General features: G+C 45.1%; 66 protein-coding genes, 1 tRNA gene and 1 pseudogene. 29 read left to right on the top strand and 39 right to left on the bottom strand.

The window, feature by feature from the left end; genetic code table 11:
* Positions 1-78 precede the first annotated feature (78 nt).
* The 9 genes from ACUVJL_RS26915 (at position 79) to ACUVJL_RS26875 (ending at position 14,989) form a co-directional block, all read left to right on the top strand.
* The gene (locus ACUVJL_RS26915; RefSeq protein ID WP_445248636.1) at positions 79-2,901 is read left to right on the top strand and encodes a tetratricopeptide repeat protein; all 2,823 of its coding nucleotides are present in this window, start codon (positions 79-81) and stop codon (positions 2,899-2,901) included.
* A 24-nt stretch (positions 2,902-2,925) separates the two neighbouring features.
* A complete protein-coding gene (locus tag ACUVJL_RS26910; RefSeq protein ID WP_445248635.1) occupies positions 2,926-7,017 on the top strand; it encodes a tetratricopeptide repeat protein in 4,092 nt (1,363 codons plus the stop codon).
* Positions 7,010-9,079 (top strand): tetratricopeptide repeat protein, encoded by a 2,070-nt coding sequence (locus ACUVJL_RS26905; RefSeq protein ID WP_445248634.1) that lies wholly within the window; start codon positions 7,010-7,012, stop codon positions 9,077-9,079. The genes ACUVJL_RS26910 and ACUVJL_RS26905 overlap by 8 nt, the downstream gene beginning before the upstream one ends.
* A gap of 299 nt (positions 9,080-9,378) precedes the next feature.
* On the top strand, positions 9,379-10,113 hold the full coding sequence (locus ACUVJL_RS26900) for a glutathione peroxidase (protein ID WP_445248633.1): 735 nt from the start codon (positions 9,379-9,381) through the stop codon (positions 10,111-10,113).
* A 205-nt stretch (positions 10,114-10,318) separates the two neighbouring features.
* Positions 10,319-11,290, top strand: coding sequence for a sodium-dependent bicarbonate transport family permease (locus ACUVJL_RS26895; protein ID WP_445248632.1), 972 nt, complete (start codon positions 10,319-10,321; stop codon positions 11,288-11,290).
* A gap of 1 nt (position 11,291) precedes the next feature.
* Positions 11,292-11,603, top strand: coding sequence for a P-II family nitrogen regulator (locus ACUVJL_RS26890; RefSeq protein ID WP_223300725.1), 312 nt, complete (start codon positions 11,292-11,294; stop codon positions 11,601-11,603).
* 723 nt (positions 11,604-12,326) lie between these two features.
* Entirely contained in the window at positions 12,327-13,358 is a 1,032-nt protein-coding gene (gap, locus tag ACUVJL_RS26885; protein WP_445248639.1) for a type I glyceraldehyde-3-phosphate dehydrogenase, read from the top strand.
* A 148-nt stretch (positions 13,359-13,506) separates the two neighbouring features.
* A complete protein-coding gene (locus ACUVJL_RS26880) occupies positions 13,507-13,872 on the top strand; it encodes a DUF1823 family protein (protein ID WP_445248631.1) in 366 nt (121 codons plus the stop codon).
* A gap of 421 nt (positions 13,873-14,293) precedes the next feature.
* Positions 14,294-14,989: a CsgG/HfaB family protein gene (locus ACUVJL_RS26875; RefSeq protein WP_445248630.1), complete on the top strand. Its 696-nt coding sequence runs from the start codon at positions 14,294-14,296 to the stop codon at positions 14,987-14,989.
* A 250-nt stretch (positions 14,990-15,239) separates the two neighbouring features.
* On the opposite strand, the gene ACUVJL_RS26870 is transcribed toward ACUVJL_RS26875, so the two are convergent.
* Both ACUVJL_RS26870 and ACUVJL_RS26865 read right to left on the bottom strand, forming a co-directional pair.
* On the bottom strand, positions 15,240-15,962 hold the full coding sequence (locus ACUVJL_RS26870) for a glycosyltransferase family 25 protein (RefSeq protein WP_445248629.1): 723 nt from the start codon (positions 15,960-15,962) through the stop codon (positions 15,240-15,242).
* 162 nt (positions 15,963-16,124) lie between these two features.
* Complete coding sequence (locus tag ACUVJL_RS26865) at positions 16,125-18,422, bottom strand: PP2C family protein-serine/threonine phosphatase (RefSeq protein ID WP_445248628.1); 2,298 nt, start codon at positions 18,420-18,422, stop codon at positions 16,125-16,127.
* A 715-nt stretch (positions 18,423-19,137) separates the two neighbouring features.
* On the opposite strand from ACUVJL_RS26865, the gene ACUVJL_RS26860 reads away from it, so the two are divergent.
* Positions 19,138-19,449, top strand: a complete 312-nt coding sequence (locus tag ACUVJL_RS26860; protein WP_445248627.1) for a hypothetical protein — start codon at positions 19,138-19,140, stop codon at positions 19,447-19,449.
* 300 nt (positions 19,450-19,749) lie between these two features.
* Here the strand turns inward: ACUVJL_RS26860 and ACUVJL_RS26855 are convergent, their stop codons facing one another.
* The 3 genes from ACUVJL_RS26855 to ACUVJL_RS26845 all read right to left on the bottom strand — a co-directional run bounded on the left by ACUVJL_RS26855 (position 19,750) and on the right by ACUVJL_RS26845 (position 22,767).
* Positions 19,750-20,094, bottom strand: coding sequence for an NAD(P)H-quinone oxidoreductase subunit M (locus ACUVJL_RS26855; RefSeq protein ID WP_332954908.1), 345 nt, complete (start codon positions 20,092-20,094; stop codon positions 19,750-19,752).
* A gap of 147 nt (positions 20,095-20,241) precedes the next feature.
* Entirely contained in the window at positions 20,242-20,763 is a 522-nt protein-coding gene (locus tag ACUVJL_RS26850; protein WP_445248626.1) for a hypothetical protein, read from the bottom strand.
* A gap of 279 nt (positions 20,764-21,042) precedes the next feature.
* Complete coding sequence (locus ACUVJL_RS26845; RefSeq protein WP_445248625.1) at positions 21,043-22,767, bottom strand: pentapeptide repeat-containing protein; 1,725 nt, start codon at positions 22,765-22,767, stop codon at positions 21,043-21,045.
* Positions 22,768-22,813: 46 nt separating this feature from the next.
* Between ACUVJL_RS26845 and ACUVJL_RS26840 the strand changes: the two genes are divergently transcribed.
* On the top strand, positions 22,814-23,593 hold the full coding sequence (locus ACUVJL_RS26840) for an ion transporter (protein ID WP_445248624.1): 780 nt from the start codon (positions 22,814-22,816) through the stop codon (positions 23,591-23,593).
* 316 nt (positions 23,594-23,909) lie between these two features.
* Here the strand turns inward: ACUVJL_RS26840 and ACUVJL_RS26835 are convergent, their stop codons facing one another.
* The 3 genes from ACUVJL_RS26835 to ACUVJL_RS26825 form a co-directional block, all read right to left on the bottom strand.
* Positions 23,910-25,286 carry a sensor histidine kinase gene (locus tag ACUVJL_RS26835; protein WP_445248623.1) on the bottom strand — a complete coding sequence of 459 codons (1,377 nt, stop codon included), beginning with the start codon at positions 25,284-25,286 and terminating at the stop codon, positions 23,910-23,912.
* 107 nt (positions 25,287-25,393) lie between these two features.
* Positions 25,394-26,749 carry an ATP-binding protein gene (locus ACUVJL_RS26830; RefSeq protein ID WP_445248622.1) on the bottom strand — a complete coding sequence of 452 codons (1,356 nt, stop codon included), beginning with the start codon at positions 26,747-26,749 and terminating at the stop codon, positions 25,394-25,396.
* 56 nt (positions 26,750-26,805) lie between these two features.
* The gene (locus tag ACUVJL_RS26825; RefSeq protein WP_445248621.1) at positions 26,806-28,236 is read right to left on the bottom strand and encodes an RNA-guided endonuclease InsQ/TnpB family protein; all 1,431 of its coding nucleotides are present in this window, start codon (positions 28,234-28,236) and stop codon (positions 26,806-26,808) included.
* Positions 28,237-28,975: 739 nt separating this feature from the next.
* Here ACUVJL_RS26825 and ACUVJL_RS26820 point away from each other — a divergent pair.
* A complete protein-coding gene (locus tag ACUVJL_RS26820) occupies positions 28,976-29,341 on the top strand; it encodes a hypothetical protein (RefSeq protein ID WP_445248620.1) in 366 nt (121 codons plus the stop codon).
* Here ACUVJL_RS26820 and ACUVJL_RS26815 read toward each other — a convergent pair.
* The 9 genes from ACUVJL_RS26815 to ACUVJL_RS26775 form a co-directional block, all read right to left on the bottom strand.
* Entirely contained in the window at positions 29,309-29,875 is a 567-nt protein-coding gene (locus ACUVJL_RS26815; protein ID WP_445248619.1) for a hypothetical protein, read from the bottom strand. The two genes, ACUVJL_RS26820 and ACUVJL_RS26815, sit on opposite strands and share 33 nt — an antisense overlap.
* Positions 29,876-30,198: 323 nt before the next feature.
* Entirely contained in the window at positions 30,199-31,764 is a 1,566-nt protein-coding gene (locus tag ACUVJL_RS26810) for a hypothetical protein (RefSeq protein ID WP_445248618.1), read from the bottom strand.
* 174 nt (positions 31,765-31,938) lie between these two features.
* Complete coding sequence (locus ACUVJL_RS26805) at positions 31,939-33,324, bottom strand: oligosaccharide flippase family protein (protein WP_445248617.1); 1,386 nt, start codon at positions 33,322-33,324, stop codon at positions 31,939-31,941.
* Positions 33,325-33,514: 190 nt separating this feature from the next.
* Positions 33,515-34,087 (bottom strand): hypothetical protein, encoded by a 573-nt coding sequence (locus ACUVJL_RS26800; protein WP_445248616.1) that lies wholly within the window; start codon positions 34,085-34,087, stop codon positions 33,515-33,517.
* Positions 34,088-34,138: 51 nt separating this feature from the next.
* Positions 34,139-34,399 carry a hypothetical protein gene (locus ACUVJL_RS26795; RefSeq protein WP_445248615.1) on the bottom strand — a complete coding sequence of 87 codons (261 nt, stop codon included), beginning with the start codon at positions 34,397-34,399 and terminating at the stop codon, positions 34,139-34,141.
* 120 nt (positions 34,400-34,519) lie between these two features.
* Positions 34,520-35,896, bottom strand: coding sequence for an oligosaccharide flippase family protein (locus ACUVJL_RS26790; protein WP_445248614.1), 1,377 nt, complete (start codon positions 35,894-35,896; stop codon positions 34,520-34,522).
* Positions 35,897-36,081: 185 nt separating this feature from the next.
* Positions 36,082-36,870: a TIGR03943 family putative permease subunit gene (locus ACUVJL_RS26785; protein WP_445248613.1), complete on the bottom strand. Its 789-nt coding sequence runs from the start codon at positions 36,868-36,870 to the stop codon at positions 36,082-36,084.
* A gap of 219 nt (positions 36,871-37,089) precedes the next feature.
* A complete protein-coding gene (locus tag ACUVJL_RS26780) occupies positions 37,090-38,169 on the bottom strand; it encodes a permease (protein WP_445248612.1) in 1,080 nt (359 codons plus the stop codon).
* A 513-nt stretch (positions 38,170-38,682) separates the two neighbouring features.
* A complete protein-coding gene (locus tag ACUVJL_RS26775; RefSeq protein WP_445248611.1) occupies positions 38,683-38,847 on the bottom strand; it encodes a hypothetical protein in 165 nt (54 codons plus the stop codon).
* A 106-nt stretch (positions 38,848-38,953) separates the two neighbouring features.
* On the opposite strand from ACUVJL_RS26775, the gene ACUVJL_RS26770 reads away from it, so the two are divergent.
* A complete protein-coding gene (locus ACUVJL_RS26770) occupies positions 38,954-40,171 on the top strand; it encodes an FAD-dependent oxidoreductase (protein ID WP_445248610.1) in 1,218 nt (405 codons plus the stop codon).
* Positions 40,172-40,225: 54 nt separating this feature from the next.
* Here the strand turns inward: ACUVJL_RS26770 and ACUVJL_RS26765 are convergent, their stop codons facing one another.
* Positions 40,226-41,563 carry an RNA-guided endonuclease InsQ/TnpB family protein gene (locus ACUVJL_RS26765; protein WP_445248609.1) on the bottom strand — a complete coding sequence of 446 codons (1,338 nt, stop codon included), beginning with the start codon at positions 41,561-41,563 and terminating at the stop codon, positions 40,226-40,228.
* A 794-nt stretch (positions 41,564-42,357) separates the two neighbouring features.
* Between ACUVJL_RS26765 and ACUVJL_RS26760 the strand changes: the two genes are divergently transcribed.
* Positions 42,358-43,797 carry a sensor histidine kinase gene (locus ACUVJL_RS26760; RefSeq protein ID WP_445248608.1) on the top strand — a complete coding sequence of 480 codons (1,440 nt, stop codon included), beginning with the start codon at positions 42,358-42,360 and terminating at the stop codon, positions 43,795-43,797.
* A 237-nt stretch (positions 43,798-44,034) separates the two neighbouring features.
* Here the strand turns inward: ACUVJL_RS26760 and dnaN are convergent, their stop codons facing one another.
* Entirely contained in the window at positions 44,035-45,174 is a 1,140-nt protein-coding gene (dnaN, locus tag ACUVJL_RS26755; protein ID WP_445248607.1) for a DNA polymerase III subunit beta, read from the bottom strand.
* 279 nt (positions 45,175-45,453) lie between these two features.
* Between dnaN and ACUVJL_RS26750 the strand changes: the two genes are divergently transcribed.
* On the top strand, positions 45,454-45,705 hold the full coding sequence (locus tag ACUVJL_RS26750; protein ID WP_445248606.1) for a hypothetical protein: 252 nt from the start codon (positions 45,454-45,456) through the stop codon (positions 45,703-45,705).
* Here the strand turns inward: ACUVJL_RS26750 and ACUVJL_RS26745 are convergent.
* Together ACUVJL_RS26745 and dnaA are read right to left on the bottom strand one after the other, a co-directional pair.
* Positions 45,697-45,870, bottom strand: coding sequence for a hypothetical protein (locus ACUVJL_RS26745; protein WP_445248605.1), 174 nt, complete (start codon positions 45,868-45,870; stop codon positions 45,697-45,699). The two genes, ACUVJL_RS26750 and ACUVJL_RS26745, sit on opposite strands and share 9 nt — an antisense overlap.
* Positions 45,871-46,082: 212 nt before the next feature.
* Entirely contained in the window at positions 46,083-47,456 is a 1,374-nt protein-coding gene (gene dnaA / locus ACUVJL_RS26740; protein ID WP_445248604.1) for a chromosomal replication initiator protein DnaA, read from the bottom strand.
* Between the two features lie 186 nt (positions 47,457-47,642).
* Here dnaA and ACUVJL_RS26735 point away from each other — a divergent pair, with 186 nt between their 5' ends.
* From ACUVJL_RS26735 to ACUVJL_RS26715, 5 genes are all read left to right on the top strand, one after another.
* Complete coding sequence (locus ACUVJL_RS26735; protein ID WP_445248603.1) at positions 47,643-48,884, top strand: HhoA/HhoB/HtrA family serine endopeptidase; 1,242 nt, start codon at positions 47,643-47,645, stop codon at positions 48,882-48,884.
* Positions 48,885-48,959: 75 nt separating this feature from the next.
* Entirely contained in the window at positions 48,960-49,493 is a 534-nt protein-coding gene (def, locus tag ACUVJL_RS26730) for a peptide deformylase (protein ID WP_445248602.1), read from the top strand.
* A 54-nt stretch (positions 49,494-49,547) separates the two neighbouring features.
* Positions 49,548-50,117, top strand: a complete 570-nt coding sequence (locus ACUVJL_RS26725; protein ID WP_445248601.1) for a TerD family protein — start codon at positions 49,548-49,550, stop codon at positions 50,115-50,117.
* Between the two features lie 99 nt (positions 50,118-50,216).
* The gene (locus ACUVJL_RS26720; RefSeq protein WP_445248600.1) at positions 50,217-51,656 is read left to right on the top strand and encodes a TerD family protein; all 1,440 of its coding nucleotides are present in this window, start codon (positions 50,217-50,219) and stop codon (positions 51,654-51,656) included.
* 213 nt (positions 51,657-51,869) lie between these two features.
* A complete protein-coding gene (locus ACUVJL_RS26715; protein ID WP_445248599.1) occupies positions 51,870-52,469 on the top strand; it encodes a TerD family protein in 600 nt (199 codons plus the stop codon).
* 154 nt (positions 52,470-52,623) lie between these two features.
* Here ACUVJL_RS26715 and lysS read toward each other — a convergent pair whose 3' ends face one another.
* Together lysS and ACUVJL_RS26705 are read right to left on the bottom strand one after the other, a co-directional pair.
* On the bottom strand, positions 52,624-54,177 hold the full coding sequence (gene lysS / locus ACUVJL_RS26710; protein WP_445248598.1) for a lysine--tRNA ligase: 1,554 nt from the start codon (positions 54,175-54,177) through the stop codon (positions 52,624-52,626).
* A 218-nt stretch (positions 54,178-54,395) separates the two neighbouring features.
* The gene (locus ACUVJL_RS26705; protein WP_445248597.1) at positions 54,396-54,638 is read right to left on the bottom strand and encodes a hypothetical protein; all 243 of its coding nucleotides are present in this window, start codon (positions 54,636-54,638) and stop codon (positions 54,396-54,398) included.
* A gap of 33 nt (positions 54,639-54,671) precedes the next feature.
* Between ACUVJL_RS26705 and tkt the strand changes: the two genes are divergently transcribed.
* The 6 genes from tkt to ACUVJL_RS26675 all read left to right on the top strand — a co-directional run bounded on the left by tkt (position 54,672) and on the right by ACUVJL_RS26675 (position 64,075).
* A complete protein-coding gene (tkt, locus tag ACUVJL_RS26700; protein WP_445248596.1) occupies positions 54,672-56,687 on the top strand; it encodes a transketolase in 2,016 nt (671 codons plus the stop codon).
* 499 nt (positions 56,688-57,186) lie between these two features.
* Complete coding sequence (locus ACUVJL_RS26695) at positions 57,187-59,985, top strand: PAS domain S-box protein (protein ID WP_445248595.1); 2,799 nt, start codon at positions 57,187-57,189, stop codon at positions 59,983-59,985.
* Between the two features lie 47 nt (positions 59,986-60,032).
* Positions 60,033-60,479 (top strand): response regulator, encoded by a 447-nt coding sequence (locus ACUVJL_RS26690; protein ID WP_445248594.1) that lies wholly within the window; start codon positions 60,033-60,035, stop codon positions 60,477-60,479.
* A gap of 445 nt (positions 60,480-60,924) precedes the next feature.
* A complete protein-coding gene (locus ACUVJL_RS26685) occupies positions 60,925-61,077 on the top strand; it encodes a hypothetical protein (protein WP_445248593.1) in 153 nt (50 codons plus the stop codon).
* 91 nt (positions 61,078-61,168) lie between these two features.
* Positions 61,169-62,668: an ATP-binding protein gene (locus tag ACUVJL_RS26680; protein ID WP_445248592.1), complete on the top strand. Its 1,500-nt coding sequence runs from the start codon at positions 61,169-61,171 to the stop codon at positions 62,666-62,668.
* A gap of 318 nt (positions 62,669-62,986) precedes the next feature.
* Positions 62,987-64,075, top strand: coding sequence for a hybrid sensor histidine kinase/response regulator (locus ACUVJL_RS26675; RefSeq protein ID WP_445248591.1), 1,089 nt, complete (start codon positions 62,987-62,989; stop codon positions 64,073-64,075).
* A gap of 111 nt (positions 64,076-64,186) precedes the next feature.
* Here the strand turns inward: ACUVJL_RS26675 and ACUVJL_RS26670 are convergent, their stop codons facing one another.
* The 4 genes from ACUVJL_RS26670 to ACUVJL_RS26655 all read right to left on the bottom strand — a co-directional run bounded on the left by ACUVJL_RS26670 (position 64,187) and on the right by ACUVJL_RS26655 (position 71,606).
* Positions 64,187-66,793, bottom strand: a complete 2,607-nt coding sequence (locus ACUVJL_RS26670; protein ID WP_445248590.1) for a PAS domain S-box protein — start codon at positions 66,791-66,793, stop codon at positions 64,187-64,189.
* The gene (locus tag ACUVJL_RS26665; protein ID WP_445248589.1) at positions 66,790-67,185 is read right to left on the bottom strand and encodes a response regulator; all 396 of its coding nucleotides are present in this window, start codon (positions 67,183-67,185) and stop codon (positions 66,790-66,792) included. Before ACUVJL_RS26665 ends, ACUVJL_RS26670 begins: the two co-directional genes overlap by 4 nt.
* A gap of 127 nt (positions 67,186-67,312) precedes the next feature.
* Positions 67,313-68,749, bottom strand: coding sequence for a hybrid sensor histidine kinase/response regulator (locus ACUVJL_RS26660; protein WP_445248588.1), 1,437 nt, complete (start codon positions 68,747-68,749; stop codon positions 67,313-67,315).
* Complete coding sequence (locus tag ACUVJL_RS26655) at positions 68,742-71,606, bottom strand: response regulator (RefSeq protein ID WP_445248587.1); 2,865 nt, start codon at positions 71,604-71,606, stop codon at positions 68,742-68,744. The genes ACUVJL_RS26660 and ACUVJL_RS26655 overlap by 8 nt, the downstream gene beginning before the upstream one ends.
* Positions 71,607-71,970: 364 nt before the next feature.
* Here ACUVJL_RS26655 and ACUVJL_RS26650 point away from each other — a divergent pair.
* Positions 71,971-72,043: transfer RNA gene (locus tag ACUVJL_RS26650), tRNA-Arg, on the top strand.
* Between the two features lie 257 nt (positions 72,044-72,300).
* Here the strand turns inward: ACUVJL_RS26650 and ACUVJL_RS26645 are convergent.
* The 11 genes and pseudogenes from ACUVJL_RS26645 to ACUVJL_RS26595 all read right to left on the bottom strand — a co-directional run bounded on the left by ACUVJL_RS26645 (position 72,301) and on the right by ACUVJL_RS26595 (position 80,179).
* Positions 72,301-73,908: a diguanylate cyclase domain-containing protein gene (locus tag ACUVJL_RS26645; protein WP_445248586.1), complete on the bottom strand. Its 1,608-nt coding sequence runs from the start codon at positions 73,906-73,908 to the stop codon at positions 72,301-72,303.
* 14 nt (positions 73,909-73,922) lie between these two features.
* Entirely contained in the window at positions 73,923-74,801 is an 879-nt protein-coding gene (locus ACUVJL_RS26640; RefSeq protein WP_445248585.1) for an alpha/beta fold hydrolase, read from the bottom strand.
* A 115-nt stretch (positions 74,802-74,916) separates the two neighbouring features.
* Positions 74,917-75,375, bottom strand: coding sequence for an EAL domain-containing protein (locus ACUVJL_RS26635; RefSeq protein ID WP_445248638.1), 459 nt, complete (start codon positions 75,373-75,375; stop codon positions 74,917-74,919).
* On the bottom strand, positions 75,369-75,509 hold the full coding sequence (locus ACUVJL_RS26630; protein ID WP_445248637.1) for a hypothetical protein: 141 nt from the start codon (positions 75,507-75,509) through the stop codon (positions 75,369-75,371). Before ACUVJL_RS26630 ends, ACUVJL_RS26635 begins: the two co-directional genes overlap by 7 nt.
* Positions 75,449-75,598, bottom strand: coding sequence for a hypothetical protein (locus ACUVJL_RS26625; RefSeq protein ID WP_445248640.1), 150 nt, complete (start codon positions 75,596-75,598; stop codon positions 75,449-75,451). The genes ACUVJL_RS26630 and ACUVJL_RS26625 overlap by 61 nt, the downstream gene beginning before the upstream one ends.
* Before the next feature lie 15 nt (positions 75,599-75,613).
* Positions 75,614-75,793, bottom strand: a pseudogene (locus tag ACUVJL_RS26620) (diguanylate cyclase domain-containing protein); the annotation flags it as partial.
* 18 nt (positions 75,794-75,811) lie between these two features.
* Positions 75,812-76,012, bottom strand: a complete 201-nt coding sequence (locus ACUVJL_RS26615; RefSeq protein WP_445248584.1) for a diguanylate cyclase domain-containing protein — start codon at positions 76,010-76,012, stop codon at positions 75,812-75,814.
* Positions 75,984-76,394 carry a diguanylate cyclase domain-containing protein gene (locus tag ACUVJL_RS26610; RefSeq protein WP_445248583.1) on the bottom strand — a complete coding sequence of 137 codons (411 nt, stop codon included), beginning with the start codon at positions 76,392-76,394 and terminating at the stop codon, positions 75,984-75,986. Before ACUVJL_RS26610 ends, ACUVJL_RS26615 begins: the two co-directional genes overlap by 29 nt.
* Positions 76,395-76,834: 440 nt before the next feature.
* Positions 76,835-78,397 carry a circadian clock protein KaiC gene (kaiC, locus tag ACUVJL_RS26605; RefSeq protein WP_445248582.1) on the bottom strand — a complete coding sequence of 521 codons (1,563 nt, stop codon included), beginning with the start codon at positions 78,395-78,397 and terminating at the stop codon, positions 76,835-76,837.
* Between the two features lie 342 nt (positions 78,398-78,739).
* The gene (gene kaiB, locus ACUVJL_RS26600) at positions 78,740-79,054 is read right to left on the bottom strand and encodes a circadian clock protein KaiB (RefSeq protein WP_333134354.1); all 315 of its coding nucleotides are present in this window, start codon (positions 79,052-79,054) and stop codon (positions 78,740-78,742) included.
* 189 nt (positions 79,055-79,243) lie between these two features.
* Positions 79,244-80,179: a circadian clock protein KaiA gene (locus tag ACUVJL_RS26595; protein ID WP_445248581.1), complete on the bottom strand. Its 936-nt coding sequence runs from the start codon at positions 80,177-80,179 to the stop codon at positions 79,244-79,246.
* 397 nt (positions 80,180-80,576) lie between these two features.
* Here ACUVJL_RS26595 and ACUVJL_RS26590 point away from each other — a divergent pair, with 397 nt between their 5' ends.
* Both ACUVJL_RS26590 and ACUVJL_RS26585 read left to right on the top strand, forming a co-directional pair.
* On the top strand, positions 80,577-83,798 hold the full coding sequence (locus ACUVJL_RS26590) for an ATP-binding response regulator (RefSeq protein WP_445248580.1): 3,222 nt from the start codon (positions 80,577-80,579) through the stop codon (positions 83,796-83,798).
* A gap of 211 nt (positions 83,799-84,009) precedes the next feature.
* Positions 84,010-84,882, top strand: a complete 873-nt coding sequence (locus tag ACUVJL_RS26585) for a tetratricopeptide repeat protein (RefSeq protein ID WP_445248579.1) — start codon at positions 84,010-84,012, stop codon at positions 84,880-84,882.
* A gap of 157 nt (positions 84,883-85,039) precedes the next feature.
* Here ACUVJL_RS26585 and ACUVJL_RS26580 read toward each other — a convergent pair.
* The coding region (locus ACUVJL_RS26580) for an NB-ARC domain-containing protein (RefSeq protein WP_445248578.1) at positions 85,040-88,625 on the bottom strand (3,586 nt) is incomplete at its 5' end.

The raw sequence follows: 88,625 nt of genomic DNA, 5'->3' as shown, positions 1-88,625 counted from the left end.
TCGGAAAATATCAAACTTTCAAATTAAAATTTATCGGGTTTACTGAAGCGGTAAAGTAACCGCAACTGCTGGCGATCAATGAACACTCAAGAATATATCCGGCAAGCCCAAGTTTATTTGAACAGGGGGAAGTTAACTGAGGCGATCGATTTTTGTAAAAGGGCGATCGAACTTCAACCATTTTCGCCCTCGGCTTACACCACTTTAGGCGAAATTTTGGAAGCGAGCGGCGATCCGACGGCGGCAAGAGACGCTTTTGTGCAAGCTTTGGAGATTTCGCCGCAGTTTTTTCTGGCTCATGCTTATTTGGGTCAACTTTACAGCGACTATTGCTGGCTGGATGAGGCGGTTTTTCACTACCGACAAGCTCTGGATTTGAAACCAGACTGGCCGGAACTTCATTATAACTTGGGAAATGTTTTTTACAAGCAAGGTAATTTGTTGGGGGCGATCGACTGTTACCGAAAGGCGATCGCTCTTAACCCCAATTATCTACTTGCTTTCTACAATCTGGCTGTGGTTTTAGATGAAAATAATCAGCTTGAAGCGGCAATTGATACCTACCGACAGGTGATTGCCAAACAGCCGGATTACGTGGAAGCTTACAGCAATTTGGGTGTGATTTTGCTCAAGGACGATCGCGCTGCTGAGGCGCTCGAGGTTTACCAACGGGCGATCGAGATTAAGCCAGATTGGGCTACGCTGCACAATAATTTGGGTCAAGGGTTGCTCAACAAAAACCCCGATCAGGCGATCGCATCTTACCTCACAGCTATTGAGTTGGAGCCGGACATGGTTTTGGCTCACTACAATCTGGGGAAAGCTTGGCAAATACAGGGGGAACATTCGGCGGCGGTTGCTTGTTTCGATCGCGCGATCGAGCTGAATCCCGAATATATTTCGGCTTATACAGACGCCGGATTTTCTTTGATGGTTTTGGGCAAAATTGCTGACGCCATGCCTTATTTTAAGCGGGCGATTGCTCTGAAGCCCGATTTTGTTGAGGCTTACTGCCGTTTGGAACAGAGGCGCAGAGTTGCTGCTGTAGAAGATGATGAATTGTCAAGGGCGATCGCTGCGTGCGATCGATTTCTCACAGCATTGATGGGAAGTTCGGAAACGGATTGTATAACGGATGTCACGGATGTCACGGATGTCACAGATTTTAGGGATTTAAAAGTCAAGCAAAAAGAGGGTGCGGCTAGATATTTGTCAAGTGCAGAGCGCGAATTGCCTGTTGCTGAAATCTGCGATAATTTAGCAGAAATTTACTTACATTTGGGAAATGCTTTAACAGAGTACGGCGGACACGAATCGGCCGCCGCTTATTATCAAAAAGCTTTGCAAATTCAGCCACAAAATGCAGAGATTTACTGGCGGGTGGGAAATTCCTTAGCCCAGCAAGAGCGGTTCAGTGCAGCAATTGCAGTTTACCGCATGGCTTTGACGATTCAACCTGCTTTACCGCAGGTTTATTTTGAGTTGGCAAAACTGCTGGAAAAACAAGGGCGCTGGGAACGGGCTATCGATTATTATCAAAAGGTTTTAGAGTTGCAATTGCACGGGTATGGGGAGCAGAAAGAGTGGAATAAAAAGAGTTTCATCTCGCCCGATCGCAATTCTCTAGAACCTCCTCATGCTATTTATTTATCGAGTTGGGATTGGTTGGTTAATGCTAAGTTGGATGCGGACAATTATGTGGAAATAGTTTGGAAATCTGCACCAGAAACCTGTGCAGAAAATATTCATAATTCCCAATTTTCCCTAAGAAATTCGCAATCGGAAAATACCGATTGTACAGGTTTAACTTGCGGACTGTGTTTGCAAAGGATTTCTAAGTGGTTCGATCCGGTGCATTTGGGTTGGGGAGTTTGCCGTTTGTCCAACTTGCAACCGCTACCTGTGGAGTCGCCAAAGACTTTTGTGGCACAGATTCCCAAGGGGCGAGTTTGGATTGTTCCGCAGGAAAATTATTGGATGATTTGCAAGGCGATCGCTGTAATTACTCCTGACAATTATTTGTTGGCTGATGTGTCGAGAGATTATCCGGGGTTTTTGCCTGGATGTGAAAAGCATGATGTTAGAAAACACAGCGTTTTTAAGTTAGAATCATTTCCCGGTTTAAAGCAAATTGACGGCAGCGTGGCGGTGCTTTCTGGTTTGTCGGGAAATGTCTATTTTCACTGGATGGTTGATGTTTTGCCGAGGATAGAATTGCTGCGGCAAAGTGGTAGGGATTTGGCGGAGATTGATTGGTTTTTGGTGAATAGTTGTCAGCACCAATTTCAGCGGGAAAGTCTAAGAATTCTGGGCATTCCAGAAGAGAAAGTCTTGGAGAGCGATCGCTTGCCTCACATTCAAGCAACAGAGTTAATTGTGCCGTCTTTTGCGGGATATTTGGGCTGGCCTCCTGGATGGGCGATGGATTTTTTGAGGCGCGAGTTTCTCAAGGGAATTATACCTAGTTCGAGCTATCCAAAACGCATTTATATCAGCCGCAGTAAAGCGAGATACCGACGAGTTTTGAACGAGGAAGATGTGGTTGAGGTTTTGGAGCAGTTTGGCTTTGTTTCTATTTTGCCGGAGTCGATGTCTTTGGCTGAGCAAATTGCTCATTTTTACCACGCTGAGGTGATAGTTGCTGCCCACGGCAGCGGCTTGACAAATACGATTTTTTGTCGCCAGGGAACTAAAGTGATTGAGTTGGTGTCGCCTCACTATATCAGCCATTATTACTGGGGAAGCAGTCAATATTTGCAGTTGGAACATTACTTTTTAGCGGGGGAGGCTTTTGAATGCTATCCTATTAGACAGTTGATGTATCAGAATTCCCTGACTGAGGATATTTTGATGAACTTGAGTTCGCTGAAAAGGATGATTGAAGTGGTGGGTTTGGATTAGTTGGCGTCTGGAGTAAGTTTAATTATGCCCTCGATTGAGAAGATGGAAAAAGCAGCGGTTGATTTGAGTCGGCAAGCAGAAGTTTATTTAGCCGAAGGAAGGTTAAATGAGGCAGTTGCTGCTTGCGAGTTAGCGTTGAAAATTGAACCAAATTTGGCGACAGCTTGCCTGACGCTGGGAAAGGTGATGCAGGTTCGAGGTGAAATCGAGCAAGCTAAGCAGTGGTATGAAAGCGCGATCGAGCATAATCCAAATTTGCCGGAAGTTTACGCTAATCTCGGCAGTTTGTATTCTCAAGGAAAACAGTGGTCCAAGGCGATCGCCAATTGTGAAAAAGCGATTTCGCTAGCGCCTAATTTTGCTGCTGCTTATCGGCAGTTGGCGAGAATTTGGACGCAGTTAGAGAAGCCAGAAGAGGCAGCAGACTGTTGGTATCAAGCTTTTAATATCGAGCCGAATTGGGCAACTGCTGACGAGCACGTCACTCTGGGAAATAGTTTAGTTGAATTGGGAAAGTTCGATCGCGCTATTGAATGTTATTCGCGGGCAATTAAGTTAAACCCGAAGCTGGCAACAGCTTATCACAATTTGGGGGAAATGCTGGTCGGGGAGAAACGGTGGGATGAGGCGATCGCCAATTACCGACAAGCGATTGCCATCAATCCAAATTTTTTTGAATCTTACCACAGTTTGGGTAAAACTTGGGCGGAGCGAGGAGAATTGGAGCGGGCGATCGCCTGTTACCGCAAAACCCTCGATATCAATCCTAATTACGCTCGTGCTTACCTTAGCTTGGGCAATATTTTTATGCAAAAGCGCGAGTTTGATGCAGCAATTAAATGTTACCGTCAGACTCTTGAATTTAATGATAATTCCTACTGGGCATACAATTGTTTAGGGGACGCTTTTGCTCACAAAAAAATGTGGTCTGAAGCTATTAGTTGCTACCGCAAAGCTATTGAAATAAATCCCAATATTCCTTGGTTTTATTGCAATTTGGGAATTGCCTTTACCTGCGAAAAATCCTGGGATGAAGCTGTTAGCGCTTACCTGCACGCGGTTCGGATTGAGCCGACTTTGACGGGAATCAATCAGAGGTTGGGATATGTTTTGCGGAAGCGCAGCGAATCGGGTTTAGAAAGCACAATCGAAACTTACTGTCAAGCTATTGAGGTACTTGCAAGCGGGAAAAATTACCACACATTCCTGGGAATTGAGTTAGATGGAGCGGAGTTTTATATAAATTTAGGCAAGAGTTTAGCGAAACAAAAGCAGCTTGAAGGTGCGATCGTATTTTATAGCATGGCACTGCAAATTGAACCCAATGCTGCGGAAGTTGTCGCCCAACTGGATGATGTTCGGGCGAAACAACAGGAGTTATACGGACAAATTGCCACTTACCGTCGCCAAATTGAAATCGATCCGAGCAATTCTGGGCCTTACAACGATTTAGGAAATATTTTACCGCAATTAGGGGAATTAGAAGAAGCAATTATTTGCCACCAAAAAGCGGGCGAATTGAGGGGTTGGGCTGAGTGTGCGGCGAAAGATTATCAATTTACCCAAGATTGGTTTACCCACAATATTCCTATTTGGAAACGGCATTTGCAGGAATTTACCGGAATTGCGGATTTTCAAGTTGTGGAAATCGGCAGTTTTCAGGGAATGTCGGCTTGCTGGTTGCTGGATAATATTTTAACTCATCCGACGACAAAGATTACTTGTATTGATTTGCATTTTCAAGAACATTTTAAGGGCAATATTGTTAAAACGGGAGCAGCAGATCGGGTAATTGAATTAGAAGGTTACTCTCAAGATTTGTTAGTGGATTTGACTTCGGAATATTACGATGTTGCTTACATTGACGGCTGTCACAAACCCACCAGTGCTCTGCAAGATGCGATTTTATCTTGGAGGTTGGTGAAAGTTGGGGGATTGATGATTTTTGACGATTACGAGTTTACGTTTCCCGACAGCCCGGAGCAAGATACTAAAATAGGGATAGATGTTTTTTTGGAGATGTTTGCAAGTCAGTTAGAAGTAGTACACAAAGGCTATCAACTGATTGTCAAAAAAATCGGAAATCAAAGTTTGGGCGAAGAGCAAACTCTGTTGTCTCTGGGTTGGGAAAAGTTGGGGGATATTGCGGCAAATGCGGGTTATTTGGATGAGGCGAGCGAGCGCTATCAAACAGCTATTAAAATTAAGTCGGGCAACTACTTAACTTACCACAAGTTGGGTAAAACTCTGCAAGAAAAAGAACTGTTTGACGAAGCTCGGGCCGCTTACCAACGGGCGATCGCACTCAACCCTAATTTTAGTTGGGCTTACCACTTTTTGGGGGAAACTTTGCAGGCGATTGAGGAACAGGGCGAAGCCGCTGCTGCTTACCGCAAAGCTATTGAGTTAAATCCCGATTTTTGTTGGACTTACAACAATTTAGGCGATGTGCTGATGGAGCTTTCTGAGTGGGAGGAAGCTGCTGTTGCTTACCGCAAGTTAGTTGAACTGAATCCCGATTTTTGTTGGTCTTACGATAGATTAGGTAAGGCTTTGGTTGCACTGGAAAATTGGGAAGAAGCGACGGAGGCTTACCGCAAAGCTATAGAATTAAATCCCGATGATTGTTGGTTGTACAATTGTTTGGGGGAAGTTCTGGAATTCCAAGAAAATTGGCCAGAAGCAGCAGTGGCTTTTGGTCGTGCTATTGAGCTAGAATCCGATCATAGTTGGCTGTACAAAAAGTTGGGTGATGCACTGCGGAAGCAAGGGGAATTGGAAAGGGCGATCGCCATTTATGAAAAAGGTATCAATCTCGATCCAAAATCCTGCTGGTGTTACGAAGGATTGGGTTTGAGTTTAATGGCTAAACAGCAGTGGGAACCTGCAATCACTAATTTAGTTCAAGCCCTGCAAATTAAACCGGATCTGTTTGAAGCATACGATAATATAGGTTATGCTCTGGAACAAAAAGGAGAAGTCGATGAGAGCGATCGGGCAAGTTGCAGCAATCAAAACTTACCCTTAAGTATTCTCAAAAAATACTGTGGGTTTACAGAAGATTTGATCGTTGCTGCAGAATCCAATCCGCATCTCACCTGCATTGACATCCATCCTGCGAGTCAAATCAATTTATCTGATTCCAAAACAATCGACAGCAGCCGCAGATTTTGGGAACATCGAAGTCATTCCCGAAAAGCTTTTGTTGCCGTATTGCCAAACGGACGAGCTTGGGCAGATGTTGTGACTACCGCCGTGATTACTTCAGACAATAAACTTGTTGCTGATATTTCAATGGGTTGTGCTGAATTGGTAATCACTTCCGACAAATTGCCTCCCGCTAAACACGTCGATGGAAATGTGGCTTTTTTATCGGCTCGCTGGGGTGGAGCCGCTTATTTTCATTGGATGTTTGATGTGATTACCCGATTTGACCTTTTGCAGCGGAGCGGATTGATAGAAACTATAGATAAGTTTGTTGTCAATGCCTCGGATTCTTCCTATCAAGCAGAAACTTTAGATACTTTAGGAATTCCTCAAGATAAACTTTTAGAAAGTCGCTGCAATTTACACATTACAGCCGATAAATTAATAGTTCCATCAATATCTTATGACGGATCGGGGGCGGTTTCTAAATGGAAGTGTGAATATCTTAAACAGACATTTTTAAATGAACAACAGCCACTAAATACAGACTATTCAGAGCGAATTTATATCACCAGGCAACAAGCATCATATCGGCGAATCGTCAACGATGAAGAGGTACTTGCATACTTAGAAAAATTTGGGTTTCGCAGTGTCAAGTTGGAAACGATGTCGGTAGCGGACCAAGCAGCGTGTTTGGCGGCTGCTAAAGTAGTTGTCGCACCTCACGGAGGTGGGTTGACTAATCTAGTTTTTTGCAGTCAGGGAACTAAGGTAATTGAGATTTTTTCTCCCCTTTACGTTCCCCATTGTTATTGGATGATTAGCAATTTGTGCGGTTTGGAACATTACTATTTAATTGGTGATTTGGTTGATGAGGGTACTCCTACAAAACCCTTACATAAGAATATGCGGTTGGATTTGAACTCGCTGGAAAAATTACTGACTATTGCAGGAGTTTTGCATGGATAATCACTACCACGATTTGGGGAATTCCCTGCAAGAAAGCGGTCGGTTTGATGAGGCTGTTGCTGCGTACAAAAAAGCTATTGAATTAAATCCTAATTTTTCTTGGTCTTATCACTGTTTGGGCGATGTTTTGCTGAAACTTGAAAAATGGGAGGAAGCTGTCGCTGCTTACAAAAAATCTGTTGAGTTAAATCCAGATTTTTCCTGGTCTTATCACAATTTGGGCGATGCTTTGCTGAAAATTCGGCAATGGGAAGAGGCTGCTGTTGCTTACCGCTGCGAGATTGCACTAAACTCGGATTTTGCTTGGTCTTTTTGCAATTTAGGCGACGCTTTAACTAAAATAAAACAGTGGGATGAAGCTATCGCTACGTATTTAAAAGCTGTTGAAATTGACGGAGATTTGCCGGGAATTTACGAGAAGTTGGGATACGCTCTCGGACAAACAGAGTCGGATTTAAACTTAGTGTTAGAACAATCTCAATTGCAAATTAAACCGGAAAATTGGGAGTTTTATTTGCAGTTAGGAGAGAATTTAGCCAAGTACGATCGCCCAAAAAGCGCAATTATTTTTTACCAAGCTCTCTTGACAGCTATGCCGAGTTGTGGTAGTGTATCAGCGGAATTAGAGGAGTTGTTGCAGCAGCAAGAAAAGTGCGTAAGCGTTGCCCTCGAAGAGGATCGTGCATTAGCCTCATCTCGCGCAACTGTCGCCCAAAAACCCGATGATTGCTGGTCTTATTACAATTTAGGTGCTGTTCTGAGCCACCAAAAATATTGGGAGGAAGCGGCGGCGGCGTTTTTCCAAGCAATAGAAATAAATCCTGATCTTCCTTGGTGGTTTTATTACAATTTGTGGGAAGTTTTTGTTAGGCAAAACAAGCTAGATGAAGTTGAGAAATTGTGTCGCGAAGTTGTTGCAGCTAAACCGGAGGCTTTTTGGCCTTATCTGAATTTGGGGGAAGCTTTGACGAGGCAAGGTAAAATTGCCGAGGCGATTGATTTTTATCGAACTGTCAGTTACAAACAAAGTTTTGCATCTATTATCAGTAAGAGAACAGGCAAGATGCCTGTTTCACAAGAAGAGACAGGCAAGATGCCTGTTCCACAAGAAGAAACAGGCAAGATGCCTGTTTCACAAGAAGAGACAGGCAAGATGCCTGTTTCACAAGAAGAGACAGGCAAGATGCCTGTTTCACAAGAAGAGACAGGCAAGATGCCTGTTTCACAAGAAGAGACAGGCAAGATGCCTGTTCCACAAGAAGAGACAGGCAAGATGCCTGTTCCACAAGAAGAAACAGGCAAGATGCCTGTTCCACAAAATTGGAACTTAAAACCAGTCAAAGTTCCTAACTTTATAATTATTGGTTGTCAGCGGTGCGGGACGACTTCTCTGTATACTTATTTAGCTCAACACCCGCAAATTTTGACTCCGATTAAAAAGGAGATGGATTTTTTCTCGTGGCACTTTGACAGAGGGATTGATTGGTATTTGGCTCATTTTCCGCCAATGCCTCCGGGAGAGGAATTTTTGACGGGGGAAGCAAGTCCGAGCTATTTTGACTCTCGGGAAGCACCGGAACGGCTCTACAGCCTGTTTCCAGAGGCTAAACTGATTGTACTTTTGCGAAATCCGGTCGATCGGGCGATTTCTCAATTTTACCGCTTGACTAACTTAAATTGGGAAGCGCGATCGCTCGATCGAGTAATTAGCGATGAAATTGAACGGTTGAATCAAAATCCCGAATACATCATCGGCGAGGAACCGGGGAATTATTTAGCTCGCGGTAGGTACATAGAATTTATAAAAAACTGGCGGACTTTCTTTCCCCCAGAACAGTTGTTAATTTTGAAAAGCGAAGATTTTTATGCAGGTGCGGCAACAACTGTCAAGCAAGTTTTAGAATTCTTAGATTTGCCGGAATATCAATTGTCTGAATACCAAAATGCTAATCCCGGTTCTTACCAGCCGGTCAATCAATCGGTTCGCGATTGGTTGAGGGATTATTTTCGACCTTACAATCAGCAGCTAGAGGAGTATTTATGCCGAAAACTTGATTGGTAATTGGGCATGGGGCATGGGGCATGGGGCATGGGGCCTTGGGCATGGGGCATGGGGCATGGGGCCTTGGGCCTTGGGCCTTGTTAGCTGTTGACTGTTGACTGGAAAGCTGTTGACTGTTGACTGGAAAGCTCACCACAGTCAACCGTCAACCGTCAACCGTCAACCGTCAACCGTCAACCGTCAACCGTCAACTGACAACTGACTAAAAAAAACCTGCCTAGCCTTGACAAGTCGTACTCGTTATGAGTACGCTAAAGTAAGCAAAGGAATTTAACCCAAGTACCCAAGAATTTAAAATCATGCTGACGAACCAAGAAGGTCAAAGAGTACCCAAAGTCACCTTTCGCACTCGCAAAGACAACGAGTGGGTGGATGTCACCACGGATGATATATTTGCAGGTAAAACCGTAGTAGTCTTCTCGCTGCCGGGAGCTTTTACTCCCACTTGTTCGTCAACGCACCTCCCCGGTTACAACGAATTGGCCAAAGTTTTCAAAGAAAATGGCGTAGATGAAATTGTTTGTATTTCCGTCAACGACACCTTTGTGATGAACGAATGGGCAAAAAACCAAGAATCAGACAATCTGACGTTAATTCCCGACGGTAACGGCGAATTTACCGAAGGCATGGGAATGCTGGTAGACAAAACAGATTTAGGCTTTGGCAAGCGGTCTTGGCGTTATTCGATGCTGGTAAAAGATGGCGTGGTTGAAAAAATGTTTATTGAGCCTGATGAACCGGGCGACCCTTTCAAAGTGTCCGATGCCGAGACGATGCTCAACTACATCAACTCCGCAGCAGCTAAGCCGAAGCTAGTTTCGCTGTTTACAAAAATGGGCTGTCCCTTCTGCGCTAAGGCTAAGGCACTGTTGAGTAAAAATGGCTTGGATTATGAAGAAATCGTCTTGGGCCGGGAGATCACAACTCGATCGCTGCGGGCTATGACTGGGGCTACAACTGTGCCGCAAGTATTTATCGACGGCAAGTTGATCGGTGGTTCCGAAGCCCTAGAGTCTTATTTGGCAGTTGCTTAGTTAAACTAAAATACTTAGCTTGCGGGTGTCCGCGTGCACACCTTACTCGTTGTAAGGTGTGCACGCGGGCCCCTTTGCCGTATTTGGCGGTATTTAGCCCGATCGAGCTTTGGCGTCCAAAGTTCGATCGGTCTTTTTATCCATTCTCGTGCCACAATTACTGGGGAAGTAATATTAAAAACGCAAAAAATGGGAGTGAACGATCGTGGATTTGAGTTTAGTCGCGTCAAATATCTTAAATCCACCCATATTAGCTTTTTTCATGGGAATGCTGGCAATTTTTCTCAAATCTGATTTAGAAATTCCAGCGCCCATCCCCAAACTGTTTTCGCTGTACCTGCTGTTTGCGATCGGATTTAAAGGCGGCGTCGAACTGTCCAAAAGCGGAATTGACCAGCAAGTTGCCCTGACAATTGCGGCAGCGATGCTGATGTCAATGCTAGTACCCATTTATACTTTTTTCATATTGAGGATCAAACTCGACTCTTACAATGCCGCAGCGATCGCAGCCACCTACGGTTCCATCAGCGCCGTCACATTTATTACCGCAACCTCCTTCCTCACAGCACAGGGGATCGACTTTGACGGTTACATGGTAGCCGCGCTAGCATTAATGGAATCCCCAGCAATTATAGTCGGGCTAATCCTTGTGAGTGTATTCGGCGGCGAAGAAGGAAAACGCGAAATAGTTTGGCCAGAAGTGTTGCAAGAAGCATTCCTAAACAGTTCAGTTTTTCTACTGATTGGCAGCCTAATTATGGGCATAATGACAGGAGAACACGGTTGGCAAGTTATGAGTCCGTTTACTCAAGACTTATTTTACGGAGTTTTGACTTTTTTCTTGCTAGACATGGGGCTGGTTGCCGCTAGCAGAATTAAAGATTTGCAAGAAGCAGGAATTTTTCTGATCGGCTTTGCAATCCTAATTCCCATAGTCAACGCCGTCATTGCTTTGGTAATAGCGAAATTAATCGGAATGCCACAGGGAGACACTTTGCTGTTTGCCGTATTGTGCGCGAGTGCTTCTTATATAGCAGTACCAGCAGCCATGCGCCTAACTGTTCCCGAAGCGAATCCCAGCCTTTACATTTCAACAGCCTTAGCAGTGACATTTCCATTTAATATCATTGTAGGGATTCCCCTGTATCTATACGGAATCAATATGTTTTGGAGGTGAGATGATGGAGTCAGTCAAAAGAGTAGAAATCATAGCCCACTCAGTGGAGCTCGGCAAGATTTTAGACGGTTTAGACAAAGCTGGCGTACCCGGTTATTCGGTGATTCGTGATGTCGCGGGAAAAAGCACCAGGGATCACGTTTCCCGTGATTCATCAATGACGGCGCTGGATAACATTTATGTGCTTGCTTTTTGTTCACCAGCTCAAGTATCAGCAGTTGCAGAAAACATTAGACCAGTGCTCAATAAGTTTGGTGGGTCGTGTTTTATTTCAGATGCGGTGGAATTGCTAATAACTAGGTGCGTCGGGTAGTCATTAGTCATTAGTCATTAGTCATTAGTCATTAGTCATTAGTCATTAGTCATTAGTGATTGGTGATTATACCACTTCCCAAAAGTAGAGCTACATCTAGATTGTACGCCATAGGTGTAGGGACACGGCCTTGCTCATTGGTTTCAACTTAAGACCCAAACCCCTGATAAATGTCGCTTTCGGTCAAGTTTTGCTCCCCCTCGCATCCCCGGCCTCCGGGGGACGAAAGAGAAGACTTCTGTCCCCCCCGGAGGCCGGGGAGTAGGCGGCAAAAATCAGGGGGTATCGAACCCTAATCGTCAAACAGCAGACGGGTACTACATTTGACGTTAAGTTGACACCAATAGGCACGGTGCGGTGTCCTTGCCCGTATCTGCGGCTTTAATCCTAGGCTTCGCGCCCCCAAAGCAGCCACTGGTGAGAATGGTAATCCGTTTTGGCTTTTGGAGAAGTTTTTTATTATTACTTTAGCCTGATTTAAAAAAGGCGATTTTGAAAATAATTTCAGTCTGTTATAGCGCTTTTACAAGTTGACAAAAATCAGCCATTAGCCATTAGTCAGCGGTCTTTTCAGGATTAATTGCCCTTCCCAGCCGGGGCAGAATTCAGAATTCTTAAGAGATAGAAAAGAATCCGTTGCAAAAATCAGTTAGCGTGGTAAATTCTAAGCCACAACAGGCGATCGCCCGATCGAGTAGGGATATTTTCAATAGGAGTTTAAACATGGCTGCATTAAAAGTTGGCATCAACGGATTTGGTCGCATCGGACGGCTAGTTATGCGTGCCGGCATCAAAAACCCCAACATCGAATTTGTCGGCATTAACGACTTAGTTTCGCCAGACAACCTGGCTTATCTTTTCAAATACGACTCCACCCACGGCATTTACGACGGCGAAGTTGAAAGCAAACCAGACGGGATTGTCGTTGACGGAAATTTTATCCCCTGCACATCGATTAGAAATCCTGCCGAATTGCCGTGGGGTAAATCCGGCGCAGATTATGTTGTAGAATCTACTGGATTGTTTACAGATTTTGAAGGCGCATCAAAACACTTGACGGCGGGAGCAAAACGAGTAATACTTTCAGCACCGACAAAAGACCCGGAAAAAGTTCCAACTTTTCTAGTAGGCGTCAACCACCACAAATTTGACCCGGCAAAAGATACTGTTGTTTCCAATGCTAGCTGTACGACGAATTGTTTAGCACCCATTGCCAAAGTTATCAACGATAACTTCGGCTTGGAAGAAGGTTTAATGACTACTGTTCACGCAATGACAGCTACTCAACCAACTGTAGATGGCCCCAGCCAAAAAGATTGGCGGGGAGGACGCGGTGCGGGTCAAAATATTATTCCATCTTCTACCGGTGCAGCAAAAGCTGTTACTTTGGTGTTGCCGGAATTGAAAGGAAAATTGACGGGAATGGCTTTGCGGGTGCCAACTCCCGACGTGTCTGTAGTTGACCTTACTTTCAAAACCGAGAAGGAAACTAGCTACAAAGAAATTTGTGAAGCTATGAAAAAAGCCTCTCTTGGCGAACTCAAAGGCATTCTCGGATATACTGAAGATGCGGTGGTTTCGACGGATTTTCAGGGCGACGCGCGATCGAGCATTTTCGATGCAGGTGCGGGAATTGAACTGAATTCTAAGTTTTTTAAAGTTGTTTCCTGGTACGACAACGAGTGGGGTTATTCTTCCCGCGTGATTGACTTGATGCTGTCGATGGCCGAGAAAGACGGAATTTTGAATAAGTAATATTTGGGGTGTGGCATTTTGGGCGGGCTCGCGTGCCCACCCCACAAACAAATTCCTAGGATTTTTTGTGGAACGGGCATCTTGCCCGTTCCTGATAATGTTAGCTAATGTGAGTTAAACTTTTTTTGTTTCCGATTCGATCGCGCTCATGTCTGAATTACCACCGCTGAATAACGAAACTATTTGGGCTATCCTCAACGAAGAAATCGACGATGCTGCTGTGAACCGATTAGTTTGGCAGTATCTGGGCTACCGCTGGGATGCGGAGACTGGTAAGTGGAACAGTGCAGGTGTTGCCCCCGAGTGGCGGCAAGAGTACCCGGAACCGCCGGATTTTATCGATTCTAGGCCGGCGACGGTGAAATTGACTCGATCGACCCCTCCAGAAAACAAGCAGTTACTGAAGGAAAAATTGGGGTTTAAGGGCTATAAAATTGGGGAATTCGGGCCGAGACAGACTCGCAGGGCGACGATGGCTAATTGGTTGATGGGTTTTATGGAAGCTGGGGGGTAAGAGAAATTTTGGATGGCTGTGCGGTTTTTGCCAGCGTTACATAAGACCTCTTGCAAAAGTCATTTTCATAAATTTATTGGACGGGCAAGATTCCCATCCCACAAAAAAAAATAACACATGTGGGATGGGCATCTTGCCCGTCCTAGTTATTTTTGCAAGAGGTCTATAGAGTACAGAGATATTAGATTTGGGGGCAAGAAAATTCCTAAATCCCTATTAACGATTGAAACCTTGATTAAACTCTTCCTTTCTTTCTCTGAGTTCTCTGCGTACTCTGCGGTTAATTAACAAAAATTCCGCCTGTTGAAAGTCAAAAAACACTAAAACCCGCCAATTCCAACCTCCTCACCCCCAACGCTGACATCAGGCTGTTCCGTAAAGTATCCTAGAGTCGGCACAAAACAACTGTGAGGAAAGCTTTATGAAAACAACCACCATATCTCGCTTAACCAGCATTTCCCTCGCTACCCTAATGCTAGCGGGCGTTTCAGTAAGTGCGATCGCCACGCCAGCCACCACCCAACCCGCAACCCAACTCGCCCAAGCTACTGCCAAAAAGCGCCTAGTCGTCATGGACTTCGACTACGGCACCACCAACAGCTATTACACTTCCTACAGAGGAGTAGGCGCCGCCAAAGGCATCAGCGAACTGCTAATCAACGAACTCGTCAACAATGGCACTTATACAGTAGTCGATCGTAGCAAACTCGAACAAGTGCTCAAACAGCAAAATCGCAGCGGTACGATGGATGCCGGCACCGCAGCAGAAATTGGCAAGGAGTTAGGAGTTGACGCCGTGCTCATCGGCACCATTACCAAGTTTAATATTGACAAACAATCAGGCGGCGGCAGTTTCATGGGCATCGGCGCAGGTTCGCAAAAAACCAAAGCTACCGTTCAAATAGACGTGCGGTTAATCGGTACAGCTTCAGGAGATATTCTTGCCACCGCCAAAGCAGTAGGAGAAGCCGATCAAAGCGATTCTAATATTTCGGTCAGGGGAATCAGTGGCAATTCCGGCAGTAACAATGAGGATACACTTTTGAGCGCGGCAGTTGACAAAGCCGTATCACAAATGGTGACTAAACTTGCAGAGGTATCTAAGAAATTAGGTTAGCAATCAGGCATCATATCAAATAGGCTGATACCAAATCCGGCTTAAATATCCCCTTGATCTCGCTTGTCTGTCCGAACCTACGTCCTATCGCGTAAACTCCGGCAGACTTTATGTGTATAGTTTGAGGTCAAAAGGTTTCAACCGCCTCCTTCATAAAGGGAGTAATAAACCCGGATTTGGTATTAATTATTTTCAGGGCGATTGTGCTAACAGATTTGATATAACCGAAGGATTTTAAACTCGAATTCAATTAACTAGAAAGCCAACGCTTCAGCCTTGTTTTGCTGGTTCTTGCTGCACCTGCCAATTGCCTAAACCCAGGTACACGGTCAAACCAATTAGGACTGATGTCACTACGGGAACTCCTTTGCCAGCCCAGGTTTGGAGAAGCAATCAAGGTGACAACATCGGGATTTTGATCTCGGAAAGTAGAATAAGCTCCGTCGAGGTGCATCGGACCGCCGTCGGGATGTCCCGGAGGTCGGTGTTGCAGTTCTTCCAGAAAGCGCAGGAGGCGATCGAAAATCCTGCCATTTACAGCGTAAAAATGAGTGGTTCTCACCCCCTCAGAAAAGGGCACGAGGGCGACAGGAGACTTTTCTTTAACCTTTTCGACGTGTCCGAAGTAGACGAAATCCCAATCTTGCTGACACAGTTGTTCGACGATAACAGCTTGGTCTGTGCTGAACTTTGCTGAAATTTCTAGGTCGTCTTCTACAATCAAAATATTGCTCAACCCTTTGTCTTTTGCCTGCTTGAGGATAGCTACATGACTGGAAAAGCATCCCCTCGCCCCAATGCTGGGGAAACCTCCAGCTTCGTCGGGGCGGATTGCGGGAAATATCTCAACCTTATGGGGCGTGAGGGGCATTCCTGCTTCTTCTAATTCCTTGACTATGAGTTGCCGTCGGTCTTTCCTTTCAGGGAGATTTACCGCATAAACTCCCTGGAAATAGTCTGTAATTTTCGTCATAGTTTGAGATGGAATCAAGAAGTTGATGAATCTTCGGCTTGAGCAGCCTAAAATTTTATGTTAGGTCTGTGTCTGCCTTAAACTCTTCTATTTTTAGCAAGCTGCATCTTCCATTTTCCTAAACTTACTCAAATTACCTCGGTCGGAGCTAGCATTAACAGTTTAATTAGCATTGGGATTTGAGTCAGAAGCAACGCATTTCCCCTGTTTACTTGGGTTTAAGACTAGGTTAGACACTACTTTAGAAACGGCAGCTTGTTCTTGAATCCATCCGATTTCCCCCGCTTGCAGCTGGGCGATTTCTACTTCAACTGTTGGCTTAACTACCGGGGAAGGCGAGGGAGTGGGAGTTGCCACAGCAGGAGATGGATTCAGTGCGGGTTTTGAAACTGTAGAAAAATCTTTATTTGACTCGGGTTTCGGAGAATTCGATCGCACTATTTCAGGAATCGAACAAACTTTCAATTCCAGCCAATTGCCTTGAGGCGTAAGCTGTTTGTTTGTTACCTGCAAAACGCTGCCGGCAGGGACTGTTCCTTTGACAGTCAACCCACCGATTGCGACTCGCAAATCCAAGCTCTCGCCCTCTTTTCCCAATTCCCCACCGGCAGAACTTTTAATCTCTATAAACGAGCCTGTTTCTAAAGATTTCACCGGAGGAGGTACAGATTCAACTATTTTCTCCGGCGTGTTTCCACGTTTAATGAAACCGCGTTCCCCGAAAATCGACTCCCCGGCAGTATCGATCGCCCGACCCACCGGAGGAATGAAAAAATAAGAAAATACACCCCCCAAACCTAACAAAAATACAATTTTCAGCAGCAGCGAAAATGAACTTTTGCTTTTTTCCGGCTGTAACAATTGCGTTGGAGAATTACCATTGCCAATGATTGTGGGTACAGTCAAATCCGTTGGCAACTCGTCGGGGTCGATAATTGGTTCCGGAGGCGTATCTAAAGGTGCGATAGACAATTCTGTAACAGTATTGCCTTCGTCCCTCAAATGTGCCTGACAGTGAATTAAAGCAACAGTGACGTTATCGTGACCGTTTCTAGTATTAGCAATCTCAATCAGTCGATCGCGCGCTGCTGCCACACCAATACTGCCATCGAGAATAGGCAAAATCTCCGCTTCCCAACATTCCTCAACCCGGTCTTTATCGCTCAAACCGTCCGAGCACAGCAGCAAAACGCAGTCCTCATCCACGGGAAAACGTTGCACCGTCGGGTGCAGAGTGTTGGACGAAGTAATACCCAAAGCTTGAATCAGAGCACCGGCGGCCACTTGTTCCAAAGCATCCCGGTAGAGCGAGTAGCCCAAACGCACCTCGCGGGAAGCGACATCGTCGTCGAGAGTCACTTGATAGCAGCCAGTGCGGGTAATCCAGTAAGCCCGACTGTCTCCGACGTGGGCGACGTAGAGTTCGTGAATGTGGGCTAAAGCCATAACTAGCGTAGTTCCCATACGCTGGCGGCCTTGGCGGTGTTCGCTGTCGTTGCGACCGGCTATCTTGTCGTTGGCAGCACAAGCCGCCCGTTCCAGCTTGGAAGTCAGGCTCAGGGGGTCCCAATTAGCCTGATGCAGGGGCATTTGGTCCAACTTGTCCCGCAGCACAGCAATCGCTTCGGCCGAAGCGATTTCGCCGCCGTCTTGTCCGCCGATACCGTCGCAGACGATCGCGCAAGCCGACGAGCCCGGGTTTCCGGAGAACACCGTACCGCTGGGCGGATAGCAAGCATCTTCGTTGTGAGCCCGCGCTCTGCCCACATCGGTACCCGTGGCAATCTCAACATGACGATCGTAAAATCGGCCGCACTTTGCCAGAGCTTTATCCAACTGGCCCATCAGTTGTTCGCCGTTGCGCACTTGACCGGCAACCATTTGCTGGCAAAGTTGCCTCAAAAAATTGGCGATAGCTGGGTGAGCATCTTCGAGCCACTGCTGCCACAATTTGCCCAACTGCGACAAATTAGGCGGTTTGCGATCGGGCTGGAATTCCAGAAACCGCACCAATTGCCCTTCCACGCGCTGCAGTTCCGGAGTCAGCAGCGTGGAGGCCACGCCCTGAGCGATAAACGGTTGCCACAACTGGGAAATTTGCCATAGCCAATTGAGCTGGCGCATCGCTGTGGCTCCTTTCCAGGAGTCCGCCAATTCCGGCATTAAAGATTCCGTCACCTTCAAAATCGGCCCGTTTTCCAGCAGCCAGATATCTCCCGAGAGCTTGCTCCTCTGGGACGATACCAGCCCGTATACTTGAGGTACGTGCAACTGATAGGCAAATAGTCTCAGATAAGGAGTGACAACACTCGGAATCTCTTCGGGCATTTCCGGCAACTGTTCGGGTTGAGTATCGACAAGAAGTCGATCGCGCTTGACCAAGTAGCGACCAGCGATCAGATCGCCTGGCTTACACCCTTTGATCCCTTCACCTAAAGCCCATAAGTAGTGTTTTGCCACAGAGTTTTGCATAAGGGTTGCTGACGCCTTTGGGCCCAGTGCTGATCTGAACTATTTTAGCGCTTGAACCTCGACGGGTTGATACGTGGCGATTATTTGACACCCCCGCTTTCTCAACAAACGGGGATCCTTAAGACTTCGCAGTCCTAATATCCTGATTTTTCAGGTTCCTAGGCTCACTACGTTTGCACTGTTGTGTGCGTAGTGAGATCTCCTGACAAGGTTTTAGGCGTGACTTTCCCCCAGTCCTGGGGTAGGTTTTAAAGTCTTGTACGGACACAAATAGTCTACCATTTGGTTGACCCGCCGATGAATCTTGCTATGAGCTTTCAAAGTTAGAGGCTCGCGCGACGCCGAAGTCATCGGCTTGAAATCACCCTGTTTTCAGCATATTCCTAATAGTGGCCATTTCCGAAGAAATCGCAGCACTCAAGCGAATGGAGATTTTAGACTAACTATAATGGTATGATGGAGGTAGGTAGAAATCACCTGAGCCGACAGGTATAAATAAATATCAATTCTCGGTTTTCTCCCCAAGAGTGTTCCGTGCCTCGTGCGTGAGTTTCGCAAGTAAAGTTAAATTTAACCTTACCCAAAGACGGATACAAGTCCCCAGATTCATCTGTGGAGTCCATCTAAAGTCTAAAATCTACAATCTACAATCTACAATCTACAATCGACTGACCGGTCTCTGCAAGCTGTTGAGTTTTTAACCATGCCCCTACATGAGTCAAGCGCCTTTCCCGATAATTTGCCCGATGCGAACCTGCTGCCTGCACTTGAAATAGACGAAATACTCACTAGCGTTCAAACTTCTCACAGTTTTTATTACAAACTGATGAATCTTGAGGTTTGGGCGCTGGTGGAAACCTTGGATGGGGTGTTTCCGGGCGCTTGGGGTCAGTTTATGACCAACCGTCAACTTGCAGTTAAACAGTTTTTGGAGCGCGATCACAATCCTACTAAGGGTGCGGTTGATGATGCTGGGGATGCGGGGGAGAAGTCCGATGGAAGTCGTCAAGGGTGAAGAAGCCGGGAGTCAGGAGTCAGGGAGTTCGGAGTCAGGAGTTAGAAACAAGCAGGAAGAAGAATAAAAGCAGATTTTCCCAATTCTCCCCCTCTGGACTTTTCCTTTGTATGGAAGTCTAGATCCCCCTCAATCCCCCTCAATCCCCATTAAGGCGGGAGAGGAAAGAGAACCCTCCGGGCCCCCTACACCCCCGGACGCGGGGGAGTAGGGGGCCTGAATCAGGGGCGATCGAAACTCAGCTACAAGCGACATTTATTATCGGTTTCAATCTTAAGTTGACATAAATGCCGATCGCCCTTACAGGTGAACTTTGGAATCAACTTGAGGCAATCCCATGCTGTAGTTAACAGCGCGGCCGTTGAGGTTGTAGCTGATTTGGCCTTTTTGGAGGAGCGATCGTACCAAGTGCTCCAATTCCGAACCGATACGGCGGAGGTTGTACTCGGTCAAGTCTTCGCCCTCGTAAGCGTCTACGAGTTGGTCGAATTTGGCATATACCTGTTTGACTGACTCGTCGTTCCAGTTAAGTTCGTTATCTGGGTCAATGTCGAGGGTCAAAAGGTCGTTGCTGGGGACGAGTTCGTTATCTTCGAGGATGGCGGTGTATATGCGAATATGGCGGGTTGTTGACTTGAGCTGCATGAGTTCTTATGTGTAAAGATTTTTTGCTGAGTTTATTGTAATGGCTGGGAGATGCGCGGGGAACTGGGGATGAGGAGGATTGAACCGCGAAGACGCAAAGAACGCGAAGGAAGAGAGGGGGAAGGGGGAAGGGGGGAAGGGCGATCGTCAATTTCTCGGAATCCCCAAATATTTTAGTTGTTCGGCAGTCCAATTTTTGTAATATTCAGTTTTCTCTAAGGAATCGGAAGCTGGCTTCAGCTTAGAATTTACTTGAACAGTGAAGCCCGGATACGGCATCCTCCTAGTATGAAGCCCGTCTATATTAAAATCTTCTTCGGGATGGACGTGAAAAGCCAGCAAGCCCAACTCTGAAATCTGATTATTCAGTTTGTCTATCAATTCTTTAGTTTCTGGCGCAGTAATTGCTGTTTTTTCGGGATTAATTACTACCATTATTTCAAATCCCGAGTTGTCAAATTCATAAATCGATTTCATTATGGCAGAATCGCGATCGAACTCAGTCACCGCTGAAAAACGCTCGATTTTGAATAAAATTTGATTGGCCAAGCGTGCTTTTTTAGTGAAGGGACAAATCGGTAAATCGCTGAAAATTGGATGCGGTAACTCGACAAACTCCGTCATCCATCTGAGGGTAGATTCTATTATTTCCGTTTTCGATTCATTCATAAAAAATCTATATATTGGATCTTTCACACTCATCATACTTTATTTGTATGGAGGACGATGCACACCGTTGGTGTCAATTTAACGCTATTTCCCTCAGTCCGGCAGGGGTTTAAACCCCTGCCTCATAGCAAAAGTCCTCGCTATGAGGACTGAAGAACTCATTAGTCCTCATAGCGAGGACTTAAGCTAAAAGCCCCGTGGAATTCATTCCCTGGCGGACTTTCGGTTAAATTGACACAAATACATTGTCCATCTTACTCTTACTACGTGCGATCGACTTTATTCGTGAATTGTGCCATCTGGCATAATTGCTCCTGCGAGGTTTGCACAATCCATATTTACTCCCACAATTTTGGCATCTTTCAGGTTAGTTTTCTCTAAGTTTGCACAGCTCAAATTTGCTCCGCGCAAGTCTGCAGAAGTTAAGTCTACTCCACTTAAGTTTGCTCCATACAGGTTAACCCCAGAGAGATTAAACCCACTCAACTTTTGCCCGCTCAGATTAACGCCCTGTAAGTTTACTCCAATCAAACTTACCCCTGTTAGGTTAGCACCATCCAAGTTAGCGCCTAAACAGTTTGCTCCACTCAAACTTGCTCCACTTAAGTTAATCCCAATCAACTTGGCATGACTTAAGTTTGTGCCAGTCAAATTTACCCCACTCAAATTCATGCCACTAAGGTTAACTCCTTCAAGGTTTACCCCAGTCAAACTTACCCCTGTTAAGTTAACACCACTGAGGTTTGAATAACGTAGGTTGACTTTAGTTACCTTCGCGTGACTCAAGTCTGCTCCTGTCAGGTTAACATTAGGTAGATTTGCTTGAGTTAAGTTAGCTCTACTGAGGTTTGCTACAGTCAAGTTTGCGCTATCTAACTTTGCTTCGCTTAAGTTAGCTTGACTCAAATTTGCCTGAATTAGTCTTGCGTAATACAAGATTGCCTTGGTTAAGTTAGCCCCACTTAAATTAACTTCAATCAAATCAGCGCTTTGCAAGTTTGTTGAGTTCAAGTTCGCGCCTTGCAAGTTAGCTCCAATCAAATTTACCCCAGTCAATTTGGCATTTGCTAGATTGGCACTGCTCAGGTTTGCTTGACTGAGACTGACATTAGAGTCGAGAGTTTTGCCACTTAGATCCACTCCCGCTAGGTTAATCCCTGTAAAGTCGCGTTCTCCGTCTTCATACCGTTTCCAAAATTCCTCAGCACTGATAACGGGTTCCAGATTTTCTAGTGCAGAATCATCTATTTTTTCCTCTTCCTGAGATTGCACAGTATCCGCATTTACAGGAGTAGCAGCCGGCTGTTCTACAGCTTCGCTAGATACTGGAATCGGTGTCTCCTCGATCGCCTCTTCCCGCAAAAGCTTGTCCACCCGATCGCTAAACCGCCTCACAACCTCAGCATCATCAACCTTCTCAGCAGCATTCGAGCTTTTCTCAACATAATACTTATCTACAAAACTTTGCAACCCAGCATTATATCCCTGTCCTACCGCCTGAAACCTCCATTCGCCATTCTTCTTATACAAACGTCCAAACTCTAAAGCCGTTTCTTGCGAAAATATCTGATTTAAATTGTACCGAACCAACTCGCTAAGAGTTTCTCGGTTGTAAAGCCTGATAAAAGCATTTGTAACTTGACTAAAACTTTGATTCTTTTCCTGTCCCTCGTGAATAGTCACCACAAACACAATTTCCTGAATCGCCGAATTGATTTTACTCAAATCCACATAAACCGTCTCATCATCTCCGTCTATTTGCCCAGTCGCGCTGTCTCCTGAATGCCGCACCGCACCGTCCGGTGATGTCAGATTGTTGTAAAATACAAAATACTTTTCATCGGGAATGCGACCGTCCGCCGCTAACATAAAAACAGATGCGTCAATGTCGCAGTTTCGTGCTGTCTGGCTGACTTGCCAACCCAGGGCGATCGCAATTTTACTGAAATCAGGAGTTTCTTTAGAAAGATTGAACCTTTCACCCTTAGTTAATTCGATACTCATATGCGATAATTCCCTTACCTCATAAATGGTATTAATTATCTTATCTATGTTAACCAGATCGCAAATTGGATTTTATCTCGAAGACATCGAAACCCCAATTGGCAGAACCGTCAATTTAACTATTACCGGACTCATTCTCCTATCTTCCGCCAGCTTCATCGCCGAAACTTACCCGCTTTCGGAAGCTGTTAGAATTAATTTGGAAACTCTCGATACAGCGCTTTTAATCGTTTTTACAGTTGAGTATTTATTGCGCCTGTGGTGTGCAGAAAATAGAGTTAAATTTATTTTAAGTTTTTTTTCAATCATTGATTTGCTGGCAATTTTACCATTTTTATTTGGATTTGTCAACGTCAGTTTTATCAGGATTTTTCGCTGGTTTAGAATTCTCCGACTCATCCGCTTTCTGGAATTGAAAATTTCTATTTTCCGCATCAGCAGCGAAGATGGAGTGATTTTTGCTCGAATTTTGTTTACTTTGCTAGCAATAATTTTTGTTTATTCTGGTTTAATTTATCAAGTCGAACATCCGACCAATCCCAAAAGCTTTGGGACTTTTTTGGATGCTGTTTATTTCTCCGTTGTCACGATGACCACGGTGGGATTTGGCGATGTTACTCCGATTTCCGAATCCGGGCGTTTTCTGACTATTTTGATGATTTTGACGGGAATTGCTCTGATTCCTTGGCAATTGGGGGACTTTATTAAACAATTAGTTAAAAGTGCTGATCACGGAGAAGCTGTTTGTAAAGGTTGCGGTTGGTCTGTACATGATGCTAATGCCAAATATTGTAAAATGTGCGGCACTCAATTGGATAATGGTTGACTGTTGACTGTTGACTGTTGACTGTTGACTGTTGACTGTTACAGGAGTTTTCAGGTAGGGACACAGCATTGCCGTTTCCCTGCAGAAGATTGCCTCTAATTTATATGTAGCAGTATTTTTCATAATGATTAATAACTAATATCAAATCCGTTAACATCGGAATTATGCATCTCTCTCTTCTCTTTCTCTGTGTCCTCTGTGCCCTCTGTGGTTTAATCATTCCGATACAACCGGAATTGATATAATAACCAATAACTAATAACCAATAACTAATGACTACTGACTAATGACTACTGACTAATGACTTCTTCCTTCTTTAAGCTAAGGGTAACAAAATTTCAAATTGGGTGCCGCTGCCTAATTCCGATCGCATTCTGAATGCACCGCCGTGTTTCCCCCTCACTATTTGATAGCAAACTGCTAAACTGGTTTCTTTGAGGGCGCGTTTTTGGGTAGAGAATGATTCTATAATTTTTTGGTACTTGCTAGGTGACATTCCAGGCCCGTTATCTGCGAAGCAAATCGAAACCCAGCGAACATGAAGTTTGTCTAAATCCGTCGCAGGTTCCGGACAGCAGACTTGAGTTGTGATTGCAATTTGAGGCTGGCGATCGAATTCTCTGAGTCCTTCACCTTTAAACTCTTTCGCCAATTCTTGAGCCACTGCTTCGTTAATTAATGTATCAATAGCATTGGTCAAGATATTCATAAATACTTGGTTTAGCTGTCCTGCATAGCAAGGCACTGGCGGCAGGTTGCCGTAGTTTTTTACTACTTGGATTTCCTTAGTCAAACGACTTTTGAGCAGCAAAACAATGCTGTCTATGTTGGCGTGCAAGTCGGTCGGTTTGGGATAAATATCGTCGATGTGGCAGAAGTTTTGCAAACTGGTTGCCAACTTGCTCAAACGTTCGGCTCCGGATTTGATGCTGGCAACAGTTCGGAGGAAATCGTTTTGCAAAAAGTCATAGTCTATCTCTTCCTTGAGCCGTGCTATTTCCGGCGGGGGTTCGGTACAGTGCGCGTCGTAAACTGAGAGCAACTCCATCAAGTTTTTGCTGTAGTCGCTGATGTAGGTTAAATTGCCCCAAATAAAGCCTACCGGATCTAAAATTTCGTGGGCTACTCCGTTGACTAAACGCCCTAAACTAGCCATTTTTTCGCTTTGAAGCATTTGAGTTTGGGCTCTTTCGTAGCGGACTTGAGTTTCTATGCCGCGAATTTGCCAGTAGGCGATGTTTAGCGCGTGAGGGTCTAAGAGCCGGTAAGATTGGGAGTCTATTTGGACGACGATTGGTTCAGACTGCAATTGGCGCGAGCGACGCAGAGCTTTTGGAGCTGCGGTCAAAATGGTTGTAGTCTCTGGGAGCAATAATATTTCGACGCGAGCATAACTGTAGAGAACTTTCAGCGGCTGGTGCAAAAAAAGCTTGGGGCCCTGGGGTTTGAGGAAATATTCCAGGAGTTGGCTGCGGGATATCATGCCAGCAAACTCTCCTGCTTCCAGCAAGACGACTCCCGGCACTAGGGGATGCTCTTCAAAAATTTCGGCAACTGCGATCGTCTTGCAGCTCGAATTAACCTGAAACTCATACAGAGGCAAATCCCAGAGGGTAGACTCTAGGGAAAGGTCTTGAGGGCTGCCTTCGGAGAGTGAAGGGCCAAGGAGTTGGGAACTGAATTTATTTGCCACTGGAACTTTTAGTTGCCGAAACGCTGGGAAAGTGAAATGATAACGTACTACTAAGCTAGCCTATCATTTCACCGCCGGAGCGAGCCTGGAGACGCTTCTTGAGTTAATCATATTTTGCGAACTATGGGCAGGATAATTTCAAATTCGGTGTTCTTGCCCGGTTGCGATCGCAATGAAAGTTGGCCGCCGTGCTTTTCGGTGACGATTTGATGGGAGATAGCCAGCCCCATACCAGTGCCTTTGCCTGCAGGTTTAGTGGTAAAAAAGGTGTCAAATATCTGCTGCTGATTTTCTGGGGGAATGCCGGGCCCGTTATCGGCAATGCAAATTGCGACCCGGTTGCCGTCTTCGGTTTCTATGACTTTAGTGGTAATTTGGATTTGGGGGCGCCAGTTCTCCCCGCACTGGGTCTGTATTTCTCGATCGGCTGCGTACTCTGTCAGGGCGTCTAGAGCATTAACTAACAAATTCAAAAACACCTGACTCAACTGACCGGAATAGCCGCTAACTAGCGGCAGTTCGCCGTAATTTTTTACCACTTCTATGCTGCTTTTAAAGCGGTTTTTCAGAATTAACAGCGTCATTTCCACACATTCGTGAATGTCTGTCTTCACTGGCTTTCTCTCGTCCATGTGAGAGAAGTGGTGCAGCCCGTTAACTATTTTTAGCAATTGCGAGGCTGCCAGCTCCATCCCTTCTAAGGTGACTGGCAAATCTGTTTGTAAAAAATCAAAGTCAATTTGTTCTTTGAGGGCATCAATTCGGGGACAGGGTTCCGAATATTCTTCTTCATAAACCGACATGAGCTGAAGCAAGTCTTCAAAATAGGACAGCAGAAAAGTCAAATTTCCCCAAATACAGTTCAGCGGATTTCTGATTTCGTGAGCTACTTCTGCTACCATCCTCCCCAAACTAGCCATTTTTTCTGTTTGGATTAGTTTGGCTTCAGTTTGTTTGTTGAGCAACTTATTTGTTAATTGGTGAATTCTTGATTGAGCGACGATTAATTGGTGTACATCTAACAGTTTGTAGGTCTGAGGTGCTACTTCCACTACTACAGGTTCGTAAATTAATTCGGCTGACCTCTCAAGGGTTTCCTGGGCAGCTTCTACTATTAATTTACTGCCGGGAAATACCAGCGGCTCTGGCTTGGAAAACTTGTATAATACCTCTATTGGTCGCTTGAAAAACATTTCTAATCCGTAGCGGCAGTTAACTTTCTCAAAAAATAGACGCCTGGATAGTATGCCGACAAAATTACCGTGCTCTGTCAAAATGACGCCGGGCAGCAGGGAATTTTCTTCAAAAGCCAGGGCTACTTCTTTTGCCTGTTGAGTTAATTCAATTTGGCAGTTGTAGAGTGGCAGGTCTAGAAGAGTTGATTCTAAGGAGATGTTCCAAGTACAAATCTCAGGTATATGCAACACTGATAACTCCGAGCTAGTCTCACGCACAGCAAACATAAATAAAACCCCTGTTATAATCTTGTATTGATGGATAACGTGAACCAACCTGACGGTCAACGGAGTACCGTTAGAACGCAGGCTTCTTTTTCCCTCCAGGCAAGGGCTTTTTTTAGTGACGTAGAAGCACCGCCACTTTCGTAATTCAATCCAATCTTTTTGATCAGCTTGGCTGAATTTTCGTGTCGATCCCAGGACTCCCCACACTGACAGGAATACCATCGATCTGACAATTCTTTAGGCCCTTTGTAGAGACAATTCCCACGTTGAGAAGTTCCCGTGGGGTCAACGAATAGAACGCTTTTACCTAATTTCCCAGCGACATATTTGATGACAGTAGTAAATTGACCCTGAGCAGCATCAAGTATTGATTTATTCAAACCGCTCTTAGCTGCTTGACCATTTGGTAAGTAAACTAAATTGCCGTCTTCAATATCAGTCTTGACTGGACCGCGTCTAGTCCAATTCTTAAGGCTCAAATCCTCTACAACCGAAACATCACACTTATCAAATAACTTATGTGCTGTTTTGAACGGGAAATCCTGGCTTGCTCTAGCTACAAATTGATGGAGCTTAGAAATCTTGCTTTTGAGGATTTTCGAGGGCTTAGAACCTTTAACCCTGCTAGCTAACTTTGCTTGAAGTCTTGCCAACTTTTCAGCAGATGCTCTCAAAAATATCGGGTTTTCGGCTTTTTTCTCATTGGGGAAATAAACGTAATTAGCAATTCCTAAGTCAATACCCATACTGTTTTCGGCGATCGGCTGAATTTCTGCAACCGTTACTGGAACTCTTTGATATTCAATAGTTAAGGAAATATCCCATCCATCTGCTTCTGGGATAACCGTTCCAGCCTTGACCTTGAATCCTGTCGGTATTGGTCTATGGAATACCATTGGGACTTGACCTACTTTCCCTAGGTCGATACAAATCCTATTTGGCTCATCTTTGATAATATTCAAATTATCTAGTTTAGGATAAGTCAAAGATTTATAGTAATGGAAACCCTTAAATTTAGGCTTGCCTCTACGATTGCCATTTTTGTCGGGGATCGTAAAGTTTGGAAAGGAAGTTTCCACAGGATTCACTACATCCTGCCCTACCTGGGAATCCAAGAGCTTGTAATCAGGAAATAGTCTTTTGGTGTTTTTCAAGTCAGCTAACTGTACAGTTAGCCCTTGGACGTAACCACCATCAATGTTTGAGAAAACATCATCCTTTTTTCTTAAGGGATTACGAGAGCCATATTTTTTCCTACCCTCTCTGGTTTGCACTCTAGTTAGAGGAATATTCTTGTAGATTTCCTCTACTGAAACTCGATATGGAGTTAAAGGGCAGGCATTGAGGGGTGTTCTGGTGGATTCCCACCGTTTAAATCTTTCACCTAATCGGTAGTTGTATTGCCGACGGCAAAGTTCGAGGTGAGTCGTTATCATCACCGCTTGATGTTTAGTGGGTCTTAGTGTGTACTTATAGGTTAGTTGCATAAACTTCTTGTTTTCGACCTAATTACAATATACTCTATTTCGTCACATAGTGATGATTGTATTACTGTTTCAATTCCTAGAAAGTACATTAAGAATCAAGATGCTCCCGAAATATAATTGGGGGGCTTGGTACCTGAGACCGGCGCGCCTTTCATTTTTGAGCGGTGATTGATTCGGGGTACGGAGGCTTATAAGGCCTCCTTTGACCGAAAGCAGCCAGGGTATAAGCCACCGGATTCATTCGTGGAGCGAGAAAAAAGCTCCAAATCCTCATCACGAGCCCCCGGATTTATCAGTGGGGTCGCTTTCTTCAATTCTTTAATCTCAAATCTCAAATCTCAAATCGCTTGACTCCTCTCTAAATACACGCCTTGGACGAACCGGCTGTTAGTTAAGTTGCTATTAATTGGTAACGGGTAATTGGTAGGGGGTAGTTGCTAATTTGTTGAATTACAACAGCACCCGATGGGAAAACCCGATCACACAAGCATTGTCTGCTAAAGATTTTGTTTCTCAATCTATGTTAAACGATCGAAGCTTTTGTGAAACTTACAGAGCTTTGCTGTAAACTTTTTACCATGATATACCGGCTCGCGCGTGTTTTCCCAAAATCTTAAAAATTTATCAGGGATTGTTGTTATCTGTTATACTATTTTTCCTGTTATGGTAGGGAATTGGAGAAAATATCGCGGGTTATCAGTGAATATACGGGCATCCTTCGAGGGTTCGAGGATCCGGATTGGCGATCGTGGAAGTGGCAACAGGCGCCAACGGTCAAGACTGGGGCCTGTTGCCAAAATCCGCATATTCTACAGCAGAAGGAAGTTCGGCAACGGATTCGCTTGAGCGAGGATGTAACGGATGGAAGGCTTTAGTTATCGTCGCGAGAGAAGGAAGAAGCAATAGACCGCATGGGTTTGTGCAATTAAGAACCTGCTCGCGCGTCGGGCGCGGTTGCTATACCACTAAAAAGAAATGCAGCTTTAGGCAACTTTCCCACCTCGATGAGCGTCAGTTTGTGGCAATCTGCCATCTGCCATCTGCCATTTCAAATCTCAAATCTCAAATCGTCTTAGGGTTCCACCTCCGGCCAGAGGCGTTCTAGCTGATACCGCCACGCGGCGAGTGTATTTTCGCGAGACTCTCGCCCTAGTTCCATTTCACCCATCAATCCCTCTGCGTAGAAACGGTCTAAAGTCTGAAGGGTAGTTTCGACAGACTGTCCCTGCATCTTCGCAGCTTTGATGATTTGACGGATGCGGCTTTCTATCAAACCGCCGAAAAAGTCTGACAAACCTCGCTCTTGCAAACCCAGCAGTCTGGCGACGGCTGCCGAGAAATCCGAGGCGGCGAGTGTGGCCCGGCTGTGCTGAAATACTCCCCACAAAACGTTTTGATGTATGGCGTAGCGAGTTTCGAGGGTGGTGTCAAAGTTAGCTTCTAGCAGTTTATCAAAAAATGGTTGAGCTTCCTGGGCATCGCCGATCGGCAGCAAAATCCGCAGCCAAGTCCCGTCTTCTGAAAGGAGGACTAACAGGCGAAATTTGGGGGTTTCTACTTGCCAAGAAGTGGCTGCAGGCGTCTCAACACTGTCACCAAATAACTCTTTAAGGGTATTGCTAATTTCTTCGGGAGTCATGCGACTTTTAGATTTTAGGTTTGAGGTTTTAGATGTGAAATTGCAGGCTGGTGAGTTAGTTTCAAAGTTTGTAATATTTACCAGTATCGCCTAGTATCAACTCAATTTCCAATCTTAAATCTTAAATCTCCATTCAATTTAGTAAAAGTAGGGTACGCACGGATCGCACATGGAAACGCCGCGTGCGCACGGATCACGATAAATCTTTTAGGGGCGGGCTCTCCTGCCCACCCCACAACAAAATTCACTCTTTGTGGAACAGGCATCTTGCCTGTTCTTGATAATGGTGTAACATCTCAGTCAATCTAAAATCTAAAATCGATTTAGGGCAGCCAGCGGGGATGATAGCCGGCAAAGGGCAGTTCTTCTGGCTGTACTTTTGCGGGAGAACCATCTGCGGGTATTTCTAATAAGGGTAGCAGCCAGAGGCGGCTGGTAGCGATCGACTGTCCGCCCGAGTTGCGGGGACCGTCTGCTGCTGAGGGAGTTGCTGCTGTGACTGATTGGTCGAAAATTAATGCCAGCCCGTCGGGAGATAAACTGATTTGGGTATCTAATTGGTTGGGCAAAACCAGCAGCGGTTTGATGGTTCCTACCAAACGAGTGCCCTCTTTTTTGAGGTCGATGGCTGCGATGAAAGGCTGTTCTTTGTAGCTTTCTGTTTGGAGGCGTTGCGCTAACAAACAGTAGAGACGCTGGACTTGGCTGTCTTTGTCTTTGCGGGGGTCGAAATAAACGGCGATAATGCTGCCGGGAATCCGCAATATTTCTTGTTCTGCACCTTGGTTATCTAAGATGAAAAGCGATCGAGTAAAGTCGCTGTTGTATTTAACATAGGCGGCGGCGGAGTTGTCCCGGGCCATGCCCAATACTTGTTCGTATTTTGGCAAAAATTCTACAGGGTCTGCTTCGGGTTTGAGGGGGACGATCGCTAATCCTTGTTTTTGAGATATTACCATCGATTTGCTGTCGGGGCGAATCATAAAATCTCCGCCTTGTTCATTTTCCAAGGGTCGGGGCGCCTGTTTTTCTTCCACAATCCAAGGACTGAAATCGCCGGGATTGCGGCGGTTGACGCGCTGGATAATGATGATTTTTCCGTCTGCTGAGAGGTCGAATTTGAGGTTTTGGTAATCTTTGGAGTCTAAGATTTTGTCGATTCTACCTGCTGGGTGCTTTTGTTGGGGTTCTGATCCCGATTGGGGGTTGAGGCCAGTGGTGACTGTGAATAGTTCTTGATTTAGGGTGCCGCGAGTACGGGCGATCGATCTATCTGTGGCTGAGAATAAAATGCGATCGCTGTCGGGATAAGGTTTAAAATCCGTTACTACTAAATCTTTGGGAGTCAGCGGTATCGGTTTCGAGTCGCTGCTGGTGAGATTTACTAGCATTAATCTGCCTTCTGTTTCGCCTTGGACGCCGATGTAAGCAAAAGCTCGATCGCGGCTGCGAAAGGAACTGCTAAACGGTTGCATTGGCGTTCCTTTATTTTTGTTGTTTTCTCCGAAATACTTGTCGGTTGCTCCGGCAAGTTTTACTGTGTAGGTAACGCCGTAGGGTGCTGGATCTTGGAGGGTGTAAGCCATGCGCCTTCCTGCCCAACTAAATTTACCGGGGAGGGGGGGTTCTAGCTTTAAGTTTTCCTCAACGCTGGACTGGTTCATCGGCCGAAAGAAGGTGAGGATAAAGCCGGTATCTTCGGCGCCGATTTGTTTGTTTTCCCAGGTGAATTCTCGCACTCTGGGTGCTGTGCGATCGCCGCTGTGCAGCAGCAGTCCGATTAAGACGCTCAGCACTAGCATGAGGACGATCGCCATGCGGTCGATCGGCTGTTTGAATGGTAAAATATCGAAGGATGAAGGATTAATTTTTTTCTTAAAACTACTCACAAATCTGTCTCTCCTAATTCTGGGCAAAAACTCACTGCCAACTTTCAATTGAATTTTAAATTGAATATTTCTGAAGCTAACTATCAAGTGCTGAGCTTGTTTCCTGTAAAAAACTTAAGTGACTTCCTTTTCTTATCGTACTTTGTAATCACATACCCACTAGCTCCTTTTTGTTTACTGAAATAGTGAATTTATAGGTATCATATCCGCCGCTGATAATTTATCGATCGGTAGACCACCCCCCAAAGCATATCTACATAAAATTATAGCTGGTAGCACTCCTACAAACAATAGTGTTAGCTGAATATCCTGCCAAAAACAACTGAGTTTTTCTCGCCACAAGCCGTAAGTAATTACTACATAAGTAGGAATGTCACTGACTGCTACAGCGATCAAAGCACCTAAATTACCTTTTAAATGATATCCGAGAGGTATACCTATACATAAATTCACAATAGTCAGCAGATTGCCCATAGCTGGGTACTGAGACTTTCCTAGGGCTAATAGACAAGAACCCATGAGATTGTGGAGGGTTCGGTGCCAAATTCCTAATGCCAAGATTGGTATCATCCAAGAGTATTTCACATAATACTCCCCACCACCGTACATCATTAAAGTTAACTGGTCTCCACAACTTACAAAAATTGCTAAACCTATTGCTAACGGTATCAGAATTAGGTTACGGTTTTTGAGAATCTTAGGGCGCAATTCCTCGCTAGGCAAGTCTGCTGCTAGGATTGAAATGGATGGAATAATCACCTTGCGGCCTAGGCCCATGAACGCGTGGCGCGGCATATCACTCAGCCTAAAAACCCCGCCATAGAGCGCCAGGAGTTTCCAATCAAATAGTTGGCCTAGAATTAGCCGATCGGCTTCAGAATATACAAAGAATAAAGCACTAGACAAAAATATCCATTTACCATAAGAAAATATTTCTTTAGCTGCTTGTTTATCCCAAGCAAAGCGGTTTGATTTGCCGGGAATCAAAAAATGGCTCCAAACTAACTGCATTAAAGCTCCTGTCAAGTCGCCTGCAATGATTGCCCAGATGCTGCGATCGAACCAGGCCCAGACAATCATCACTGTAGTAGAAACAATCTGTATGCCCAACTCAAAAATTACTACTTTCTTCACTGCCATTTTGCGTTCTAGGCTGGATGTAGCAGTTGAGTTGAACCCTCCTATTATGGTATTTATACCGAGCACTGGCATTAACAACAGGAGACCGGGTTCTTTATAAAAATTAGCAACTCGCAAGGTGACTAAAATTACACACAACCCAATAAAAAAGCTGCGAATAACTTGCATTGTCCAAGCCGTGTTGAGAAATTCGGGATTTTCTCCACGCTGGTTCTGAATGATACTTAGCTTCAGACCTATGTCTGAGAAGGCATTGACGACTGTGATCAAAAGGTAGGGTAGGCTGACTAGGTCAAATAGTTCTGGAACAAGCAGGCGCGTCAGAGTTAGGTGACTGCCAAATCGGATAATTTGAGTGATGCCGTCGCCGGCAATCGTCCAGAATATGCCTTTGATAGCTAGTCTTTTTACGGATGACATATACTCATAATTTATTTTATAATTACAAGTGTAGTTGCTGAATTTGGTATTGGCAACTCCTATAAATGGATACAAGTTTCCGACAGGAGTCGTGAACCCCAAAAATTTTAGACCCTAGTTCAATATCCCAGATTCATCTGTGGAGTAAATCTCAAATCTCAAATCCACTGGCGACCTACTTAAAACCCTTTCACGAATCCTTGACGCTTGGTATGTTGGAACTATTATTAACCGCTGACAGTGTATACGGCGATTCCGGTTCTGGAGCTAACTTAGAATACTTGCTATCGTAATCCATGACCTCAAAATAGTTTAAGTTTGACGGGTGAGGCTTATATATTGAGAAACATTCCCAAAGACAAAAAGTTGCTGCACTCTCTAAAGGCCCGACATTCACTACTTGATTTTTGAAGACGGGACTGGATTTGATCCACTGTTTCATCTGCTTTCTTGACAAACAGTAAAATGCAGAATGAGGATTGCTAAACTCATAAAATTTTACACCTTCTATCTCTACACTAGATAGCTGATTCCACGATAGCTGCTGATCTATTGTCAAATCAATATATCTCTTGGTGGCTTGATACATTTCAAAACGGTTTGGGTCAAGAATAGCATTCTCATACCCGCTTTGTCGGTTAAATTTTTCTAATTTTTCTAGAACGAAAGCATCGTACAAAACAATGTCATCTTCTATGAATAAAAACCAGTCAAATTTTTCTACTCTTTCGACAAATTCTTCTTGAAGCCTATACTCTAGCAACAGGGGGTCGCAATCAGGGCCTTCTTGTATTTGAATGCACTTAATTTGATATTAAGGTAAGTAGGCTGTAACGTGCCTGTTCGGTAGAGTTTGGATAGTAATACTCAGGTCGCAATGAGCAAAACTCGTCAAGAGGCCATCTATTGTGTACCTGAGTCTCTCTATTTTTGCTGCGGCTTTTTCTGGATTTTTAGATTCTTCCACTGATGTAATGTCTGCTACAGCCACGCAAACTTTTTGGCGTTTTTTTTCCGGCTGTTCGTTTTCTTTGAATAAATTTATGATGCAACTTCTTTGATGGTAAAACATCATTTTAGTATGCCTCGTGGCAACGCAAGATATTTCTCGCAATAGCCCGATCTGTAAAAAAATAAATTGCCCTATTTGGCTGATAATATTTTCTTACAGCATGACAGACAATCTCCTTTTTGTTTACTGAAACAATGGATTGATTGGGATTAAATCCATGGGTGATATTTTATCGATTGGCAGACCCCAACCAAAAGCGACTCTACAGCAAATTACAGTGACCAGCACCCCTACAAACAGCCCTGTTAATTGAATATCCTGCCAAAAACAAGTTAGTCCTTCTCGCCGCAAACCGTAGTGAGTTACTGCATAGGTAGGAAGGTCGCCGAGAGCTATAGCAATCACTGCACCTAAATTACCTTTTAAGTGGTATGCTAGCGGTATACTTATACATAGATTTACAAAAGTCAGCAGATTGCCCATAGCTTGGTACTGAGACTTTCCTACGGCTAACAGACAAGAACCCATCATACTGTACATGGTGGTGTGCCAGATACCTAAAGCTAAGATAGGCATCATCCAAGCGGCCGCCGCATACTCTTTCCTGTACAGTGTTAAAATTAACTGATCTCCGAAGCTCACAAAAATTGCTAAACCTACGGCTAACGGTATTAGAACTAGCTTGCGGTTGTTAAGTATCTTCGCGCGCAACTCCTCCCGCGGCAACTCTGCTAGCATAGAAATCGAGGGAAAAATCACCCTGCCGCTAATGGCGATGATTACTTGGCGTGGCATATCGCCGAGAGTATAAGCGATGCCGTAAATGCCCAACATTGTTAAAGTAAATATTTTCCCGAGGATGAGTCTATCGGCTTGAGAACACAAGAAAAACAAAGCCGTAGACAAAAATATCCATTTACCATAAGAAAATATTTCTTTAGCTGCTTGTTTATCCCAAGCAAAACGGTTTGACTTGCCGGGAATCAAAAAATGGCTCCATGCTACCTCCATTAAAGCTGCAGTAAAGCCGCCTGCAACGATCGCCCAGACGCTGCGATCGAACCAGGCCCAGACAACTAGCACTGTAGTAGAAACGATCTGTATGCCAAACTCAAAAATTACTACTTTCTTGACTGCCATTTGGCGTTCTAGGGTGGCTGTGGATGTGGATTTAAACCCTCCTAGTAGGGAATTTATACCTATTACTGGAATCAACCACAGGAGACGGGGCTCTCCATAAAAACTAGCAACAGGCTTGGTAATTATAATCAAACAAATCCAAATCAAAAAGCTGCGAATGACTTGCAGTGTCCAAGCGGTGTTGAGAAATTGAGGATCTTCCCCGCGCTTATTCTGGATGATGCTTGGGCCTAGACCTATGTCTGAGAATAAGTTAATCCCTATGATGAAAACGTAGGCTAGACCTACCAGACCAAATAGTTCTGGCAAAAGCAGACGCGTCAGGATTAGGTTACTGGCAAATCGGATAATTTGACTGCTTCCATAGCTGACGATCGTCCAGGCTGCACCTTTGATAGCTAATTTTTTTTCGGATGACATATACTCAGAATTTATTTACTAATGACGAGTGTAGTTGCTGAATTTACTTTTGGCAACTACTACAGGATGCTGTTGCAACTTTTATAGCTGACTGTACATTATCTTAATTTGTATAGGTCGGACGGGTCTGGAGTGTCCTTCTAGCAATCAGAAAGGTAAAATTTAATCTCATACTTACTCCACATCTAATAATCATAAGGGTTTTTTGGTTCTGGAATTGGTTTGAGGGAGGATGCTTGAATGATTAATTTGCGCTTGCCTTGCAGTTCTTCTACGATCGTTTCTCCTTCTATTTCTAGCCAACTGTCTGGGGCAAAGGCGGCGCGGCTTTGACCGATCAGTAATTTTACTGGCAACCCGATAGGATAGGCGTCGGCCGCGCAGCAGGTAATGATAAAACGCCCGATCCACATATATTGTTCTGCTATGTTGGGGGGGTGAATTACAAATCCTTGAATTTTGACTTTTTGACCTTTGTATGTATCGGGCTCTGGATTGAAATTTAACAGCCGCATCCATTCGACGAGCGATCGCTGTTCGGGTTTTGTAGTATTGCGAAATTCTTGAGGTTGCAGTCGGGTGATTGGCAGGGATTCGGTGAGACCTCGTTCTAATGCTGTCTGGCTGGTAAAGGCGCGTGGCGTTGTTAGTAAACCTATTAATGCGACGCTCAACATTAAGGTGCTGCCGATACTGGGGGGAAACAAAGTAACGTGTTCAACTTCTGTGATTCTGAGAGAGTTATTTGGTGGTGAGGTCCGCGATTGCTTTGTGGTGCGATCGAGTTTTAAGAGTTCCCAAGTTTTTAACCCGCCAATCACCATTAAGCCGATTCCTCCCGCTAGAGTCAAGCCAAAGTAATTGGGGTGAATGAGAATGCTTAATTTGCCGGTGATCCAATATTTGAGGAGCAATACTCCCCACGCTAAGATAGCTAGGGCGTCCAGCCAGGGGCTAATTTTTTTAAGATTCATTTTTTAAGAGTCATTGATTATTGGGAATTGAGACGTTGAAGGAAGAAGAAAAAAGGCAGAAGAAGAGGGAATAACGAAGAAGGAAGAAAAGGAGGGAATAACGAATAACGAAGAGGGAAAAAACTGCTTTCCGTATATCTGTGACTTCCGTGTCGTGAATCAAGGTATTTGAAAATAGAAAATCTCAAAGGGTATTAGTTGTGGGAGCGAGCTAATTTATTAACCTAAATGCAAGTTGACAGCGAGGGTCATTAAAAAGGTTAACTGAGCTGCCAAGACGATTAAGTAAACTACGGCTCGACCTTTAAAAATTGACAGCATTAAACCGATGCCTTTGAGGTCAATCATCGGACCGAAAACGAGAAATGCTAACAGCGAACCGCTGGTAAATGTGGAAGCAAAAGACAGGGCAAAAAAGGCATCTACTGTAGAACAAATCGATACGACTGCAGCTAATAGCAGCATGGCTAGAATCGAGGAAACGGGGCCTTGGCCGAGGTTGAGAATTAGTTCGCGGGGTGCGCCAACTTGAATGATGGCTGCGATCGCACTTCCGATTACCAACACTCCTCCCAATTCGCGCAACTCCTGTACCATAGTATCTAAAAGCAGGCGCAGACGCTCTTTAGAAACGCGGTGGAACAGGGATGAACGTTTCGAGGTTTTTTCTGTTTTGCTTGTTTGTAATCGCTTCCAGTCGTCTTGTAGCAAAGATTCGATCGGCACCGCCCCCCCCGGCTGACCGAGCATAAATGTTCCCGACTGCAACAGCAACGGAGTGTTGGCTTGGACGAAATCTTTTTCGGAAAACTCTGGTTTTGGGAGGGGGATCGCGCGGGCTACAGAGGGTTGCAGCAGAGGCCGCAAGTCTTTTTGGGCGCTGAACACCCAGCCGATAATTGTGGCTATAGCTAGAGAAAATACCACCCGCAAAACTACAATTTCTGGCTGATCGCGAAATGCCGTCCAAGTCGCCCACATTACCACGGGGTTGATTGTGGGGGCCGCGAGCAAAAAGCCGATCGCGGCTGGTGCGGGCACTCCCTGCATCAGTAACCTGCGGGCTACGGGCACGTTACCGCACTCGCACACGGGAAACAAAAAGCCGATCGAACTGCCCATCAAAGCCCCCAGCAGCGGGTTTCGCGGGATGCGGGATACGAGTTGGCGTTCGTCTACAAACCCCAGCAGCAAACCTGAGAATAAAACTCCCAGCAGCAGAAAAGGTATTGCTTCTACTAACAAGCTGAGAAAAAGGGTAAAAGCATTGTTTAACTGATTCGTGAGGGCGGGTTGCATCGATCACCTACTCGTAATTACTGTGCTATCTTGGGCATACCTCTGGTCAATAATAGCTCATGACAGCGCTAAGTTAAGATTCCCTTAAAAAATCCCTCGCTGTCCAATTTTTGCTTGAATTAAGGAATTGTGTAAATAATACCGACTCAATACCAATTTCAATTAGTGTTAACAATAGGTTAAAAATTTTAAATCCGGTTCTCGCAGCTACAGTCGGTAACTAATCGTTAATACCAAAAACTCAATCTCAAATAAAATCAGCCCTAATTGCCTGGGCGCATCTATCTTGCTTATACTTGATATTTCTTAGAGAACCGATTTGACATCTTTTAGCCATATTCTAGCCCACATTCCGCACCCCCAAGGGGCAGCGTACACGGGTTGAGTGGCGAGAGAGTGAATCATCCGAGACAATAATGAGTAATACATACTCAAGAATCTCGGTAACTCTGCATCACCCAGTTGTCCATTCTTGAAAATAGACGTTAGAGTATCCGTTACATCTGATGCTGGTTAAAATTGCGATCGGTCACAAACTAAGTTTATTACCTCGCAGTAACACGCTCCAGTACCAAAATGCGTTAATTGCGATCGCGAGCGGTAGCCAATCATCACCAAAAATAGTGTAAACTGGCGATCGCTAGCCACGCTCAAATCAGCATTCAGCAGCCCAGGCAAAAAGCATCTGAACTGTTATAACATCGGATGCTGCTCGACCAGTGGAGCCTCTAATTAAGACTTCCCAAATAGGCATCAAGAATCATCAATTGATCAGGTACAGAACATGGAAATCAAACAAGTTAGCGGTCCTGTTGTTCACAAAGTCGCAGTTATTGGTGGTGGGCTGGGAGGTCTGGCAACGGCGATCGCGCTACGAAAACAAGGCATTGATGCCCATGTCTATGAACGAGCCAAAGAATTTTGCCCAGTGGGAGCGGGTTTGGCTCTATTTTCGAACGGCTTAAACTCCCTGGATGCCATCTCTCCAGGTATCGTCGAGAATCTCAAACGTGCAAGCTGCCAACTAAATCAGAGTGTTTTCAAAAAATATACAGGAGAGACAATCACACAAAACACAGCTACCCACCAGGAGAAATACGGGCAGCCAACGTTGGTTTTCTGGTGGTGGCGCTTGCAGCAAGTCTTGGCCTGTGCACTCCCCCCGGAAGCGATCCACTTGGGTTATCGCTGCATCGGCTTTGAACAAGATGAGAACGGGGTGACAGCATATTTTGATGGGGATAAATCAGTACGGGCAGATCTGCTCATTGGTGCAGATGGGATTAACTCCCCAGTGCGAAAAACCCTGATCGGTGATGGGGAACCTCGTTATTTGGGCAGTATGTCTTGGCGGGCAGTGATCGAATATAACCACGAACTGCTTAATCCCAATGAACTGATTTTTATGAAGGGAGAGCAAAAAGTAATTTACTTCTTCGATGTGGGTGGCGGCTATAGATGTTGGACGCTACGGGTGTTGATGCCAAAATCTCCTGTGCATGAGAGTGCAGCAGAAATCAAGTCTCGCATCGTCGATCAATTTTCCGGCTGGTGGGAACCGCTCACGGGGATCATTGGAGCTACTGATCCGGAGCAGATTTTATTTGCGCCTATCTGCGATCGGCTGCCTTTGAAGAGTTGGAGCCAAGGACGGGTGACACTTCTAGGGGATGCCGCCCATCCAATGTCCCCTTCGCTGGCACATGGAGCTAATAGCACTTTTGAAGATGCCTATGAACTGGCTCAATGTCTTTCCGAGTCGTCCAGCATCGCAGAAGCCTTGACCACCTATGAGAACCGACGCATCCCGCGTACCCAAGTGCTCCAAGACCGAAGTGCTTTGGCCGAACAGCGCTTCTATGTAACGGACATAGGAACACAAGACCCAGAAAAAGCGGCGCGAGAACGGGTCGCTTTGGAAGAGTTTCAGAGTTGGGTTTATGGGTATGACCCAAATAGTGAATCGCGTTTGAAACCCTGGATGGAAATATCAGTAACTTGACACTCCCCGACCTGAAGGCACGGGGATTCTTAAGACATTGCGGCCTTAATATCCCTAGTGATAGGGTTCCCTTGCCTCACCACGTTTGCTTTTTGAGCGTGGTGATATATTTTGGGCGTTTAAGTGCATAGCACCCGGTTTCGCGGAGTCCCCGCGTACCATTTCTAAGGCTCTATCTCTAATGGTTTTTGCAGCACCAATATCCGCGTGTTCATGATAGCCACATTCAACACAGATGAATTTTTCACCATCTCTGTTGGACTTATCTATATGACCGCAATTTCGGCATTCTTGGCTTGAGTGTTTAGGATTGACTTTAATTACGACTTTTCCTTGCTTTGCAGCTAGATACTCAATCTTTAAAATCAATTCACCCCAGCCTGCATCGGAGATAGAGCGATTCAAACCTTTTTTTCTGGATTGTCCATTCTTGAGGAATCTTCCCGTTTTCTCGTCAGTTTTCACTAGACAACGACGTAGCATTCCAGAAATATGTAAATTTTCTAAAGCAATTGCGTCAATATTTCGCTCCACTATTTTGTGGGCCGTTTTCCATTGATGCGCTTGACGCCTATCGCTGATTTTTTGGTGTAATAGTCCTACTTTTTTAGCTGCTTTTTTCCGATTATTACTACCTTTGACTTGGCGACTAACCCGTCTCTGTCTAATTTTTAAGGTACGTTTAACTTTTTTATTGGTTGAGAATTTGGGATTTTTAATCTGATATCCATCGGAAAGATGAACCAGTTTTGCAATCCCCAAGTCGCATCCAATTACTTTAACCACATCCTCAAGAGCTTTGGCAATGTAATCGGGAACAGACTTGTTCTCGATCCGAATAGACACGTACCAACCATTTTGACGCTTCCTGACAGCACAAGCCTTAATAGTGAAACCATCAGGGATTGAACGTGAGTTATAAAACCGCATCCACCCTAGTTTGGGCAAGTAGATTTTGTTACCTTGTATCTTGACTCCCATCACAAAAGTAAAAGAAGTAAAGTTACTACGGTTTTTGAATTGAGGAAATCCTCTACCTTCAAAGAAGTTTTTGTAGGCACTATCTAAACGTTTAACGTTCTGCTGTAGAACAGTTGAGTCTATTCCACTATACCAAGGTCTAGATGTTTTTAAATCAGGTAAGGATGTGATTTGAATATCACTAGCACTGCGACGAGGATTCTTGAGTTTACCTTCTTTATCTACCTTGCAATCTTTCCAAGGATTGCCAGTTGCACCATTTTTACTGACGAAGCAGGTTAATGGACAAGCTTCAACCTGATGAATAATCTGACAGTAGTCCCCTTGAAAAAACTGTTGGTTATATTGAATGATTCTGTCGTTCAGACACCAGTTATAGTGACCTCTCAACATATCCACCCAGTTTGACATTTTCAAATCTTGCGTTTGATTTGGACGAAGTTTGTAAACATAGTTTGTCAACAAAATTGACTCACCTCCTATTTGTTGTTTACCTGGTTTTATTTTAAACTAAAAGTCTACTTAATTGAAGAATTTGTCATACTTCTTTGTATTTAAAAGGTTGAAATTTTTATATCTATACTTGAATTAAAGCCGTCCTATAAGGACGGGGTGTTCAACCCAATTTTCTGATAATCATTAGACATCTCCTAAAAATAAGGTCAAAGGCAGACAGGATGCCTGAGCACGGGCGCTCCGGGTCCGACGCCCCGCGACACTCGCGGGGCTAAAACTCAGGGAGGCGCAGCCAGCGGTACATTCGACAGCAAGGCGCGATCGCCCCAATGTGTGCTTTTAACTTGTCTCCTGACGGGGTGCATCGCGCGCGCGATCGGGCAATTCCGATTTTCCTCTATTCTCACTTAATTATCTTTTTCAGCTAGGTAATTTTATTAACAATAGGTTAAGACGAGAACTCAAGATTAATTAAGAGTTAAATAATCAAACCAAGCGTTAATACTCCTCAAGTCAGTATAAAATAAAGTTGGGTATAATTACCAGGGCGGATTTATCTCGGTGATACTCAATCTTGCCTAATACTTTAAGTGGTAAAATGCCCTTTACGACCGTCAGTTTTTTGTGTAATTTAAAATGCAGTTTGCCAGGGGGATGCCGGTCAAAGCACTCAGCAACTCGCCTGCTGACCTTTGGTAGCTGAATGTCTGCTGGCAAATAGAACCCCAAAAAAGTGTGCTGATGAATTTATGTTGAATACCTCCTGCGTAGAAAGACCAGTCCAAGCCACGTCCCAGGCTGCCATCGGAGAACTTTGTTTAGACTCTACTCTCCAAGAATTGTCGCTTTACGATTTTCAGGTAGAAGCTACAGATTTGGGAATGCAAATTTCCCAAATGTTAGAAGCTAATCCGCTGTTACCAGGAGTCATTGTGACCCATCAAGGTAAATTTGCGGGTATGATTTCTCGGCGGAGATTTTTAGAATTTATCAGCCGTCCTTTTGGGCGAGAATTATTTTTAAAGCGACCTGTAAAGGCTTTGTACCGCTTTGCCGAAACTGAGAGTTTAATTTTTCCCAGCAATACTTTAATTGTGGATGCAGCGAGGAAGTCGCTGTTGCGATCGAAAGAACTGCTGTACGAGCCGATTGTAGTTCAAGTGTCGCCTCAAACTTATAGTTTGCTAGACGTGCATGAACTGTTAGTAGCCCAATCCAACATTCACGAACTAGCGACAAAATTGCTGAGGCAGCAAACTCAATCTCAACTAATTCAAACCGAAAAATTAGCGAGTTTGGGACAGATGGTAGCTGGAGTCGCCCACGAAATTAGAAATCCTGTCACCTGCATCAGGGGAAATATCGGCTTTTTGTCCAACTACTCGAAAGACATCATGGATTTGCTGTCTGCTTACGAAGATATTGTAGGTGACAGCGAAAAAATTGACGAACTTAAAAAAGAGATAGACTTTGATTTTTTGCAAGAAGATTGGGTGGAAATTCTCAAAAGTATGAAAGTTTCATCAGAGAGGCTGACCGAACTCGTCACCAGCCTGCACACCTTCTCTCACATGGACGAAACCAAGTTGAAAGAAGCTAACATCCACGAATGTATTGACAGTACGCTGCTGATTATGAAAAACCGTCTCAAATACGGGTTTAAAGTAGTTAAAAGCTATGGTGATTTGCCTTTAGTCAAGTGTTACTCCGGTCAATTGAGCCAGGTATTTATGAATATCATCAGCAATGCGATCGACGCTTTGGAAGAGGCAAAAGGAGAAAAAGGCTTTGTGCCTGCGATTACTATTGAGACTGAGGTAATAGACAGTTCTGACGGAGACTGCGTGAATTCGGAATTAATTCAAAATTATGTTAGGGGCGATCGACAAAATTCAAAACAGCTATCCTCCGCCAGCCAAAACGGCGACTTCAGCCTAGAAGCAGCGAAAAACAATCAAAATAATGCTTGGGTAGCCATCAGAATTTCTGATAACGGGCCGGGAATTCCGCCAGAAATTCAGCGGCGAATTTTTGATACATTTTTCACCACTAAACCGGCGGGAAAAGGTACCGGTTTGGGGTTGGCAATTACCCATCAAATTGTTACGGAAAAGCATACGGGCAAGTTAAATTTGCATTCTACGCCCGGTACTGGTACGGAATTTGAAATTTTGTTGCCATTGATTTGAAGCAATAAGTCATATCAAGTCTGTTAGCCTCGGAATTATTCCTATCTCTCTTCTCTTTATCTGCGTGAATCAGCGTCAATCCATTGTCATCTGCGGTTAATAAATTCTCTTTTTTTGACCGCAGATACAGGCAGATTAACACCGATTAACGCAGATGAATTATATCGAGTCCGGTTGCACCATCGGTGATTGTTGACTACTGACTACTGACTACTGACTAATGACTACTGACTCTTTTTAAGCTCTTAGCTGAACGGGCATTACCAAGAATGTAGCATTGACTCCACCCAAAGGCTGGAAAATTACGGGGGCTAAAGCACCGTTTAATTGCAGTTGAATTTCTGGGGATTGAGCGGTTTTTAAGATATCAATTAGATATTTCACGTTGAAAGCAATATCTATGCTGTCTCCCGAAATTTGTGCGGGCATTGACTCTTTGCCACAGCCGACATCTTTAGCATCTACAGACAAAGTAATTTCCTGATTCTCCTCGTCGATGCTGCATTTGAGAATATTATTTTTTTGGTCTGCAAAAACGGCAATTCTTTCTACTGCTGCTAAGAGCGATCGCCTTTCTAAGGTAATTTGTCGCTCAAAAGACGGCGGAATCAACTGCCGATAGGCGGGATATTGCCCTTCCAAGGTGCGAGTTGTCAGCCGCTGGTCGGCCCATTCAAACACTACTTGACCCTGTTCAAAATGCAAGGTGACAGGTTCAGTCCACTGTCGCATCACCAGCATTCTTTCTACTTCCCGCAATGCTTTAGCGGGAACTGTCACTTCAAATTCTTCCTCGGTTTGTTCCGCTTCGGCTTTTTCATTTGCAGTTTGAACTACTGCCAATCTGTGGCCGTCTGTAGCTGCAAATTCCAGACAATCTTGCAATACCTTTAAATGCACGCCTGCAAGTACCTGTTTTGCTTCGTCGGGGCTAGTAGCAAATAAAGTTCCTTTGAGTCCTTCTATCAAGGCTTCGGGTGGCAATTTGAGGATTGTTCCGGCTTCGATTGCGGGCAATTCGGGGAATTCTTCCGGGCCCATGCCTCTAACTTGGTAGCTGCCAGAACTGCAAGTGAGATATGCTACAGTGTCTCCCGCTTCGTCTTCTAAAGTAATCTCTCCATCTGGGAGCCTCGAAACAATATCGTTGAGTAATTTAGCGGGTATGGTAAAACTGCCGCCGCCAGTCACTTCTGCTGCAAAGCTGGTACGAATGCCCAAACTGAGATCGAAAGCTGTCAAGCTAACCCGCTGATTTTCCTCATCCGCTACTAAGAGCACGTTGGCTAGTACCGGATGTGTCGGGCGGGAGGGAACGGCCCGACTTACCAACGAGAGGTTGGCGTTGAGGTCACTTTGGCTGCAAACCAATTTCATGGGTGGAAGGTTAATTAACCGGATTTGAAACAGAAACAAATGGTATCACAGAAAGCCGGCGGGTCGGTTTTTCTCTGTCAGGGCTCCTCTCATGGGCGCTTATTCCCGGTTTCTACGCAAAGTTTTGTCTGTAAAAATGAGAAATCTTCGTAGAAACCCGGTTTATGAGGTCAATCGATTTGAGATTTTAGATTTTAGATTAAAGAATTGAAGCCTTGAACCCACGAATAAATTCGGGGGGCAAGTTTCATCGGATACAGGTTTTTTATTTCTGGACGGATGAATCCGGGGGCTTGTATCCTGGATGCTTTCGGTCAGCGCGCGTCGCGAACTATCTGTTTCGGGTGCGAAGCGATCGCCTATTTTTTTATTTTAGTGAATTATTTTTGTGCGATCGCCCTGTGGAAACTGTGGAAAAAAAAGTTAACTGCTTGCTGGGCGTCACTTTTCGCTAAAAATTACCTGTGGAAAACTTGTGGAAAAGCTGGTACGGTCGATCGCCCGTCGGTTTTGGTGCAAAAACTATTTTGAGCGATCGAGTAAAGTTTTCCACAAACTCAGGGCAAATTTTCCACAGGTTTTTCCACAGGTTAGATCAAATCCGGTGTCATCGAAATTGATATTACCCACAGTCAGGATACGGCGCTGTGACGTTTCCCAAAAATTAATCGGGCGATGGATGGTTACATCTGTCATCGAGTGCGATCGATTATTTGGGGGTAGGCAAACGGCAACGTGGGGTGTCCAGAGTTGGCTATCTGTTTATCCGTGTATGCGTGTCCGAATCAGTGTCGTCCCTTCCTTCTTAAGCTGCTGTGGATCTAATTTGACAGTCAATTTTTATACAATTATTGTGGGACGGGCATCCTGCCCGTCTTTGTATTCAATTTAGATGCGTAGCAGCTTATTCAACTTTTGCGGCTGACAACGTTAATTCGATCGCTCAACTGACGCAAAGTTTGGGCTAAATTCGGGTCAGTGTTCCGCAACTGAGCAATTTTGTCACAACTGTAAAGCACAGTCGTGTGGTCTTTTCCGCCGAACACTTCGCCAACTTTCGGCAAACTCAAACCAGTATGCTGCCGAATTAAATACATCCCTATTTGACGGGCGAGACTAATTTCTCGCTTGCGGGAAATGCCTTTCAAATCTTCAACAGAAACATCAAACGCCTCGGCCACAACTGCAATTACTGCATCGGGAGTCGCCTCTACGCTTTCAGTTTGCGGGTTCAAAACCGGGGTGATATTCTCCACGGTCATCGGCAAACCGGTAATTGAAAGATATGCTACCGCCCGAATCAAAGCACCTTCTAATTCTCGAACGTTGGAAGTGTAACTAGAAGCAATGTATTCAATGACATCTCGCGGCAACCGCATATTTTCATACTCAGCTTTTTTCTGCAAAATTGCCATCCGAGTTTCCAAGTCGGGCAATTGAATGTCGGCAATTAATCCCATCGAAAATCTGGAACACAAACGCTCTTGCAGGCGGGGGATTTGCTGTGGCGGACGGTCGGAAGCTAAAACTACTTGGTTTCCGGATTCGTGCAAAGTATTAAAAGTGTGAAAGAATTCTTCTTGAGTGTATTCTTTGCCTTCAATAAATTGGATATCATCTATTAATAAAACATCGGCGGCCCGATAATGGTCGCGGAAACTTTGCATACTGTCTTTGCGAATGGCGGCGATTAAATCGTTAGTAAATTTCTCAGTAGAAACGTAAAAAATCTTGGCGTTGGGGTCAATTTCCAAGCGATAATGACCGATCGCCTGCATCAAATGAGTTTTGCCCAAACCAACGCCACCGCACAAAAATAGGGGATTGAATTCTCGGCCCGGAGACTCGGCTACCGCGAGGGAGGCCGCGTGAGCCATGCGGTTGTTAGAACCGACGACAAAGCGGGAAAAGAGGTATTTGGGGTTTAAATTGGCGGGTTTGGGGGGGTGAAGCGAGTGGCTTTCGGGGACATCGGCGGCGATGGGGGACGGCCAAATCATGGCGGAGTCACTGCTGCAGCCTGTTTCGTTTCCTCCGGCAATTGTCAAGTAAATGTCTACGGGATAGCCGAGAATTTCTTCGACTGCATCGGCAATGGTTTTGACGTAATATTTTTGCAACCAATTGCGAGCAAAGGGGTTGGGGGCGCTGACGATCAAACAGTTATTTTCGAGTTGTTCGGCCCTGGCAGTTTTGATCCACGTCTCAAAGCTAGGTCTGCTCAGTTGTACCTGGAGACGTTCAAGTATCTGATTCCACAGACTTTCGAGGGGAATGTCCACTGCTCACCTCTGCCGATCGGCATTCAAGATATTAATTCTACAGTCTAGAGAGTTTAGTCCTCAGATGCTAAAGTTTAAGGGAGTCTGCCGATCGCCAAAATTTTTGCCGCTTTGGAGCCCAAACCAGGTATCGGGTAGCTGCTCAGCAAATATTTAGATTTGGCAGGAAAGCCTAAAAACGTGGCCATGAAAAGTTCAACTGGCAAATTTTGGAAGCAACCGGCAATTTACATATTGCTGCTGGTAACGGGAGCCGGGGCCGCCATGTTGGGCGATCGTCTGACGGTTTCTCAATTTCGTGCAAATTCTGGCGACTCGGGACAAAGGGCCCTGGAACCGAAATTGCAACTGCCTCCTAATACAAAGGATCGAGCTAGCAAAGTCTTGCCGCCTGCTTCCTTGTCGGGCGATGCAGGTAATGTGAATTTTATTGTGGCTGCGGTGGCAAAAGTTGGCCCTGCAGTGGTTCGGATCGATGCTTCGCGCCGGGTGAAACCGGGAAATAGAGGGCTGTCGCCGGAAGATTTTTTGGGCATAGAACCGAATTCGGGCGGCCGGGGCGGGATCGAACGGGGCACTGGTTCGGGTTTTGTCATCGGTGCTGACGGCGTGATTCTCACTAACGCTCACGTTGTAGAGGGAGCCGATACGGTAAATGTAACTCTCAAGGACGGCCGCAGCTTTCAGGGGCAGGTGTTGGGGGCGGATAAGGTGACGGATGTGGCTGTGGTGAAGATTGAGGCGAATAATGTGCCTGTGGTGGCGATCGGCAATTCGGATAAGCTGTTGTCTGGGGAATGGGCGATCGCGATCGGCAATCCTTTGGGTTTGGACAATTCCGTAACTGCGGGGATTATTAGCGCTACGGGACGATCGAGCTCTGATGTGGGCGTACCCGACAAGCGGATCGGTTTTATTCAAACAGACGCTGCAATTAATCCGGGGAATTCCGGCGGCCCGCTGCTGAATGCTTCGGGCGAAGTTATTGGGATGAATACGGCGATTATTCAAGGTGCTCAAGGATTGGGGTTTGCGATTCCCATTCAGGCGGCCCAACAGGTGGCGAAGGAACTGATTTCGACGGGGAAAGTCGAACACGCTTATTTAGGCATTGAAATGGCGACGCTGACTCCGGAGGTTAAGCAGCAAATTAACAGCAATGCTAACAGCAGCCTACGAGTTGCAGTCGATCGGGGTGTGGCTATTGTTAGCGTTGTTCCTAATTCTCCCGCAGCAGCAGCCGGTTTGCGGGCTGGAGATGTGATTCAAAAAATTAATAATCAGCAAATTATTCAGTCGGAAGCTGTTCAGGAGTTCGTGCAAAATGCTAAGGTTGGTGGTCTGTTGCAAATGGAAATTAACCGTAACGGGCAAATAGTTAATTTGACTGTTAAACCGGGGAGTTTGCCGATTCAAAAAGTTCGATAATCTGTTGATGGTTGACAGTTGGCAGTTGACAGTTGACGGTTGTTACAAATTACTAATTACCAATGACTAATTAATATGGCAGAAATATTGCAAATTTCTCAATTAGGAAATCCCGTGCTGCGCCGCCCGTCGCAAGTTGTCGAGAATATTAAGGACGATCGCATTCAACAGTTGATTGACAGCTTAATCTGTACAGTACAGCAGGCAAACGGAGTGGGGATTGCCGCCCCTCAAGCGGCTCAGTCCGATCGCCTGTTCATCGTCGCATCGCGCCCCAACCTGCGGTATCCCCAAGCACCCAGCATGGAGCCCACAGCGATGATTAATCCCCGGATTGTGGCTACATCAACAGAGACAGTCAAAGACTGGGAAGGCTGTTTGAGCATTCCGGGGATTCGGGGATTGGTGCCGAGAAGTAGGGCGATCGAGATAGAATACACCAGTAGAGACGGCAAACTCCAGCGACAAGAATTGACCGACTTTGTAGCCCGAATTTTTCAACACGAACACGACCATTTAGATGGAATCGTGTTTTTAGACAGAGTGGAAAATACCCACGAACTAATCACAGAGGATGAGTACCAAAAGCAAATTGTCAACTTACTATAACACTTGATATAATTGCTAGTAGTAACGCCAGTGATGTTGTGAATAGGAGGGCGAATGTCTATCAATTTGGAAAAAGGCGGGAGAATCAATCTCTCTAAAGAAGCACCTGGTCTGAAAAATGCCGGGATTGGTTTGGGATGGGATATCAACGCTACAGACACGGGCGCAGCGTTTGACTTAGATGCTTCCGTGTTTATGTTGGGGGCTACTGGCAAAATTCCCGGCGAACAATACTTTGTTTTCTACAACAACAAGGAGTCGCCGGACACTTCTGTAATACATCTGGGAGATAGCAGAACCGGAGAAGGATTTGGCGATGATGAAACCGTTACAGTCGATTTAACCAAAGTCGATCCGGCGGTGCAAGAAATTGTGTTTGTGGTAACTATCCACGAAGCAGAATCGAGAAGGCAAAACTTCGGTCAAGTGCGGAATGCTTTTATCAGGATTTACGACACTACTACTAACACAGAGGTAACTAAGTACGATTTGGACGAGGATTATTCTAGGGAAACTGCGGTAGAGTTTGGCAGACTTTACAAGAAAGACGGCGAGTGGAGGTTCCAAGCTGTAGGACAAGGCTATAATTCAGGCTTGCAAAGCTTTGTAGAGAAGTATGCCTGATCGGAGGGCGATCGATCTCAGCTAAATAAATCGAGGGAAAATTCGGAAGCAGGAATGTTTCCCTCGATTTTAAGCCAGACTCATGAGGTGATAAACCAGATGGGAATTCAATTAAAGAAGGGCGAAAGATTTAATCTTTCTAAAACATCTCCTAATTTAACAAAAGTTGCGATCGCCCTGGGGTGGGAAATAGCAACTGAACTAAGTTTATCTGACTCAAACCAGCAAAGCTGCGATATCGATGCCTCGGTTTTTGCATTAGGTTCTGATGGCAAAATCCCCGATGAAAGATACTTTGTATTTTACAATAACTCGCAGTCGCCGGACGGAGCGATCGCCCATTCGGGAGATAATCAAACAGGTCAAACTCAAGGGGATGACGAGACAATTTATGTAGACTTAGAAAAAGTAACGGCTGCTGTTGAGGAAATGGTTTTTGTGGTCACGATTCACGACGCACACGCTAAACATCAAAATTTCAGCCAAATCAGAAATGCTTTTATCAGATTGTACAATCCCGAAACCGGCAGCGAACTAGCGCGGTATGATTTAACAGAAGCTTTTTCTGAAGAAACAGCAGTCGAATTTGGACGGTTGTATAAAAATGATGCAGCTTGGAGATTTCAGGCCGTAGGACAAGGATATAAAGCAGGGTTGCAGAGTTTTGTTGACAAGTATCATTCAGAGATGCAACAGCAAGAAAAGCCAGCCGAACCTAGATTACCAGTTCTTGAAGATAGCAGCAAAAGTCAGAAAGCTATAGCATTAGACAAAAAGCTTCAGGAGAAAGCGCCGCACATTTTCAATCTCGCAAAGAAAGCCGATATCTCGCTCAAGAAAGCAAATCTAACAAATCACAATGCTCAAGTAGCGCTTTGCCTCGATATTTCTGCTTCCATGTCTTCCCTATACCGTTCAGGAAAAATTCAGCGTTTGGCCGAGAAGATTTTGGCTTTGGGATGTCGGTTTGATGACAACGCAGCCATCGAAATATTTCTGTTTGGAGTCAACCCCCACAATCCCGGTGAAATGTCGATCGACAATTTTTCAAACTTCATCGACCATATACTGCAACAGTATCCTTTAGAAGGAGGTACTTACTACGGTAAAGTGATGAAGGAAATTAGAAACTTCTATTTTCCTGACGCTCGCGGTAGCAGGCGCTACGCACCTATTAAAGCCGATCGACCTGTCTACGTGATGTTTGTAACTGATGGAGAAACTGCGGACGAATCGGAAAGCAAGCAGCAGCTACAATGGTCGTCCCACGAGCCGATATTTTGGCAGTTTATGGCAATCGGCAAGTCGCAAAAAGATGTCAAAAGTAAGGGAGCTCGCGGGTGGTTAGCAAGAGCCGTAGCGAGCGATTTTAGCTTTTTAGAACAGCTTGACGAAATGGGCTCGCGCTACCTAGACAACGCCGATTTCTTCAGTTTAGAAGACCCCGAACATATTGCAGATGAGGAATTATACGATTTGTTGACAGCAGAATATCCGCATTGGGTAAAATCAGCGCGAATCAAAAATCTCTTACCCTAGAAACAGCTTTTGCAGCCCAATAAAATGCTAGCTTAGGGCAATCATTCTACTTCACTAGGATTTACGCAACTGGCACTATTATTAAGGTGCGTCACACACCCAAATTATCGATAATCAGTCTAGAACTTCGCCTGACGCACCCTAAAAGTCGATCGCGCCTGTGACACTTTGCCTTAGTCCCGTTCACTATAAACCTTACAAAATCACAAAACTATGGCTATCAACTTGACAAAAGGACAATCCATTGTTCTCAGCAAAAGCGAATACGACTTGTCCAGACTAACAATGGCTTTGGGCTGGGATGTAGCGAAAGCTAAAAAAAGTATTTTCGGCCGAAGCAGCGGTCCAAATTTTGACTTAGATTCCTACGCTATGCTGCTGGGAGAAAATGGCAAATTAAATAACTACAAAGAGGATGTAATTTATTACTCTAATTTGGAGTCAAAGGACAAAACAGTTGTTCACTCAGGTGACAATCTCACGGGGGCTGGAGACGGAGACGACGAACAAATATTGGTGAAACTGAACTCTTTGTCAGCACAATATCACAAAATAATTTTTGGAGTTAATATTTACAATGGGAAAGAGAGAAAACAGCATTTTGGCATGGTAGAAAATGCTTTTGTGAGAGCTGTAGATGCCGCCGGGAAAGAAATAGCTCGCTATCGCTTGTCAAATGACCCTTCTTATGAAGGAAAATTAAATATGTTGATGGGAGAAGTTTATCGAGAAGGCAGCGAGTGGAAATTTAAGGCTGTGGGAAATCCTTTGGCTGAAGATTTTAACGGTGTTGTCGGTTCGTTTATCCGGTGATCTTAAAAATGATTTTTTAACCGCAGATAAAGGCAGATAAACGCAGATGAACGCAGATGGAATTTCATCTGCGTTTATCTGTGTTAATCCGATGATATCTGCGGTTAAAAAATCCCCATGTACTTATTAGACATCTACAAAAAAGCTACTCCAATCAATCCTTGACCGGCCGCATTGTCGGGAACATTACCGCATCGCGGATGCTTTGAGTATTAGTTAAAAGCATCACCAATCTGTCTACACCGATGCCCATTCCGGCACAATTAGGCATTCCCAAAGATAGCGCTTGAATAAAGTCTTCGTCCATTGGATGCGCTTCGTCATCGCCCGCATTTTTCTGTGCTAGCTGTTCCTCAAACCGCTTTCTTTGCTCTTTCGGATCGTTCAATTCTGAGAATCCGTTTGAGTATTCTGTACCATTGATAAACAGCTCGAAACGTTCTACAAATCCCGGCTTGCTGCGATGTCCTTTTGCTAAGGGACTGACTTCGACAGGATAGTCGATAATGAATGTAGGTTGAATTAGTTTAGGAACAACTAATTTGTCAAAAACCGCATACAGCACGTAGCCTAAACTCTGTTTTTCTAACTTAGACAGGTGCAATTCTAGTTTGGTTGCAGAAGCGATCGCACTTTCTAAGTCCACACTGTCAAAATCGAGATCAAACTCGTCCCTGACAGCTTCTATCATCGTTTTCACTTGCCAGTGTTTGCCGCTGAAACCGGGATACTTTTCGCTGTAGTCGAACTTACGTTCTAAACTAATCCTTTCCCCCTGATTTTCAATTTCCTTGACATCCCCAAATACAGCCGCCGCCGCGAAACAAATCACATCTTCTACAACACCTAAAATGTCGAAAACATCAGCATAAGCTTGGTAAACTTCTAAACAAGTAAACTCGGGATTGTGCGTGCTATCAATGCCCTCATTTCTAAAGGCTTTTCCTAGTTCAAATACTCGCTCAAAACCGCCGCAAATTGCCCTTTTCAAGAACAGTTCGGGAGCCACTCGCAAATACAAATCCACCTCCAAAGCATTGTGGTGAGTGATGAATGGCTTAGCAGCAGCACCGCCATAAATAGCTTGCAGTGTCGGCGTTTCTATTTCGTAAAAATCGGCTTGCCACAGATAGGAACGGATGCTTTGGACGATGCGGCTGCGAAGCATAAAACGGTTGAGCGCATCTTGGTTGCTTGCCAAATCCATTTCGCGGTGACGGCGGCAAACTTCGGGGTCGTTAATTCCGTAATAAGCATCGGGAAATTGAATAGTAGCTTTTGATAAAAGCTTGAATTCCCTCACTAAAATAGAAAGTTCTCCCCTGGGGGTGCGGCAGCCGATACCTTCGACGCCGACAAAATCGCCGACATCGAGCAATTTTTGAATTTGCTTGAAGCTCAAACCGACTTCGCCGGTAACTATTTTTTTCTCGATTTTGAGTTGAATTTTGTCTGTGGCGTCTTTTAAATCGATGAAGCAAATGCTGCCGCTGTCCCGCTTGGAAGTGATGCGACCTGCTAATCGCAGGGAAATTTCTTCGGGGTCGCTTTCTCCGTTTTGGAGTTCTTTTCCCGGCTGACTAAATATTTCGCGAACAAGCTTGGCTGTGTGCGATCGCGCGTAGGATTGACTGGGATACGGTTCTATGCCTTGCGATCGCAGTTCGTCTACTTTTTTACTGCGGGCTTCGGCTTCACTCAGAGTCATTAGTTATTGCCTGATTAAAATTACAAATATCTTACATCTTGCACTATTCTGGCGATTGTGCGATCGGGTGGACTAGAAGAGCCCAACCCCTACTCCCCGCAAGAAAATTCACTCTTTGTGGAACAGGCATCTTGCCTGTTCGCGATCGAGCTGCAAGATGTCAGAAACACCAAACTCTATCATAACAGGGCTGCTTTGAGAGCCAATTTGCCAAATAATTAAGTTACACCCTCTCGTAGCCCGATCGCACACCGCCACACTCGCCGCAGAAATATCTCCGATAAAAATTTGCGATCGACTGCACAAAGCAGCCGAAACATTAAAAAATTAAGTTGTCTCTCGATCGCAACTGGTGAGATGATATGTAGTGCAGCCTCACGGCAGTTCCACAGAAACTGAACAGCAGAGACGATCGTCCTCGATCGAACTCGACTCATCGCACTTCTGTCAGAATCGACCACACACACTCTCTCTTACATATAAAAACCAGAATTATGGCTGTTGCAACCCAATCACTCGAAGAACTCTGCATCAACTCTATCCGCTTTCTGGCCATCGATGCGGTAGAAAAAGCAAAATCAGGACACCCGGGACTGCCGATGGGCGCTGCCCCTATGGCCTTCGTGCTGTGGGATCGGTTCATGCGGTTCAACCCCAAAAACCCCAAGTGGTTTAATCGCGATCGCTTCGTCCTCTCCGCCGGCCACGGCTGTATGCTACAGTACGCCCTCCTGTACTTGACCGGCTACGATAGCGTCACCCTCGACGACATCAAGCAATTTCGCCAGTGGGAATCCAGAACCCCCGGACACCCCGAAAACTTCATGACCTCAGGCGTAGAAGTTACCACCGGCCCCCTGGGACAAGGAATTGCTAATGGCGTCGGTTTGGCAATGGCAGAAGCTCACCTCGCTGCTAAGTTTAACAAGCCCGACCACACAATAGTTGACCACTACACCTATGTCATCATGGGTGACGGCTGCCACATGGAAGGTGTTTCTGGCGAAGCTTGTTCTTTGGCCGGACACCTCGGACTCGGCAAATTAATTGCCTTGTACGATGACAATCACATTTCAATTGAAGGCGACACAAGCTTGGCCTTTACTGAAGATGTCGGCAAGCGTTTTGAAGCTTACAACTGGCACGTTATTACAGTAGACAATACCGCTCTAGACGAAGATACTAACCTAGAAGCAGTTCACAAAGCTATTGAAGAAGCCAAAAAAGTCACGGACAAACCGTCCATGATTAAAGTCCGCACCATCATTGGTTACGGTTCTCCTAACAAGCGCAATTCTTACAGTGCTCACGGTGCTGCTTTGGGTAGCGATGAAGTGAAAGCAACTCGCGATTTCTTGAAGTGGGAACACGCACCGTTTGAAATTCCTGATGATGCTTTGTCACACTTCCGCAAAGCAGTCGATCGCGGTGCTCAAGCTGAGCAAGAATGGCAGACAGCTTTTGATGCTTATAAAGCAGCCTATCCAGCAGAAGCTGCAGAATATGAGCGCGCCGTTGCCGGCAAACTTCCTCAAGGTTGGGATCAAGTTTTGCCGACATACAAGCCGGAAGATAAGGCAGATTCGACTCGGAATCATTCTGGAAAATGTTTGAATGCTTTGGCAGGTGTCCTACCTGAATTGATCGGCGGTTCCGCTGACTTGGCATCTTCTAACATGACTTTGCTCAAGGGTGAAAAAGACTTCCAAAAAGGTCAATACGAAGGACGTAACCTGCGGTTTGGTGTGCGGGAACACGGTATGGGTGCGATCGCCAACGGTATGGTCCTGCACGGCGGTTTAATTCCTTACTGCGCCACCTTCTTGGTATTTGCTGACTATATGCGGGGAGCAATTCGCCTCTCTGCACTCTCGGAAGCTGGAGTTATTTATGTAATGACTCACGACTCCGTAGCCTTGGGCGAAGACGGCCCCACTCACCAACCCGTGGAAACTATCGCTTCTCTGCGAGTAATTCCCGATTTGTTGGTAATGCGCCCAGCAGATGGTAACGAAACATCCGGCGCTTACAAAGTGGCAGTTGAAAGCCGCACTCGCCCAACTTTAATGGCTTTGTCGCGCCAAAATCTGCCCAATTTGGCTGGAAGCTCGATCGAAGGAACGGCCAAAGGCGCTTACATTTTGTCCGACGACGGCGGCACTCCCGACATCATTTTAATCGGCACCGGCGGCGAAACATACCTCTGCGTTGATGCCGCTGAAAAATTGCGCGCCGCAGGCAATAAAGTGCGGGTAGTTTCGATGCCTTGCTGGGAATTGTTCGACTTACAAGATGCCGCTTACCGCGAATCTGTACTGCCAAAAGCTGTTACTAAACGGTTGGCAGTGGAAGCAGCTTGTAGCTTCGGCTGGGGACGTTATTTAGGCTCCGAAGGCGACAGCATCAGCATCGACCGATTCGGCGCTTCTGCACCGGGCCCCGTTGCTTTAGAAAAGTTTGGCTACACCGTTGATAATGTGGTAGCTAAGGCTCAGGCGCTGTTGGGTTAATAGCAGCAGCATAATTTTTGGTGGGGCGGGCTTCTGGCTCGCCCCATTTTTTATAGAAGAAGGAAGAATTGCGGCAACGGATTCGCTTTCTGAAGATGTAACCGATGTAACCGATGGATGAAAGAAGACTTTAGTTATCGAGGAGAGAAGGCTTTAGTTATCTAGAAGATAAAGAAGAAGGAAGGAAAAGCTAAAATCTCAAATCTCAAATCGCAATATTGGGTTTCACTTCGTTCTACCCAACCTAGAGCTCGCTACAGCTCGGCCATCATTGAGAATTGCTATATTAATAGTTACGGAAGAAAAGCCAGTTTCTAGGACAATAGTCGGTTTGGCAACGAGGCATCTACCCAGAAACCGAGTTTTTAGCCCCCCGGTGCGTCCAAGACTGTATATTTCAAAAATTCGAGAGAGGTTATAAGTAATTCGGTTAAATTACCAATTACCAATTACTAATTACCACTTCTCGATTACCCATTCCTGATTACCCATTCCATTTATGATGATTTGGAACTTTTTAAATCACCTGTTATTCACCGGAAATTATATTCCTCACGGCTACTGTTACCTTTGGCAGCGAGAGCTACTCGCGCTCCACATAGTGTCAGACTCTATCATTGCCATGGCGTACTATTCAATACCGATCTCGCTAATTTATTTTATGCGTCAGCGAAAAGACTTGCCCTTTCGCAACATCTTTTGGCTGTTTGCAGCCTTTATTATCTCCTGCGGCACTACTCATATAATGGAAGTTTGGACGCTTTGGCATCCTGTTTATTGGGTTTCTGGCAGTCTGAAAATTATTACCGCCGCGATTTCTGCCTACACCGCTTTTGCATTAATTCCTTTAGTTCCCCAAGCATTAACTCTCCTGAGTCCCACTCAATTAGGGATGATCGATTCAATACTGCAAAAAGAAATCCTTGAACGCCGAGAAACGGAAGCTCGCTATCAAACTTTAACTGAAGTTTCGCCGGTGGGAATATTTTATGCAGATGCTGTTGGAGACTGCTTGTATGTCAACGAGCGCTGGTGTCAAATTTCGGGAATTACCTGCAATGAAGCTTTGGGCAAAGGGTGGTTGCAAGGCATTCATCCAGACGACCGCGATCGGGTTTTTACTGAATGGTATAGCCCCGCGCAGGAGAAATTGCCGTTTAAATCTGAGTACCGCTTTCAAGGCATTAATCAAACTCAAATGTGTTGGGTATTCGGTCAAGCTGTCGGTCAAATCGGAGAAAATGGCGAGGTTAAAAGTTATGTGTGTACTATTACTGATATTACAGAACGCAAGCAGGTAGAAGAGGAAAATCGACTGCTCAATGAAACTCTGGAGCATCGAGTTGCTGAGCGCACTGGTCAAATTGAAATTTCTAACTACAAATTGCAAAAAGAAATAGCCTACCGCGAAAAAATTGCGATCGCTTTGTTGGAATTGACGCAACTGCAAAATGCAATTCTTAATAGCGCTAAATACACAATTATTTCTACAGAACCCGACGGTACAATTAAAACATTTAATCGGGCTGCAGAGCAACTTTTAGGTTATTCGCGAGAAGAAGTGGTGGGGAAAGCCACGCTACCAATAATTCACGATCCTCTGGAGGTCGCTAAAAGAGCTGAAGTTCTTTCTCAAGAATTGGGAGTGAAAATAGAGCCGGGAATTGAAGCCTTTGTTGCCTTGCCACGCCGGAAAATCGCTGACGAAAATGAATGGACTTACATTCGCAAAGATGGTTCACGGTTTCCGGTACTGCTGTCGGTGACTGCCTTATTTGACAGCAACGGAAATATTAACGGTTTTTTGGGTATCGGCCAGGATATTAGCGATCGCAAACAAGCTGAAAAAGAGCTGCGCGACCTCACCAATGCCTTGCAAAATGCGGTGGAAGGCATTTCGCGGCTGGACATTGATGGACGCTACGTGAAGGTTAACCGAGCTTACGCTCATAAATGCGGTTACGAACCGCAAGAAATGCTTGGCATGAAATGGCAGTACACCGTACATCCGAGCGATGTTGAGATGATGATCTCAGCTTATCAGGAAATGCTAATTTCTGGCCAAGTAGAAGTTGAAGCTAGAGGCGTGCGGAAAAATGGGTCGTTTTTTTACAAGCAATTAACGATGGTAAAAGCTTGCGACGCACAAGGGATATTTAACGGTCACCACTGTTTTATGAAAGATATCACCGAGCGCAAACTAACTGAAACAGCTTTGCTGGAAAGCGAATTTAAGTACAGGCAAATAGTTGAATTAGCAGAAGAAGGTATTTGGGTAATTGACAGCAATGCCCTCACGACTTACGTGAACCACGCAATGGCGCGAATGCTCGGCTATAGTGAATTAGAAATGTTCGGTCGGTCGATTTTTGATTTTATGGACGAACAGCAAAAACCACAAGCTATTGATAATTTCCAGCGGCGCAAGCAAGGTATTGGTGAACAACACGAATTTAAATTCAAAACCAAGGACGGCAAAGATATTTGGACTGATATGTCTACCAGTCCAGTCCTGGACTCTCAGGGTAATCTGCTGTCTTGTTGCGCCTTGGTTTACAACATTACAGCCCGCAAAGAAGCAGAGCAGCAAATGCTGCAACTTACAGAGGATTTGAAGCGTTCCAACGAGGAATTAGAACAATTTGCTTATGTGGCTTCCCACGATTTGCAAGAACCGCTCCGAGCCATTACCAGTTACACTCAATTGCTGGCCCAGCGCTATCAAGGAAATTTGGACGATCGCGCAGATAAGTATATTAATTATATTGTCGATGGCGCCACTAGAATGCAGCAGTTAATTAACGATTTGTTGGCCTATTCGCGCCTGGGAACCAGGGGTCAGGAGTTTGAGCCGGCGGACTGCAAGGCTGCTGTGCAGCAAAGTTTGTGTAATTTGCAAATTGCGATCGCCGAAAAGAAAGCTGTCATCACCTGCGACCCGATGCCAACCGTGATGGCGGATGAATTTCAACTGGTGCAATTATTCCAAAATTTGATCGCCAACAGCATCAAATTTTGCCGCCAAGATATCCCCTTGATTCATATCGCTGCCTGCAGGCAAGAGAGCGAATGGGTGTTGAGCGTCCGCGATAACGGCATTGGCATAGATCCGGAGTATGCCGATCGCATTTTCATCATTTTTCAACGCCTGCACTCGCGCCGCCAATATTCCGGCACAGGCATAGGTTTGGCAATGTGCAAGCGAATTGTTGAACGCCACGGCGGGCGCATCTGGGTGGAATCTCAGGAGGGAAAAGGAGCGACTTTTTACTTCACTATTCCTATAATTAATACCTGAAGCCTCAAAATTCAATTTTTTTTATAATCAATAAGGATACGCCGGTTATGAGCGATCGAAGCACTGTTAGACCCATAGAGATTCTGCTGATTGAGGATTCTCCCAGCGATGCCGATTTGGCAAGAGAAGCTCTGGGTCAGGGTAAAATATTGAATAACTTGCATTTTGTGGACGATGGAGTCGAAGCAATGAAGTTTTTGCGCCGAAAAGAACCCTATCTCAGGGTACCCCGTCCCGACTTAATTTTGCTGGATTTGAATTTGCCCAAAAAAACTGGCGTAGAAGTGCTCACAGAAATTAAGACCGACCAAAGTTTAAAACTAATTCCAGTAGTGATTCTCAGCACTTCAGCCGCCCAAGAGGACATTATCCTGTCCTACTCGCTGCACGCCAACTGTTACATTACCAAGCCAGTAGATTTCGTACAATTTACTAAAGTAATCAGGTTAATTGAGGAATTCTGGCTGGCAGTCGTCCAACTTCCTGTAAATTAAACGAACAGATACTTTGCTGATGAACGATATAATTTTTTTTAAACGTCTTGACATTCTGCTGGTGGAAAATTCGCCCAGCGATGCTGATACCATTTAAAAAAAAAATCCAACTGTAGCCCCGCAAACTCAACGCCGATAGTCATCTCTCATTTCCCTATCTAAAATCCTTCGACGGCTCGATCTCGCGCCCCCGTCTCAAATCTCAAATCTCAAATGCTATGACTTGGCTTGAGAAAGTCTGGCGTCAAGCAAATTTTTTAACAAGTTGCACAATACGAGAAGATTGGGTGTCAGCAATGAATTTTTTGAAGCAAGAAGGTTTGTATGTGGACGTACCCCCTCCCAATTAAATTCTGCTGGACTTGAATTGGCCTAAAAAAGTAGTTTAAAAGTTTTGGGAAAAATTAAGTCAGCACCCAAGTTAAAAATGATTCCGGTGGTAATTATGACAACCTCAGCAGCCGATGAAGAGATTCTCAAGTATTATGCCCTGTTAGCCCGGTGCTACATTGCTAACCCTGTCGATTTTAGTCAAGTAGCTAAGCTGGTGAGATGGATTGAGGATTGGTGGCGGGTGGTGGTGACAGTTCCCAAATAATAATTTTCAAGTTGAAAATGGCAAGGGAAAGCAAAAAAGTTTAACCTGAGATGGGTAGAGTAAAAATTTTACAGTCAAAAACGTCTAAGCTATGTGGATTAAGATTCTGTTAGTAGAAGACAATCCGGCTGATGCTGATTTGCTTGCAGAACTGTTAGAAGTATCTGTGGGCGTCCAGTGGGAACTGGTGTGTGTTGAGTTCCTGCATGAGGCGATCGCACAATTGTGTAAACAACCCTTTGATGTAGTTTTGCTCGACCTTTCTTTGCCGGACAGCCGCGGTTTGGAAACCCTAACTCGCCTGCGAGAAGTTGCCCCGGATACGGCAATGGTGGTAATGACAGGCTTGGATGATGAGGCGATCGCACTTGAATCAGTTCGCTTGGGAGCTCAAGATTACATTGTTAAAGGTCAAATTACTACTCAATTATTAGTGCGGACGATCCGCTACGCGATCGAACGATCTCAAACATTTCAAATGCTGCGGGAAAGCGAGCGGCGTTTTCGGGCGATTTTTGACTCTTCGTTTCAGCTAACAAAGCTGCTGACTCCCGAAGGAATCGTGCTGGAAGTGAACGAGACAGCCCTCGAGTTTACAGGAATGCGATTGGAGGATATTGTCGGCCGGCCGATTTGGGAAATGGCGATTTGGGCTCAGTCGCTACAGGTTTGCGAACAATTGCAATACGCGATCGGCTTATCAAGTCGCGGTGAGTTTTTCCGCAGCGAAATCGACTTGTTAGCCAAAAGCGGCCAACTTGTGACAGTTGATTTCTCACTGAAACCTGTTAAAAATGAGACTGGACAAGTTTTGTTGCTGATTGCTGAAGCCCGTGACATTAGCGATCGCAAACTCGCGACAGCCGAAATTCTCAAAGCACTCGCACGAGAAAAGGAACTTTCAGAACTGCGAGCTAAATTTGTCACAATGGTTTCCCATGAGTTCCGCACCCCCTTGACAACGATCCAATTTTCGGCTGGATTGCTGCAAGATTACAGTTCTCAGTGGTCAGAAGATAAAAAATCTACTCATTTTGTCCGGATTCAATTAGCCATTAAACGGATGACAGAGTTATTAGAAGATATCCTTGTAATTGGCAAAATAGAAGCAAATACCTTGCAGTTTCAACCGGTTTCCTTAAACCTCGAAAAATTTTGCCGTCAACTGGTAGAAGAGCAGCAGCTCAACGACAGCAACCAACACCCGATCACCTTTCAACATGAAGGCGGCAACTGCGACGCTCAAATGGATGAAAAACTGCTGCAGCAAATGTTGGGAAACGTCCTCTCCAATGCCCTCAAATATTCTCCCGTCGCCAGTACAGTTTCCTTGCACCTCAACTGTCAAAACAAAGAAGCTGTTTTCCAAGTTCAAGACCAGGGTATCGGGATTCCTCAAGCCGATCGAGAGCGGATATTAGAAACTTTTTACCGAGCTACAAATGTCGGGACTATTTCGGGAACAGGTCTCGGTTTAGCAATTGTGAAAAGGGCTGTGGAGCTTCACGGCGGCAAACTCGCGATCGACAGTCAAGAAGGAAAAGGCACAACTTTCACTATTACCTTGCCTTTGATTTGCGCTAGCATATAACAACTGAATTATAGAAGAAGGCAGAAGGAAGAAGGAAGTTCGGCAACGGATTCGCTTTCTGAGGATGTAACGGATATAAGGGAGGTCAGGAATAAGGAAGAAGAAGGCTTTAGTTATCGTCGCGAGAGAAGGAAGAAGTAATCGACCGCATGGGGAAAAAGTCATTAATAACCTCCTAAGCGTCTTAGCGGTTGCTATATAAACTAAAAACATCCGCAGCTTAAGGCTCAATCAAGTTCATACATAAATAAACAAAATTGTCAATTCTGTGAAGGCAGTTTTCTGCCAAAAAACTACTAATTAAAAGGAGCAATAACCGTGGTAAAGATTTTGGTAATTGAAGACGAAGAATCGATTAGAGAAAATATTTTAGACTTGCTGGAAGCCGAGAATTTTGAAGGAATTGGAGCGATTAACGGCCAAGTCGGCATCAAACTAGCGAACGAACAAATCCCGGATTTAATTTTGTGCGACATGATGATGCCGGAAGTGGACGGTCACGGCGTCCTCAAAGCTTTGCGATCCGAACCCCTAACTGCCACAATTCCGTTTATTTTCCTCACAGCCAAAGCCGATAAAAGTGACATTCGCACGGGCATGGAACTGGGAGCAGACGATTACATTACTAAGCCTTGTACCCCGCAAGAACTGCTAAAAGCAATTGCTATTCGACTTGAGAAACAGAAAACAATTAGCAGGCAATCTCAAAAAACGCTAGACGAATTGCGCACCAACATTAGTATGTCGCTTCCCCACGAATTGCGGACTCCTTTGAATGCCATTATGGGTTTTTCCGAGCTAATCCTGTCAGAATATCATGTCTTAAAGGAATCAGATATTTTAGAGATGATCGGTCAAATTCAAACTTCCGGTCATCGCTTGTACAGGCTGATTCAGAACTTTTTGCTGTATGCAGAACTCGAGATAGCAGCCACAAATCCCGAACTGCTAAAGGAAATGCGCAATAGCGAATTTAGCTGCGTAAAATCTTTGCTGACTCAAAAAGCGCGGCAGCAAGCGAAACACGCGAATAGAACAGACGATTTACAATTAAACTTGCACGATTCGTCGGTAGCTATGGATTCTGTGAGACTCGCAAAAATTGTTGAGGAACTATTGGACAATGCCTTCAAATTTTCTTTAGAAGGAACGCCGGTTGTCTTAAGCACTTTGGTGGAAAATCAGACTTTTATTCTGTCTGTAAAAGACCAAGGTCGCGGCATGACTGCCGATCAGATTGCACAGCTAGAAGCTTATAGGCAGTTCGATCGCAAACTTTACCAACAAGCAGGTTTGGGATTGGGTCTGGCCATCGTTCAACGCCTTGCAGAATTGCACGGAGGAAAATTTAAAATAGAAAGTTTGCCGCACCAAGAAACAATAGTTTGCGTTTCCCTGCCTATCTAAACAATGATTAGACCTGTTTCAAAAAAGAATGCAACTGTAGGCAAACTCCCAACCCTTATGGAATAAGTCATTCCCTATTCTCAAATCTCAAATCTCAAATCTCAAATGGTATTATGCAGGAGGGATCACCCGTTGCAGACACCGCTGCATATAAATTTGAGCTACGTTATCCCTAGGGTTGATTTGCAAGCACCCCGAAAAGAATCTTGTAGCTTCGACACACCTGTCACTATTGTAGAGTACCAAAGCTTGCTCAAAGAGTGTCTTTGTCTCTAACTTTTTCTGTCGTAACTCTGGCGGATCCGCAGCAAATACTTCATAAACTGTTACCATTTGCGATTTGCCTTTAACAGTTACGCGATCGATCAACCTCAAATCATAAATATCGTTCAACTCTATAAAAGTATTCTGAGTAATTAACATCGAAACTCCATACTCTTTCGTCAAAGTCTCCACGCGGGAGGCTAAGTTTACCGCATCGCTAATCACCGTGCTGTCCATCCGACTTTGGCCGCCAACCGTGCCTAACATCAAAGAACCCGTATTGATTCCAATGCCAATTTGTAGCGGCGGGCAATCGGGTCGGTTGCGACTAATATTATACTCGTTAAGCTCTTCTAGCATAGCAATTCCAGCTTTCACAGCATCGTCCGCACTACCATCAAACAGCGCCATAATCGCATCGCCAATGTATTTATCAATAAAACCAAAATTTTGAGTAATTGCCGGTTCCATCCGCGACAAATAAGCATTAATAAATTTAAAATTTTCTGCAGGAGTCATCGTTTCAGAAAGAGAAGTGAAATCGCGAATATCTGAAAACAGCACCGACATTTCTTTCTGTACCTGATCGCCTAATTTTACTTCCAGAATACTTTCATATCCCAGAAAGTGGAGAAATTCGTGCGGCACAAACCGCCCGTAAGCATCTGTTAATTTTTCTTCCGCTGCTAAAGCTTTTTGCAACTCGTTTGTGAATTGGCGGCGCTCGGTTTCTACCTTTTGACGCTCTGTTATGTCTTGAAAAGCCGCGATCGCGTAAACTATGTTTTTCCGTTCGTCGTAGATTGGAGTCGCCCAAACCTCGATCGGCACAATCCGATCCGACCCATGAATTTCTAGATCGTCCATACGCACAAATTCTCCCCGCAACGCCCGCATAATCGGTTGGAGATCGATCGGATACAATTGATTAGTTCCAGCGTCGTAAAAATGATAAGCTTCTGGAAATTTGTCAGTACCCACATCAGAAATTAAACCTTGGGCTAGTATTCTTTGGCCCCAAGAATTCATGTAAAAAGGTTTACCCTTACCATCCACAACAAATATTCCCACCGGCATCGCTTCCAGGAATTGAGTCAATCGGCTTTCGCTTTCTGACAGCGCTTCATTTAACTTTTCTTGAGCTACCAAAGCTTTTTCCAAATCATTCGTAAACCTGAGCCGTTCCACATCTACCAGTCTTCGCAAAGTAATATCCTCAGCAAAACCCTGATAGTAAAGCACTTCACCCCTAGCATCAAAAACAGTGCGCGCATCCTCAGAAATCCAGATAATACTGCCATCTCGGCGGTAAACTTCCGACTCAAACTCAGACAGAGTACCGTACTGTTCCATCAGCGCGAAAAACTCTTGACGGCGGTTCGGTTTCACGTATAATTGCCGCTCAATATCATTAACGCTTGCGATCAATTCTTCAGGGGAATCATAGCCGTAGATTTGAGCAAGAGCAGGATTAGCACTAATCAACTTTCCATCAGTTGCCGTCTGAAAAATACCTTCAAGAGCATTTTCAAATATTCGGCGATACTTCTCTTCAGCTTGGACAAGCGCTGCTTCAGCTTGCTTTCGTTCAGTAATATCAGTAAAAGCAATAATTCCGTAGGAAATATCCCCGAGAGAATCATAAATAGGAGTTGCCCAACTCTCCACCGGAATAATCTTGTCGCCAGTCCGAATTTCTACACCCTCAGTCCGGACACTTTCGCCCCTCAGCGCCTGCATAATTGGCAAGTCTTCCACGGGGCATCTCTGATTAGTTCCGGCTTTATAGAATTGATAAATTGCTGCTTTCTGCTCCGAATTAATATGTGGCACAGTGCCTTTGCCAAATACCTCCCGCGCCTTCTGATTTGCGTAAAAAGATTGACCGTTCGCATCAAGCACGCACACGCCTAACGGCATAGCTTCGAGGTATTGCGTCAACCGACTTTCGTTTTCGTGGAGTTTGGCAATCAGCATCGCTTGCTTGCGATTTAATTTTGCCAACTCCTGATTCATCTCCTGAAGTTCTCTTTGTTTTTCCGCTAATTTTTGATCTTGAAAATATCTGTATATTGCCTCAGTAGCAGTTAATTTTAAGTCATCACATTGCCAAGGTTTAGGTATGTATCGGTACAATTTAGCATAGTTAATAGCATTAACTACCGCCTCCAAGTCAGCCTGCCCGGTCAGCATAATCTTGAGAGTGTTCGGCGAGATAGCATGAACGCTCCTTAATAGCTCGTCTCCTTTCATATTAGGCATGATATGATCCGAAATAACCAAAGGAACTTCATACTGCTCTGCTAAAAGTTCTGACAGCAAATCTAAAGCTTCTTCGCCGCTTTGGGCTGTTTCAATTAAATATTTATCTTCAAAGGCTTTTAGCAAGTCAATTTCCAGACTATCGAGTATAGTCTGCTCATCATCGACACAAATAATGACTGGTTTTTTCATAAATTTGCTAGACCAGACTTAATCGCTTCAATTAATTCTTGATTATGCCAAGGTTTTTGTATAAAAGCATGAAGATTTGCTTCAAATTTTGTTCGTTCGATTGCTTCTTTGTCTGCTTGTCCCGTCAGCATCACTGTCACAATGTGCGGATATTTATGATAAATTTTAATCAGCAACTCATCTCCTTTCATTCCGGGCATCAACCAATCAGAGACAATCACTAGAATCTTAACCTCAGCTTCACATAGCTCTTCAATAATCTCTAGGGCTTCGACAGCACTTTCAGCAAATTCGCAAAGATATTTACCGTTAAATGCCTGTTGCAGTTCAATTTCCAGACTTTCCAACACCCCTACTTCATCGTCAACACACAAAATGGCTGATTTAGACATCCCTAGTTTCCTCGTTTAGTTTGGGAGGGTGAACCCGGATGGGTAAGCACACCGTTTTCCCAATTCTACATTCCGCGCGGGTAGACTGCAAATTTTTAGCCCCAGAGTGAAGTCTGGGGCGCTTTACCTACTCTGTTAAATTAATCGGCAAAGACACTGTAAATGCAGTTTGACCGGGAACCGACTCCACATCAATTTTACCCTGATGTTTTTCAATTATTTTTTTGACAATATCCAATCCCAACCCGCTGCCTTCTCCCGCAGGTTTGGTAGTAAAAAAAGGCTCAAAAATTTTCGGCAAAATCTCCGGTGGAATCCCCTTACCGCTGTCAGTAATTTTTACCAGAACGCTGGTATCTTGCTGTACCGCGTCAATTGTTAAAGTTCCTTGATTGTTCATCGCTTGTAAGGAATTGTGAATTAAATTTGTCCAAACTTGATTTAGTTCGTCGGGATAACACAGTACCGCAGGCAATTGAGCTTGATAGTTTCTGACGACTTCCACACCCTGCTTTATCTGGTTCTGATAAAGAGTTAATACAGTTTCAATTCCATCAGTAATATTCACCTGTATTTTTTCCCCATTTACATCGTAACGCGCATAATTTTTTAGGGCAAATACGACTTTTGCAGCGCGTTCAGTAGCGGTAGCGATGGTTCGGGCGCTTCTGTGAATGCTAGCAAAGTCGTAGGCTGTTTTTATAATATTTTCGCTGTCAGGGTCTTTGAGCAACGGCAAGAATTCTTGCAGATTTTCCGGCAATCCGATATTGACTAAAATGCTAGCAAGGCTGTCAGCATTGCCAATCCCTTCCGACTCTAGTTGCTGCTTCATGCCTTTTTTCAATCCCCGTTTTTCTCGCGTAGATAAAGAGTAAGTTTGTTGGCTGGAACTCTGCATCAAACCCACGAAATCATGCTGGCGTTCGGTTGACAATTCTTTAAAAAAAACTGGCAAACTTTCGAGATTGTTATCCAAAAAGCTGGTAATATTTCCAATTGACGATCTAATCGCCCCCAGCGGCGTATTAATTTCGTGAGCAATGCCCGCAATCAGTTGCCCTAAGGCGGCCATTTTTTCCGATTGCACTAATTGATTCTGAGTTGCTTGCAGTTGGTCTAAAGTGACTGTCAGTTCATCGTTTTTCTGTTGGAGCTTTTTTTGCAACTGGCACAGGGCTAAATGGGTTTCTACCCTAACTAGAACCTCTTCCATCTGAAAGGGTTTGGTAATATAATCTACCCCGCCCACAGCAAAGGCTTTGACCTTATCTAGTACGTCATTAATCGCGCTAATAAAAATTACCGGAATGTTGCGAGTGCGTTCATCAGCTTTGATTTTTTCGCAAACTTCGTACCCATTCATTTCGGGCATCATAATATCCAGCAAAATCAAATCTGGAGGCATACCTTTTGCCGCCGAAAGCGCTAACTCCCCGCTAGGTACGGGGCGGACTTTATAGCCCTGGCTATTCAAAATTCCGGCTAGCAGCCTCAAATTAGCTGGGGTGTCGTCAACTACTAAAATATTACCGCGATCGGTGGTAGGAAGGTTGTTATTCATGTGATATTGCTTGAGAGATTAACTTTAAAACTTTGTCGTACTCGAAATTTTCTATACAATTGGCGATCGCATCGGCCGTTACTGCATCCTTTAATCGAATTTGCTGGATCAAGCTATCAATTAAATCCATATCTGCATTCCGTATTGCCAGCTTTAAATCAGCTACCAGCGACTCAGGCAATTTCACGAAATCAGCAGCAGTCATTGTGCGATCGCCCTCTTTGATTTCCAATAAATTAGCTTGACCCCGATCTTCATAAATATAGCGCACTCCGATATGTTTGTGCATAGCATCGAAAATATCGGCTTCCCGGAAAGGTTTCCGCATAAAAGCATCGCAGCCCGCCGACAAGATAACTGCCCGTTCTTCCTCCAAAACGCTAGCAGTCAGCGCAATAATCGCAGTAGCTTGACCTTTAATAGTGCTTTTAATATATTGCGTCGCTTCGTAGCCGTCCATGACGGGCATCCTCATGTCCATCCAAATTAAATGCGGTTCCCAACTGTCCCAAATCTCAATAGCTTCTTGACCGTTAGTAGCTTCTTTCAGTTCAAAACCCAGAGGATTGAGAAGTTTAATTAGCAGTTGGCGATTTAGCGGTTTGTCGTCTACTATCAAAATTCGATAGGTGTGTTGGTTGGGTTCCAGGGCAATAACATTGCGGGTCGGTTTTGGGTTCTCAATATCAGCCGCATTGACCGCAATCACTTGAATGTCAAACTTAAAATTAGTCCCCTTGCCAACAGTAGAACCAACGCTCATTTCGCCACCCATTAATTCCACAAATTTGCGGCTAATTGGCAATCCCAAGCCTGTACCTTCTTGCGAATCTTTTCCGGTTTGGGTTTGCACGAAAGCTTCAAAAAGATCGTCTAATTCCTTGGTAGCAATACCCGGGCCAGTATCTTCGACTTCAAAATGGAGGAAGAAGGAAGAGGCAGGTTCGGTTTCGTCATTTGGGGTGGCTAAAATCGCGTTTTTAGATTGACTTAATTGGGATATTTCCCGATTATTACAGGCGGGAACTTCTGTATTTATTAATTGTTCGGAGAGATAAACTCTTTCTCCTTCTGCCTGCTGATTCCTGCCTAATGACTGCTTGCTAACTCTGACCGATACACCGCCCTCATCGGTAAATTTAAGACCGTTATTGAGCAAATTAATTAAGATTTGCCGCAACTTTAACTCGTCACTTTCAACGTATTGTGGCACGTCGGGACTGCGGTAAAAAACTAACTGCAAGTGCTTGTCATCTGCTTTGAGTTGAAACATATCTTGCAAGTCGTTGAGCAGGCGATAGAGGTCGAATTTTTTGGGATTGAGGGTGGTGCGCCCCGATTCAATTTTAGATAAATCGAGCACGTTATTAATCAGGGTGAGCAGGTGTTCTCCGCTGCTGTTAATTATGCTAATATTTTCTTGATGTTCTGGCGATAGAGTTTGGCTGCGAGTCATCAGTTGGGAAAAGCCGAGAATTGCGTTGAGAGGCGATCGCAATTCGTGACTCATGTTAGCAAGAAAGGCGCTTTTAGCTTGATTCGCTACTTCCGCTTTGTCTTTAGCTACAGCCAATTCTGCCGTCCGCTCTTGGACTCGGTGTTCTAAAGTTTCAAAAGATTGTTGCAGTTGTTGAGCCATGCTGTTAAATGACTTGGCTAATTCCCCCAATTCGTCGGAGCGTTCGCTTTCTACTGTTTTGTCCCATTCACCTTTAGCAATATTTTTGGCTGCTGTATTTAAGCGCAATATAGGATCTGTCACCCAGCGAGAAGTCAGAATGCCGATCGCCACAGCTACTCCTAAAGCTGCCAAACAAAGCAAAAGTGCTGTGCGAGTATTAGCCTCAATTTCTTTGGTGAAATCTGCTTCGGGAACAACTACGACAATCAGCCAGTCTAAACCTTGGCCGTCTTGGAATGGTAGAACTTTTACAAATTGTCGCTTGCCGTCTATTTCAAAATTCAAGAGATAGGAAGTTTTAATTTCCTTTAATTCCCCAAAACGAGCTGCTACATATCTAGCTGTAGCTTGAGTCGAGGGGTCAACACTCTCGGATGCTTTGAATAGTTCTTTTTTATTATCTTTGGTACGGAATGGTTGTTCGGCAGTTGAAGTTGCCAGTAACGTACCATTCTTTTCGACAATAAATGCTTGCCCGGATTGACCAATTTTGAGACTGTTTAAAAATCTCCCAATATGGTCGAGACGCAAGGCAGAAATTAATACTCCTTTTAGCTGATTATTCTCGTATACGGGTTGGAGTGCGCTGAGTATTAATGTCGGTTCTAGAAACGAAATATAAACGGAACTCCAAGTTGGTTGGCGGACATTAGCCGCATTTTGGTACGAAGGATGTTGGCGGATGTCAAAGTTTTTGACAACTGTTGCTACGCGAGTACGATCGCCTGTATCATTAGTATTGTAAGAATAAAAATCAAAACCAGTAGATTTGCCTGACACATTAATCCTTAGAGAGCCATTTGACAGTTTTTCTCCGGTTCGATAGTCTCCATCCTTGTTGCCAACGGAGGTAAAATTGATATAGGGATATAATTGTACTTGCCGCCAAAGATATTTTTCCCAAGCTGATAAGTTTTCCATCTTTAACAACCCGAGCTTGACAGCATCCAGCTTGATTTGATTGATTTGATGGGGAGTTGTCACGTAAGCTTGCAGGTTTTGCTGGACACGCAAACTCACCTCGCTCATTAACTGACTGGCAAGGTTATTAACTGCTTTTTGTCCGTTTCTAAAAGACAGATATCCTACGAGTCCCACGGCTCCTACGATTTGCAGTATAAATGGAACTATGAGAACAGTTCGCAGCGGTAATTGGTCTAAAATTTTAGAAACCATAAGATTGAGAGGTTTTGTGAACTTAGTCGAGAACCGTCCTTGCACAACCTGTCTTAACAGCAGTACCATTTACTGCCGACTAACCAGAGAGAATTGCTGCAGGCTATATTACCGACGGTAGATGCTAAACTCCGATCGAATGTGAAGCTAATCTTTGCTATATTAAAGCCTATTATTTTACCTATTGTGGTATTATTTTGAGAATTTAGGTATAATTTGCAGTCTCTGGCTTCGAGAACTGCCTGATACACGATCGCGCGGGCGAGTTGAACCCGCATGGGTCAAGCGGTTTGGAGGCAGGTCAGGAAATTTGCGATCGGCACTCGCCATTTTCCGCAAGACGTGTTATACTCAAAAAAGTCGAGGGCACGTAGCTCAGTGGATAGAGCATCAGGTTCCGGTCCTGAGGGTCGGGGGTTCAAATCCCTCCGTGCTCATTTAAATTTATCAAAAAATTGGGTTTAAAACCCCCTCATAAAAGCACTGCTTTGTGTTATCATTGTGCTCCCCTTGGGATAGGGAACTGCCACAACTCGCTTATGGACAGGTCGAAAACCTAAGACTATTTCGGTAGCGGATTTTGATGAAGTGTCAAGAATCACCGCACGTTCGATCGGGCCCTGAGTGTTTCAACGAATGACTGACTTTGAGAGACCGGGGACAGGTTTTTGTCCTCGGTCTCAATTATTGTAATTTAAGCGTCAGTGTCAAAAATCGAATTGGCGCTGTAGTCGCAGATCCGGGACTGATTGCGCCCCTGTTGCTTGGCACGGTAGAGTCCACGATCTGCGATCGCAATCAAGTCAGCCGATGATAGTTGGGAAATCGGAATTAAGTTGGCGATACCCAGACTAATAGTAACTACATCGCTCACATCAGAGGTTTTGTGAGGAATATTTAAAGCTTGAATAGCAGCGTGAATCCGTTGGGCTACCAAACTCGCTCCTTCAAGATCAGTATTAGGCAAAATGATGGCAAATTCTTCCCCGCCGTAACGCGCCACCAAATCCGCCGGACGGTACACCACCTCTTGCACACTCTGAGCAAGTTTGAACAGACAATCATCCCCCATTTGATGACCGTAGCAATCATTATAACGTTTGAAATAATCCACATCAAACAACAAAAGAGAAATCGGTTTTTGTTCCCGGTATAGGCGCTGCCATTCATGCTCTAAGCGGTCATTAAAACAGCGACGATTAGCAATTTGAGTCAACCCATCAATATTGACCACTTGTTCTAAGAGGTGAGTAGCCCGGGCTAGTTCTTCGTTAGAGAGTGCAAGTTGTTCATTAATTACTCTCAGTCGCGCTTGGGCCTGCTGCCTTTCTACCAATTCCTTCTGCAACTTCTGAAAAATATCCGCTTGTTTAATGGCGATCGCTAACTGATTAGCGATCTGTTTAACAAGGTCAATTTCACATTCCTCCCATTGCCGAGGAGCCGAACATTGATGAATACATAACAACCCCCACAAATCTTGTCCATTAAGCAACGGCGCCACTAAATTAGCCAGAACCGGAAATTGTTTCCAAAGAGCGGGGTAACAGTGTTGAATGTCAATTTTATTGATATCTTCTACTACCTGCATTCTATTTTCTTGAGAAGACTCCGGGTATTTCTCACCACAATAATAGTCGTTAAATTGATTTATACTTACCAATTCACATCCTTCGCCTACGGATTCTGAAACAAACTCACCATATTCAAAATTACTGTCAGGATAGAACTTAAATATGCCGACGCGCTCGGTATCAAGAAACAGGCGAATCTCCCGGGAAGCCATCTCAAAAATTGTAGACAAATCAAGAGATTGACGGATGTGGTGAGTTATTTCTTGAAGTAATATCGCTTTGTCGTACTGTTGCCGCAGAGCGATTTCCGCTTGCTGTTGGGCGAGAATAGCTGCCTCTGCTGCTTTTTTTGCTTTAATAATTTCACCTTCGTACAGTATACGCTGGCGGATACAGATCAAGATGCAATCAGTGACGAAGTTTCCTCCCTTCTCCCGACGCACAGCGTTGATCAGCATGGGTATATCACTACCCTGCTTTGACCTTAATGATAAGTAAATTTCCTCTACTTTACCGTGGAGCTTCAACAGGGGAAAGAAATGGGTTTGAAAGAAAATCCGGCTGCCGATGGGCAGAATGGATTCCATCTTCTGTTCCCGCAGTTCCTCGGTTTCATGTCCGAGTAATTGCAGTAATGTGGCGTTGACCATTACGATCGTACCATCGTCAGCAAACGAGAGGAATCCACAGGGTGACGTGTTGAGTAGGTCGTCTATCTGGTAGGTCATGTTTGCTATACAATTTAGGTAGTATGAGGTGCACTCAAATACTTCTTAATCATCTCGATCGTCTCTTGTGGATGACTCATGTGCGGGCAATGTCCCGTAGCTTTCATCAGCCGTAGGGTACTTTTAGGCAGGTGGCGGTGGAGGTAATGCCCTACCTCGGTGGGAGCGATCACGTCATCAGCACATTGCAATATCAGTGAAGGTACTGACGCCTTGGGTAAATCACTGCGATTGTCCGAGTAAAAAGTCACCTCGGCAAAGCGATTTGCTATCACCGGATCGGTAGAACAAAAACTTGCCTCAAGCTCATCACTTAACTCCGGACGATCCTGATTCTGCATCACGATTGGCGCCATAAAGCTTGCCCAACCAATGTAATTTTTCTCCATGATATCTAGGAGAGCCTCAATATCTTTGCGCTCAAACCCTCCGTAATAATTTGGTAAATCATTGATGTAGCAGGGTGAAGGCCCTAGGAGAATCAGGCGATCCAAGTAATTAGGAGCTTGAATTGAGGACAGAATGCCGATCATACCGCTGACAGAATGGCCGACAAAAATTACATCAGTCAACGCCAATTCTTCACAGATATCGAGGACATCCTGAACATAGCCATTGAGGTCGCTGTACCGTTTAGAGCTGTAGGCACTAATATCTGACTTGCCAGAACCTACATAATCAAATAGCATGATTTTGTAGTTTTTCTCGAAGGCCGGTGTTACGAAACGCCACATATTTTGATCGCACCCAAATCCATGAGCAAACATCATGGTCTGGGTGCCTTGTCCAAACATTTTTATATTATTTTTTCGTAGAATTTTTTGGATCATTTGAGGGACACGAGGATTAAATTGATTATAAGACTTTTGGGCGCTTTTATAAGGATTGCTCATCCCAAAGACTGGTAGACAACAATTCAGGATGTCGGATTAATTGAGTGGCTACCTCAGCACTGACAGGCTTGCTAAACATCTAACCCTGCCCGATTTCACAGCCGATCCCTTGTAACTATTGCCATTGCGCTGGGGTTTCAATTCCTTGGGCAATTGTGCCCTGATTTAAGCCAGGTGCCATTGCAGCTAGGGCCTTGGCAATTGAGCGATCCCTCGGATCGCTGGCTAAATCGCGCACAAATGAGCGATCGATTTTGAGTGACTTCACCGTCCAAGTTTTCAGGTAGTTAAAAGCAGCATAGCCAGTCCCAAAATCCTCGACAGAAATCCCAATACCGCGCTCCGATAATTGGCTCAAAACATTGTAGGTAATGTCAAAATTAAGCATCATTGCCGTTTCGGTAATCTCTAGCCCTAGATATTTCGGTTTCCTCTCGGTGCGCTCAAGAATGCGATCGATCTTAGCGATTAAAGCTGGTTGGGGGAGTTGACGTGCCCACAGATTCACCGCTATATTAGGAAGAATTACTCCTCCTAGGCACTGCTGATATTGCCAACAAGCTTGCTCTAAAATCCATTCGCTCGGAGGGCAAAATCAATCCAGTTTATAAAGGCGATGGGAATAAATCGATCGGGAGGAATCCAACCTAGTTCAGGAGAATGCGATCGTAGGAGAACTTCAACACCAGCCAGGCTACCTGTTTGCAAATCGAGCTGAGGCTGATAATACAGCAAGCATTCGCCTTCCAAGCACAATTCAAGGGATTTTCGATCGCCTCGGTATTGGATTCGGGCAAAGGTATTGTTGCTGTTTAAAAACTATAGGTATTGCGCCACGAGTCCTTAACACGATATAGGGCAATATCTGCATTTTTGAGCAAGGTATCGACATTCATTCCAGCTTGTGGATATAGGGAGATGCCAACACTGGTGGTGATGGGTAAATAATGGTTTTTAAGAATAAAAGTGGGTTTGAGGGCTTCTTGGATAGTGGCGCATCTAACAGCGCATCACGCCCACTCAGCCTGGTGAACAGGATTGTAAATTCGTCCCCACCCCAGCGGGCCAAGCTCTTCAACAAGCCTTTGAGCAACTGCTTTGAGCAAGTCATCTCCCACACCATGCCCTAAAGTATGGTTAATCGTTTTAAACTGAGATGTTGCACCATTCTCAATAAGTTTTTTATGAACAGGCTTTCCGGCCTGTTCCACAAAGAGTGAATTTTCTTGTGAAGCCGGAAAGCCTGTTCTTGAGAATGGTGCAAGATGTGAGTTTAAACCGATCTAAATCCAGGAATAAAAGTGCCCAAAAACTGCCTAATTGCTGATTTAGAGCGATTTCTAGAGAGATATTTGTGTTAAATAATAGGCGATTGCCAAGGCCGGTGAGGGGGTGGTGAAGTGCTGGATAGTCGATAAAACACTGTGTTTTAGCATCCCACAAAATGAAATTACCCATAACTATAATCGTCAAAAGGTACAGCAATGCAATGCCGATTTCCTGGGTGTAGAGATTGTGACGCACTCCTGCCTGTACAATGCCACATAAGACGATCGGCAGACCAACGATGGTGGGAAATAAGCGGCAAATCATCACACCACCGGCCAACTCGCTGCTACATATCACCCTCCCAGTTGAGTTCTCATATTTTTGTAGAGGCAATCCCCCGTTCCCTAAATCTAGGGGTAGTAGGGATAGGCAGGGCCCGGCACTAAGCTGCTAGGCCAGAAAGATTTTCTGTTATGCTTGAGGGTGGGATGGGGAGAAGGTTTTATGATTTTTGATACGTCATTGAAATATACAATTTAGATGGGCAACAGTTTACCCCAAGATTTTTACCACAACCTATTTAGTCGGATTGCTATAGCAGAAGGCACTGATGCAGAAGGCAATAAAAGCTCATATTTCAGCAATTAAGAATCTCCCCATTAGGGTCGCGGTTGCTATAAATATTCACAAACTCCTCAAATTAAAAAAGTTGGGTTTCCTAGCTCAACCCAACCTACTTTATAATGAAGAATCACTGCTAACTCTCAAATCTCCTCATCGTCTTGACCTTGCACGCCCTGGAGAATCCGCGATAGCTCACTCTTCTCATTAATCGTAATGCGAGTAGGAGAACCGCTGATAATCCGTTCGTAACCGCGAAACGAATCTTTAATTTGCGGCCCTCTTTCAGTAATCGTGTATTCCCGAATTCCTTTATCGTGCCACGAACCGCGCATCTTAAACACATTAATTGCCCGCGACATTTCTCCTCGAATCTCTACATACTGCAGCATGATAATCGTGTCAGTAATCGTAGAAATATGGGAGTCTGTAATCGAATGAGAACCCATAAACTGGTCGCTTGTATTCGTGAAAAAGCCGGTTATTTCTTCCTGCTTCGCAAAACCTGTCACTCCGATCACAAATTGCCTGAAAGCATTATTGCTGACACCCCTAGCTAAGGCAGACAGCGAGTCTATAGCAATTCGAGAAGGTTTGAACTCAGCAATTTCTGATTTAATAGTCTGCAAGTGGTCTTCCAAACCTGCAGATTCCGGGTAAGTACACAGCAGCTTCAGCAGTCCTTTCTCTTCCATTTCCTCAAAATCAATGCCCCAAGAATAAGCATTGCGGAACAACTGAGCTCGCGACTCTTCATAGGCAAACAGCAGCGCCCGATTGCCGTTCATACAAGCATTCTGCAAGAACTTGCTCACCAAGAGCGTTTTGCCGGTTCCCGTTGCACCCGTAGCCAAAATAATTGAGTCTTTGAAGAAACCGCCACCGCACATTTCGTCGAGAGTTTTATCGCCGGAAGAAACCCGCACGTTAGAAGACTTTTGAGTTAATCGCATCGCCCCCAATGGGAAAATATTAATTCCGTCATTAGTCATTGTAAAAGGATATTCGCCCTTCATGTGAGTTGTACCCCGCAACTTCAAAATTTCCATTGTGCGGCGGCGGCGTTCTCCTTCCAAAACGTTGCGAACAATCACTACATTATCCGACACAAACTCTTCCACTCCAAACCGTGCCACCGGGCCGTATTCTTCCACCCGTTCCGTAGTCATAACTGTAGTTGCTCCTACTTGTTTGAGGCGCGCAACTAAACGAAAAATTTCTCGTCGCACCACCGATGCAGCGTCGTACTGCTGAAATACGGCTGTTACCGAATCTATAGAAACCCGCTTGGCTTTGTACTTGCGAATGGCGTACTGAATTCGCTCAATTAAGGCTGATAAATCAAAATTTCCTACGATATCTTGACCTTCCGGATCGGGGGAAGCGTCCAAAATAAATAGCTTGCCTTCCTCGATTAACTGTGCCAGATCCCAACCGAAACTGCAAGCATTTTTAATAATATCTGTGGGAGATTCTTCAAAAGTAACGAACACTCCAGCTTCGTCAAAATGGGTAATTCCGTTATAGAGAAATTGTACGGCAAATAAAGTTTTTCCCGTTCCTGATGTGCCGCTGACTAGGGTGGTTCTGCCCAGCGGCATTCCGCCGTGACTGATGTCATCGAAACCCTCAATCATGGTGCGGATTTTTTCAACTCCTGCCGTTACCAATCCTTCTCGTTGAACCGTTTGACTAATTTCATTCATGTCGATTTTTGTCAACTCTCAGTATTATTTAGTTGTCAATCATTAACCGCGGATCAGGAGTATTTGTACCCAGCTTTTAGTTTTAACTCTTGCTCAATAACTAATGACTTCTGACTGCTGACTAATGACCCCGCCCAAAACAGATACAAGCCCCCGACTCCTGTCGTGGAGAGATCAAAATTTTAGACTCTTGTTCAAGCTCCCAGATTGCATCTGTGGAGTAAATCTAAAATCTCAAATCGTTCGACGGCGAGCGCGACTCGACGGCTCGACGCTCGCGCTCGCCGAACGTCTCACGCCCCCGTCTCAAATCTAAAATCGACTGACTCTCACATGATTATCTTATGAATTCAGGTTTTCTTCCCGAAGTTCTTCATAGAGCAAATCTAATCCTATCAGAACTTTCTCGCGATCGGACAAATCGCCAATAATTTTTCGCACTGGCGGCGGCAGGATTTTCGACAGTGTTGGGGTTGCCAATATTTTGTCCTCTTCTGCTAGCTGAGGATTTTTGAGAACGTCTATGACTTTCAGCGCGTAGACTCCTTGGAATTCTTGTTCTAAAATGTCCTTGAGGGTTTTCAATGCTCGCACGGAGTTGGGAGTATTCCCCGCAACGTACAGCTTCAGAACGTAGGTTTTCTTCAGAGAACTCATAAACTTTTTTAAATGTTGAGTATTAGTTGTCAGATGTTAGTTATAGTTGTTATTTGTCTTGAATCCGCTGTTCTTTGTTATTTTATAATAATTTCCGCCTGGCGATCGCGCGCCCGTTTGTCTTCTCCTTTCTGCTTTGTTAAATTCTCTCTTCTACCTTCTTCTTGCTTAAATTCGGCCGCATCCCTTCTACCTTTTACCTTGAGATGCCTCTTTCGGAATCGATCGCCTGTACATCTCGCACATATGAGCGATCGCGTCAATCAGAGTCAAGCGGTAATCGAGCAATATTTCCTCGTTGCGCCCTTCTAATTTTAGCTGTTTAGCAAACTCGTCGATCAATTCCATGTGAATTTCTACAATTTGAGTGACGGGAATGTCAGCAAAAAAAGCCAAATTCACAAATTCATCTATTTGATTGTTGACCGCAGTATCTTGAGAAAAATAATTTAAAAGGATGTCGCGATAACTTGACTTGAGTTGCTCCAAAAACTTTTGCTTCTCGGGTGCAGAGAGATTTCGCAAAAAAATCTGTGAATTTCTTTTATAATAGATACCTAAGTATCCTAATCGCTCGCGTAATTTTTCCGCCAGCCTCCGCTGCTGTCGGCTTAGCAAACTTTGAGCCGTTAATTGGACCGTCGCATCGACCGTTGCGGATTGGTAATTGACAGGAACCGGAGTTGAAAGTTTCAGAAATTGGGCGATCGCCCGATCGATACTTAAAGCTATTTCGCTCGATCGAGCGATTGCCAGTTGCACCTCAGCAGGGTGATAAAAAAAAGTACAGCTTTCCTCTTGACTCTTGTTGGCGGTACTGGCTGCCGCCTCAAAACCATCTGAATATGGTGCTTCGGGCTTTTCTGCCACCCCGGGCTGGGGCGAAAAAATCACCGCAGGCAAAAAGATTGATCGTTCTTGCAGCTTGCCCAGAAGCGATCGCAGATCCCGATCCACCTCAAAAACCAAACAATCAAGGTGATAATTGTTTTTAAGGAACCCCAAAAACTCCACTGCCGACTTAATGTGCGTTAAAGCATAGCGTTCGCCCCTCAAAAGCTCGATCGCAGAGGCTGCGATTTCCTCAGAGCGGATAAAAATACCGATAGACAGTTGGGGAAGCAAAGCTGTAGGTACACCACCTAAGTTGCCCGAAAGTGCTGGATCGCTCAGAGTTGATATCTCCTTTACAAAAAACTTAACATTTTAACAATCATCTCAACATTTATTTTAACCAATCTTAACCGCAAAATAAGCGATCTGCTTGCAGCACAGGAATAATGAAAGTGTACTCCTTTGTTTTTGTGTCAAGCACCCTGAGCTAGATTTCTGCAATTAAGCTTAAGCCTTAAAATAATTGCTAGTCGCCTCAAATCAGGTGCTGGCATCGAACTCCTAGGTCTCGGTGCAGATCCCGGGCATGATAGCGAACTGATATAAAACAAAATAAGATACAGAAAGCCGCAGCTACCTTGAATATCAAAAATATTACTGCTATAGATAGCAGACTCTCAGGTTTGTTATGCCAACCACCAGCCCCAGTCTCAAAAATTTTATCGAGCCAGTGCCGCTGTGCCTCCAAACGGCGGCGCTAGAATCGCTGCGGTCAATTTTCAGCTCCAGCAACTGCGATCGAGTCGCAGTAGTCAACGAACAGCAACAGCCGCTAGGATTAGTTTACCTCCGCAGCCTTTGGGCACTTGTGGCCGATTGCACAAACGACGGGCAGCAACCTTTGTCAGAAAGCGCCCTCGCGATCGAACCACTCAGGGCATTACCCGCGGCTCTGAGCGTCAGCGAATTCTGGCAATACCTGCAAACAGAGGAACTGAACACCCCAGCCCGGCAAAACCGCCAAACCGCCGGCGGCTCCTCTAATAGCCCGATCGCCCTCACAGATGCCAGCGGTAAATTTTTAGGAATGCTAGACAGCCTGAGCTTGCTGCAATTCGCTGCACTTAACAGCAGCCTGAATGCCAAGCCAACAGCCGTCAAAGAAATCGAATTAATGCCCGTTGCCTCCGCCATCGCCACCGCCCTAGACGCTCAAGTGCGCTTTCTAGAAGCAGGATTGAAACCCTCAGAAAACCTGAACTCCCTAGTCCAACTCCTAGAAAAACTGCCCCTGCCCCTGAGATTGCAAACCCCCACCGCACAAATAGTCAGCCAAAACGCAGCGTGGCGGATTTTCCTGGGAGCAGGCCCGGAACCAGTTCCCGAACCAGCAGCAAATTTGCGCAAACACTCGCCCCACAAACCCAGCCATTTAACAACCGAATACAAGAGCGTGCAGCTAGAAGCCTTCACCCAAGAGTGCATGAGCCTAGTAGGAGCAAGTAGCTCGGGCGATCGCGATTCAACCGCAGCCACCAGTTGCCCGCTCCCCCTGTACGCGGCCGCCTCCCCCTCAACATTAACCGCTCCAGCTTGGTGTCCGATGGCCGGCAAACCAGACACCTACATTTGCGATTGCCCCGTACAAAAAGGTCAAGAACGGATCTGGCAATTTGTCAAACAGCCGCTCTCAGACCAGCTAATTTTAGTAATGGGACAAGATGTCACCGAAGAACATTTAGTCGCCAAAGAACTAGCAGCGAAAAACGCAGATTTAATCCACCTCAACCGACTCAAAGACGAATTTTTATCCTGCATCAGCCACGAACTAAAAACCCCGCTCACCGCCGTCCTCGGTTTGTCCAGCCTCCTCAAAGATAAATTGATCGGAGAACTCAACGACCGCCAAACACGCTACGCCAAACTAATCCATAAAAGTGGGCGGCATTTAATGACAATAGTTAACGACATTTTAGACTTGACCCGGATGGAAACCGGGCAGCTAGAACTAATTCCCGAACCGGTCGAAATAGCAGCTACCTGCAAAACAGCCTTTGAACAAGCAAAACAACTGCAACAGCAAGAAGAAAAATCCCCTCCAGGGCAGAGCAAAACGGATGGCGCAGCAAACGCAGAAACCTCCGCCCAAATCGAATTTACACTCGAAATAGAACCAGGGCTGAGCTACTTAATTGCCGACGGACTGCGACTGCGGCAAATGCTCGTTAATCTCCTTTCTAACGCCCTAAAATTCACCGAAGCGGGCGGCAAAATCGGATTGAAAGTAAATGTTTGGGAAGGCTGGATCGCATTCACAGTTTGGGACACCGGCATCGGCATCCCCGCCGACAAACAGCACTTGATCTTTGAGAAATTCCAACAGCTAGAAAGCCCCCTCACCAGGCGCTTTCAAGGAACCGGGCTGGGACTGGTACTGACTCAACGCCTAGCTAGGCTCCACGGCGGAGACGTTTCGTTTATTTCCTCAGAAAACCAAGGCTCTCAATTTACCCTGCTACTGCCGCCAAATCCTCCGGGAAACAGCAGCGAAGAATTCCCAGCACCGACCTCCGCCGAGTCAGAATTATTAAAACCCCCATATCAGACTCCGATCGGCAATTCTCGCTCTCGTTTAGTATTAATAGTCGAAGCAGTTCCCAAATATATCGAAGATTTAACCAACGTCCTCTCGGGCTTGGGCTACCAAGTAATAGTCGCCCGTTCCGGCACCGAAGCGCTGGAAAAAGCCCGCAGGTTTAGTCCCGAAGCGATTTTCCTCAACCCGCTGCTGCCGCTGCTGTCCGGTTGGGACGTGCTGACGCTGCTCAAGAGCGATCCAGATACCCGATCGATTCCGGCGATCGTCACGGCCACCAGAGGGGAAAAAGAACGGGCCAGTGTCAACCGAGCCGAAGGCTTTTTGAGCTTGCCGGTAGAAGCACCAGCTTTGCGGCGGCTGCTGGCAGACTTGATCGGTCACAGTAATGCCAGTACCGCCAAAGTAAGGAGTTATTTAACTGTGTTGTGGCTCAGCCCGCAAAACAGTTCCTCTCAAGGTTCCGCTTTACTGCTCAACCCCAACTACTGCCGGGTTTTAGAAGCAGACGACCTCGGCCAAGCAGAACTCGTGGCCCGAATTTGGCGGCCCGACGTGATCGTCTTGGACGGTACAAGTCAACTGGAAAACCCCTTAGCTTTTATCGAACAGTTAAGTCGGTCTCGAAATTTGGGCTCTCTCCCCTTGGTGACTTTAGACCCCATAACTACGCAACTGGCAAATCAAGTCAAAAAATTGTCGGTATTTCCCTGTTTGGCTACTCTGGGTCCCGAGGACAGTGAAACTTCAGGTATTGGGTTGGTGGCAAGTGCATTGTGGCAAGTGATTCAAGTCGCTGCTGGCATGAGTTGGAAGCCCAGCATTTTATTTGCTGACATTTCAACTTTACCCGATTTGCACCGCACTGCTGGGGGGAACCCGACGGAAGAATTGGAAAATCGCGATCGACCGACAAATGCCCAGATTCCCCTACCCAATTCCCAGTTTTCTACTCCCAACTTTCAAGCTTTGATTCAGTACATCCAAACCGCAGGATTTCGAGGGTCGATCGCTCCCTGCTGGAAAGAAGTTTTGCAGCAGTTGCAATATCAAAGCGTTGACTTAGTTTTGCTGTGCTTGCCAGATGCCCCCTCTGAATCCCCCGCTATGTTGCAGGCGCTATCGAACCTCCGGCAAATGGCAGTTAAACGGCCAATTTTAGTCTGGGATTATCGGTCTGCTGTAAATTCGGAATCCGAGGCGATCGACTTTCTGCTGCAAGAAGTATCTGCCAAAATTTTGCCTTCTTCCTTGTCGGCCGCACAATTATTAGACAAAATTCAACAGACTTTATTAAGTCACTCAAGTTCCTGAAAATGAAGAATTTACCCGGTTTGTAGTGAGGACTTCAGTCCTCTCTAAAGCGGTGAAGAAAAACTCTTATTCCTTCCTTCCAAACAGAAGTTTGGAACTATTTAACAGAAAACCGCGAAGCGTTGCGAGTCAGGAAGCAATATCAAAACTCAAAAATATGGGTTATTATAGGCTATCGAGAAACCCTTATATTTTTTTCTGGGGCTGTACAGTGCCTAATCGCATTCCTTTAATATCTTTGGTGCTCGCACTCGGTTTTTGGACAATGCCCGAGCCTGCTGTCGCACAGGCACTCCTGCCTTACACCCTGCAAATCGACTCTGCCCAACTCGAACAAACAGCCGTCAGCCTTGCAGAAGAAGCGGTCCAGCTAGCCAGACTCCAGCAGTACGAACTGGCCGTCCCCAGAGCCGAACTTGCTACACAATTAGCCCCTAAGAATGCTCAAACTTGGACTTTGTTAGGCAGTTTGTACCTTCAAGTCGAGCAGTTTGACAAGGGCATTGAAGCTTTGGGGCAAGCTCAATCTCTATCGCCAGAAAATGCCTCTATTAAATTTGTCTTGGGAGAAGCTCACTTTCGGAAAGCGAACTACCAGAAAGCAGCGGAATATTTGCAAGCAGGGTTGAAATTACAACCAGACACTCCGGGCGCTTTATTTGATTTGGGTAACAGTTTTTACAAGCTCAAGCGGTTTGATCAGGCGATCGCCCAGTACGAAAAAGCCTTTGCTTTAGAAAAAAACCTCTGGCCCGCTATCAACAATATCGGATTGGTCAAATACGAAATGGGAGATGTCGATGGCGCTATCAAACGCTGGGAACAGGCGATCGCCCTCGACGACAAAGCAGCAGAATCAATGCTAGCTCTAGCAGTAGCACTCTACGGCAAAGGCGACCAAGCAAAAGGCTTAGCGATGGGAGAAGCAGCTCTGAAACTCGACAAACGCTATGCTACCGTAGAATATCTCAAAGAAAACCTCTGGGGCGATCGTTTGATCGCAGATACCCAAAAGTTGCTAGCCACTCCTGAAATGAAAGCAGCACTGGATAAAATTCAAGACGCCCCACCCCCTCCAATGTAGTCGCCCGATCCCAAATCCGGGTTTAATATCATGACTACCCCTCCGTCATTGCCAGGAAGGAAGCAATCGCAGAGACTAAGCGATTGCTTCGTTCCCCGCAATGACAAATAATACAAAAAAAAAGGGGTAGTAAACCCGGATTTGGTATTAGTCGCGATCAATTTACTTCAACTGCCCCCAGTGTTTTGAGCGTCGCAACAGTCGCCTCAGTTAAACCTTTAACACCTGTAATATTCATTCCTTCATAAGGTTTGGGAACAGGCAAGGTTTTGATACACTTATCCGTTACGGCATCCCAAAGCTTAATCGTCTCATCTTGGCTGGCACTGGCTAGAATTTGACCATCTGGACTAAAAGCAACCGACCACACCCAATTGTCGTGTCCCCGCAGAACTTGCAAGCACTCATTCGTGCTAACATCCCACACTCGTACAGTTTGGTCATGACCGCCACTCGCCAAGTGTGTACTATCAGGACTGAACATTACAGATGACACAATACCGTCATGTCCCTTTAGGGTTATCAGACATTCTCCTGTATTGATATCCCAAAATTTGATGGTACTGTCACTACTGCTGCTTGCCAGGATATTACCATCAGGACTAAAGGCAACAGACCAAACCCAACCCCTATGTCCGGTAAAAGTTTTCCAAACTTCCCCTGTACTGATATCCCATAACTTCACCGTATTATCAGCACTGGCAGAAGCGAAGATATGACCTGAAAAACTAAACGCAACTGCCAACACCCAGCCCTCAGGTTCGGCACAAGTATAAAGACAGTGTCCTGTCGTGATATCCCATAGTTTTATAATCTGGTCGCCACTGAAACTAGCCAACGTCTTACCGTCCGGACTGATGGCGACTCCCCAAACCCAAGTTGAATGACCCTGTAAAGTTTCTAGGCACTGTCCAGTCGTAGCATCCCATAACCTGACAGTAGTGTCATAGAATCCACTTGCCAGCAGGTGTCCATCGGGACTGAAAGCAATGGATTTCAACCGATTAGTCTGTCCATCCTGTAAGCTTTTAAGACATTTTCCTGTTTTAGGATTCCATAACCTGACGGCGCGATCGCTACTGGCTAAGGTTTGACCGTCGGGTGAAAAAACTACCGATGTGACTGGATTGCTTTGCCCGTAAAGTGTTTTCAGACATTGACCTGTTTTAACATCCCACAGTTTTAGGGTGCGGTCTTCACCAGTGCTAGCTAAAGTTTTGCCATCAGGATTAAACGCGACGGCTGAAACCGGACTGGTGTGTGCTTGCAGTGTTTTTAGGCACTGACCGGATGCAACCTCCCACAATCTCACGGTGCGGTCTTCGCTACAACTTGCTAAAATCTGACCGTCAGGACTAAAGGCAACAGACACCACTATTTGTGAATGTCCAGAGCAAATCCTCAAGACTTCACCCGTGTTAATATCCCAGAGGTCGATCGCAGAATCATCACCGCCACTGGCTATCGTTTTACCATCCGGACTGAAAGCAACCGATCGAATTTGACTGCTGTCACTCTCAAACATTTTCAGGCATTCTCCCGTCTCTACATCCCACAGTTTGAGCGTTCCGTCATCACCGCCACTAGCTAAAATCTTACCTTGAGGACTGAAAGCAAGCGAGCGCGCCTGACTTTGGTGTGCTGGCAATGTTAGCAAGCATCGTCCATTACTCCAATCCCAAAAACGCACAGTTCCATCACCGATGCTACTAGCAAGCATCTTGCCATCAGGACTGAAAGCAACTCCCAGCACAGTGCTAGTATTTCCCTGCAATATTTGACGGATAGACCAACTGCTAACATCCCAGCAACGAATCGTCCCGTTACTACCGCCAGTAGCAAGAGTTTTCCCATCCGGACTAAAAGCAGCGGATAACACGATGCTGCCGTATTCTTTGCTAGTTCTCAGCAGCCTAGCCTCTGGCATTTGCCACAAGTGAATCTCACCATTCGTATCGCCCAAAGCTAAAAGTTTTCCATCCGGGCTAAAAGCGACTGACAAACCACTTCCCAAAACTTCGGCGAAAACGGAATTAGCTAAATTAGCCCCAGCAAAGTTTACCTGATGCAAATTCGTATCGGGTAAATAAGCTTGCCAAACCGTCAAATTAGAAAAATCCCAACCGCTTAAATCGGCCTGCATCTGACGTAACAGATTTATAATATTACCCGCAGCATAGCCAGTTTCTAGTGTTGGTTTACCGCGCAGCGATGCCAGAATTGGTTTGAGTTGGTTTTCGAGAAGTTGCTGGCATTCAAAACTAAAAAGCAGTCGATCGGCAATTGGTTTAAGGATAAGACGAGCTTGGGTATCTCTAAGGTATTCTTTAGCTGTAGCTTTGAGAAGAGCATAACTTCTGAGAAGGTCAATTTCGCTGCTGGTTATCTCAGTGCAGACTTTTTCGATTAATCGTTCCGTCATGTATTCCATGACGACGGGTTGTTGAGTGTAGCCGTCTGAGGTTTTTTCGATGAGAGAACGTCTAACGAGAGAACCTAAAACCTCTAGTAATTCTTTGACAGTTAATTTTGAAACTAAATCTTGTTGTAATTCTATCAGCGAGACTAGCTCCCGCTCGATCGCCAGCCAGTACATCACCTTTTTTTCTACATCTGATAAACGATTGAATTGTCGGTCTAATAGGTTCCGAATATCATCAAATACTAAAGTTCCTTGATTTAAAAGCTCTAAAAATCTGGTCAGGCTACTTTCAAAAAAATCATGAATGGCTGGAGCAACCATTTTTAAGGCTAACGGATTTCCAGCATAGTGGGATCTCAAAATATCCCATTCGCAGTCTGAGCCTTGAAAAACAGCAATACCTTGGACAATTTCCTGTGCTTCTGGGGTTGTTAAACCTGTTAGTTGTAATGAACGAACTGGCAAATTTTTACCTTCTTTAGCGGCTAAACCGCTCGGTTTTTCTCGACTGGTTAGTAGCAGGGTACTTTTATGGTTTATTTCGGCTACGCATCGCAGAAGTTGACCGTAGCCTTCATATCCCTGTCGATAACAACCCGTGCGTTCTTCTTCCTGTAGAATTGACTCGAAGTTATCTAATATTAAAAGACACCGATGCTGTCGCAGATAGTGCATCAGGCGCGAGATTCCAGCACCCACAGTTTCCGGTAAATTTGTTTCCTGTTGGTTCGAGAGAAATTGAATCAATTCTACCAATAAGTCGAGTAGCGATGGAGCATTGTAGAGACTGTGCCAAATAATATAATCAAATTGTTCTTGGATGCGTTCTGCTACTTTGATAGAGAGAGAGGTTTTACCAATGCCACCCATCCCCAACAGCGTCACTAGGCGGCAGCGATCGACAATTAGCCACTGTTCTAATAAAGCTAATTCCTGTGCACGTCCGTAGAAAATAGAAACATCAATTGCTTCTCCCCAATTAATAGTTTTGTTGAGTTTGGTTACATCTGTTGCAACTCGATCGGCGATCGCACCACTCCGATCGATTTGTTGGTTGATATTGTGACTAATTCGGCTATTTGGTAGTGGGACGGTTACTTGTGCCTGTTGCGCTTTCCGTCGCATAACAGACTGAACATTACTCTTGGTGACTTTTTCTCCGAATAGCCGACTGAGAACGTGCCATAACTGAAAGCCAACAAACTTAATGTATTCGGCATCATAACCCGCGCTTTTGGCAATCTCTGGATAAGAGTGTCCTTCCCAAGCCTGCCGCAATACCAGTATGTGAATATCGTTGAGATGCTCTTGTTTGAGAACT

This window comes from Microcoleus sp. OTE_8_concoct_300 (assembly GCF_031383065.1).
Taxonomy (GTDB): Bacteria; Cyanobacteriota; Cyanobacteriia; order Cyanobacteriales; family Microcoleaceae; genus Microcoleus.
The sequence above is the reverse complement of the archived record's forward strand: the minus strand, read 5'-3'. Positions and strand labels throughout refer to the sequence as shown.

Bases quoted from the DNA above. Each gene is read 5' to 3' on its own strand.
- ACUVJL_RS26915 (WP_445248636.1), top strand. From the start codon at position 79: ATGAACACTCAAGAATATATCCGGCAAGCCCAAGTTTATTTGAACAGG.
- ACUVJL_RS26910 (WP_445248635.1), top strand. From the start codon at position 2,926: ATGCCCTCGATTGAGAAGATGGAAAAAGCAGCGGTTGATTTGAGTCGG.
- ACUVJL_RS26905 (WP_445248634.1), top strand. From the start codon at position 7,010: ATGGATAATCACTACCACGATTTGGGGAATTCCCTGCAAGAAAGCGGT.
- ACUVJL_RS26900 (WP_445248633.1), top strand. From the start codon at position 9,379: ATGCTGACGAACCAAGAAGGTCAAAGAGTACCCAAAGTCACCTTTCGC.
- ACUVJL_RS26890 (WP_223300725.1), top strand. From the start codon at position 11,292: ATGATGGAGTCAGTCAAAAGAGTAGAAATCATAGCCCACTCAGTGGAG.
- gap (WP_445248639.1), top strand. From the start codon at position 12,327: ATGGCTGCATTAAAAGTTGGCATCAACGGATTTGGTCGCATCGGACGG.
- ACUVJL_RS26880 (WP_445248631.1), top strand. From the start codon at position 13,507: ATGTCTGAATTACCACCGCTGAATAACGAAACTATTTGGGCTATCCTC.
- ACUVJL_RS26875 (WP_445248630.1), top strand. From the start codon at position 14,294: ATGAAAACAACCACCATATCTCGCTTAACCAGCATTTCCCTCGCTACC.
- ACUVJL_RS26870 (WP_445248629.1), bottom strand. From the start codon at position 15,962: ATGACGAAAATTACAGACTATTTCCAGGGAGTTTATGCGGTAAATCTC.
- ACUVJL_RS26860 (WP_445248627.1), top strand. From the start codon at position 19,138: ATGCCCCTACATGAGTCAAGCGCCTTTCCCGATAATTTGCCCGATGCG.
- ACUVJL_RS26855 (WP_332954908.1), bottom strand. From the start codon at position 20,094: ATGCAGCTCAAGTCAACAACCCGCCATATTCGCATATACACCGCCATC.
- ACUVJL_RS26850 (WP_445248626.1), bottom strand. From the start codon at position 20,763: ATGAATGAATCGAAAACGGAAATAATAGAATCTACCCTCAGATGGATG.
- ACUVJL_RS26845 (WP_445248625.1), bottom strand. From the start codon at position 22,767: ATGAGTATCGAATTAACTAAGGGTGAAAGGTTCAATCTTTCTAAAGAA.
- ACUVJL_RS26840 (WP_445248624.1), top strand. From the start codon at position 22,814: ATGTTAACCAGATCGCAAATTGGATTTTATCTCGAAGACATCGAAACC.
- ACUVJL_RS26830 (WP_445248622.1), bottom strand. From the start codon at position 26,749: ATGTTTGCTGTGCGTGAGACTAGCTCGGAGTTATCAGTGTTGCATATA.
- ACUVJL_RS26825 (WP_445248621.1), bottom strand. From the start codon at position 28,236: ATGCAACTAACCTATAAGTACACACTAAGACCCACTAAACATCAAGCG.
- ACUVJL_RS26815 (WP_445248619.1), bottom strand. From the start codon at position 29,875: ATGACTCCCGAAGAAATTAGCAATACCCTTAAAGAGTTATTTGGTGAC.
- ACUVJL_RS26805 (WP_445248617.1), bottom strand. From the start codon at position 33,324: ATGTCATCCGTAAAAAGACTAGCTATCAAAGGCATATTCTGGACGATT.
- ACUVJL_RS26795 (WP_445248615.1), bottom strand. From the start codon at position 34,399: ATGATGTTTTACCATCAAAGAAGTTGCATCATAAATTTATTCAAAGAA.
- ACUVJL_RS26790 (WP_445248614.1), bottom strand. From the start codon at position 35,896: ATGTCATCCGAAAAAAAATTAGCTATCAAAGGTGCAGCCTGGACGATC.
- ACUVJL_RS26785 (WP_445248613.1), bottom strand. From the start codon at position 36,870: ATGAATCTTAAAAAAATTAGCCCCTGGCTGGACGCCCTAGCTATCTTA.
- ACUVJL_RS26780 (WP_445248612.1), bottom strand. From the start codon at position 38,169: ATGCAACCCGCCCTCACGAATCAGTTAAACAATGCTTTTACCCTTTTT.
- ACUVJL_RS26770 (WP_445248610.1), top strand. From the start codon at position 38,954: ATGGAAATCAAACAAGTTAGCGGTCCTGTTGTTCACAAAGTCGCAGTT.
- ACUVJL_RS26765 (WP_445248609.1), bottom strand. From the start codon at position 41,563: ATGTCAAACTGGGTGGATATGTTGAGAGGTCACTATAACTGGTGTCTG.
- ACUVJL_RS26760 (WP_445248608.1), top strand. From the start codon at position 42,358: ATGTTGAATACCTCCTGCGTAGAAAGACCAGTCCAAGCCACGTCCCAG.
- dnaN (WP_445248607.1), bottom strand. From the start codon at position 45,174: ATGAAATTGGTTTGCAGCCAAAGTGACCTCAACGCCAACCTCTCGTTG.
- ACUVJL_RS26750 (WP_445248606.1), top strand. From the start codon at position 45,454: ATGAATCCGGGGGCTTGTATCCTGGATGCTTTCGGTCAGCGCGCGTCG.
- ACUVJL_RS26745 (WP_445248605.1), bottom strand. From the start codon at position 45,870: ATGACAGATGTAACCATCCATCGCCCGATTAATTTTTGGGAAACGTCA.
- ACUVJL_RS26735 (WP_445248603.1), top strand. From the start codon at position 47,643: ATGAAAAGTTCAACTGGCAAATTTTGGAAGCAACCGGCAATTTACATA.
- def (WP_445248602.1), top strand. From the start codon at position 48,960: ATGGCAGAAATATTGCAAATTTCTCAATTAGGAAATCCCGTGCTGCGC.
- ACUVJL_RS26725 (WP_445248601.1), top strand. From the start codon at position 49,548: ATGTCTATCAATTTGGAAAAAGGCGGGAGAATCAATCTCTCTAAAGAA.
- ACUVJL_RS26720 (WP_445248600.1), top strand. From the start codon at position 50,217: ATGGGAATTCAATTAAAGAAGGGCGAAAGATTTAATCTTTCTAAAACA.
- ACUVJL_RS26715 (WP_445248599.1), top strand. From the start codon at position 51,870: ATGGCTATCAACTTGACAAAAGGACAATCCATTGTTCTCAGCAAAAGC.
- lysS (WP_445248598.1), bottom strand. From the start codon at position 54,177: ATGACTCTGAGTGAAGCCGAAGCCCGCAGTAAAAAAGTAGACGAACTG.
- tkt (WP_445248596.1), top strand. From the start codon at position 54,672: ATGGCTGTTGCAACCCAATCACTCGAAGAACTCTGCATCAACTCTATC.
- ACUVJL_RS26695 (WP_445248595.1), top strand. From the start codon at position 57,187: ATGATGATTTGGAACTTTTTAAATCACCTGTTATTCACCGGAAATTAT.
- ACUVJL_RS26690 (WP_445248594.1), top strand. From the start codon at position 60,033: ATGAGCGATCGAAGCACTGTTAGACCCATAGAGATTCTGCTGATTGAG.
- ACUVJL_RS26685 (WP_445248593.1), top strand. From the start codon at position 60,925: ATGACAACCTCAGCAGCCGATGAAGAGATTCTCAAGTATTATGCCCTG.
- ACUVJL_RS26680 (WP_445248592.1), top strand. From the start codon at position 61,169: ATGTGGATTAAGATTCTGTTAGTAGAAGACAATCCGGCTGATGCTGAT.
- ACUVJL_RS26670 (WP_445248590.1), bottom strand. From the start codon at position 66,793: ATGAAAAAACCAGTCATTATTTGTGTCGATGATGAGCAGACTATACTC.
- ACUVJL_RS26665 (WP_445248589.1), bottom strand. From the start codon at position 67,185: ATGTCTAAATCAGCCATTTTGTGTGTTGACGATGAAGTAGGGGTGTTG.
- ACUVJL_RS26660 (WP_445248588.1), bottom strand. From the start codon at position 68,749: ATGAATAACAACCTTCCTACCACCGATCGCGGTAATATTTTAGTAGTT.
- ACUVJL_RS26655 (WP_445248587.1), bottom strand. From the start codon at position 71,606: ATGGTTTCTAAAATTTTAGACCAATTACCGCTGCGAACTGTTCTCATA.
- ACUVJL_RS26645 (WP_445248586.1), bottom strand. From the start codon at position 73,908: ATGACCTACCAGATAGACGACCTACTCAACACGTCACCCTGTGGATTC.
- ACUVJL_RS26640 (WP_445248585.1), bottom strand. From the start codon at position 74,801: ATGAGCAATCCTTATAAAAGCGCCCAAAAGTCTTATAATCAATTTAAT.
- ACUVJL_RS26610 (WP_445248583.1), bottom strand. From the start codon at position 76,394: ATGATTTGCCGCTTATTTCCCACCATCGTTGGTCTGCCGATCGTCTTA.
- kaiC (WP_445248582.1), bottom strand. From the start codon at position 78,397: ATGAATGAAATTAGTCAAACGGTTCAACGAGAAGGATTGGTAACGGCA.
- kaiB (WP_333134354.1), bottom strand. From the start codon at position 79,054: ATGAGTTCTCTGAAGAAAACCTACGTTCTGAAGCTGTACGTTGCGGGG.
- ACUVJL_RS26590 (WP_445248580.1), top strand. From the start codon at position 80,577: ATGCCAACCACCAGCCCCAGTCTCAAAAATTTTATCGAGCCAGTGCCG.